This window comes from Actinophytocola glycyrrhizae (assembly GCF_042653545.1).
GTDB classification, from domain to species: Bacteria; Actinomycetota; Actinomycetes; order Mycobacteriales; family Pseudonocardiaceae; genus Actinophytocola; species Actinophytocola glycyrrhizae.
The window spans coordinates 345,050-458,711 of record NZ_JBHSIS010000007.1; the positions used below are offsets into that span (position 1 = coordinate 345,050).

General features: G+C 71.2%; 106 protein-coding genes (2 of these 106 cut by a window edge). 56 read left to right on the plus strand and 50 right to left on the minus strand.

Annotation, left to right across the window (positions count from 1 at the left end; all coding sequences use genetic code 11):
• Window positions 1-3,162, minus strand: partial view of an ExeM/NucH family extracellular endonuclease gene (locus tag ACFPCV_RS17480; protein ID WP_378057252.1) — the 5' portion only. Its footprint begins 1,194 nt before the window's first position; 3,162 of the gene's 4,356 nt are visible here — the first part of the coding sequence; its start codon is at window positions 3,160-3,162; its stop codon lies beyond the left edge, outside the window.
• A 414-nt stretch (window positions 3,163-3,576) separates the two neighbouring features.
• On the opposite strand from ACFPCV_RS17480, the gene ACFPCV_RS17485 reads away from it, so the two are divergent.
• The 6 genes from ACFPCV_RS17485 (at window position 3,577) to ACFPCV_RS17510 (ending at window position 10,300) form a co-directional block, all read left to right on the plus strand.
• Window positions 3,577-3,804: a discoidin domain-containing protein gene (locus ACFPCV_RS17485; RefSeq protein ID WP_378057253.1), complete on the plus strand. Its 228-nt coding sequence runs from the start codon at window positions 3,577-3,579 to the stop codon at window positions 3,802-3,804.
• Between the two features lie 68 nt (window positions 3,805-3,872).
• Window positions 3,873-4,652, plus strand: a complete 780-nt coding sequence (locus tag ACFPCV_RS17490; RefSeq protein WP_378057254.1) for an alpha/beta fold hydrolase — start codon at window positions 3,873-3,875, stop codon at window positions 4,650-4,652.
• Window positions 4,653-4,744: 92 nt separating this feature from the next.
• Window positions 4,745-7,015 (plus strand): hypothetical protein, encoded by a 2,271-nt coding sequence (locus ACFPCV_RS17495; RefSeq protein WP_378057255.1) that lies wholly within the window; start codon window positions 4,745-4,747, stop codon window positions 7,013-7,015.
• A gap of 133 nt (window positions 7,016-7,148) precedes the next feature.
• Entirely contained in the window at window positions 7,149-8,324 is a 1,176-nt protein-coding gene (locus ACFPCV_RS17500; protein WP_378057256.1) for a PP2C family protein-serine/threonine phosphatase, read from the plus strand.
• Window positions 8,317-9,864, plus strand: coding sequence for a sensor histidine kinase (locus ACFPCV_RS17505; RefSeq protein WP_378057257.1), 1,548 nt, complete (start codon window positions 8,317-8,319; stop codon window positions 9,862-9,864). The genes ACFPCV_RS17500 and ACFPCV_RS17505 overlap by 8 nt, the downstream gene beginning before the upstream one ends.
• The gene (locus ACFPCV_RS17510) at window positions 9,857-10,300 is read left to right on the plus strand and encodes a response regulator (protein ID WP_378057258.1); all 444 of its coding nucleotides are present in this window, start codon (window positions 9,857-9,859) and stop codon (window positions 10,298-10,300) included. The genes ACFPCV_RS17505 and ACFPCV_RS17510 overlap by 8 nt, the downstream gene beginning before the upstream one ends.
• A gap of 66 nt (window positions 10,301-10,366) precedes the next feature.
• Here ACFPCV_RS17510 and ACFPCV_RS17515 read toward each other — a convergent pair whose 3' ends face one another.
• Window positions 10,367-11,947 (minus strand): phytoene desaturase family protein, encoded by a 1,581-nt coding sequence (locus tag ACFPCV_RS17515; protein WP_378057259.1) that lies wholly within the window; start codon window positions 11,945-11,947, stop codon window positions 10,367-10,369.
• 82 nt (window positions 11,948-12,029) lie between these two features.
• Here ACFPCV_RS17515 and ACFPCV_RS17520 point away from each other — a divergent pair, with 82 nt between their 5' ends.
• Entirely contained in the window at window positions 12,030-12,884 is an 855-nt protein-coding gene (locus ACFPCV_RS17520; RefSeq protein WP_378057260.1) for a serine/threonine-protein kinase, read from the plus strand.
• A 3-nt stretch (window positions 12,885-12,887) separates the two neighbouring features.
• Here the strand turns inward: ACFPCV_RS17520 and ACFPCV_RS17525 are convergent, their stop codons facing one another.
• Together ACFPCV_RS17525 and ACFPCV_RS17530 are read right to left on the minus strand one after the other, a co-directional pair.
• Window positions 12,888-14,240, minus strand: coding sequence for an aspartate aminotransferase family protein (locus tag ACFPCV_RS17525; protein ID WP_378057261.1), 1,353 nt, complete (start codon window positions 14,238-14,240; stop codon window positions 12,888-12,890).
• A 625-nt stretch (window positions 14,241-14,865) separates the two neighbouring features.
• Window positions 14,866-15,312 (minus strand): Lrp/AsnC family transcriptional regulator, encoded by a 447-nt coding sequence (locus ACFPCV_RS17530; RefSeq protein ID WP_465251563.1) that lies wholly within the window; start codon window positions 15,310-15,312, stop codon window positions 14,866-14,868.
• Between the two features lie 109 nt (window positions 15,313-15,421).
• Here ACFPCV_RS17530 and ACFPCV_RS17535 point away from each other — a divergent pair, with 109 nt between their 5' ends.
• The 5 genes from ACFPCV_RS17535 (at window position 15,422) to ACFPCV_RS17555 (ending at window position 20,919) form a co-directional block, all read left to right on the plus strand.
• Window positions 15,422-16,636, plus strand: coding sequence for a polyamine ABC transporter substrate-binding protein (locus tag ACFPCV_RS17535; protein ID WP_378057262.1), 1,215 nt, complete (start codon window positions 15,422-15,424; stop codon window positions 16,634-16,636).
• 247 nt (window positions 16,637-16,883) lie between these two features.
• Window positions 16,884-18,020 carry an ABC transporter ATP-binding protein gene (locus tag ACFPCV_RS17540; protein WP_378057263.1) on the plus strand — a complete coding sequence of 379 codons (1,137 nt, stop codon included), beginning with the start codon at window positions 16,884-16,886 and terminating at the stop codon, window positions 18,018-18,020.
• The gene (locus tag ACFPCV_RS17545) at window positions 18,017-18,931 is read left to right on the plus strand and encodes an ABC transporter permease (RefSeq protein ID WP_378057264.1); all 915 of its coding nucleotides are present in this window, start codon (window positions 18,017-18,019) and stop codon (window positions 18,929-18,931) included. Before ACFPCV_RS17540 ends, ACFPCV_RS17545 begins: the two co-directional genes overlap by 4 nt.
• Window positions 18,932-19,732 (plus strand): ABC transporter permease, encoded by an 801-nt coding sequence (locus ACFPCV_RS17550; protein WP_378057265.1) that lies wholly within the window; start codon window positions 18,932-18,934, stop codon window positions 19,730-19,732.
• The gene (locus ACFPCV_RS17555; RefSeq protein ID WP_378057266.1) at window positions 19,729-20,919 is read left to right on the plus strand and encodes a saccharopine dehydrogenase C-terminal domain-containing protein; all 1,191 of its coding nucleotides are present in this window, start codon (window positions 19,729-19,731) and stop codon (window positions 20,917-20,919) included. The genes ACFPCV_RS17550 and ACFPCV_RS17555 overlap by 4 nt, the downstream gene beginning before the upstream one ends.
• A gap of 70 nt (window positions 20,920-20,989) precedes the next feature.
• Here the strand turns inward: ACFPCV_RS17555 and ACFPCV_RS17560 are convergent, their stop codons facing one another.
• Together ACFPCV_RS17560 and ACFPCV_RS17565 are read right to left on the minus strand one after the other, a co-directional pair.
• Window positions 20,990-22,423 (minus strand): gamma-aminobutyraldehyde dehydrogenase, encoded by a 1,434-nt coding sequence (locus ACFPCV_RS17560; protein WP_378057267.1) that lies wholly within the window; start codon window positions 22,421-22,423, stop codon window positions 20,990-20,992.
• Between the two features lie 765 nt (window positions 22,424-23,188).
• Window positions 23,189-24,145 carry an aldo/keto reductase gene (locus ACFPCV_RS17565; RefSeq protein ID WP_378057269.1) on the minus strand — a complete coding sequence of 319 codons (957 nt, stop codon included), beginning with the start codon at window positions 24,143-24,145 and terminating at the stop codon, window positions 23,189-23,191.
• 68 nt (window positions 24,146-24,213) lie between these two features.
• Here ACFPCV_RS17565 and ACFPCV_RS17570 point away from each other — a divergent pair, with 68 nt between their 5' ends.
• The 3 genes from ACFPCV_RS17570 to ACFPCV_RS17580 all read left to right on the plus strand — a co-directional run bounded on the left by ACFPCV_RS17570 (window position 24,214) and on the right by ACFPCV_RS17580 (window position 27,043).
• The gene (locus tag ACFPCV_RS17570) at window positions 24,214-24,987 is read left to right on the plus strand and encodes a helix-turn-helix domain-containing protein (protein ID WP_378057270.1); all 774 of its coding nucleotides are present in this window, start codon (window positions 24,214-24,216) and stop codon (window positions 24,985-24,987) included.
• A 54-nt stretch (window positions 24,988-25,041) separates the two neighbouring features.
• The gene (locus tag ACFPCV_RS17575; RefSeq protein ID WP_378057271.1) at window positions 25,042-26,046 is read left to right on the plus strand and encodes a hypothetical protein; all 1,005 of its coding nucleotides are present in this window, start codon (window positions 25,042-25,044) and stop codon (window positions 26,044-26,046) included.
• A 187-nt stretch (window positions 26,047-26,233) separates the two neighbouring features.
• Entirely contained in the window at window positions 26,234-27,043 is an 810-nt protein-coding gene (locus tag ACFPCV_RS17580; RefSeq protein ID WP_378057272.1) for a pentapeptide repeat-containing protein, read from the plus strand.
• A gap of 22 nt (window positions 27,044-27,065) precedes the next feature.
• Here the strand turns inward: ACFPCV_RS17580 and ACFPCV_RS17585 are convergent, their stop codons facing one another.
• Window positions 27,066-28,337: a CHASE3 domain-containing protein gene (locus ACFPCV_RS17585; protein WP_378057273.1), complete on the minus strand. Its 1,272-nt coding sequence runs from the start codon at window positions 28,335-28,337 to the stop codon at window positions 27,066-27,068.
• 113 nt (window positions 28,338-28,450) lie between these two features.
• Between ACFPCV_RS17585 and ACFPCV_RS17590 the strand changes: the two genes are divergently transcribed.
• Window positions 28,451-28,744 carry a hypothetical protein gene (locus ACFPCV_RS17590; RefSeq protein WP_378057274.1) on the plus strand — a complete coding sequence of 98 codons (294 nt, stop codon included), beginning with the start codon at window positions 28,451-28,453 and terminating at the stop codon, window positions 28,742-28,744.
• A gap of 246 nt (window positions 28,745-28,990) precedes the next feature.
• Window positions 28,991-31,192 carry a protein translocase subunit SecD gene (gene secD / locus ACFPCV_RS17595; protein ID WP_378057275.1) on the plus strand — a complete coding sequence of 734 codons (2,202 nt, stop codon included), beginning with the start codon at window positions 28,991-28,993 and terminating at the stop codon, window positions 31,190-31,192.
• Window positions 31,193-31,268: 76 nt separating this feature from the next.
• On the opposite strand, the gene ACFPCV_RS17600 is transcribed toward secD, so the two are convergent.
• From ACFPCV_RS17600 to ACFPCV_RS17620, 5 genes are all read right to left on the minus strand, one after another.
• Complete coding sequence (locus ACFPCV_RS17600) at window positions 31,269-32,519, minus strand: NAD(P)/FAD-dependent oxidoreductase (RefSeq protein WP_378057276.1); 1,251 nt, start codon at window positions 32,517-32,519, stop codon at window positions 31,269-31,271.
• Window positions 32,520-32,726, minus strand: a complete 207-nt coding sequence (locus ACFPCV_RS17605) for a ferredoxin (RefSeq protein WP_378057277.1) — start codon at window positions 32,724-32,726, stop codon at window positions 32,520-32,522.
• A 118-nt stretch (window positions 32,727-32,844) separates the two neighbouring features.
• A complete protein-coding gene (locus ACFPCV_RS17610) occupies window positions 32,845-33,414 on the minus strand; it encodes a ferric reductase-like transmembrane domain-containing protein (RefSeq protein WP_378057278.1) in 570 nt (189 codons plus the stop codon).
• Window positions 33,408-34,829: a DUF1996 domain-containing protein gene (locus ACFPCV_RS17615; protein ID WP_378057279.1), complete on the minus strand. Its 1,422-nt coding sequence runs from the start codon at window positions 34,827-34,829 to the stop codon at window positions 33,408-33,410. The genes ACFPCV_RS17610 and ACFPCV_RS17615 overlap by 7 nt, the downstream gene beginning before the upstream one ends.
• A gap of 34 nt (window positions 34,830-34,863) precedes the next feature.
• On the minus strand, window positions 34,864-35,670 hold the full coding sequence (locus tag ACFPCV_RS17620) for a DUF4142 domain-containing protein (RefSeq protein ID WP_378057280.1): 807 nt from the start codon (window positions 35,668-35,670) through the stop codon (window positions 34,864-34,866).
• 218 nt (window positions 35,671-35,888) lie between these two features.
• Here ACFPCV_RS17620 and ACFPCV_RS17625 point away from each other — a divergent pair, with 218 nt between their 5' ends.
• Window positions 35,889-36,482: a sigma-70 family RNA polymerase sigma factor gene (locus tag ACFPCV_RS17625; RefSeq protein WP_465251564.1), complete on the plus strand. Its 594-nt coding sequence runs from the start codon at window positions 35,889-35,891 to the stop codon at window positions 36,480-36,482.
• An 85-nt stretch (window positions 36,483-36,567) separates the two neighbouring features.
• On the opposite strand, the gene ACFPCV_RS17630 is transcribed toward ACFPCV_RS17625, so the two are convergent.
• On the minus strand, window positions 36,568-37,512 hold the full coding sequence (locus ACFPCV_RS17630) for an alpha/beta hydrolase (protein WP_378057281.1): 945 nt from the start codon (window positions 37,510-37,512) through the stop codon (window positions 36,568-36,570).
• An 89-nt stretch (window positions 37,513-37,601) separates the two neighbouring features.
• On the opposite strand from ACFPCV_RS17630, the gene ACFPCV_RS17635 reads away from it, so the two are divergent.
• Window positions 37,602-38,561: an NAD-dependent epimerase/dehydratase family protein gene (locus tag ACFPCV_RS17635; protein ID WP_378057282.1), complete on the plus strand. Its 960-nt coding sequence runs from the start codon at window positions 37,602-37,604 to the stop codon at window positions 38,559-38,561.
• Window positions 38,562-38,667: 106 nt separating this feature from the next.
• Here ACFPCV_RS17635 and ACFPCV_RS17640 read toward each other — a convergent pair whose 3' ends face one another.
• Window positions 38,668-39,702 carry an alpha/beta hydrolase gene (locus ACFPCV_RS17640; protein WP_378057283.1) on the minus strand — a complete coding sequence of 345 codons (1,035 nt, stop codon included), beginning with the start codon at window positions 39,700-39,702 and terminating at the stop codon, window positions 38,668-38,670.
• A gap of 112 nt (window positions 39,703-39,814) precedes the next feature.
• Here ACFPCV_RS17640 and ACFPCV_RS17645 point away from each other — a divergent pair, with 112 nt between their 5' ends.
• The gene (locus ACFPCV_RS17645) at window positions 39,815-40,210 is read left to right on the plus strand and encodes a hypothetical protein (RefSeq protein ID WP_378057284.1); all 396 of its coding nucleotides are present in this window, start codon (window positions 39,815-39,817) and stop codon (window positions 40,208-40,210) included.
• 196 nt (window positions 40,211-40,406) lie between these two features.
• On the plus strand, window positions 40,407-41,378 hold the full coding sequence (locus ACFPCV_RS17650; RefSeq protein ID WP_378057285.1) for a magnesium transporter CorA family protein: 972 nt from the start codon (window positions 40,407-40,409) through the stop codon (window positions 41,376-41,378).
• A 7-nt stretch (window positions 41,379-41,385) separates the two neighbouring features.
• On the opposite strand, the gene ACFPCV_RS17655 is transcribed toward ACFPCV_RS17650, so the two are convergent.
• From ACFPCV_RS17655 to asnB, 8 genes are all read right to left on the minus strand, one after another.
• Window positions 41,386-41,772: a hypothetical protein gene (locus ACFPCV_RS17655; protein ID WP_378057286.1), complete on the minus strand. Its 387-nt coding sequence runs from the start codon at window positions 41,770-41,772 to the stop codon at window positions 41,386-41,388.
• Entirely contained in the window at window positions 41,765-42,193 is a 429-nt protein-coding gene (locus ACFPCV_RS17660; protein WP_378057287.1) for a DUF4383 domain-containing protein, read from the minus strand. The genes ACFPCV_RS17655 and ACFPCV_RS17660 overlap by 8 nt, the downstream gene beginning before the upstream one ends.
• 91 nt (window positions 42,194-42,284) lie before the next feature.
• Complete coding sequence (locus ACFPCV_RS17665; protein ID WP_378057463.1) at window positions 42,285-42,407, minus strand: thiamine pyrophosphate-dependent enzyme; 123 nt, start codon at window positions 42,405-42,407, stop codon at window positions 42,285-42,287.
• Window positions 42,408-42,446: 39 nt separating this feature from the next.
• Complete coding sequence (locus tag ACFPCV_RS17670) at window positions 42,447-43,556, minus strand: alkaline phosphatase family protein (RefSeq protein WP_378057288.1); 1,110 nt, start codon at window positions 43,554-43,556, stop codon at window positions 42,447-42,449.
• Window positions 43,553-45,655 (minus strand): phage holin family protein, encoded by a 2,103-nt coding sequence (locus tag ACFPCV_RS17675; RefSeq protein ID WP_378057289.1) that lies wholly within the window; start codon window positions 45,653-45,655, stop codon window positions 43,553-43,555. Before ACFPCV_RS17675 ends, ACFPCV_RS17670 begins: the two co-directional genes overlap by 4 nt.
• Window positions 45,639-46,256: a DedA family protein gene (locus ACFPCV_RS17680; RefSeq protein ID WP_378057290.1), complete on the minus strand. Its 618-nt coding sequence runs from the start codon at window positions 46,254-46,256 to the stop codon at window positions 45,639-45,641. Before ACFPCV_RS17680 ends, ACFPCV_RS17675 begins: the two co-directional genes overlap by 17 nt.
• Before the next feature lie 73 nt (window positions 46,257-46,329).
• Window positions 46,330-47,130: an MBL fold metallo-hydrolase gene (locus tag ACFPCV_RS17685; protein ID WP_378057291.1), complete on the minus strand. Its 801-nt coding sequence runs from the start codon at window positions 47,128-47,130 to the stop codon at window positions 46,330-46,332.
• A 44-nt stretch (window positions 47,131-47,174) separates the two neighbouring features.
• Complete coding sequence (gene asnB / locus ACFPCV_RS17690; RefSeq protein ID WP_378057292.1) at window positions 47,175-49,100, minus strand: asparagine synthase (glutamine-hydrolyzing); 1,926 nt, start codon at window positions 49,098-49,100, stop codon at window positions 47,175-47,177.
• Between the two features lie 156 nt (window positions 49,101-49,256).
• On the opposite strand from asnB, the gene ACFPCV_RS17695 reads away from it, so the two are divergent.
• Together ACFPCV_RS17695 and ACFPCV_RS17700 are read left to right on the plus strand one after the other, a co-directional pair.
• The gene (locus tag ACFPCV_RS17695; RefSeq protein WP_378057293.1) at window positions 49,257-50,081 is read left to right on the plus strand and encodes a Ppx/GppA phosphatase family protein; all 825 of its coding nucleotides are present in this window, start codon (window positions 49,257-49,259) and stop codon (window positions 50,079-50,081) included.
• Between the two features lie 9 nt (window positions 50,082-50,090).
• The gene (locus ACFPCV_RS17700; RefSeq protein WP_378057294.1) at window positions 50,091-50,525 is read left to right on the plus strand and encodes a hypothetical protein; all 435 of its coding nucleotides are present in this window, start codon (window positions 50,091-50,093) and stop codon (window positions 50,523-50,525) included.
• A gap of 171 nt (window positions 50,526-50,696) precedes the next feature.
• Here ACFPCV_RS17700 and ACFPCV_RS17705 read toward each other — a convergent pair whose 3' ends face one another.
• Window positions 50,697-52,166, minus strand: a complete 1,470-nt coding sequence (locus ACFPCV_RS17705) for a discoidin domain-containing protein (protein WP_378057295.1) — start codon at window positions 52,164-52,166, stop codon at window positions 50,697-50,699.
• 163 nt (window positions 52,167-52,329) lie between these two features.
• On the opposite strand from ACFPCV_RS17705, the gene ACFPCV_RS17710 reads away from it, so the two are divergent.
• Window positions 52,330-52,908, plus strand: coding sequence for a TetR/AcrR family transcriptional regulator (locus tag ACFPCV_RS17710; RefSeq protein ID WP_378057296.1), 579 nt, complete (start codon window positions 52,330-52,332; stop codon window positions 52,906-52,908).
• On the opposite strand, the gene ACFPCV_RS17715 is transcribed toward ACFPCV_RS17710, so the two are convergent.
• From ACFPCV_RS17715 to ACFPCV_RS17730, 4 genes are all read right to left on the minus strand, one after another.
• The gene (locus ACFPCV_RS17715) at window positions 52,834-53,340 is read right to left on the minus strand and encodes a GNAT family N-acetyltransferase (RefSeq protein ID WP_378057297.1); all 507 of its coding nucleotides are present in this window, start codon (window positions 53,338-53,340) and stop codon (window positions 52,834-52,836) included. The genes ACFPCV_RS17710 and ACFPCV_RS17715 overlap by 75 nt on opposite strands.
• On the minus strand, window positions 53,337-54,206 hold the full coding sequence (locus ACFPCV_RS17720) for an NAD(P)-dependent oxidoreductase (RefSeq protein ID WP_378057298.1): 870 nt from the start codon (window positions 54,204-54,206) through the stop codon (window positions 53,337-53,339). The genes ACFPCV_RS17715 and ACFPCV_RS17720 overlap by 4 nt, the downstream gene beginning before the upstream one ends.
• 70 nt (window positions 54,207-54,276) lie before the next feature.
• Entirely contained in the window at window positions 54,277-54,948 is a 672-nt protein-coding gene (locus tag ACFPCV_RS17725; RefSeq protein WP_378057299.1) for an ATP-binding protein, read from the minus strand.
• Window positions 54,949-55,029: 81 nt separating this feature from the next.
• Window positions 55,030-55,434 carry a cupin domain-containing protein gene (locus ACFPCV_RS17730; protein WP_378057300.1) on the minus strand — a complete coding sequence of 135 codons (405 nt, stop codon included), beginning with the start codon at window positions 55,432-55,434 and terminating at the stop codon, window positions 55,030-55,032.
• 51 nt (window positions 55,435-55,485) lie between these two features.
• On the opposite strand from ACFPCV_RS17730, the gene ACFPCV_RS17735 reads away from it, so the two are divergent.
• On the plus strand, window positions 55,486-56,448 hold the full coding sequence (locus ACFPCV_RS17735; protein WP_378057301.1) for a helix-turn-helix domain-containing protein: 963 nt from the start codon (window positions 55,486-55,488) through the stop codon (window positions 56,446-56,448).
• A 772-nt stretch (window positions 56,449-57,220) separates the two neighbouring features.
• Here the strand turns inward: ACFPCV_RS17735 and ACFPCV_RS17740 are convergent.
• The gene (locus ACFPCV_RS17740; RefSeq protein ID WP_378057302.1) at window positions 57,221-57,967 is read right to left on the minus strand and encodes a putative hydro-lyase; all 747 of its coding nucleotides are present in this window, start codon (window positions 57,965-57,967) and stop codon (window positions 57,221-57,223) included.
• Window positions 57,968-58,024: 57 nt separating this feature from the next.
• On the opposite strand from ACFPCV_RS17740, the gene ACFPCV_RS17745 reads away from it, so the two are divergent.
• From ACFPCV_RS17745 to ACFPCV_RS17780, 8 genes are all read left to right on the plus strand, one after another.
• Window positions 58,025-59,293, plus strand: a complete 1,269-nt coding sequence (locus ACFPCV_RS17745) for a hemolysin family protein (RefSeq protein WP_378057303.1) — start codon at window positions 58,025-58,027, stop codon at window positions 59,291-59,293.
• Window positions 59,294-59,331: 38 nt separating this feature from the next.
• On the plus strand, window positions 59,332-59,703 hold the full coding sequence (locus tag ACFPCV_RS17750; RefSeq protein ID WP_378057304.1) for a VOC family protein: 372 nt from the start codon (window positions 59,332-59,334) through the stop codon (window positions 59,701-59,703).
• A gap of 76 nt (window positions 59,704-59,779) precedes the next feature.
• Entirely contained in the window at window positions 59,780-60,130 is a 351-nt protein-coding gene (locus tag ACFPCV_RS17755; protein WP_378057305.1) for a hypothetical protein, read from the plus strand.
• 15 nt (window positions 60,131-60,145) lie between these two features.
• Complete coding sequence (locus ACFPCV_RS17760; RefSeq protein WP_378057306.1) at window positions 60,146-60,649, plus strand: hypothetical protein; 504 nt, start codon at window positions 60,146-60,148, stop codon at window positions 60,647-60,649.
• Window positions 60,650-60,688: 39 nt separating this feature from the next.
• A complete protein-coding gene (locus ACFPCV_RS17765; protein WP_378057307.1) occupies window positions 60,689-65,128 on the plus strand; it encodes an nSTAND1 domain-containing NTPase in 4,440 nt (1,479 codons plus the stop codon).
• A 69-nt stretch (window positions 65,129-65,197) separates the two neighbouring features.
• Window positions 65,198-66,007, plus strand: a complete 810-nt coding sequence (locus tag ACFPCV_RS17770) for a hypothetical protein (protein WP_378057308.1) — start codon at window positions 65,198-65,200, stop codon at window positions 66,005-66,007.
• A 91-nt stretch (window positions 66,008-66,098) separates the two neighbouring features.
• The gene (locus ACFPCV_RS17775; protein ID WP_378057309.1) at window positions 66,099-66,923 is read left to right on the plus strand and encodes a septum formation family protein; all 825 of its coding nucleotides are present in this window, start codon (window positions 66,099-66,101) and stop codon (window positions 66,921-66,923) included.
• Between the two features lie 145 nt (window positions 66,924-67,068).
• Window positions 67,069-67,791: a S1 family peptidase gene (locus tag ACFPCV_RS17780; protein ID WP_378057310.1), complete on the plus strand. Its 723-nt coding sequence runs from the start codon at window positions 67,069-67,071 to the stop codon at window positions 67,789-67,791.
• A 104-nt stretch (window positions 67,792-67,895) separates the two neighbouring features.
• Here ACFPCV_RS17780 and ACFPCV_RS17785 read toward each other — a convergent pair whose 3' ends face one another.
• A complete protein-coding gene (locus tag ACFPCV_RS17785; protein WP_378057311.1) occupies window positions 67,896-68,399 on the minus strand; it encodes a winged helix-turn-helix domain-containing protein in 504 nt (167 codons plus the stop codon).
• A 431-nt stretch (window positions 68,400-68,830) separates the two neighbouring features.
• Between ACFPCV_RS17785 and ACFPCV_RS17790 the strand changes: the two genes are divergently transcribed.
• Both ACFPCV_RS17790 and ACFPCV_RS17795 read left to right on the plus strand, forming a co-directional pair.
• Window positions 68,831-69,184: an STAS domain-containing protein gene (locus ACFPCV_RS17790; RefSeq protein WP_378057312.1), complete on the plus strand. Its 354-nt coding sequence runs from the start codon at window positions 68,831-68,833 to the stop codon at window positions 69,182-69,184.
• A gap of 35 nt (window positions 69,185-69,219) precedes the next feature.
• Window positions 69,220-69,780, plus strand: coding sequence for a DinB family protein (locus ACFPCV_RS17795; RefSeq protein ID WP_378057313.1), 561 nt, complete (start codon window positions 69,220-69,222; stop codon window positions 69,778-69,780).
• Between the two features lie 203 nt (window positions 69,781-69,983).
• Here the strand turns inward: ACFPCV_RS17795 and ACFPCV_RS17800 are convergent, their stop codons facing one another.
• The 3 genes from ACFPCV_RS17800 to ACFPCV_RS17810 all read right to left on the minus strand — a co-directional run bounded on the left by ACFPCV_RS17800 (window position 69,984) and on the right by ACFPCV_RS17810 (window position 75,225).
• Window positions 69,984-73,679: a CARDB domain-containing protein gene (locus ACFPCV_RS17800; protein WP_378057314.1), complete on the minus strand. Its 3,696-nt coding sequence runs from the start codon at window positions 73,677-73,679 to the stop codon at window positions 69,984-69,986.
• A gap of 217 nt (window positions 73,680-73,896) precedes the next feature.
• On the minus strand, window positions 73,897-74,703 hold the full coding sequence (locus ACFPCV_RS17805) for a tetratricopeptide repeat protein (RefSeq protein ID WP_378057464.1): 807 nt from the start codon (window positions 74,701-74,703) through the stop codon (window positions 73,897-73,899).
• Between the two features lie 24 nt (window positions 74,704-74,727).
• Entirely contained in the window at window positions 74,728-75,225 is a 498-nt protein-coding gene (locus ACFPCV_RS17810; RefSeq protein WP_378057315.1) for a mycothiol transferase, read from the minus strand.
• Between the two features lie 212 nt (window positions 75,226-75,437).
• Here ACFPCV_RS17810 and ACFPCV_RS17815 point away from each other — a divergent pair, with 212 nt between their 5' ends.
• Together ACFPCV_RS17815 and ACFPCV_RS17820 are read left to right on the plus strand one after the other, a co-directional pair.
• Entirely contained in the window at window positions 75,438-76,355 is a 918-nt protein-coding gene (locus ACFPCV_RS17815; RefSeq protein ID WP_378057316.1) for an SDR family NAD(P)-dependent oxidoreductase, read from the plus strand.
• Window positions 76,356-76,420: 65 nt separating this feature from the next.
• Window positions 76,421-77,452, plus strand: a complete 1,032-nt coding sequence (locus ACFPCV_RS17820; protein WP_378057317.1) for a trypsin-like peptidase domain-containing protein — start codon at window positions 76,421-76,423, stop codon at window positions 77,450-77,452.
• A 664-nt stretch (window positions 77,453-78,116) separates the two neighbouring features.
• Here ACFPCV_RS17820 and ACFPCV_RS17825 read toward each other — a convergent pair.
• Window positions 78,117-78,692 (minus strand): dihydrofolate reductase family protein, encoded by a 576-nt coding sequence (locus ACFPCV_RS17825; protein ID WP_378057318.1) that lies wholly within the window; start codon window positions 78,690-78,692, stop codon window positions 78,117-78,119.
• A 68-nt stretch (window positions 78,693-78,760) separates the two neighbouring features.
• On the opposite strand from ACFPCV_RS17825, the gene ACFPCV_RS17830 reads away from it, so the two are divergent.
• Entirely contained in the window at window positions 78,761-79,333 is a 573-nt protein-coding gene (locus ACFPCV_RS17830) for a TetR/AcrR family transcriptional regulator (RefSeq protein ID WP_378057319.1), read from the plus strand.
• A gap of 108 nt (window positions 79,334-79,441) precedes the next feature.
• Window positions 79,442-80,707, plus strand: a complete 1,266-nt coding sequence (locus tag ACFPCV_RS17835; RefSeq protein WP_378057320.1) for an SGNH/GDSL hydrolase family protein — start codon at window positions 79,442-79,444, stop codon at window positions 80,705-80,707.
• A 90-nt stretch (window positions 80,708-80,797) separates the two neighbouring features.
• Here the strand turns inward: ACFPCV_RS17835 and ypfJ are convergent, their stop codons facing one another.
• The gene (gene ypfJ / locus ACFPCV_RS17840; protein WP_378057321.1) at window positions 80,798-81,691 is read right to left on the minus strand and encodes a KPN_02809 family neutral zinc metallopeptidase; all 894 of its coding nucleotides are present in this window, start codon (window positions 81,689-81,691) and stop codon (window positions 80,798-80,800) included.
• Between the two features lie 63 nt (window positions 81,692-81,754).
• A complete protein-coding gene (locus ACFPCV_RS17845) occupies window positions 81,755-82,996 on the minus strand; it encodes a glycoside hydrolase family 28 protein (protein ID WP_378057322.1) in 1,242 nt (413 codons plus the stop codon).
• A gap of 362 nt (window positions 82,997-83,358) precedes the next feature.
• Between ACFPCV_RS17845 and ACFPCV_RS17850 the strand changes: the two genes are divergently transcribed.
• Both ACFPCV_RS17850 and ACFPCV_RS17855 read left to right on the plus strand, forming a co-directional pair.
• Entirely contained in the window at window positions 83,359-83,997 is a 639-nt protein-coding gene (locus ACFPCV_RS17850) for a DUF6308 family protein (protein WP_378057323.1), read from the plus strand.
• Between the two features lie 170 nt (window positions 83,998-84,167).
• Entirely contained in the window at window positions 84,168-85,550 is a 1,383-nt protein-coding gene (locus tag ACFPCV_RS17855; RefSeq protein WP_378057324.1) for a glycosyl hydrolase family 18 protein, read from the plus strand.
• A 509-nt stretch (window positions 85,551-86,059) separates the two neighbouring features.
• On the opposite strand, the gene ACFPCV_RS17860 is transcribed toward ACFPCV_RS17855, so the two are convergent.
• The gene (locus ACFPCV_RS17860; RefSeq protein WP_378057325.1) at window positions 86,060-86,245 is read right to left on the minus strand and encodes a DUF397 domain-containing protein; all 186 of its coding nucleotides are present in this window, start codon (window positions 86,243-86,245) and stop codon (window positions 86,060-86,062) included.
• Window positions 86,242-87,087: a helix-turn-helix domain-containing protein gene (locus ACFPCV_RS17865; RefSeq protein ID WP_378057326.1), complete on the minus strand. Its 846-nt coding sequence runs from the start codon at window positions 87,085-87,087 to the stop codon at window positions 86,242-86,244. Before ACFPCV_RS17865 ends, ACFPCV_RS17860 begins: the two co-directional genes overlap by 4 nt.
• Window positions 87,088-87,206: 119 nt before the next feature.
• Here ACFPCV_RS17865 and ACFPCV_RS17870 point away from each other — a divergent pair, with 119 nt between their 5' ends.
• The 3 genes from ACFPCV_RS17870 to ACFPCV_RS17880 are packed head-to-tail and all read left to right on the plus strand — an operon-like array spanning window position 87,207 to window position 88,016.
• Window positions 87,207-87,392 carry a hypothetical protein gene (locus ACFPCV_RS17870; RefSeq protein WP_378057327.1) on the plus strand — a complete coding sequence of 62 codons (186 nt, stop codon included), beginning with the start codon at window positions 87,207-87,209 and terminating at the stop codon, window positions 87,390-87,392.
• 13 nt (window positions 87,393-87,405) lie between these two features.
• Window positions 87,406-87,678, plus strand: a complete 273-nt coding sequence (locus tag ACFPCV_RS17875) for a hypothetical protein (protein WP_378057328.1) — start codon at window positions 87,406-87,408, stop codon at window positions 87,676-87,678.
• Window positions 87,675-88,016 (plus strand): hypothetical protein, encoded by a 342-nt coding sequence (locus ACFPCV_RS17880; protein WP_378057329.1) that lies wholly within the window; start codon window positions 87,675-87,677, stop codon window positions 88,014-88,016. The genes ACFPCV_RS17875 and ACFPCV_RS17880 overlap by 4 nt, the downstream gene beginning before the upstream one ends.
• 17 nt (window positions 88,017-88,033) lie before the next feature.
• Here the strand turns inward: ACFPCV_RS17880 and ACFPCV_RS17885 are convergent, their stop codons facing one another.
• The 4 genes from ACFPCV_RS17885 to ACFPCV_RS17900 form a co-directional block, all read right to left on the minus strand.
• On the minus strand, window positions 88,034-89,281 hold the full coding sequence (locus tag ACFPCV_RS17885; protein WP_378057330.1) for an SGNH/GDSL hydrolase family protein: 1,248 nt from the start codon (window positions 89,279-89,281) through the stop codon (window positions 88,034-88,036).
• 5 nt (window positions 89,282-89,286) lie between these two features.
• Window positions 89,287-89,976: a polysaccharide deacetylase family protein gene (locus ACFPCV_RS17890; protein WP_378057331.1), complete on the minus strand. Its 690-nt coding sequence runs from the start codon at window positions 89,974-89,976 to the stop codon at window positions 89,287-89,289.
• Between the two features lie 195 nt (window positions 89,977-90,171).
• Window positions 90,172-91,530: an NAD-dependent succinate-semialdehyde dehydrogenase gene (locus ACFPCV_RS17895; RefSeq protein WP_378057332.1), complete on the minus strand. Its 1,359-nt coding sequence runs from the start codon at window positions 91,528-91,530 to the stop codon at window positions 90,172-90,174.
• Between the two features lie 111 nt (window positions 91,531-91,641).
• A complete protein-coding gene (locus tag ACFPCV_RS17900) occupies window positions 91,642-92,559 on the minus strand; it encodes a PfkB family carbohydrate kinase (RefSeq protein ID WP_378057333.1) in 918 nt (305 codons plus the stop codon).
• A 309-nt stretch (window positions 92,560-92,868) separates the two neighbouring features.
• Between ACFPCV_RS17900 and ACFPCV_RS17905 the strand changes: the two genes are divergently transcribed.
• The 5 genes from ACFPCV_RS17905 to ACFPCV_RS17925 all read left to right on the plus strand — a co-directional run bounded on the left by ACFPCV_RS17905 (window position 92,869) and on the right by ACFPCV_RS17925 (window position 96,812).
• Window positions 92,869-93,054: a PspC domain-containing protein gene (locus ACFPCV_RS17905; RefSeq protein WP_378057334.1), complete on the plus strand. Its 186-nt coding sequence runs from the start codon at window positions 92,869-92,871 to the stop codon at window positions 93,052-93,054.
• A 132-nt stretch (window positions 93,055-93,186) separates the two neighbouring features.
• Window positions 93,187-94,191, plus strand: coding sequence for an ROK family protein (locus tag ACFPCV_RS17910; protein ID WP_378057335.1), 1,005 nt, complete (start codon window positions 93,187-93,189; stop codon window positions 94,189-94,191).
• Between the two features lie 120 nt (window positions 94,192-94,311).
• The gene (locus ACFPCV_RS17915) at window positions 94,312-94,953 is read left to right on the plus strand and encodes a hypothetical protein (RefSeq protein WP_378057336.1); all 642 of its coding nucleotides are present in this window, start codon (window positions 94,312-94,314) and stop codon (window positions 94,951-94,953) included.
• A 290-nt stretch (window positions 94,954-95,243) separates the two neighbouring features.
• On the plus strand, window positions 95,244-96,206 hold the full coding sequence (locus ACFPCV_RS17920; RefSeq protein WP_378057337.1) for an anti-sigma factor RsbA family regulatory protein: 963 nt from the start codon (window positions 95,244-95,246) through the stop codon (window positions 96,204-96,206).
• Window positions 96,207-96,437: 231 nt separating this feature from the next.
• The gene (locus tag ACFPCV_RS17925) at window positions 96,438-96,812 is read left to right on the plus strand and encodes a hypothetical protein (RefSeq protein WP_378057338.1); all 375 of its coding nucleotides are present in this window, start codon (window positions 96,438-96,440) and stop codon (window positions 96,810-96,812) included.
• Between the two features lie 13 nt (window positions 96,813-96,825).
• Here ACFPCV_RS17925 and ACFPCV_RS17930 read toward each other — a convergent pair whose 3' ends face one another.
• Together ACFPCV_RS17930 and ACFPCV_RS17935 are read right to left on the minus strand one after the other, a co-directional pair.
• On the minus strand, window positions 96,826-97,827 hold the full coding sequence (locus ACFPCV_RS17930; RefSeq protein ID WP_378057339.1) for an ABC transporter ATP-binding protein: 1,002 nt from the start codon (window positions 97,825-97,827) through the stop codon (window positions 96,826-96,828).
• Complete coding sequence (locus ACFPCV_RS17935; protein ID WP_378057340.1) at window positions 97,814-98,806, minus strand: ABC transporter ATP-binding protein; 993 nt, start codon at window positions 98,804-98,806, stop codon at window positions 97,814-97,816. The genes ACFPCV_RS17930 and ACFPCV_RS17935 overlap by 14 nt, the downstream gene beginning before the upstream one ends.
• A 169-nt stretch (window positions 98,807-98,975) precedes the next feature.
• On the opposite strand from ACFPCV_RS17935, the gene ACFPCV_RS17940 reads away from it, so the two are divergent.
• The 7 genes from ACFPCV_RS17940 to ACFPCV_RS17970 are packed head-to-tail and all read left to right on the plus strand — an operon-like array spanning window position 98,976 to window position 106,760.
• The gene (locus ACFPCV_RS17940) at window positions 98,976-100,184 is read left to right on the plus strand and encodes a dipeptidase (protein WP_378057341.1); all 1,209 of its coding nucleotides are present in this window, start codon (window positions 98,976-98,978) and stop codon (window positions 100,182-100,184) included.
• Window positions 100,181-101,791, plus strand: coding sequence for an ABC transporter substrate-binding protein (locus tag ACFPCV_RS17945; RefSeq protein ID WP_378057342.1), 1,611 nt, complete (start codon window positions 100,181-100,183; stop codon window positions 101,789-101,791). The genes ACFPCV_RS17940 and ACFPCV_RS17945 overlap by 4 nt, the downstream gene beginning before the upstream one ends.
• A gap of 17 nt (window positions 101,792-101,808) precedes the next feature.
• Complete coding sequence (locus ACFPCV_RS17950; RefSeq protein WP_378057343.1) at window positions 101,809-102,777, plus strand: ABC transporter permease; 969 nt, start codon at window positions 101,809-101,811, stop codon at window positions 102,775-102,777.
• A complete protein-coding gene (locus ACFPCV_RS17955; protein WP_378057344.1) occupies window positions 102,774-103,664 on the plus strand; it encodes an ABC transporter permease in 891 nt (296 codons plus the stop codon). The genes ACFPCV_RS17950 and ACFPCV_RS17955 overlap by 4 nt, the downstream gene beginning before the upstream one ends.
• A complete protein-coding gene (locus ACFPCV_RS17960; protein WP_378057345.1) occupies window positions 103,661-104,839 on the plus strand; it encodes a M24 family metallopeptidase in 1,179 nt (392 codons plus the stop codon). Before ACFPCV_RS17955 ends, ACFPCV_RS17960 begins: the two co-directional genes overlap by 4 nt.
• An 11-nt stretch (window positions 104,840-104,850) precedes the next feature.
• Window positions 104,851-105,738, plus strand: coding sequence for an alpha/beta fold hydrolase (locus ACFPCV_RS17965; protein ID WP_378057346.1), 888 nt, complete (start codon window positions 104,851-104,853; stop codon window positions 105,736-105,738).
• The gene (locus ACFPCV_RS17970; protein ID WP_378057347.1) at window positions 105,735-106,760 is read left to right on the plus strand and encodes an Lrp/AsnC family transcriptional regulator; all 1,026 of its coding nucleotides are present in this window, start codon (window positions 105,735-105,737) and stop codon (window positions 106,758-106,760) included. Before ACFPCV_RS17965 ends, ACFPCV_RS17970 begins: the two co-directional genes overlap by 4 nt.
• On the opposite strand, the gene ACFPCV_RS17975 is transcribed toward ACFPCV_RS17970, so the two are convergent.
• The 7 genes from ACFPCV_RS17975 to ACFPCV_RS18005 form a co-directional block, all read right to left on the minus strand.
• Window positions 106,747-107,142: a hypothetical protein gene (locus ACFPCV_RS17975; protein ID WP_378057348.1), complete on the minus strand. Its 396-nt coding sequence runs from the start codon at window positions 107,140-107,142 to the stop codon at window positions 106,747-106,749. The genes ACFPCV_RS17970 and ACFPCV_RS17975 overlap by 14 nt on opposite strands.
• A gap of 468 nt (window positions 107,143-107,610) precedes the next feature.
• The gene (locus tag ACFPCV_RS17980) at window positions 107,611-108,363 is read right to left on the minus strand and encodes an ESX secretion-associated protein EspG (protein ID WP_378057349.1); all 753 of its coding nucleotides are present in this window, start codon (window positions 108,361-108,363) and stop codon (window positions 107,611-107,613) included.
• Window positions 108,360-108,731: a hypothetical protein gene (locus ACFPCV_RS17985; protein WP_378057350.1), complete on the minus strand. Its 372-nt coding sequence runs from the start codon at window positions 108,729-108,731 to the stop codon at window positions 108,360-108,362. Before ACFPCV_RS17985 ends, ACFPCV_RS17980 begins: the two co-directional genes overlap by 4 nt.
• Window positions 108,732-108,745: 14 nt before the next feature.
• Window positions 108,746-110,035, minus strand: coding sequence for a hypothetical protein (locus ACFPCV_RS17990; protein WP_378057351.1), 1,290 nt, complete (start codon window positions 110,033-110,035; stop codon window positions 108,746-108,748).
• A 110-nt stretch (window positions 110,036-110,145) separates the two neighbouring features.
• The gene (locus tag ACFPCV_RS17995; RefSeq protein ID WP_378057352.1) at window positions 110,146-112,233 is read right to left on the minus strand and encodes an MMPL family transporter; all 2,088 of its coding nucleotides are present in this window, start codon (window positions 112,231-112,233) and stop codon (window positions 110,146-110,148) included.
• Window positions 112,234-112,344: 111 nt separating this feature from the next.
• Complete coding sequence (locus ACFPCV_RS18000; protein WP_378057353.1) at window positions 112,345-113,004, minus strand: response regulator; 660 nt, start codon at window positions 113,002-113,004, stop codon at window positions 112,345-112,347.
• Window positions 113,001-113,662, minus strand: the 3' portion of a protein-coding gene (locus ACFPCV_RS18005; RefSeq protein ID WP_378057354.1) for a sensor histidine kinase. It continues 442 nt past the right edge of the window; 662 of the gene's 1,104 nt are visible here — the last part of the coding sequence; the start codon falls outside the window, past its right edge — the gene reads right to left on this strand; it ends in the stop codon at window positions 113,001-113,003. The genes ACFPCV_RS18000 and ACFPCV_RS18005 overlap by 4 nt, the downstream gene beginning before the upstream one ends.

Genomic DNA, 113,662 nt, shown 5'->3' on the forward strand with positions numbered 1-113,662 from the left:
GTCGATCAGCGCGGCGTCCGACGAGACGACCGTTTTGGTCGCCGGGTCGATCGACAGCGTGACCTTGCCCAGCTTCGTGCCGTAGTCCTCGGCCTGCAGCACCGGCCGGGTCCGGTCCGTGCCCGGCACCGGCGCCTCGAACGCGTAGGGCTGGTGCGTGTGGCCGGACATGATCGCGTCGACGTCCGCGCTGATGTTCATGAACTCGCCGAACACCGGGTCGGACAGCAGGTCCTCGACGGAACCGATGTTCTCGGTCGCCGCACCCTCGTGCGCCAGCAGCACGACCACGTCGGCCTCACCGTTGGCCGCGTCGCCGTCCTTCAGTGCCGAGGCAACGCCCTCCGCCTCGGCCACCGGGTCGCGGAACGTCAGGCCCGCGATCCCGTCGGGGCTCACCAGCGACGCCGTCTGCTCGGTCACGACACCGACGATGCCGACGCGCACACCGGCCACGGTCTGGACGTCGTAGGCGGGCAGCACCCGCTCGTCACCGCGGTACACGTTCGCGCCGAGGTACGGGAAGTCGGCCCGGTCGGTCACCCGGCCGGTCAGGTCCGCGAACCCCTTGTCGAACTCGTGGTTGCCGACCGCGGCCGCGTCGAGCCCCATGAGGTTCAGCGCGTCGAGCGTCGGGTTGTCGTCGTCGATCGCCGAGACGAACGTCGACGCGCCGATGTTGTCACCGGCCGACAGGAACAGCGTGTTGGGGTTCTCCTCCCGCAGCTGGTCGACGAGCCCCGCGAGCTGGGCGGCGCCACCGACGCCCGCCGACGGCGGCTCGAGGCGGCCGTGGAAGTCGTTGATGCCCAGGATCTGCAGGTCCACCGGCCCGATCGCGCCGGTGTTCAGCCCGATCACCTTCGGGTTGTGGTCACTCGCCCGGTACGGGCCCGCGTCGTAGAAGGCCGGGTGGCCGTCGTACTGGAACGCGAACGACTCGTGCGAGTTGATCTGCCAGGTGTCCACACCGGTCACCCTGGCCGCGAGCGACGGCGTCGCGACCGCGTGGTCCAGCGAACCGGACTCGCCGCCGAACACGTAGCTGGCCGCACCGTCGGTGACGTCCTCGAACGCCGCGTCGCGCAGGACCCGCATCGGGTCTTCCTGCGTGTAGGCGTTGAAGTCGCCGAGCAGCAGCACGTCGTCGCTGCCCGAGGACGTCTTCAGCGCGTCGACGAACGCGGTCAGCGACCGGGCCTGCCGGACCCGGTCACCGTTGTAGGCGCCCTGCCCGTCACCGGTGTCGGCGTTGTCGCCGGTCGGGTCGCCGGACGCGGACTTGGACTTGAAGTGGTTGGCCACCACGGTGAACGTGACCTGGCCGGCGGTGAACGTCTGCGCGAGCGGCTCACGCGCGTTGAACCACACCGTCTCGTCGTTGATCGTCTGCGCGTCGCCGGACGGGGTCACCGCGCCGGGCTTGAAGATGATCGCGGTCGTGATGAAGTCCTGCTGCGCGGCGGGCGGTGCGTTCGCGGGCGAACGCACGTAGTCCCACGTACCGGAGCCTTCCTCGGCGTTCAGGGCGTCGACCAGGCGCTTGAGCGCCATCTGCGGGTCGTTCGCCGCGAACCGGGCCGAGTTCTCGATCTCCTCGAGGGCGATCACGTCGGCGTCCAGCGCGGTGATCGCGGAGACGATCTTCGCTTCCTGCCTGGCGAGACCGGCCTCGTCGTCCGCGCCGCGGGCGTCGCCGCCGAAGTGGACGAAGTAGTTGAGCACGTTGAAGCTCGCGACCTTGATGTCGCCGCCGACCGCCGCGGGCGCCGGGGTGCGCGGGTTGGTCGACTTGAACGTGGTCCGCTGCGGCTCCGGGGTCGTCGCGGTCACCGGGGTGGTCGGCTGCAGCCGCCACTCGTTGAACCCGTAGGACAGCACGGCGGGCGCGAACGCCTCCACCTGGTCACCCACCCGCAGCGGCGCGTCCGGGTAGACGTACGGCGGGAGCTGGCCCGCCGTGGCCAGGTTGGTGGTGGAGCCGTCGTCCAGCAGCACGCGCCGGAGTTTGTTCTCCTGCGCCTGTGCCTGCGCCTCCGGGGTGCCGGGGCGGAACAGGTCGGTCGGGATCGGCGCGGCCTGGTCACCCCCGGCGAGCACGACCTCGCCGTAGCGGTTGGTGTTGTAGACCTCGGAGACCGTGAAGTCGCCGACCGGCGCGACGAGCATCGACTCGACCGACTCGCGCGCGGCGGGGTCGAGCGGCAGCGTCAGCGGGGCGGGCGTGGGCAGGGACGCGTCGTGCGCACACACCTGGAAGTCGGCCTTGGCGCCGATGGTGACCTCGGTCAGCCCGTTGAACTCGCTGACCACACCACGCACGCGCACCTGGTCGCCGACGGCGACGGCCGGGTGGTTGGCGGCGTTGGTCGTCAGGTAGACGAAGACACCGTCGGAGGCGGTGCCGGCCGAGGGGGCGCGGTCGCCGGAGCCCGCGGTCTGGACGTGGACACCGTTGTAGCCGCCGCTGCTGTGGTCGGCGGTGACGACGCCCTCGATGACGACCTGGCTGCCGGACAGCGGGGAGGCGTCGGTGGTGCCCTGCACCTCCGCGATGGTGTTGGTGACGGCGATGTCGCAGCCGACCGGGTCGGGGTCGGGGTCACCGCCGCCGCCGGAGTTGCGGGTGCCGAAGGTGTTCTGGGCCGCGGCGCGCCACGTGCCCTCGACCTTCTGCAGCGAGTGGCCAACCGGGGTGGCCGAGCCCTCGGCGACGCCGATGTCGGTGGCGGTGGTGCCGTTCGCGGGACCACCGTTGGCGGTCAGCGGGCCCTCGTAGGAGAGGAACTCCGCGACCGTGCCGTCCGGGCGGACGAGCGCGACGGCGTCGGGGGAGCCGTTCTGGAGGCCGTCGGTCGGGTAGGTCTCGACGACCACGCCTGCCTCGCCGACGGCGCCGGACAGCGTGCGGGTGTTGTACACCGCACCGCCGTTGCCGTTGTACAGGGCGAGCTGCCAGCCGGAGAGGTCGAAGCCGGCGGGGGCCTCGATCTCCAGCGCCTCGCCGGTGTCCGTTCCGACGTTGTCGTAGTGGATCTCACTGAGGAACGGGGCGGTCGGTTCCGCCGCCTGTGCCGGCGATGAGCCGACCGCGGCGATCGTGGCGATCGCGGTCAGCGCTCCGACGACTTGGAGCGAACGGACACGTCTGCTACTGGGCATCTGGCCTCCATCAGGCGGATAGAACCTGCCGGAGCCTAGGTGTCGAGGGTGTCGAGAAAAATGCGCGCAGATGTACGTTGCGCGATTGTTAGCTGCGTTCTGAAAAGCCTTGGCACACAACGGAGTCATCTGGATACGCCCGGTTACCGGGCGGTATGTGCGGATTGTCACCGTAACGGCTCGCGTCATTCTTCCCGGACGTTTTCGAATATGCCGAACGGCGTAACGGGTTCGTTTTCCGGCTGCGGCCGATCTTGTCGTGGACGCGGTAGACGTCCGATCTCTGGTCGGAACTTTCTCGTTCATGACGACCGAATGGGCGCTTGACGATGTCGAGACCTCGGATGTTAACTGCTTGTGAAACACCTGCTGTCTCTTTCGGATCCCACCCCTGCGCCGAGAGAGGACCGAGTCGTGCGCATCGTTGCCAAGGCACTCCTTGTCGCGAACGGCCGCGCGTACCAGATCCAGTTGTCGGACAACAACTCCACTTGGCGCACGGTGTACTCGACGACCACTTCGGACGGTGGCGCCGACGAGTCCGAGGTGAACGCGACCGCCCGGTACGTGCGCGTGCACGGCACTCAACGCGCCACCCAGTGGGGCTACTCGCTCTGGGAGTTTGCCGTCCTCGGCTCCTGAGCGAGTACCCGGCCGGGGGGCAGCCGGCGTCGTCTGCCCCCGGCCGGGTAACCACTACCGTCGCACCCGTGAGTTTCGCGAGGACCGACGACGGCGCGTCCCTGTACTACGAGGTCAACGGCGCCGGGGACGACGTGCTCGTGCTCATCGCCGGGCAGGCCAACAACCACCACTGGTGGGACGTGCCGCGCCCGGACTTCGACGCGCGCTTCCGCACCGTCGTGTTCGACCACCGCGGCACCGGCGACAGCGACAAGCCCGAGACCGGCTACAGCACGCGCGGCTTCGCGGCCGACGTGCGCGCGATCCTCGACGACATGGGGGTCGAACGGGCGCACGTGTACGGCACGTCGATGGGTGGCCGGATCGCGCAGTGGTTCGCCGCCGACCACCCCGGCCGGGTACGCGGACTGGTACTCGGCTGCACCTCACCGGGCGGCGCGCACGGGATCGAGCGCGGTGCCGAGGTCGGCAGGTCACTCGCGCAGCGGGACGCCGCGAAGGCCAGGGCGGCCCTGCTGGAACTCATGTACACCCCGGACTGGCTCGCCACCCACCACGGCCCGTTCACCACGCTCGGCGACCGGGCCATGCCGCCGCACGCGCGGCGCGGCCACTTCACCGCCAGCAGGGAACACGACGGCTGGGACGCCCTCCCCGAGATCACCGCGCCGACACTGGTGGTCCACGGCGCCGACGACGTCTTCAACCCGGCCGCCAACGCGCCACTGATCGCCGACCGGGTACCGGACGCGCGCCTGCACCTCATCCCCGGCGCGCGACACGCCTACTTCGAGGAGTTCCGGCACGTCGCGAGCCCACTCGTGCTCGCACACCTCACCGGTTGACCACACCCGGCTCCGGCGCGGCCCACGGCCACGCCGACGCGCGATCTCGCCCTGCCCCGTAACGTTCTCACCGTCCGTGACGACCTCGTTACATGTTCGTGGAACTGCGCGTCCACGGGGTGAGCGGCACGCCGCCGGTGGACATGCTCGACCGTCCGCTGGTGAAGCAGGTCGCGGGTGACGTGGACGGCCGCTTCTTCCGGCCCGTCGACAGCGCGGGGAACGAGGTCCGCGCCGTCGACGGCCACATCGTCGAGGGCTACCACTGGGGACCGCTGACGTCGGGCACGTGGCGGCAGGCGCTGTGGCTCGCGCTCATCCCGTTCGGGCTGGTGAACGCGGCCTACTTCATGCTCCCCGCCGGAAAGGGCGCCGCGGCACGGGTCGTGGCCCGCGCCGCGCTGCGGGTGCTCGCGCTCGCACTGACCGCGCTCGTCGTGCTCAGCCTCGCGCAGGCCGCCGTCGACCTGTTCGCCTGGCAGTGGACCGGGGCGGCGCCGCGTTCCGGTGACCCGCGCTGGTGGCTGGCGGGTGCGTTCGCCGTGGTGGTCGTGGCCCTGCTGGTGATCCGGTTCATCGGCGGGCCGAGGAGGTCCGTCCCGGACAGCGCCGCGCTGCCGGACGCCGCCGAGGTGACCGGGCTCGCGGGCGGCGAGTTCTACCGGGGCGACGGTGACGTGCCCGGGCTGCGGCACCTGCACCTGGCCGCGGGGCTGACCGTGCTGTCGTTCCTCGCCGGGGCGCTCGCCCGCGAGCACGGCGGCGCAGGCTGGCCGTACTGGGCGGCGCTGGTGCTGCTGCCGTGGACGGTCGTCCACACCGCGCTGGTCGGCGACCCGGCTGGCACCCGGGGGTGGCTGCGGGCCTTCTTCGTCACCCGGCTGCCCGGCGCCGTGCTGGCTGTCGCGGTGGCGCTGCTGGTCGCCGCGGTGGCGACGATGCTCGCCGTGCCCGAGTTCCCGGCCGCCCGGCGCGGCGTGCTCCCGGGCATCGCAGACCTGGGCAGGTGGACCTCCGGTCTCGCGTTGGCCGCGCTGCTGGTGCTCGTCGTGGCCGCGGCGGTGCTGGCGCTGCGCACCGGGAAACCCGAGCCGCCCAAACCCTTCCGTCCTTTCCTCGGTGGCATGGCCGGGCCCGTGGTCGCCGCGCTCGGCCTGTTCCTCGGCGTCGGGTTCACCGCCGCGCTCGCCTACGGCGTGCTGCGGCTGCTGCGCCCGCCGGGTGCGCCCGACGCGATGGCGCTGCCGGTGTCCCACCTGCGGATCGCCTACGGCGCCGGGGTCGCCGTCGGTGTCGGGCTGCTGCTCGCGCTGGTGCTCGCGGGGTGGATGTGGTTGTCCACCAAGAAGTTCCGCAGGCTCGCGCGCGCGTCGGCGGACACCAGGCAGCTGCCGGAGGAGAAGCTCGCCGGTGTGGCCCGCGCGTGGTGGCTCGCGCGGCTGAAGTTCTCAGTGCACTGGATCGCGATCACCGTCGCGGGGACGGGCACGGTGCTCACGGCCGCCGCGGTGGTCGAGTCGTGGGATGACCTCGGCACGACCGTGTGCCGTCCCGGCGGCACCCCGCTGTCCGACTGCCGCGACCTGCCCGGCATCGACGCGGTGACCGTCGGCACCGTGGCCCTGTTGCTGCTCGGCGTCTTCCTCGTCTACCTCGGCCGCCGCGCGGTCGGCGACAGCGCCGTCCGCCGCGGCGCCTGCGTGGTCTGGGACGTGATCGCGTTCTGGCCCGCCGCCGTGCACCCGCTCATGCCGCCGCCGTACTCCCCGAAGGTGATCGACGACCTGCGCAGGCGCGTCGAGTGGCACGTCGCGGGCCCAGCCAGGTTCGTGGTGCTCGCCGGGCACAGCCAGGGCAGCCTGATCGCGGCGGCCGCGCTGACCCGGCTCGCGCCGGGGTACCGGCAGCGGGTCGCCCTGCTGACGTTCGGGTCGCAGCTGCAGGTCGCCTACGCGCGGGCGTTCCCCGCGTACGTCAACCACCCGTTCCTGTGCTGGCTGCACAACGACGTGCTGCACCACCAGTGGGTGTCGCTGTACCGGGAGACCGACCCGGTCGGCGGCCCGGTGCTCAGCTGGGACCGCACCGACGAGGGCGGGTTCCGCTCCTGCCGCCTCGGTGCCGACGGGGTGCTCACCGACGACGAGACCGACCCGGTCACCGGCATCCGCCGCTGTGGCACCGAGTGGCGGCTGCTCGACCCGTGGCCTGCCGACGGCGAGTCCGCGCCCCGCCTCGCCATGCGCCGCCACAGCTTCTACAGCCTCGAACCGGCGTGGGACCAGGCGCTGGCCGAACTGACCGCGCCGTACCCCCGCGGGAACCCGGCTGCCGTGCGACACACGGGAAAGAGCCCACCCTGACCTGGCCTCCCCGCGCCTGGCACACCCTGCGTGTCGCTCGTTCCGGCCCCCGCGCCGGTTCTGACTAAGATGGGCAGACCGTATCGACCGTCCGTGGTCGGCACCGGGGAGCGAGGGACGAGCAGGCCAGGACATGGTTGGTGCACTCAGCGGGGCACGAGAAAGACCCGCGCCGACGCGGGTGCTGCTGATCGAGGACGACGACGGTGACGCGTTCCTCGTTGAGGAGCTCCTGCTCGAGTCCGGCGCGGCGGTGGATCTGCAGCGCGTCCGCACGCTCACCGAGGCGAAGGCGGCCGTGCCCGACACCGCGTGCGTGCTGCTCGACCTCGGGCTCCCGGACACCCACGAGCTGGACGGACTGCGCTGGCTGCAGGAGCACGTGCCGTCGATCGCCGTCGTGGTGCTCACCGGCCTCTCCGACGAGTACCTCGGCGAGGAGGCGGTCCGCCTCGGCGCGCAGGACTACCTCGTCAAGGGCCAGGTCGACGGGCACCTGCTCGACCGGGTGATCCGCTACGCCGTCGAGCGCGAGCGGTCCGACTCGCTGCAGCGGCAGCTGCGCGACGCCCAGATCTACGCCGAGGAGAACGGCCGCCTCGAACGCGGCCTGCTGCCGACACCGATCGTGGACGACCAGGGGTTGCGGGTCACCACGCGCTACTCACCGGGCGGGCAGCGGCTCCTGCTCGGCGGCGACTTCTACGACGTGGTCCAGACCGCCGACGGCTACGTGCACGCGGTCGTCGGCGACGTCTGCGGCCACGGCCCCGACGAGGCCGCGCTCGGTGTGTCGATGCGCGTCGCGTGGCGGACGATGGTGCTGTCCGCCCGCCCGTCGACGGAGGTGCTCTCGGTCGTGAACCAGGTGTTCACCCACGAGCGTTACCAGGCCAACCTGTTCACCACGCTCTGCATGCTGTCCATCGACCCGGACCGCACCTCCGGCACCCTGCACCTCGTCGGCCACCCGCCGCCGCTGCTGATCACCGGCTCGGACGTGCGGGAGCTGAAGGCACCCGTCCGCACCCCGGTCGGCGTCGGCGACGGCCGCCGCTGGCCCAGCTGTGAGGTCGAGCTCGGCGAGAAGTGGACGGTACTGATGTACACCGACGGCCTCATCGAGGGCCGGGTCGGCGACGAACGCAGACGGCTCGACGTCGACGGCCTGATCGAGCTGGTCCATGCCGGCAGCGTGGACGGTCTGCGGGACGAGGGGCTGCTCGACCACGTGATCAACACGGTGCGCGAGCTCAACGGCGGCGACCTCGACGACGACATGGCCGTGGTGGCGCTGAGCAATGGCTGACGCGTCGCGCTGGCCGCTGCGCCGCATCATCATCGTCAGCCTCGCCGCGCTGGCGTTGTTCCTGCTGGCAGCCGTGATCGTCGGCGGGATGGCCATGAACAACCTCGGCCACGCCCGCGACACCGTCGTCCGGCGCATCGACCCCGCCATGCAGCAGGCGCTGCGGCTCGAGGCGGCGCTCATCGACCAGGAGACCGGCCTGCGCGGCTACGTGCTCGGCGCCGACGAGAACGTGCTGAACCCGTACACGGCGGGCCTGCGGAAGCAGCACGACACGATCGAGCAGCTCCAGCGCCTGCTCGCCGGGATGCCGAAGACCAGCGCCGACCTCACGCGGGTCGTCGAGCACGCGGACGCGTGGCGGACCGACTACGCCCAGCCCACGATCGCCGAGATCGCGAGCGGCCCGGACGCGCCGCCGACGATGACCGTCGAGCAGGGCCAGGCGCTGTTCGACCCGGTGCGCGAGGCGCTCGCGGTGCTCGACGCCGACCTCAACAACGCCAGGCAGGAGGCGACCGGCACCCTCGAGTCCGCCGAGAGCTCGGTGAACGGGGTGCTGATCGGCATCGCGGCCGCGTTCGCGGTGGTCATCGCGCTGCTCGCGTTCGGTCTGCGACGCGCGGCGATCCGGCCCATCTCCCGGCTCGCCGAGGAGGTCCGGCAGGTCTCCCTCGGCGACTTCGACCACCCGGTCGGCCAGAGCGGCCCCCGTGAGCTGCGTGAGCTCGGCGCGGACGTGAACGTGATGCGGGAACGGATCCTGTCCGACCTGTCCGCGGTGCGGGTCGCGCACGCCGAGCTGGACACGCGGACCACGGACCTGGAGCGGTCGAACGCCGAGCTGGAGCAGTTCGCCTACATCGCCTCCCACGACCTGCAGGAGCCGCTGCGGAAGGTGGCGAGCTTCTGCCAGCTGCTCGAACGCAGGTACAAGGGCAAGCTCGACGAGCGGGCCGACCAGTACATCGCGTTCGCGGTCGACGGCGCGAAGCGCATGCAGATCCTGATCAACGACCTGCTCGCGTTCAGCCGGGTCGGCCGGATCGTGCGCGAGCCGGTCACGGTGTCCTGCGACGCGGTGCTGGAGCAGGCGCTCGCGAACCTCGCGGACGCGATCGAACGGACCGGCGCGACCGTGGACCACGAGGACCTGCCGACCGTGTCGGCCGAGGTGCCGCTGCTCACGGCCGTGTTCCAGAACCTGATCGGCAACGCGCTCAAGTTCCGGGGCGAGGAACCACCGAAGGTGTGGATCACGGCGCGCCGCGACGGCGACTTCTGGGAGTTCGCCGTCGCCGACAACGGCATCGGCATCGACCCCGAGTACGCGGACCGCATCTTCGTGATCTTCCAGCGCCTGCACAACAAGGCCGACTACCCTGGCACCGGGATCGGGCTCGCGATGTGCCGGAAGATCATCGAATACCACGGCGGCACGATTTGGCTGGACACGAGCGTGGAATCCGGCTCCCGCTTCTGTTTCACTCTCCCGGTGATCGAGGCCGACATCGATCAAGACAAGGACAGCGATGACTGACCCGACCCCGCTCGACGTGATCGACGTGCTGCTCGTCGAGGACGACGACGGCGACGTACTGATGACGCGCGAGGCGTTCGAGCACCACAAGCTCCGCAACCACCTGCACGTGGTGCGGGACGGCGAGGAGGCGCTGCAGTTCCTGCGGCGCGAGGGCGAGTACGCGGACGCGCCGCGGCCGGGCCTCATCCTGCTGGACCTCAACCTCCCGCGCCGCGATGGCAGGCAGGTCCTCGCCGAACTGAAGGCCGACCCCGATCTGCGCGTGATCCCCGTGGTGGTGCTGACGACCTCCGAGGCGGAGGAGGACATCATCCGCAGCTACACGTTGCACGCCAACGCGTACGTGAGCAAGCCGGTGGACTTCGACCGGTTCATCGACGTGATCCGCCAGATCGACGACTTCTTCGTGACGGTGGTGAAGCTACCGGGTTGATCGAACTGCCGGACTCCATCTTGGACGTCCGGTATGTCGGCGCTCGCTTCGCTGGCGGGCGGCTGGTCAGCGGTAGAGCAGCTTGTGTGCCTTCGCGATGGCGTTCCGGTAGCCGGGGATCCTCTCGCGGGCCAGCGCCGCCTGTGCGGCGTTCGCGCCCGGCGCGCCGTGTACGCCGCCGCCGGGATGGGCTGCCGCGCCCGCCAGGTACAGCCGGTCGACCACCGTGTCGGCGCGGCCGAGGCCGGGCACGGGGCGGAACACCAGTTGCTGGTGGATCGCGGCCGTGCCCGCGTTGATCGCGCCCTCGACCAGGCTCGGGTCGTGCGCCGCCAGTTCGGCCGGGCCCGAGATCACCCGTCCGGCGATCAGCGACCGGAAGCCGGGGGCCTGGTCCTCGACGACCTGCTCGATCCGGTCGGCGCGCCGCTTCAGCAGCGACGGTGACCAGGTCTGGCCACGCGGAACGTGCGTGTAGGCCCACACCGACTCGGTGCCCGCCGGTGAGCGGGCCGGGTCGGCGGTGGTCATCTGTCCGAGCAGCAGGAACGGGTTGCGCGGCACCCGGCCGCAGGCGAGGTCGTTCGCGATCCCGGCGAGCCCGTCGACGTCCGCGCCAAGGTGCACGGTGCCCGCCCCGCGCACCGCGTGCGCCGACCACGGGATCGGTCCGGACAGCGCCCAGTCCACCTTGATCGTCGCGTCGTCCCAGTGGAACGTGTCCAGGTCGGCCACCAGCCGCGCAGGCAGGTGCGACTCGCCGACCAGTTCCCGGTACAGCACCGGCGCGGGCACGTCCGCGAGCACCGCCCGTCGCGCCCGCACCACCTCTCCCGCCGCGTCCCGCACCCCGAGCGCCTGTCCGTTCCCGACCACCACGGACGTGACCGGCCGCCCCAGGTCCACCCTGGCGTCCTTCGTGGACAGCCGTCGCACGAGCGCCGCCGTGAGCTGCCCGGCACCGCCTTCCGGCACCGGGAACCCGACTTCCTGGGCGAGCATCGTGAGCAACCACCCGAAGATCCCGGAACCGGTGTTGTCCGGGCCGAGGTCGGTGTGCATCGCGTTGCCGGCGAACAGCGTGCGCGCGCCGTCGCCCGCGAACCGCTCGCCTGCCATCACCCGCACCGGCAGCAGCGCCCTGCGCGTGAACCGCAGCAGCTCGCCGGGGCCGAGCGTCCGCGCGAGGCGTGCCCCGGCGCGGACCGGTGGGAAAGGCGACAGGATCGCGGCGAGCACGTCGTCCCGGATCCGCAGCCACTGCGCGAACTCCGCGTGCCACGCGTCGGCGTCGGCGGCCGCGAACTCGGCCACCGCCTTCGCGGTCTCCTCGACGTCCCGGTGCAGCACCACGTGCCTGCCGTCGGGAAACGCGTGCGCGAGCACGGCGGGCGCGTGCCGCCACCGCAGTCCGTGCTCCTCCAGCCGCAACGACAGCAGCGCGGGGGAGGCGGCCGCCAGCGGGTAGAACGCACTGCACAGGTCGGCCACGTATCCCGGCGCGACCAGCTCGGCGGACTGCACGGCGCCGCCCGGTGCGTCGGTGGCCTCGCACACCAGCACCCGCCAGCCGGCGTCCGCGAGCACGTTCGCGGCGACGAGCCCGTTGTGTCCCGCACCGACCACGATCGCGTCGAACACCTCCATGACCAGCGCCTCCTCGCATCCTGTAGGCGACTACCCCGTATCCCGCAGGTTTCCACGTGACGGCGCCGGGTACTCGGAGATCGTGTCCACGACCACGATCATCGACCATCGCTACCGGCTGGGCCCCCGGCTCGGCGGGGGAGGCATGGCCGACGTGTTCGAGGCGAGCGACCTCCGGCTGCGACGACAGGTGGCGCTCAAGCGGTGCCGCACGATCCGCCGCCGCAGGCACATTCTCGACGAGGCCGAGCTCCTCGCCGGACTGTCCCACCCCGGACTGTTGCGGCTCTACGACATCGGGTTCGACGGACAACGGCCGTTCCTGGTGCTGCAGCTCGCGTCCGGCGGCACCTTGCGTGACCGGCTCGACAGCGGACCGCTGGCGCCCGACCGGGTGGCCGAGATCGGCGCCACCGTCGCGTCCGTGCTGACCTATGTGCACAGTGAGGACGTCGTGCACCGGGACGTCAAGCCGGAGAACCTGCTCTTCGACTCCGTTGGCGAGTGCTACCTCGCCGACTTCGGGATCGCGCTGACCGGTGACCGTCCCGCACCGGACTTCGTCGGCACCGCGGGCTATCTCGCGCCAGAACAGATCGGCTACGGCGAGGTCGGCCCGGCGGCGGACGTGTACTCCCTCGGGCTGGTCCTGCTGGAGAGCCTCACCGGGGAGACCGAGTACCCCGGCGACGGTCCGGAGGCGGCGATGGCACGGCTCGTGCACCCGCCGAAGGTGCCTGCCGTGTGGGGGCGGACGTGGCGCTCGCTGCTGACCGCGATGACCGCGATCGAACCGGCGCGGCGGCCGACCGCCGCGGCCTGCGCCACCGTGCTCCGCGCACTGGAGGCGGGCGAACACGTGCCACTGCCCGGATGCGTGCGCCGCCGGTCCCGGTTCGAGACCATCATGAGCGCGGCCTGCAGCGCGCTGTTCTGATCGCTACAGGCGTTGCCACGCCTCGGAAAGCACCGCGCGCAGGATCTCCTCGATCTCGGCGAACTGCGGTTCCTCGCAGGTGAGTGGCGGCGCCAGCTGCACGACCGGGTCGCCGCGGTCGTCCGCGCGGCAGTACAGACCCGCGTCGAACAACGCCTTGGACAGGTAGCCGCGCAGCAGCCGCTCCGACTCCGCGTCGTCGAACGTCTCCTTCGTGGCCTTGTCCTTGACCAGTTCGATGCCGAAGAAGTAGCCGTCGCCGCGGACGTCGCCGACGATCGGCAGGTCGTTCAGCCGCTCCAGGTAGGACCGGAACAGGCCGGTGTTGCGGCGCACGTGCGCGTTGAGGTCCTCGCGGACGAACAGGTCGAGGTTCGCCAGCGCCACCGCGCTCGCCACCGGGTGCCCGCCGAACGTGACGCCGTGTGCGAACGTGTTGGCGCCGTGCCGGAACGGCTCCGCGATCCGGTCGCTGATCAGCGCCGCGCCGAGCGGCACGTACCCGCTGGTCAGACCCTTCGCGCAGGTGATGATGTCGGGCTGGTAGCCGTACCGGGTGGCGCCGAAGTACTCGCCGAGCCGCCCGAACGCGCAGATGACCTCGTCGGACACGAGCAGCACGTCGTGCCGGTCGCAGATCTCGCGCACCCGCTGGAAGTAGCCGGGAGGGGGCGGGAAGCAGCCACCCGCGTTCTGCACCGGTTCGAGGTAGACCGCGGCGATGGTGTCCGCGCCCTCGAAGAGGATCGCCTCCTCGATGCGGTCGGCGGCCCACCGGCCGAACGCCTCGGCGTCCGTGCCGTCCGGCCCCGCGGTGCCCTCCGGCGCGCGGTACAGGTTCGTGTTCGGCACCCGGATCGTCGAGGGCACCAGTGGTTCGAAGTCGGCCTTCAGCCCGGGCAGGCCGGTGATCGACAACGCGCCCATGGAGGTGCCGTGGTAGGCGATCGCGCGGGAGATGACCTTGTGTTTGGTCGGCTTGCCGACCAGCTTGAAGTAGGCGCGGGCGAGTTTCCACGCGGTCTCGACGGCCTCCGAGCCGCCGGTGGTGAAGAAGACCTGGTTGAGGTCGCCCGGCGTCAGCGTCGCGAGCCGCTCCGCCAGCTCGACCGCCTTCGGGTGGGCATAGGACCAGATGGGGAAGTAGGCCAGCTCGCGGGCCTGCTTGGCGGCCGCCTCCGCCAGCTCCTCCCGGCCGTGGCCCGCCTGGACGACGAACAGCCCGGACAGCCCGTCGAGGTACCGCTTGCCGTTCGTGTCCCACACGTAGGGGCCCGCACCGCGCGCGATCGTCGGTACGGGGGAGTCCGCGTAGGACGACATGCGGGTGAAGTGCATCCAGAGGTTGTCGGACATGCTTCGATTACCGCACATCAACCGCGCTGCGGCAAGTGATTGCGCCTGTGAGATGCCGCTCTGGCGACGAAATCCGCACTAGGGTTGCTGTGAGTCGGTCGTCGTGTGCTGGTCGGATCGGTCGGGTTTCGGTTGGCGTTGTGGGTTTGTCCTCGCCGGACGGGCAGGTCTCCGGGGTGGCGGAGGGCAGTTCGGCTGCGGTTGTGCGGGTCTGCCTGCCATCTCGTCGACCTCCCTACGGGCTATCACACCGCACCAAGGGGGACCGATTCGTGCCTGGTGTGATTCGGGCTTCCGGCCCCCCTTGACACGGCGTGATCGGGCTACGCCAGGTCGACGGGATGGCAGGGAGCCCCTTGGTGGTGGGCTTGCGCCACCGTCGGGGTTGCATGGGGTTGCGGCCCCGCTTCGCGGGGCCTGGGCGCGGAGCGCCCGGGGCTTTGGTGCTGTGAAAGGCGCGTTGACGGCGTTGGCAATGCCGTGAAAGGCGCGTTCAGGGCGCTGGGCGCCCTGAACGGCCCATTGACGGCGCTCGTTGTGCCGTGAACGCGCCTTTCACGGCATCGGTCCAGCCTCGTCGGGCGCCCGCGTAGGTGTGACGTGGGTCGGGAGCCTTGGTGGGTGTTCACGTGGTGCCCCAGGAGTAGGTCTGCTTCCGCAGCTTCAGGTACATGAACGCCTCGGTCGTGAGCACGCCGGGCACCGCGCGGATCTGCTTGAGGATCTCCAGCAGGTGGTCGTCGCCCTTCGCGACGACCTCGGCGAGCAGGTCGAACGAGCCGGCCGTGATCACCACGTAGTCGACCTCGGGGATCTCGGCCAGCAGGTCGGCGGTCTGTTCGAGGTCGCCGGTCGTGCGCACACCGACCATCGCCTGGCGAGGGAAGCCGAGCTGCAGCGGATCGGTCACCGCCACGATCTGCATCACGCCGGCGTCGAGCAGTCGCTGCACCCGCTGGCGCACGGCCGCCTCGGACAGTCCCACCGCGCGCCCGATCGTGGCGTACGGCCTGCGGCCGTCCTCCTGCAGCTGCTCGATGATCGCCTTCGAGACGTCGTCCAGATCCGCCATTCAGTCCTCCCGTGTTACGGCGATGAGTCTTACGCAATTCGTCGCGCAACGCGACTGTGACAACGGAATCCCTTGTCCATACGGGGTCGCCGTGTCAATATCAGTCGCCATGCGAACCAGGGCGCCTACGTCGCTCTCCCCGGAGGCGACGGCACTGCTGGCGGGACGGACCCGCACGACCCGCAGGACTGTCCTGCGTGGTCTGGTGGCCGCCACCGCCCTGGCGGCCACCAGCTGTGGCATGCCGGGCACCCGCCAGGACCCCGCCGCGTGCCGTAGCGCGGACGAGTCCGCCGGCGACAGGAAACTCGCCATCTCCAACTGGCCCCTCTACATCGACGTCGCGGAGGACGACGAGTCGGTGCGCCCGACACTGGACGCGTTCGCCGCCCGGTCGGGCATCGACGTGACGTACACCGAGGACGTCAACGACAACAACGAGTTCTTCGGCAAGATCCGCAACCAGCTCTCCACGTGCCAGTCCATCGACCGGGACATCATCGTCCTCACCGACTGGATGGCGGCGCGGATGATCCGGCTCGGCTGGGTGCAGCCGCTCCGGAAGGACAGGATCCCGAACGTCGAGGCGAACCTACTGCCCTCCCTGCGCGGCCGCCCGTGGGACAAGGGCACCGAGTACGCCGTGCCGTGGCAGACCGGTCTCGCGGGCATCGCCTACAACGGCAACGTCACCAAAGAGGTCCGCACGATGGACGAGCTGCTGACCCGACCGGACCTGCGGGGCAAGGTCACGATGCTCTCGGAGATGCGCGACACCGTCGGCCTGATCCTGCTGCAGATGGGCCACGACCCTTCGGACTTCACAGAGGAGCAGTTCAACGAGGCGCTGAACAAGCTCCAGCGTGCCGTCGACACCGGGCAGATCCGCCGCTTCACCGGCAACGACTACGCCCAGGACCTCGCGAAGGGCGACATCGCCGCGTGTGTCGGCTGGTCCGGTGACGTGATCCAGCTGAACTTCGAGGACGAGAACATCAGGTTCGTGACGCCGGAGGCCGGCGTGATGCTGTGGTCGGACAACATGCAGGTGCCCAACCGCGCGACGCACCAGGCCAACGCCGAGGCGCTCATGGACTACTACTACGAGCCCCAGGTCGCCGCCGAACTGGCCGCGTACGTCAACTACATCTGCCCGGTACAGGGCGCGCAGGACGCGATGGCCGACATCGATCCCGAGCTGGCCGAGAACGAGCTGATCTTCCCGAGTGAGTCCACCTTGTCCGCCGCGAAGGTGTTCATGGCGCTGAACGAGGCGCAGGAACGCATCTTCGAGCAGGGCTTCCAGCAGGTGATCGGAGCATAGACATGGCAGGCGGGAGCGAAGCGACGGAGCGGGCGTCGTCTGGACTGAGGAGCGCGCGCAGGCGCGTCAGCGCCGAGCACGTGACGAGGGAAGACGGCGTCTCAGCGGAGGAGCGAAGCGACCCCAGAAGACACGGGAGCGGAGCGACGGAGCGGGCGTCGTCTGGACTGAGGAGCGCGCGCTGGCGCGCCGGCGCCGAGCACGTGACGAGGGAAGGCGGCGTCTTGGCGGAGGAGCGCAGCGACCAATGAACACAGACCTCGTGCTGGCGAACGTGACCAAGCGGTTCGGCACGGTTACCGCGGTGGACGACCTCTCCCTCACCGTGCCACAGGGCAGTTTCTTCGCGCTCCTTGGCGCCTCCGGGTGCGGCAAGACCACGACGCTGCGCATGGTCGCGGGTCTCGAGGAGCTGACGACCGGCACGGTCCGGTTGGGAGAACAGGACATCACCGGTCTGCGCCCGTACCGGCGGCCCGTCAACACGGTGTTCCAGAGCTATGCGTTGTTCCCGCACCTGACCGTCGAGGAGAACATCGCGTTCGGGTTGCGGCGCCGCGGTGTGAAGGACACGAAGAACAAGGTCGCCGAGATGCTGGAGCTGGTGCAGCTGCCCGCGTTCGGCGAACGCAGGCCCGCGCAGCTCTCCGGCGGTCAGCAGCAGCGGATCGCGCTCGCCCGCGCACTGGTCAACGAGCCGCGCGTGCTGCTGCTCGACGAGCCGCTCGGCGCGCTGGACCTCAAGCTGCGCAGGCAGATGCAGATCGAGCTCAAGCGCATCCAGACCGAGGTGGGCATCACGTTCCTGCACGTCACCCATGACCAGGACGAGGCGATGTGGATGGCCGACACGGTCGCGGTGATGACGGAGGGCCGCATCAGCCAGCTCGGTTCGCCCACCGACATCTACGAGTTCCCCGCGACCCCGTTCGTCGCGAACTTCCTCGGCCAGTCCAACCTGTTCGCCGCGGAGGTCTCCGGCACCGCCGGCGACGACCTGCTGCTGACCGCGCACGGCGAACGGTTCGCGGCGCCGTCGGCCCGCGCGCACTCCGCCGACGGCCGCGTGTGGCTCGGGGTGCGTCCGGAGAAGGTGCGGCTGGCGCTGCCCGGCGAGGACGCGCCCGCCGAGCACAACCAGGTCCGCGGCGTGCTCACCGACACCTGCTACGCGGGCGTGAGCACCGAGTACCTGCTGAGGACCCCGTGGGGGCAGGAGATGTCGGTGTTCTCCGCCAACGCGGCGGCCGGCGAGCCCCTCCAGCCCGGCACCGAGGTGATCGCCCACTGGTACCCGCCGCACTCGTTCGTGCTGGACCGGCCATCCGGTGAGGGCGACGAGGTCGCGCAGTACTCGGCCGACCCGCTCGGGGTGGCTCCGTGACCGCGTTCGTCGGCACCGCGGTCGGCACCGGAACGGAACCGCCGCCACCACCACCGCAGGCGCGCCGCCGCAGGCGCTGGCTGCCGTACCTGTTGCTCCTGCCGGGCGGGTTGTGGCTGCTGCTGTTCTTCGTGGTGCCGTCCGTGCAGCTCGCGGGCACCAGCCTGTACGACCGGTCCGGCAGCCTCGAACTGGGGTACTCGCAGGCTTTCGCGTTCGGCAACTACGCCGACGCGGTCATGACGTACTGGCCGCACCTCGTGCGGTCCGCGGTGTACGCGGGCATCGCGACGATCATCTGCCTGGTGCTCGGCTACCCGCTCGCCTACGCCATCGCGCAGAAGGCGGGCCGGTGGCGGAACCTGCTGCTGGTGTGCGTGATCGCCCCGTTCTTCACCACGTTCCTGGTGCGCACCCTCGCGTGGAAGTCGATCCTGTCGGACAACGGCCCGGTCACCGGGTTCTTCCGGTCGCTGCCGATCATCGGTGACGACTTCCGCCTGCTCGCCACGCCGGTCGCGGTGGTGTGCGGGCTCGTGTACAACTTCCTGCCGTTCATGGTGCTGCCGCTGTACGCGAGCCTGGAACGCATGGACGGCAGGCTCGTGGAGGCCGCAGGCGACCTCTACGCCAAGCCCGCCACGGTGTTCCGGCGCGTGACGCTGCCGCTGTCGATGCCCGGCGTGGTCGCGGGGACACTGCTGACGTTCATCCCGGCGGCGGGCGACTACATCAACGCCGAACTGCTCGGCACGCCCAACGAGTACATGATCGGCAACGTGATCGACTCGGCGTTCCTGGTGCGGCTGGACTACCCGCAGGCGGCGGCGCTGTCGTTCCTGCTGATGGCGACGATCCTCGTGATGGTGTTCGGCTACATCCGCGCCGCGGGGACGGACGAGGTGGTCTGAGTGCGGTTCTGGCGCTGGGTGGCGGACCACTGGGTGATGGCGGCGGGCCTGCTCGTGCTGGCCTACCTGTTCCTGCCGATCGTCGTGGTGTTCCTGCTGTCGCTCAACCGGCCGGAGAACCGGCTTTCCTACGACCTGTCACCCGACTGGACGCTGGAGTACTGGGCCGACCCGTTCGGTGCGGCCGGGATCGGTGCGGCGCTGCGCGTGAGTGTGGGCATCGCGCTGGTGGCGACGCTGGTGGCGACGGTCCTCGGCACCCTGATGGCGTTCGCCCTGGCACGGCACCGGTTCCGCGGCCGCGCCACCACGAACGTGTTGATCTTCCTGCCGATGGCGACGCCCGAGGTCGTGATGGGCTCGTCGCTGCTGGCGCTGTTCGTGACGCTGCGGGTGCCGCTCGGGTTCTGGACGGTGGTGGTCGCCCACATCCTGTTCTGCCTCTCCTTCGTGGTCGTCACGGTGAAGGCACGCCTTGCCGGGCTCGACCCCCGGCTGCAGGAGGCGGCGATGGACCTGTACGCGAACGAGTGGCAGACCTTCCGGCGCGTCACGCTTCCCCTGGTGCTGCCGGGCATCGCGGCGGCGGCGCTGCTGTCGCTGTCGCTGTCGTTCGACGACTTCATCATCACGAACTTCAACTCGGGCACCACGGTCACGTTCCCGATGTACGTGTGGGGCGCCGCGCAGCGGGGGATCCCCAGGGAGGTCAACGTGATCGGCACCGCGGTGTTCCTGCTGGCGTTCGTGCTGGTGGTGGTCGTGCAACTGCGGTCACGGCGAAAGGCGCGGTTCGTATGAGGGTCCTGCAGATCGGCGCGGGCTCGGTCGGTTCGGCGGCGGTCGCGATCGCGGCCAGGCGCGGGTTCTTCGAGTCCTATGTGGTCGCCGACCACGCGAAGGACCGCGCGGACGCCTGCGTGCCGGACGACCGGTTCACGTCGGTCACGGTGGACGCCTCGTCGGCGGCGGCGGTCGCGGACCTGTGCCGCGCCCACGGCATCACGCACGTGTTCAACGCGGTCGACCCCAGGTTCGTCATGCCGATCTTCGACGGCGCGCTGGCGGCGGGCGCCGACTACCTGGACATGGCGATGTCGCTGTCCACCCCGGACCCTTCCGCGCCGTACTCCCGCACCGGCGTGAAACTGGGCGACGACCAGTTCGCGGCGGCGGCGGAGTGGACGGACCGCGGCCGCCTCGCGCTGGTCGGCATCGGCGTCGAACCGGGCCTTTCCGACGTCTTCGCGAGGTACGCGGCGGACCACCTGTTCACCGAGATCGCGGAGATCGGCGTCCGCGACGGCGCCAACCTGGTCGTCGACGGCCACGCCTTCGCCCCGACGTTCTCCATCTGGACGACCATCGAGGAATGCCTGAACCCGCCGGTGATCTGGGAACGCGACCGCGGTTGGTACACCACGGAACCGTTCTCCGAGCCCGAGGTCTTCGACTTCCCGGAGGGCATCGGCCCGGTCGAGTGCGTGAACGTGGAGCACGAGGAGGTCCTGCTGATCCCGCGCTGGGTCGGGGCGGGCCGCGTGACGTTCAAGTACGGCCTCGGCAACGAGTTCATCGAGGTGCTGCGCACACTGCACAAGTTGGGCCTCGACTCGGTCACCCCGGTCCGGGTCGGCGACGTCTCGGTGTCCCCGCGCGACGTGGTGGCGGCGTGCCTGCCCGATCCCGCCGGTCTCGGCCCCCGCATGCGCGGCAAGACGTGCGCGGGCACGTGGGTCCGCGGTCTCGATCCCGCCGGTGCGCCGAAGGAGGTGTACCTGTATCACGTGGTGGACAACGAGTGGTCCATGCGCGAGTACGGGCACCAGGCCGTCGCGTGGCAGACGGCGATCAACCCGGTGGTGGCGCTGGAGTTGCTGGCGTCGGGCGCGTGGACCGGCACCGGGGTGCTTGGCCCGGAAGCCTTCGACGCGGTCCCGTTCCTGGACCTGCTGACCGAGTACGGCTCCCCGTGGGGCATGCGCTAGCGCGGTGTCCACCAACGTTGGTGGACACCGCGCTAGCGCATGCCCGGCTCCCCAGCGACATTCCGGTGGCTCAGCCGATGTTGTGCATCACGTGCTTGACGCGGGTGTAGTCCTCGAACCCGTACATCGACAGGTCCTTGCCGTAGCCCGAGTGCTTGAACCCGCCGTGCGGCATCTCCGAGATGAACGGGATGTGCGTGTTCACCCACACGCACCCGAAGTCCAGCTCGGCGGTCATCCGCATCGCGCGGCTGTGGTCCTTTGTCCACACCGACGACGCCAGCCCGTACTCGACACCGTTCGCCCACGCGACGGCCTCGTCCTCGGAGGTGAACCGCTGCACGGTGATCACCGGTCCGAACACCTCGTCCTGGATGATCTCGTCGTCCTGCCGCAGCCCGGAAACCACCGTCGGGGAGTAGAAGTACCCCCGGTCACCGACCTGCGCGCCACCCGCCCTGAGCACCGCGTGGTCGGGCAGCCGGTCGACGAACCCGCGCACCCGCGAGAGCTGTGCGGCGTTGTTCAACGGCCCGTACAGCACATCCGGGTCCGACGGCGGCCCCGTCCGCGTGGCCCTGGCCTGCTCGGTCAGCGCGGCCACCAACTCGTCGTGCACACCGGGCCCGGCCAGCACGCGGGTGGCGGCCGTGCAGTCCTGGCCGGCGTTGAAGTACCCGCCGACCGCGATCGCCTCGGCCGCCGCCGCGATGTCGGCGTCGTCGAACACCACGACCGGTGCCTTGCCGCCCAGTTCGAGGTGCACGCGTTTGAGGTCCGCGGCCGCGGCGGTCGCCACTTCCCGGCCTGCCCGCACCGAACCCGTGATCGACACCAGCGCCGGCGTCGGGTGCGCGACCAGCGCACGTCCGGTGTCGCGGTCGCCGCACAGCACGTTGAACACGCCGGCCGGGAAGAACTCCGCCGCGATCTCGGCCAGCAGCAGCGTCGACAGCGGTGTCGTGTCCGACGGCTTCAGCACCACCGTGTTGCCCGCCGCCAGCGCGGGGGCGATCTTCCACACCGCCATCATCAGCGGGTAGTTCCACGGCGTGACCTGCGCGCACACCCCGATCGGCTCGCGCCGCACATAGCTCGTGTGGTCCGCCATGTACTCGCCTGCCGACTTGCCCTCCAGCACCCTGGCCGCGCCCGCGAAGAACCGGAAGTGGTCGATCGCGGGCGGCATCTCCTCCTCGAGCGTCAGCTGCCTGGGCTTGCCCGTGTTCCGGCACTCCGCGTCGAGCAGGTCGTCGGTCCGTGCCTCGAGCGCGTCCGCGAACCGCAGCATCGCGAGCTGGCGGTCCTTCGGCGTCGTCCTCCGCCAGTCGCCGAACGCCCGCGCCGCGGCCCGCATGGCCTGGTCCACATCGGCCGTGCCGGACCGCGGCGCGGAGGCGAACACCTCCCCGGTGCTCGGGTCGACGACGTCGGTGTTGGCACCGTCGGCGGGGTCGGTCCAGGTGCCGTCGACGAAGTTCCGCAGAACACGCTTCTCGGTCATGTCTGCCATCTTCGCGACTGAATCCGCAGCAGACAAGTCGTCTGACGACTATTTCAGCAGCATGGTCAGGATCGGACGCAGGGCTGTCCCCGTGCCCGAGACGATCGATTTCGTGAAGGTCGTGTGAGTGGCTTTGGCGTACGGACCCGTCATCAGGCACGACCCCCACACCCGTCGGGCGCGCCCTACGGGGCTGAGCCGATGCCGTGAAAGGCGCGTTCACGGCACAACCGGTGCCGTCTATGGCACATTGACGGCGTTGAGCGCCGTGAACGGCCCATTGACGGCACCCCGAGTGCCGTCAACGCGCCTTTCACGGCACCAAACACCAGGGCGCTACGCGCCCCGGGCCCGCGAAGCGGGCCCCTGCCCGCGCAACCCTGACGGTGGCGCAAGCCCACCCGAAAGGGGCTCCCTGCTATCCCGTCGACCTGGCAGCGCCCGATCACGCCGTGTCAAGGGGGCCAGAAGCCCGAATCACATCAAGCATGAATCGGCCCCCTTGGCGCGGTGTGATAGCCCGTAGGGAGGTCGACGGGATGGCAGGCAGACCCGCCCAAACCGCAGCCGACATGCCCCCGCCACCCCCGAGACCTGCCCGTCCGGCGAGGACAAACCCACCACACCAACCGCAGCCAACCCACCCGACCCAAACCGGAGCGACCCGACGCGACCAGCACACGACAACCGGCCGCCCACTCACACCAACTTTCACGGAATCAATCCACCGCACACCGTCGTTTCGCCGCCGCACGGCGAGACCGGTCAACGACCGACCCGCGTCGCCGCGTCCCCGAACGCGAACGACGACGGCTCGCACTCGGCGATGAAGTCGGCGGGGAACCCCCGTTCGAACCCGGTCGCCGACTCCAGCGTGGCGACCGCCCCGGCGGGCAGCACGAGGTCGAGCCCGGCCAGGTTCTCGGCCAACTGCTCGGCCCGGCTGACCCCGACGAGCGGCAGCACGGCCGGTGACCTGGCCCTGGTCCACGCGAGCGCGACCTGTGCGGGCGTCGCCCCCAGCTCGTCGGCGACCTTCCGCACCGCGGCCGCGACGGCGTGGTCGCGCGGGGTCAGCTCACCGACCCGGGTGGACCCACCGGAGAGCACCCCGGCCGCCAGCGGCGCCCATGCCGCCACGCTCATCCCCAGTGCCTCCGCCATCGGCAGCAGTTCGCGCTCGACGTCCCGCCTCAGCAGGTTGTACGGCACCTGCAGACCCGAGAACGGCGTCCAGTCCCGCCACTCCGCGAGCGTGTTGGCCCGCGCCGCGAACCACGCCGGCGCGTCGGAGATGCCCACGTACAGCACCTTGCCCGTCCGCACCACGTCGTCGAGCGCCCGCATCGTCTCCTCGGCCGGGGTGTGCCGGTCCCACAGGTGCACCCACAGGATGTCGACGTAGTCGGTCCGCAGGCGGCGCAGGCTCTGCTCCAGCGACAGCACGAGGTTCTTGCGGTGGTTGCCCGCCGCGTTGGGGTCCGCGGCGTCGCGGGAGAGCGTGTACTTGGTGCCGATGACGAAGCGGTCCCTGCGTTCGACGACCGCGCCGAGCACCGCCTCGCTCTCGCCGTAGGCCGACGCGGTGTCGAGGACGTTGCCGCCCGCGTCGGCGTACACGTCGAGGACGCGCCGCGCCTCCCGCTCGTCGCGCAGGGTCATGGTGCCGAGCAGGAGCTCCGAGACACGCAGGCCGGTCCGGCCGAACAGTCGATAGCGCATGCCGACACCCTGACCTGCCGGTCCATGCCGAGGGAGGCCCCGGCAGGGCCCCTCTAGACTTGGTGATCATGGCCGACAACGCACTGGGCCGGTTCCTGCGCGCCCGGCGGGACGCGACCGCACCGGCAGCCGTCGGGCTGACCGCCGGCCCCCGGCGGCGCGCACCGGGTCTGCGGCGCGCCGAGCTGGCCGAACGCGCCAGGATCAGCGTCGAGTACCTCACCCGTCTCGAACGCGGCAGCGACCGCTACCCGTCCGGCCAGGTCCTCGGCTCGCTCGCCGACGCGCTGGCGCTCACCGCCGACGAGCGGGTGCACCTGTACCGCCTCATCAAGGCCGACAGCGGCGCGCAGTGCCAGGCGGCCGGCGCGGCGCCGGTGTTGCGCCCCACGGTCCGGGCACTACTGGACCGCCTGGGCGCCACCCCGGCGTACGTGGCCGACCCGGCCGGCGACGTGCTCGCGTGCTCGGACGGGTTCCGGTCGCTCGCGGACCCGGCCGGTCTGCTGGACGAGGAGCGCCCCAACCTGGCGCGCTACGTGTTCGCCGACGCCCGGTCCCGGGCGGTGTTCCCGGACTGGGCCGAGATCGCCGGCCACTGGGCCGCCGCCGTCCGCGCCGCCGCCGACCTCGGCGACCTCGCGGCCGGCGCGCTCGCGGTCGAGCTGTCGATCACGGCGGGCACCGAGTTCGGCGACCGCTACGCGGCGGCGGCCACACTGCCGGCACAGACCGGCTTCGAGCGGTGGTCGGTCCGGTCGCAAACGCTGCGGCTGGCGTACGAAACCCTTGCGCTGCCGGGGATCGAGGAACACCGTCTCGTCGTCTACCTGCCCGCCTGACCGGTGTGGCCGAAAGCCCGACACGCAACGGTGAAAGCCGGTAGATTCGAACACATGAACGAAACAAATGACCGGCTCCGCCGAGGAGTCACGGCGGTGGCGTCGCTGGCGGTGGTGGCCGCCGGGGTGTCCGTGCCGGCCGTCGTCGCGCCCGCGGCGGCCATGGGACCGGTGCGGGGCGCGTGCGAGTGGACGCCGGACGTGCTTGCCCTGCCGGACAACGCGTTCCACGGCCGGGTGACCTCGGGTGCCGGGGCGTGGCTGGCGGGCGTGGCCGGTGCCGACGGCCCGAACGAGGCGGTGCGGTGGCGGGACGGCGTGCTGGAGCCGCTGGGGGCGGCGTTCGGTCTGGACACGGAAGTGGCCGCGGTCAACGCCGACGGCGTGGTGGCCGGCACCGTCACGAGCCCGGAGGGGGAACGGCACGCGGTCCGCCACCGCGGTGGCCGTTTCGAGTGGCTGCCGGAGTCGGGCGGCTCCTCGACGGCGCTGGACGTCAACGCTCGCGGGGACGTCGTGGGGCACGACGGCGCTCGCCTGGTCGTGTGGCCCGTCGCGGGGCCGCCCCGGTTCCTCGACGTGCCACCGGGTGAGGCGCCGTACGGCCGGGCCGCGATCGACGACGACGGCCTCGTGGCGGCACGCACCGGACACATCGCGGCCGGGGCGCTGCGGTGGCGCGGCCACGCCTGGACACCCGACGGCACCCGGGTTCGGCTGCCCGACGGCGACGTGCGGGACCTGCGGCGCGGGCAGGTGGTCGGCGCGACCGGCGACCCAGGCGGGGTGACCACGGCCGCGGTGTGGGACGCGGACCGGGCCCCTCGGCCCTACCTCGGCGGCGCCGCCGCGGTCGCGGTGAACGACGCCGGTCTGGTGGTCGGCACGGGCGAGGACGGTGCGCCGCTGCTGTGGGACGGTGTGCTGCCGGTGCCGTTGCCCGCGCCGCCTCGGCACACCCTTGGCGAGGTCACCGCCGTGAACGCGGCCGAGGCCGGTGGCGTCGTCCACCCAGTGGCCGGTGACGGCGGCGTGCCGGTCCGGTGGCGTTGCCGGTGAGCCTGCCCGGCCGGCCGCACCCGGCCGGGACCACCTGACATCATGCGTGCCGTGTCGAAGGCCTTGTCGAGCAGGACGATCGTCTGGTGGGCGGTGGGCCTCGCGGTCGCGGCGGCCGTGGCGGTCACGTCGCTGTGGGTCGTTCCTCGGCGGCGGTGACCCGGCGTCGGCGCACCGGCTGGACGCGTTGCGCACCGCCGGGAGCCTCGTACTCGGTGCCGGCGGCGCCGCGGCCCTGTTGCTCGCGGCGCGGCGGCAGCGGTACGTCGAGCTCGACCTGGAGCAGAAGGAACACGACGCGGGCGAGCGTCGCGTCACCGAGCTGTACGGCAAGGCGGCGGACCAGCTCGGCAGCGACAAGGCGCCGGTGCGGCTGGCCGGTGTCTACGCGCTGGAGCGGCTCGCGCAGGACCAGCCCCGGCACCGCCAGACGGTGGTGAACCTGCTGTGCGCGTACCTGCGGATGCCCTACACCCCACCGAGAACGGCGGCGGACACGGGGACGGAGACGGACAGGGAGGCGGCGCAGGAGCAGCTGGTCCGCATGACGGTGCAGGACGTGCTGGAGACCCACCTGCGCCCGGCCGAACAGGACCGCTTCTGGCCCGACATCGACCTGACGATCACCGGCGCCACGCTCGAGTACTTCTGGTTCCGCGACTGCCGCGTCCGCAAGGCGACCTTCCGGCACACCACGTTCCGCGAGATCGCCGCCTTCCGCGACTCGGAGTTCACCGAGAGCGCCGACTTCCACCGCGTCCGTTTCACCGGCACCGCCGACCTCCGCCGCACCGCCTTCGGTCCTCGCCGGGTCAACTTCCGGTCCGCCACCTTCGACGGCGACGTCGAGTTCGGCGACGAACCCCCGGCCGGGCGGACCGTCGACCTCACCGGCGCGACCGCCGCGAGGACGGGTAGCCGCGAATGGCCGGCGGGCTGGCAGGACGAACCCGTTCCGGACGACGAGTTCCGGGTCCGCGTGGTTCCGGAAACCTGACACCGTCGAAGCGGCACACCGTTCAGCGTTCCGTCGACCACTCGATCGTCACGTGGTCCGGTTCGAAGGTGATCGTCGCCCAGTGGTCCTCGGCGGCCTGCTTCAGCGGCGCGGGGTCGGGCGGGGTGGGCCCGGTCACGCGCACCCGCAGATCGGTGTCCGCCGTGGTGATGGTCACCGACGGCGTGGCCGGGTAGAGCGGCAGCACCTCGCGGAGCAGGGTTTCCAGCGCCATCGGGGCCGGGGTGTCCGCCGGGCCCGTGACCGCCGCCGGTCCCGGCAGTTCCGGCTCCAGCGCGCTCAGCACGTCCGCGATGGAGCGGTCGCCGTCGAAGACCTTGGAGCGCAGCTCGTGCAGGACCCGGTCCACGTCCGCCGTCACCGCCCGCAGTGCCGGAGCCGCCGACGGGTGCCGCGCGGCCACGGACTGGAGGGACAGGCTGATGCCGAACAGGTCGCGGATGGTCGTGTCGGCGAGGTTCTGGGCGATCCGGTCGGCTTCGTGGAGACGGACGAGCTGCTCGGCGGACCGGGCCGCGCGGGCGCTTTCGGACAGGATGCGCTGCCGCATCGACTCGACCGCGTCGCCGACGGTGACGACCTCCGCCGGGCCGTGCGCCGACACCGGGTGCGACAGGTTGCCCCGCGCCACCCGCCGCACGTTCGCGACCAGGTCGTTCACCGGGCGCACGAGCGAACGGCGCAGCAGCACGATCACACCGCCGCCGATCGCCATGGCGACGCCGCCGCACATGATCGTCACGAGGTTCGCCAGTGCCTGGGCGTCGGTCCACGCCTGGATCACCGCGGCGGTGCTGCGGTCGATGTGCGACTGCAGTGCCGTGAGCAGGCCGCGCACCGAGTCGAACCGGGCCTTGTCCGTCGCGGCGGCGCTGCGCTCGCCGCGCAGCGCCGGTGCGGCGACCGCGCGTTCCCAGTCGGTCGCCGCGCGGTCCACCGACGCGAGCAGCCGGGTGCCGGCCGGGTCGGCGGCCAGCAGCGTGCTCAGGTGTTCGTGGGCGCCGGTCGCGGCGTCGCTGCCGTTGTCGTACGGCTCGAGCAGCTGGGCGGCGCCGCTCAGCTGGTAACCACGCACGCCGGTCTCCATGTCGACGTACGCCTTCGCGAGCGCGGCCGCGGAGGACTGCGCAGGCCGCAGCGTGCCGCGGATCTCGCTGCTCAGGTCCGCGACCCGCTGCCGCGTCAAGGTCGTCGCCGCGACGGCCACGAGCAACAGCATCACCAGGCCGCCCACGAGTACGTAGAGGCGCCAGCGGAGTGTGCTCGGGCGCATGAACCGATCGTAGTGACCCCCGGTGGCCGCACAACCGTTGCACCACAACGGAAACAATCGTCAACCTGCGGTGGTCGGAAAACCACGGACCGCGGATCCGCTACGGTGGCGACATGAACCGGCGTGCGATGGCCACGGGCCTGCTCATCGCGTTGCTCGCCGTGTTCGCGATGTCGACACCGGTGCACCACGAACCGGGCACGCTGTCGCCCCACACGGTCGCGGCCGCGGCGGCGCCGACGCTGCCCGCCCCGCACACCACGCCGGACCTGCCGCTCGCGGGCGCGGAGACGGCACTGCACCCGCCGGTCGCGCCGCGCCTGGTGCACGTCGAGGCCGAGCCGGACGCGCACCCGAGGGCCCACCGCAGGCCATCGGCCGACCGCGCACCACCCGCACGAACCTGAGCCCAGGACACGACCCGCTCCCGGCAGGGTTCCGGTAAGTCGCGCAACCCCTGGCGGCCCCGCCACCAGACCACCGACTTCGCCGAAACCGGCCGCAACGCAACCCCCACCCGTTCCCGGGGGCGTCCCGCCTTGCCAGCTTACCGGCAGGGGGTGACGATCCGGGGGTTGTCGATCTTGGTTGTGGACAACTGGGTGTGCTGTGGACAACTGCCACCACCCTCACTCGCGCGAAGGAAAACCCCCATGTCACGCCACATTTCGTGGCGGGGACGAGCACTGCTGTCGTTCGGTGTGCTCGCCGCTGCCGGCTACCTCGTCCTCACCGCATCGCCCCGGCTCGGGCTCGACCTGCGCGGCGGCACCCAGCTCGTTCTCGAAACCCACGACTCCCCGACGGTCACCGCCGACGCCGAGACCACCGACCTCACGCTGGAGGTGCTGCGCCGCCGCGTCGACGCGCTCGGGGTCACCGAACCCAACCTCCACCGGTCCGGGGAACGGCGCATCGTCATCGAACTGCCCGACGTCCAGGACCCGAAGGAGGCCGCCGAGGTCATCGGGCGCACCGCCGCCCTCACCTTCCACCCCGTCGTCATCGAGGGCGGCACCGCGCTGACCGCGGAGAGCGGCGAACCCATCAACGTCGGCCCCGCCGCGCTGTCGGGCAGCGGCGTCGCGAACGCGCGGTCCGGGCCCGACCCCAACGGGACCGGCAGGCTCGTGTCCGTCGAGTTCAAGGACGGCGGCGAACAGGCGTGGGAGAAGCTCACCGCCGAAGCCGCCTGCGCACCACCGGGCGACCCGCGCCGCCGCGTCGCGATCGTGCTCGACGACAAGGTGATCTCCTCACCGCAGGTCGACCCGTCGGTCAACTGCGATGTCGGCATGATCGGCGGTTCCACCAGCATCACCGGCCGCTTCACCCAGGCCGAGGCCGCCGACCTCGCGCTGCTCATCAACGCGGGCGCGCTGCCAGTGCCGGTCGAGATCATCGAGCAGCGGACCGTGGGACCCACACTCGGCGCCGAGGCCATCGACACCAGCGCCCGCGCGGCGGTCATCGGGCTCGCACTGGTCGCGTTGTTCCTGATCGCGGTGTACCGGCTCGCCGGGATCGTCGCGCTCGTCGCGCTCGTCGGGTACACGGCCGTCTCCTACGCGGCGCTGGTCGCGATCGGCGCGACCCTCACCCTCCCCGGACTGGCCGGGTTCGTCCTCGCCATCGGCATGGCGGTCGACGCGACCGTGCTCGCCTACGAACGGGCCCGCGAGGAGTACAGCGGCAACCTGCGAAGAGCCGCCGACCAGGGTTTCCGCGGCGCCCTGTCCGCGGTCGTCGACTCCAACGTCACCACGCTCCTCGCGGCCGGGCTGCTGTTCCTGCTCGCGTCCGGGCCGGTGCGCGGGTTCGGCGTCACGCTCACGATCGGCGTGCTCGCCTCGATGTTCACCTCGCTCGTCCTCACCCGCGTGCTCACCCACCTCGCCATGACCCGCGCCCGGCCCGCGTGGAGCGGACTCGCGCACGAGGGGCGGGTGCGACGCTGGATCCGCGGCCGGGACACCGGTTTCCTGGCCGACACGCGCCGCTGGCTCGCCGGCGCCGGGTGTGCGGTGCTCATCGCACTCGCCGGCATCGTGTTCCTCGGGCCGAAACTCGGTGTCGAGTTCACCGGCGGCCGCCTCTTCGAGTACACGACCGGGGCCGGTGTCGAACAGGTGCGGGAGGCGGTGGCCGGCGCCGGGTTCGACGACGCGGTGGTGCAGGAGTCCGGCGACGGCGTGTCCGTGCGCACCGAACCCCTCGACGAGGCGGGCGCTGACCGGGTCGCGGACGCCGTCGCGTCCCTGGGCCCCGCGCAGGAGGTGCGGGACGAGCAGATCGGGCCGAGCCTCGGCGCCGAACTGCGGGACAAGGCCCTGCTCGCGCTCGGCCTGGCGATCGCGGCACAGCTCCTCTACCTGGCCATCCGGTTCGACTGGCGGCTCGGGGTCGCGACGGTGGTCGCGCTCGCACAGGACGTCCTGCTGCTGCTCGGCATCTTCACGTGGCTCGGCAAGACCATGGACGGGGTGTTCCTCGCCGCGCTGCTGACCGTGATCGGCTACTCGGTCAACGACACCGTCGTGGTGTTCGACCGGGTCCGCGAGCTGCGGGGCAAACGGCCGTTCGCGCACGTGGTCGGCGACGGGGTGCTGCAGACCCTGCCCCGCACGGTCAACACCGGCATCGGCGTGCTGTTCGTGCTCGGCGCGCTGCTGGTGCTCGGCGACGGCGCACTGGCCGACTTCGCGCTCGCGCTGCTGCTGGGGCTCGTGATCGGCACCTTCTCCACGGTCGTCACGGCCGGGCCGGTGGCCATCCTGCTCGACCGGCGGTGGCCGGGAGCGGGCAGGGTCCGGCCGGAGCGCAAACCGCGCGAGGGAAGCGGCGCGGTCGTGTGAGGGCGGCCGCAAACCGCCCCGAAAGGCGCTTTCAGGGCAGTCAACGCCCTGAAAGCGCCTTTCAGGACATGAGCACTCATGGTCTGCGGACCGTCCGCTCGCCCGTCGCGGTGCGGGCGGTCCTGCGGCGGGTGAGGCGCTCGCGCATGGCCTTCGTGGTCTGCCGGTCCAGCTCCCTGGTCCACTTGAGCATCGCGGGCGGGGTGTCCCAGCCGATGATGCCGACGAGGCTGCCGTTGGTGACGTAGCCGGTGACCCTGCGGCCAACCATCGCCGGGCTGGCCAGTTGCACGCGGTCCTTCGCGAGCGCCGGTGTGCCCGCGCCCTGGATCCGCATGCCGTGCTGTTCGGTCCAGAACCGGGGCAGCGGCGTGTACGGCTTGGCACGCTCCTGCCCGGCCAGCAGGTTCGCGGCCGCGGCGCGGCCCATCTCGACCGCGTTGAGCCAGTGCTCGACGCGGCGGGGCGCGGTGTCGAAGCGCAGGTTCGGCCACCGGGCCGCGTCACCCGCGACCACGATGTCCGATGCGCCGATCGCGTGACAGGTCGGGCCGCACATCACGCCGTCGTCGATGATCAGGCCGGAGCCGCGCAGCCAGCTCACCGCGGGCACGCTGCCCACCGCGAGCACCACACAGCCCGCGAACACCACCTGCCCGGTGGTCAGGTGCATCGCGATCCCGTCCGGCTGCGGCACCCAGTGGTGCACGGCGGCGTTCGTCACCACCTGCACACCGTTCGCCTCGTGCAGCGCGTGGACCGTCGAGCTGAAATCCTCACCTGGCACGTGTCGCAGCAGCGACGAACCCCGCACGACGATCGTCGCGTCGCGGCCGAGCGACCGGGCGGCCGACGCCACCTCGCACGCGACGAACCCGCCGCCGATCACCACGACCGGGCCACGCGAGCGGGTCATGCTCTTCTGCAGCGCCACCGCGTCGGCGACGGTCCGCAGCACGTGCACGCGCGGGTCGTGGCGGGGCGCGCCCGGCAGGTGCCGCGCCTGCGCGCCGGTCGCGATGATCAGGCCGTCGTAGCGGATCTCCTCGCCGCCCGGCAGGTGCAGCAGGTGCTCGTCGGGCTCGAGGTGCGACGCGCGGGTCTGGTACCGCCACGTCGCGTCCAGCGTGGTGAGCACCGGCAGCCGCAGGTCACGGGGCCGCATCCGGCCGGTCAGCAGCGGCTTGATCAGCCCCGGCCGGTGGTAGGGGCGGTAGGGCTCCTCGCCGACGACGATCAGCTCGCCGCCGAACTTCAGCTCCCGCAACCGTTCCGCGGCCCGCAGCCCCGCGGGGCCCGCACCGACGATGACGATTCGCTCAGCCATCTAACGCCTCTCTTCCAACGAGATCGCGAGGGTCGGGCAGCTGCGCACGGCCGCCTGCACGGCGGCGAGTGCCTCGGCGGGCACGGCGCTCTGGTAGCGCAGCCCGCCACTGGGGGTCAGCCGGAACAGCTGCGCCGCCTCGTCGGCACAGATGCCGAAGCGGCGGCAGCGGTCGTTGTCGACACTGACCCGGTACCTGGTTCTCATGGGTCGCTTCGCTCCTCCGCTGAGACGCCGTCTTCCCTCGTCACGTGCTCGGCGCTGGCGCGCCTGCGCGCGCTCCTCAGTCCAGACGACGCCCGCTCCGTCGCTCCGCTCCCGTGTCTCATGGTCCGTCCTCCGCGAGTCCGGCCGCCTCCAGCGTCCTCGCGGGCACCAGCCGCAGGAGGATCACGGTCACCGCGGGCACCAGCAGCGTGAGCCCGCCCAGGTACACCGTGGACAGCGTGCCCTTCGCCAGTGCCTGGAAGAACGCGTGCAGCACGCCGAGCACGAACGCCGGGTACGCGAGCCGGTGCAGCCACAGCCACCGCCAGTAGCTCGTCCACCGCTTCAGCCCGACCGCGATCGAGGCCGTCAGCATCCCCTCGAACGCGAGCACCCCGAACGTGTCCCGCAGCACGCCGCGGAACGGGATCACGAGGTCGGCGACCGTCCGAGCCTGCTCCAGCAGCAGGAACGACACACCGTGGACGAACGCGAACGCCAGCGTCAGCGTCGCGAAGACCTGGTGCGACGCGCGCAGGGCGTGCCGTCCCGTGAGCCGGTCGAACCAGCCCGTCGAGACCAGCACGCCCCACGTGAGCGTCAGGCACATGAGGGCGTACGCGAGCCGTGCCGAGAGCACGGACAGCTCGCGTACGCCGTCATCGTGGCTTGCCGCGAGAACTAGCATCGCCGTCCGCGGTTGATGCAGTCCACGACCTGGTTCATCAGTTCCTCACCCATCACGTTCACGAAGTCGTTGTGGTCGGTGAGCGGGTTGTGCTTCTCGTCGGGGAACGCGTCGAGCGCGAACACCTTGCCCCTCGGGAGGTTGTACTTCAGCGTGATCCGCAGCTGCGGGATCGGCTGGAAGCCCTCCGGGCAGTTGCCCCGCCGGTCCGCGAACGCGAGGTGCGTGCGGTGGTTGGCGCTGTCGGTGTTCCCGTCGTTGCAGCCGGGGAAGTCCGCGATCCGGACGGTCTGGCTGCCGCGCGGGCACAGCGGGTACTTCGTGGTGATCCGGTTCTCGAACCGGGTGCACGTCCACTTCGCGTTGGCGTTGGCCCCGCCGTTGGTCGACGACTTCGCGTCACCGGTGAGGATCCGGAGGAACTGCGGCGCGGGCGTCACCTTCTGGGTCGGGTTGCCGCGGAACTGGATCTGCACGGATGCCGGCAGGATCGGGTCGCCCACGTTGTGCGCGTTCAGCGGGTCGACGGCCGTGGAACCCGCGTTGCGGACCCGGATGACCGGCCAGAAGTACGCCGACTTGTCACCGTTGGTGCAGGTGGTGCCGCCGGCGGCGAGGCTCTCGTTGCTGGAGAAGCCGTCGGTGGTCAGGTTGCCGACGTAGTCGTGCGTGTGCTGGGCACCGTTCACGTTGCCCGGCGCGGCGATCATGTTCGCCGAGTTGAGGTGGCCGTTCTCGTTGCGGCCGCAGTCGACCGTGAACGTGCCGGCGGAGCCGCCTCGGCGGACCCTGGGCTGTGCGTTCAGATTCGACGGCCGGACCTTGCGGATGTCGACGAAGTCCCGCGGGAACGGGCCGAGCGGGTCCTGGCAGTTGTCCCCGCCGAACTTCCGCATGGTCCCGTCGGCGGGTGCCTCGGGTGCCTGCTCGGAGGGCTGCGGGCCGCCGTAGTCGGGGGGTTCTGGCTGGTTGCCCCGGCCGGGGCCGTTCATGGACACGAGCCGGCCGGAGGAGAAGCCCACCGGCTCCTCGCTCTCCGAGGTCGCGGTGTCCGCCGGGGGCGCGGACTCGGTCGCCGTGTCGGTCTCGGTCTCGGTGGCGGTCTCGGTGGCGGTCTCGGTGGCGGTCGGGGTGTCGGTGGCGGTCTCGGTCCCGGTGTCCTCGGGAGGCGCGGTCTCCGGGGGAGCCGTTTCAGACGACGGTGGCGCCGTGGTCGTCGAGCTCGGTGGCGCGCTGGCCGTCGGAGGGGGCGGCAGACACGCTTGGCTCGAGTCCGCGGCCCTCCTCTGGTTCTGGTCGGCCATGGCGCTGCCGTAGATGCCGATGCCGACCATGGCACCGAACACCGTCACGGCGGCGGTACCCGCGACGACCAGGCGTTTCCGGTTGTATCGCGGGTTCTTGTGTCGACCCATCGTTGGTAGTCCTCATTTCGTGTGTGCTCGGGACTCAGCGCGAGCGCGCGAAGCGCACCAGGCCGACGGTCAGGCCGGCCTCCGCCAAACAGACAAGGGCGATCAGCCAGAGATTTCTGGGGAGCGATCCCCCAGACCCCCGGTGTGCTGACGCTCCGCCCGCGGTGCTCGTGCTCGCGACTGGCGTCACCTCGGGTGTCGAGGTCGCCGGTCCCACTGCTGGTTCGGTGATCGACGCGTCGCGCGTCGGCTCCGGTGGCGCGTTGTCGGTGACCAGCCCGGTGTTCTCCAGGTCGGTCATGTGCCGGTCGACCACGTCGTTGACTAGTGATGCGAACGCGCGGACCTCGTCGTCCCAGCTCCCGGCGCGGGTGTGCGCAGCGACGAGGAACAACTCGCCGAGCGCGCCACGCAACCGGTTCACGAAGGCGAGGTTGTAGTCCGCGCCGGACATACCACCCAGCTGGGCAAGCCAGCGCTGCTGTTCTTCGCTCGCCTGGTCGGGCAAGGTCAGCTCGAGACGGGTCGCTATCGCCCCGGCCTCGTCGTCGAGCGTCGTGAGGTCCTCGGCCAGCCCCCGGCCGATGTCGCTCATTAGTGCGTTGTCCGCTTGCCGCTGTGCTTGCTGACCTGCCGGTATCGCCCACCGGCTGGTCTGTCGCACGCTGATGAGGAACGCCTCGTCGGTGACGGGGCCGGTGGTGGCCTCCTCGCCGTCGCCCGGCCGCGCGGCGGGGGATGCGCTGCCGGGCAACGACGGGAGGCCGGACGCGACCCGCGTGCCCAGACCGAGAGCCGAGCAGGCCAACGGGATGAGCAACACCAGCAGCGTCACCGCCACGACACGACCGAGCCTTCCTCCCTCCATAGTGGACTCAGGCGTCGCCGGTGACGTCGCGGTGATCGAGAGGGGCGATCTCCGCGACCGCCACTGTCCGGTCGCATCGGGTGTTCATGAGTTTCCTTTCTGCGCAAGGACTTCCTGGACACCAGCACGTGCGGTCACCAGCAAATACGGACACACGAGAATCACGGTTCAATCACGACGAGGAAACAAGTGTGACCTGGGTCACTCGACTTATGGTGCCTGATGCGGCAAAGATGTCCGCCGTGAGCCGGCGTCCAAGATTGGAAGTCGCCGGCGCGGACGACGTCTCGGACAGACACGAGGCGTTGGTCAGGATGCTCTATCGAGAGTTCGGCGGAGCGTTGTTCGGTCACGTACTGTACCTGACCGGCAACGATCGGCAATGGGCTGAAGACGTAGTGCAAGAGACCCTGGTCCGCGCCTGGCGCAACGCGGATCGATTGGACCGCGAGTCCATCGGCGTGCGCGCGTGGTTGTACACGGTGGCACGCAACCTGGTCATCGACGGCAGGCGCAGTTCGAGTGCGCGCCCGCACGAGGTGGACCCCACGCCGCTGGAGAACATGACCATCCCTGACGATTCGGAGAACTCCTTGTCCGCCATGGTGATCGCCGACGCGTTGCAGGCACTGAGCCCGAAGCATCGCGAGGCACTTGCGGAGACCTACCTGCGTGATCGCACGATCGAGGAGGCGGCGGCCGTGCTCGGTGTGCCGCAGGGGACCGTCAAGTCCCGGGTCTACTACGCACTGAGAGCGTTGCGAAACGCCCTCGAGAAGGAATAGCTGTCCGTTCGGCGCAGCGCGAATAGCCCATTCGGCCCTTGGTTCGATTTCCGGCCGAATGGGCTATTCCGTTGGGTAACAGTTCTTACTTGATCGAATTCACCAGCATCGGGAACGAGCGGTGCAGCGCCCGCTCCCAGTACGGCCAGGTGTGCCTGCCCGGCCCGTAGAAGTCCGTGCTGACCCGCACCCCCTTGGCCCGCAACCGGTCCGCGACCGCCACCGTCTGCTCGCCGAGCAGCTCTTCGAGGCCGTCGTGGGCCGCGCCGGGCGGGTCGAGCGGGCCGGGCACCCCGTTGCCGGTCGACAGGTACACCTTCACCCCGCGCAGCTTCCGCGCCAGGTCGTAGGGGTTGTGCGCGGCCCAGACCTCCGCGTCGGTGACCGGGTCACCCCACAGGGCCAGTGGGTCGTCGCCGTACGCGCCGACGATGCCGAGGATCAGGTCGGTGCTGCGCGGTCCCTGGTAGGTCGGGTGCACGACCCCGCTGTAGGACGCGGCGGCGCGGAAGAACCCCGGGTTGCGCGCGGCGTAGGAGAGCGCGCCGAAGCCACCCATCGACAGCCCGGCCACCGCGCGGTGGTTGCCGGACCGGTACTCGCGTTCGACGATCCGGCGCAGCTCGGTGAGGTGGAAGGTCTCCCACGCGGGCCCGTCGAGCCAGTTCGAGTAGAACCCGGCCGGCCCGGCCTCCGGCATGACGATGAGCACGTTCGTCCGCGCGGACAGCTCCTCGACGTCGGTGTTGTTCGTCCAGCTCCGGTAGCCCTGGTCACCGTCGCAGCAGCCGTGCAACAGATACAGCGTCGGCCACCTCTTGTGCGGCTTGCGGTCGTGGTCGGGTGGGAGCAGCAGCCGCACGCCGACGTCGCGCCCGACCGACGGGGAGTGCACGGTCAGCTCCACGAGCCGGTCGTCCAGCCGCTGTGCCGAGACGATGTACGCGCCCGCGCGTTCCGCGGTGGCGGGCAGGGTGAGCACGGCGCTGAACACCAGCACCAGCGCCAGCAGGAATCCCTTGAGACGCACGATGACCTCCTTGTCGTCACCAGCAGTCAACCGGGGGCGGCTCCGCGTGGTCAACAAACCGGTTGCGGCGGGCCCGTACGGTGATCGTCGTGGAGCGGATTCTGGTGACCGGGAGCGCGGGACACCTCGGCGAGGCGCTGGTGCGGGTGCTGTCCGCGCAGGGCCGTGCCGTGACCGGGTTGGACGTCAGGGCGTCGGAGTTCACGTCGGTGGTCGGCTCGGTGACGGACCGGGACGTGGTGCGGTCCGCCATGCGTGGCGTCACAGCGGTCCTGCACCCGGCCACCCTGCACAAGCCGCACGTCGGGTCCCACTCACGGCAGGAGTTCGTCGACACCAACATCACCGGCACACTGACGCTGCTGGAGGAGTCGGTGGCGGCAGGCGTGTCGAGCTTCGTGTTCACGAGCACCACCAGCGCGTTCGGCCGCGCGCTTTCCGGCTGGGTGACCGAGGACGTGGTCCCGTTGCCGAAGAACGTCTACGGCGTCACGAAGGTGGCGGCGGAGAACGTGTGCGAGCTGGTGCACCGCGACCACGGGCTGCCGGTGGTGGTCCTGCGGACCTCCAGGTTCTTCCCGGAGGCCGACGACCGCGACGAGGTCCGCACCGCCTACGAGGACGCGAACCTGAAGGCGAACGAGTACCTGTACCGCCGCGCCGACCTCCAGGACGTCGTCGACGCGCACCTGCTGGCACTGGAGAAGGCACCGGCGATCGGGTTCGACCGCATGATCGTGAGCGCCACGACCCCGTTCCGCCGCGAGCACCTGCCACGACTGCACGGCGAAGGCGCAGCGGTGGTGGCGGAGCTGTTCCCGGAGCAGCGGGCGGAGTACGCGAGGCGCGGCTGGCAGATGTTCGACGAGTTCGACCGCGTGTACGTGAACGACCGCGCCCGCGACGTGCTCGGCTGGCGGCCCCGGTACGACTTCGCACACGTGCTGGCCGCACTGCGGGCGGGGGAGGACTTCCGCAGCCCGCTCGCCCGCGAGGTGGGCCCCAAGGGCTACCACGACGAGCCGACAGGCGTGTACACGGTGCGCTGACCACTGCCCCGAAAGACGCTTTCGGGACGTTGGGTGCTGGAAAAGCGCCTTTCGGGGCGGGCCCGCTTCGCGAAGCGGGCCCGCCCCCGCGCAACCCGCGGCTCGGTCAGGCCGCGATCCGGTCGCAGAGCCACTTCAGTGACAGGGGATACCGGTACTCGATCCCACCGTGACGGCCGTCGAACAGTTCGAAGTGGACGTTTTCCTCCCGGACGCCCGCCGCGCCCAGCGCGCGGTGGAAGGCGGTCGCGCCAAGGTCCAGGTAGTACTCGTCGCCTCGGCCCGCGTCTATCCAGATCCCCTTCATGCCGCGCAGGGCTGCCGCGTACCCGTCCTGTGCGGCCATGCGGACCGGGTCCCAGCGCAGCCAGCGGGCCCACACGTCCGGTACCAGCGCACCGGTGTCGTCGAACGGCATCGACACCGTGCCGTCCTCGTTGCCCGAGTAGGCGGCCGCGTAGCCGTAGATCTCGATCAGGCTCATGTCGGAGTCCTTCGTGCCGTGCACGCGGGACGCGACGTCGGCGAGGAACTTCTGGTAGTCGCCCTCGTAGCTGTCGCGCAGTGTGCGGGCCACGCGTGGGAAGTCCGACGGGTAGCACACGTCGAACAGGGCGTCACCCGCGTGGGTGGCGAGTGCCCCGAACAGGTCGGGACGCAGCATCGGGGTGACCATCGCTCCGTAACCGCCGCTCGACTTGCCCGAGAGCGCCCGGTGTGCCGGGTCGGCCAGGGTGCGGTAGCGGGCGTCGACCCACGGGACCACCTCGTCGCACAGGTACGAGTGGTACCGGCCGGTGGCCGGGGAGTCCAGGAACTGGCTGCCGCCGAGGGCCGTCCACGCGTCGACGTACACCAGGATCGCCGGGGGTGTGCCGCCCGCCGCGAACACGTCGTCGGCCATCTCCGGGAACGGGCGGACGAACGGTTTCCGGTTGAACCACATGGTCACGTGGCCGGTGTAGCCCTGGATCACGTACACCACCGGGTACCGGCGGTCCTGCTCGTCGTCGTAACCCGGCGGCAGGTACACGTAAACCGGTCGCTCGTGCGGGTCACCGAGCGGGTTGTCCCGCAACAGCTCACTGTGGACGATGTCGTGCTCGATACGGCCGGCTAGCGGTGATGACCAGGGCAGCATGGCCGGAGCGTAGATCAGCGCCACTGCCGCCACCCAACGATATTTCCACCCGACCCGGTGCATTCCGCCGTCTCCGGTGGCGGTGCGCGGCCCCGAGGGGAACGGTGGGCGCATGCGTTTGCTCGTGGTCCTGGTGGCGTTGCTGACCGCCGGGTGCGGCACCCAGGCGGTCTCCGAGCCCTCCGCGCCGCACCGGGTGGCCCTCCGGGGGCTGACCGTCGAGTCCATCCCCGCCGACACCGGCTTCTGGGCGGCCACCACCCGCGACGACCGCGTCTGGGTCAAGCTGAACCTGGCCGGGCGCTCACCGATGCCGGTGCAGCCGGGCGAACGCGTCGACGTCACCGGTGTCGTCACGCCACACGGCCCGGGCTTCGCCGCCCGCGAGGGCGTGACGGACAAGCATGACGCCGAGCTGCTCACCCGGCTCGGCACCCACCTCGAGGTCGAGCAGGCCGACGTGCGCGTGGTCGCGCCGCCGGACGAGCCGGTCCGGCCCGGCGCCTGAACGTCACGACTTCCTCCCGCTGCCGCAACACGAACAGGTCGATCGTGACGGTCCGGTGGTCGTCGGCCCAGGTCCACGGCCGAACCCCGAGCGAGTCGTCGGACACCCGCGGTCCGGCCATGCCAGGAGTCTCGCGCACCAGGACCGGGCACGGTGGGTCGTGTGCGGGGACCCGCGCACCGCTAGCGTTGGCCCGGTGGCACGCACCCGCCGGTACCGGGACGGGGTCCTCGAGGCCGAGGACTTCCCGGCCGAGGAGATCTCCGAGCACCTGCGCGACGACGCGCTGACCGTGTGGCTCGACCTGGGCGCCCCGACCGAGGCCGACCTCGCGCTGATCGCCGCCGAGCTGGGGCTGCACGAGCTGGCGGTCGAGGACGCCGTGCACTCGCGGCAGCGCCCGAAGGTCGACCGGTACGACACCCACAGCTACCTGACGGCGTACTCGGTGGTGCTCGACGCGGACACGTGCCTGCTGACCACCGCTGAGCTGGGTGTCTTCGTCACCGACCGGGCGGTGGTGACCGTGCGCCCCGGCGGCGAGTTCGACATCGACGCGGTGGTGCGGCGGTGGGACGAGCTGGGGCACCTGGCGAAGAACGGTGTCGGCTTCCTGGTGCACGGGTTGCTCGACTACGTGGTCGACACGCACTTCGCGGCCGTGCAGAGCCTCGACGACCTGGTCGAGGACCTCGAGGACACCGTGTTCGACGAGAACGCGTCCGCGCAGGAGACGCAGCGGCGGTCACTGGCGCTGCGCAAGTCGCTCGTGACGCTGCGGCGGGTGGTGCTGCCGATGCGGGAGGTCGTGAACACGTTGCTGCGGCGCGAGGACCGCTTCGTCGACCAGGCGATGACGCCGTACTTCCAGGACGTCTACGACCACGTGCTGCGCGCGTCGGAGTGGACGGAGTCGTTGCGGGACCTGGTGACCACGATCCGCGAGACCCAGCTCAACATCCAGGGCAACCGGCTCAACCTGATCATGAAGAAGGTGACCGGGTGGGCGGCGATCATCGCCGTCCCCACCGCGATCACCGGCTTCTACGGGCAGAACGTGCCCTACCCCGGCCTCGAGCAGTCATGGGGTTTCTGGGTCTCCACCGCCTCGATCGTCCTGGTGGGCGGCGCCCTGTACGCCGTGTTCAAACACCGGGACTGGCTCTGACGGCCGCTCAACCCCTCGGAGTGCGCAGCTCGCGGGCCACGGAGTCCTCGTCGACCGTCTGGTCCGGGCCGTGCTCCTCCGGGTCGCGGGCGAACGCGGCGCTGCCATCGTCCGTGGGGTGGCCCTCCAGCTCGCCCCGCTCGTCCATGCGGTCGATCTCGTCGCGTGGTTCGCGGGGCGCGGTCGTCGTGTCTGGTTGTTCCTCGCGCAGGCGGTCATCGAGGTCCTGACCGTCGCGGGTCTCACGCTCCGTGGTGCCGTGCTCCATCGCCTGCGACCAGTGCTCGGGCGGGTCCATGCCGTCCTCGAGCGGGTCGAGCCGCAGCCGGTCCTCGTCGAGGTCCTCCGCCGCGGAGTGCCCCTCGGGGTCCGGTACGGACGGTGTGTCAGCCATGGTTTCCCTCCTCCTGCGCCTTCACGCGCAGCGTGTACACGTACAGGCAGGTCAGCGCCGACAACAGGTACAGACCGACGTTCCACCACGTCATGTGCAGCGGGTCGCCCGCGTCGCCGACCACCTCTGCCACGAGACCGAACGCGGCCATCGCGGTGAACGCGACCGTCGCCACCGCGGCGAACGCGGTCGGCGCGCCGCGGACCGCCGCCAGCAGGGCACCCGCCGCGAGCACGGCGTGTGCGATGTCCAGCAGCCTGCTCACGCCGAGCACGCCGAACAGTTGCGCCGGGTCGGACTCGCGGATCTCGCCCCACCCGACGACGACGATGCCCGCCACGGCGAGCGCCAGGTACACCACGCCGAGCACCAGCACGACCAGCCGTGCGCGCCTGGCCGCTTTCGGCATTGTCGCGATCACGTCCTCACCTCCCGTGGCTGGGAGGATTCCCGGCGGGCCCGGTCAGAAACCCCGTGTTCGGATCCGTTGATGTTGGAAGCCGCACAATCCCTCAGCGGAACGCCTCGGCCAGCCACCACGAGCCGCCCTCGTACACGACCACCACCATCGGGATCCCCAGCCGCACCACGGTCTCCAGCTCGGCGACGCCCATGAGGAACCCGCCGTCGCCCAGTGCGGCGAGTCCTACCGCACAAGGGGCTGCGCGGGAAGCTCAGTCACGCCGTGCGACGAGCAGTGGCACGAGCTGTTCTTCCCGCGTCAGCGAGCCGTGCTGCCCGACGAGCCCGGACAGGAACGCCTCGGCCTCCGACCGGATCACCCCGGCCGTGCCGCGGGCGGCGGCGACCACGTCGCCGACCCGGTCGGCGAAGTGCGGGGACAGCGGGCCGAACCAGCCCTCGTCCACCGCCTGCTCGCGGGACACCGTCCACGCCGCGTCGCCGAGGACGCCATGCCAGGTGGCGAGGACGTCCGCCGCCGCACCGGGTTCCGCGTGCACGTGCCTGGCCCGTGGCTCACCGCTCAGCGCCCGGACTCCCTGCCGCAGCACGGGATCGGTGTCGGCGTCGAAGGTGCGGTCCATGGTCACCATGCCGTGGTCGCCGGTCACCGCGAGCTGGGCGCCCGGTGGCAGGAACGACACGACGGTCTCGACGAGCCGGTCCACCTGCCGCAGCTGCAACCGCCACTGGAGCGACCCCGGCCCGTACACGTGGCCCATCGCGTCGAGGTCGGCGTGGTAGCCGTACACCAGCTGCCTGCCCGGCCGGGCCAGCGCGGTCACGCTCGCCGCGGCGAGGTCGCCGAACGCGTGCGCGCCGGTGAACGTGCCGCCGCGCAGCACCGCCCTGGTGAGCCCGGAGCCCGCGAACCGGGGCTGGGACACCACGGTCACGTCGATCCCGGCGGCCTCCGCCCGCTGGAACACGGTGTCGGCGGGCTGGACCGTCTCGGGCGGGAACGGCTCGCGCAGGTCGGCCTTCCCGTGGCTGCCGTGCTCGGCCCAGCGCAGCGTGTCCATCACCACCTCGTCGGACAGCCGCAGCGACGTGCCGAGCAGCCCGTGCGCACCGGGCGGCAGTCCCGTGCCGAGCGACGCGAGGCTGATCGCGGTGCTGGACGGGAACCCGACGGTCAGCGGGCCCGCGTCGGCCATGGACGTGAGGAACGGCGCGTCCAGCGGGTGTGCCATCAGCAGTTCGGCGCCGAGCCCGTCGACCAGCAGCAACGCCGTCGCCCTCGCGGGTTCGAGCAACGTGCCGGCACCCAGCACCGACGGCAGCACGTCCGCGAGCGAGCGGACGCCGTACTCCGGGATCACGTCTCGGCCACCAGTTCGGTCTCCTTCTCCGGCACGGGTTGCCGGTGGCCGAGGTGGTCGAGCCAGCCACGCACCACCCGGTGCAGTTGTTCGGCGCCGACGATCTCGCCGGGGGCGGGCAGGTCCGCCGGGTACATGAGGAAGCCGCGGGACTGGCCGCCGCCGAGCCCGCCGTGCGAGCCGACGTGGATCTCGAACGGCGACGCGTCGTCCGTGGCCGGGTGGTACCGGCTGTTGATGACGATGTCGGGACAGTGCGCGAACCCGTCGGTGCGGCGGATCAGGTCGGCCGCGTGCGGACCGTAGCCCGACAGTGGGTCCCTGCCGGACACCGTGTCGTCCCGCAGCCCGCGCACCCCGTCCCGGCCGAGCACGATCGGGCCCGACCGCGCGCTGCGGACCAGCATGAACCCGATGCCGGGGTGGTCGACGAGCGAGGGCAGCAGGTCGGGGAACTCCCGCTCGATCGTCTCCATCCCGACCCGGCCCTCGTGCTCGGTGAACGACACCATCGCGACGTGCCCGGACACCACGACCACCACCCCCGGCGCCGCGCGGGTCACCGCCGATGGCCTGCCCTCCTCGGTGCGATGCCGGTCCTTGGCGGCTTGCTTGCCCGCCCGCGCCCGCAGCGCCCGCGCGATGGGGCCCGCACCGGTGGCGGCCTCCGCGAGTGCCGCACCCAACTGCCACCCGCCGGTCTGCTGCCCGCCCCTTGACCCGTCGGCCGGTGGCGTCCCACCGCACAGGCGTCCGACGAGCTGTTCGATCGACTCGCCGAACCGGTGGGTGAACGCCCAGCCCTGCGTCACGCCGTGGTCGGACAGCATCACGAGCCGGTAGCGGCGCGGGGCGAGCCGGGCGGCCCGCTGCAGGCGGCCGATCTGCTGGTCGATGGACCGGAGGACGGCGAGCGCGTCGAACCGCTCGATGCCGGTGCGGTGGGCGACCTCGTCGTAGCCGAGGAAGTCGGCGTACACGACCGGCCTGCCGGCCAGCATGTCCCCGATGATCGCGGACACCATCAGGTCACGGGCGATGACCGTGGTGCCGGCCCGCGCGAACGGGAAGAAGCCGCCCCGCTTGATCCTCGGCCGCACCCGCGCCCGGTGCTGCCGCGTCGACGCGGAGATCTCGCGGAGCACGTCGACGAGCGCCGAGCCGAACGTCCGGACCACGTTGATCGGGTTCGCGAAGTAGGCGTAGTAGCCGGCACCGGCCGGGTCACGGCGTCCGCGGCGGGACCGCGTCAGTATCGGCACGGCGCTCATCGTGAGGCTCGTGTGGTCGGCGTCGCCGGTGAACAGCCCGCCGCGCGCGGCACCCCCGTTCGCGAGCAGGCCCCGCCCGTCGGAATGCCTGCGTTCGATCTCGGCCGCGTCGACCGGGTTCGCGCACGCCATCACGTGGTCGCGGTCCTTCTCGTACCAGCGGAAACCGAGGATGTCGTCGTTGCTGCCGTGCAGCAGCCCGCACACGGTCGCGCCGGTCTGCGAGCTCCAGTCGCAGTGCCAGTCGGTGAGGAGGTGGCTGTCCTGCGACAGCCACCGCGCCAGCGTCGGCAGGTTCCCGTCGCGGACCCCGCGGCGCACGGTGTCGTAGCCGAGACCGTCGATCTGCAGCAGCAGCACGCCGGGCGGGTCGTCGCAGGGGTCGGATCCGCCGCGACGGGCCCGGCGGGCCGCCCGCCGGAAGAACACCTCGTCCTCGTCGATCGCGAGCATGCTGCTGACCAGCCCCGCGACGCCCGCCATCACCACGGCCACCACCACGGCGGTCCGCAGGTTCGCGACGTACACCAGCGGCACCGCGAACGAGATGCCGAGGATGCCCGCCCCCAGCAGCAGGAACGAGAACAGCCCGAGGAACAGCACCGCCCCCGGCGGCGCGAACCGCATGATCAGCGGCCACACCACCGCGCTGAGCAGTCCGAGCATCGCGGCGAACACGATCGGCTGCCACCACAGCGGCATGGCGAACTCGGTGAGCCACAGGTCGAGCAGGCGCAGGCTGACCGCGACCAGGGCCCACACGAGCAGCAGGCGGGCCAGCGCCCGCCCGCCACGCAGCAAGCGGCCGCGGTCAGAGGGTTCCGGCATGTGCCCGCGCCTTCCTGCGTGCCTCCCGCCACCTGCTGACCAGCCCGACCACCAGGGTGACCGCCATGATCACGAACGTCGCGATGACGGTCGCGACCACCGGGTTGTCGAACAGCCCACCGCTGAGGACACCCAGCGTCGAGTAGGCGACCGCCCACAGCAGGCACGCACCGGTGGCCGCCACGACAAGGCGCCGCCACGGGTAGTCGAGCGCCCCGGCCGCCAGCAGCACCGGGACCCGCCCGGCGGGCACCATCCGCCCGATCACCACCAGCAGCCACCCGCGCTCGACGAACTTCTCCCGCGCGTTGTCCAGCTTCTCCTGCGACTGCCGCCGCTCGAACCACCGCGCGAGCGCCCCCCGCCCGCTCCGGCCCGCCCCGAACGTGACCAGGTCACCGATCAGCGCGCCAAGTGTCGAGACCAGGACCACCAGCACCAGGTTGAGGTCGCCGCCGCTGACCGCGATCGCCGCCCCGGCACCGACCACCGCCCCGGTCGGCAGGACGGGCACGATCGACCCGATCAGCACCCCCGCGAAGAGCAGGGGATAGCCGAGCGAGGACGGGTCCGTCCAGTCGACACCGAGGAAATCGTTCACGATTCCCCCTCGCCGGCTCCCGGGAGCCGCGCGCGGTCGCCCTGCGTCCGCTGGTCCGCTCCGCAAGCTCCGCTCACGACGGGTCGCGCACGGTGTCGGGGAGCCGCACGTCCTCGCCGGGCCGGGTGACCAGGACCCGCGCGTCCCCGGTGACGGCGGCCGCGAACTCGTGCGGCGGGTCCGTGAGAAGTTTGCGCATCCGCTGCCCGTGCCGCCCGGGCACCTGCGGCAACCCGGTGACCGCGAGGGTCCCCCAGTGCACCGGCACCGCCACCCGGGGCCGGATCAGGTCGGCGGCTGCGGCCGCCCGCGCCGGGTTCATGTGACCGGGCCCGAGCGTCGGGCCCCACCCCCAGACGGGCAGGAACGCCACGTCGACGTCGGTGAGCGCGGCCATCTCGGGGAAGAGGTCGGTGTCCCCGGCGGCGTACAGCCGCCGCCCGGCGCCCTCGATGAGGTGCCCCATGGCCTCGGCCTGCGGCCCTCGGGTCGACCTGGGGCCCCACCGGTGCCCGGAGTGTTCGGCCCGGACCCCGATGATGCGCAGGTCGCCGTGTTCCAGCTCCCTGCCGGGCGCCAGCTCGTCGACGTGCCGGACGCCCTTGTCGCGCAGCCAGTCCCCGGCACCCTGTGGCACCACGACCCGGACGTGCTCGCTCAGCAGCCGCAGGGAGGGCAGGTGCACGTGGTCCCCGTGCAGGTGGGACAGCAGGACGAGGTCGACGTCCGCCCGGTCCGCGGCCGTGCAGGGTGCCGTCACCCGCCTGAGCGCCGACACCCGGTCGGTGAGCACGGGGTCGGTGAGCACCGCGTGCCCGGCCAGCTCCACCCGGACGGTGGAGTGCCCGATGAACCGCAAACCGAGAGAACTCACGGGACCAGTATTCCAACTGGTGCGCCCGGCGGCAGGCCCGCAGGTCAGAGCTTCACCGGGTACGCGGGTTCCGGCACCGCGACCTTGATCCGGTTCTCGACGAAGATGCCGTGCCAGAGCATGAAGACGATCAACGCCCACAGTTGCCGCGACCGGTCGAGATGGCCCTCCCGGTGCTCGTCGAGCAGGGCCAGCACGGCCCGCCGGTCCAGGTGCTCGTCGGTCTGCGAGGACGTGATGATCGAGCGCGCCCAGTCGTACATCTCGTTGCGCAGCCAGTGCCGGATCGGCACCGGGAAGCCCAGCTTGCGGCGGTTGAGCACGTGCGGCGGGATGATCCGCTTCAGCGCCTGCCGCAGCGCGTACTTGGTCGTGCCGCCCGCCAGCTTCTCCTCGCGCGGCAGCCGGGACGCGATCTCGAACACCTCGATGTCCAGGAACGGCACCCGCAGCTCCAGCGAGTTGGCCATGGTGACCTTGTCGGCCTTCACGAGGATGTCGCCGCGCAGCCACGTGAACAGGTCGACGTGCTGCATCCGCGCCACCGGGTCCCAGTCCCAGGACTCCCGGTACCAGGGCATGGTCACGTCCTTGAACCCGATGTTCGGGTTGTAGTCGCGCAGCACGGCCCGCAGCTGCTCGTCGCGGAAGTTGCGGGCGTTGCCGTAGTAGCGGTCCTCCAGCTTGAGCGAGCCGCGGCGGAGCAGGTCCTTGCCGCGCGTGCCCTCGGGGATCTTCGTGGACAGGTTGCCGAGCATCCTGCGCATCCCGTTCGGCATCTTCTCGAACGGCGCGAGCGACACCGGCTCGTTGTAGATCGTGTAGCCGCCGAACAGCTCGTCGGCGCCCTCGCCGGACAGCACGGCCTTCACGTACCTGCGTGCCTCGCGGGCGATGAACCACAGCGGCACCAGCGCCGGGTCGGCCACCGGGTCGTCGAGGTACCAGACGATGAGCGGCAGCGCGTCCATCATCTCCTGCGGCGACACGGTCCTGACCACGTGCCGCACACCGATGGCCTGCGCGGTCTCCGCGGCCACGTCGACCTCGGAGTACCCCTCGCGCTCGAACCCGGTGGTGAACGCGATCAGGTTCGGGTTCGACTCGCGGGCGAGCGTGGCGGTCGCGGTGGAGTCGATGCCGCCGGACAGGAACGCGCCGACCGTGACGTCCGGGTCGGAGATCATGTGCTTGGCGACCGAGTCGCGCATGACCGCGGCGATCTCGTCGTACAGCTTCTCCGGCTCGGGCACCGGCTTCGCGTCGAACGTCGGCGTGAAGTACCGCTGGAGCTGGAGGCGCTGACCCGGCCGCAGGTAGAACGACGTGCCGGACTCGATGCGGCGGATGCCGGTGTGCATCGACTCGGGCTCCGGCACGTACTGGAGCACCAGATAGTGCTGCAAAGCACGTTTGTCGAGTTGCTCACGTACCCCGAGCGGGCCGGACAGTTCGAGCAGGCTCTTCTTCTCGCTGGCGAACGCGACCCCGCCGGGCCCGCCCGACCAGTACAGCGGCTTGATGCCGAACGGGTCGCGGGCGCCGAACACCACCCGCTCCTGCGCGTCCCAGATCAGGAACGCGAACATGCCGCGCAGCTTCTTGACCGAGTCCGGCCCGAGGTGGTGGAACGCGGCGACGATCGCCTCGCCGTCACCCTTCGTGCGGAACCGGGCGCCGAACCGGTCCGACAGCATCTGCCGCAGCTCACGGTAGTTGTAGATCTCGCCGTTGAAGTTCAGCGTGTACCGCGTCGGGTTCTCCGGCGGACCCCAGATCAGCGGCTGGTGGGAGTGTTCGAGGTCGATGAACGCGAGCCGGTTGAACCCGTAGACGACCTCGCCGCCCGCCCACGTGTCGGTCTCGTCAGGGCCGCGGTGCCGCTGGCAGCGCATCGCCGCCCGGACGGCCTCGCGCCTCGCGGCCGCGTGGTGGGGGGTCGGGCAGACAAGTCCGATCAGGCCGCACACGCGTGGTCACACCTCATTCACGGGGTCGGGGGTTCTTCCACTATGCCGTATGCCGAAAACGGTGTTTGTCTCGACCGCGCTGTGGGAACCTGGAGCATCATGAAAGAGCCACCGAGAGCCGCGGTACTGGACGTTGGCTGTTTCAGCGCCCATCTCATGGTGGTGGAAACCTCTCTGACCAGGCCTTTGGTCTCGCACAAGGTGCGGCTGCGGCTGGATCGCGCGCTCGACGACGCCAACCGGATCTCCCCGGATGGCATCGATCACATCACCGAGGCGGTCGCCGAGGTGCAGGAGCGGCTCCAGGAGGTGCGGGTACCCGCGTTCATGGCGTTCGCGACGTCGTCGGTACGGGACGCGGCCAACTCGTCACAGGTGGTCAACCGGGTCGCCAAGCGCACCGGGCTGGAGCTGCGGCTGCTGTCCGGCGAACGCGAGGCGCGGATGTCCTACACCGCGTGCCGGTCGTGGTTCGGCACGAACGACGCGCTGGCGGTGCTCGACATCGGCGGCGGCACGGTCGAGGTGGCCGCGGGTGACGCCCGCAGGCCCGCGTTCGCCCGCTCCCTGCCGCTCGGCGCCCGCACGCTCACCCGGTCGGGTCTTTCGTTGCCGAAGCTGCGCGCCACGCTGCCGGACCGCATCGCCACCGCGCTGCCGGAGCACGCGCTCGCCGAACTCGCGGCGGGCCGCGCGGTCGGCTGTTCCAAGGTGTTCCAGCAACTGGCGGTGCTGACCGGCTCCCCGTCCCGCCTGCGGGCCGCTGACCTGGCCAAATGGATTCCCCGGCTCGCGGAGATGACCCCGAGGGAGCGGGCGCGGCTGCCGGGCATCTCCCGGCACCGGGCCCGGCAGTCGCTGGCGGGCGCGGTGGTCGCGGAGGCGCTGATGCGCGCGACGGGCCACAAAACCATCGAAATCAGCCCGTGGTCCACCAAAGAAGGCCTGTTGCTGAACCTGTTGCGGGAGCAGCGAAACTAGACTGGGCCGGTGGGCGTCAGCGAATGGCTCGCCGGAGCGCCTCGATACGAGCCGATCCGGCTGGTCGAGGCGTGGGACACCTACGAGCGCGCACTGGCCGAGCGCCCGGTCGACATCACGACCGCGATCGGCGACAGCCAGCCGACGTCGTTCAGCGCCCTGTACACGCACAGGGCCATCACGTACTTCGCCGCTCTGATCGGTCAGGAGCGGTGGCCCTGCCCGCTGGAGCTGGCCGAGGGTGCGGGGGAGGAGTTCCTCGCGTTCGTCGACCAGGACCTCCCACCCGGCTACGCCGACGTCCTGGAACGCACCAGCCACGTGCCGCCACGCAACGGTGTCCGCCACCGCAAGGTGTTCCGCGGCAGCGTGTACCGCCACCCGGACGTGGACGGCGTCTGCGTCCTGTGGCGCTGGTACGCGACGGAGTCCATTCCTGAGTAGCACGGGCGTCCCGTTGGATTCTGGCCGGCGGTCGGTGTCCGCTGCGCGACGAGATCCGGGTCGAGAAGCCCTTGGCGCCGCTCGTGTTCAGTTGCCAGCAGCCTGCTCAGCCACCCGGACCGCGCCGACGCCGTCCTTGCAGGGCCATCGGTGTCCTTCGCTGCTGTCGTCTCAGTTGCGGAACACCTGGAGTTCGGCGACCTGGCCCGCGGGCCAGCCGGTGTTGCCGCTGAACACCAGGCGTACGAACCGGTGCTGCCCCGCCGTGACGGGCATGGTCACCGTGTTCTGTGCGGCGGGATCGAAGTGGTGGCCCTGTGCGGGCGCGATCGTGGTGTACGACGAGCCGTCGCCGCCCTGCACCTGGATCGTCTGGGTGCGCGCACCCCACGACGGCGGCAGCGACAGCACGACCCGGCCCACGTCCTGTGCCGCCCCGAGGTCGACGGTGAGCGACTGCGGGAACGCGTGGTTGGCGCTTTCCCAGTAGCTGCCCTGGTTCCCGTCGTTGGCGTTGCGCGCCGGGTAGCCATGCTGGGTGCTGCTCGCCGTGATCGCCCTGCCCCGCGCCAGGTCCGGGTTCGCGGGCGGGACCGGGTCGCCGGTGAACCGCTCGACCCAGTAGCGGGTGCGGTCCAGGTAGGCGGTCTCGGCGGCGGCGCCGGTCCTGCCGTACGCGCCGTCGTAGGTCAGGTAGCCGTGGCCGCCCGGCGGGTCCGAGCGGGCCGGTTCGATGATCGAGCCCTCGTGCCACTCGTTGAACGACGTGACCGACACCCATGTCGGCGCGCCGCCGGTGGCGGGGTCGAGCGCGTTGTTCCACTGCCGGTCGTACATCGCGCCGTTCGCGCGGTCCACGGTCGGGGTGGTGTTGCCGGGCACCGCACGGTCGTCGACGTACCCCGGCGCGACGGATGGCGCCCACACCAGCCCGTTGGCCGCGCAGAAGTCCGAGGCGTTCTTCCAGCCGGGCGCGGTGGCGCCCGCGATGCCGTCGTAGGTGTACATGCCGCCGAAATGCGCGACCTTGCTGGTGTCGGTGGTCTGCGCGAGCACGATGCTCGTGTCCTTCACCTGTTCCAGCGCCGACCAGTCGGTGATGCGCAGGCTCTCGAACACGTAGAACGCCGCCCGGTTGCCGTGCGCCGCGTCCCGGTAGAACGCGGGACTGGACCCGTAGCGGGCGTGGAGGTAGTCGATGTCGGCGACCGTCGACGCCGCGGTGCGCCCGCCGTAGGGCTCCAGGTGCCAGGCGACCTTGACGCCGTGCCGCGCGGCAGCGGCCAGGATGGCGGGCGCCAGGTTGTCCTCGTAGGAGCCTTGACCCCACCAGCTGGTGACGATCACGCCGGCGCCGGACTGCCGGACCCACGCCATGTGCTGGTCCAGCACGGCTGTGCTGCCGGAGTCGTACGCGCCGAGCGTGGGGTAGAAGTCGGCGCCGATGTCGTTCGGGGGCGTGTGGCCGCCCTGGTCCCAGTGCCGCTGGGGGCCGTACCAGGGGTAGTAGAAGAGATGGACGTCCGACGGGACGGCTTGGACGGCCTCGGGCTGCGCAGCGGCCATCGGCGCGGGTGTGGCGACCGCGCCGAAGCCGAGCAGCAGAGCCAGAAGGCCGACGATGCTGTGCAGGGTTCGCATGTCTGCCCTTCGATCCTCGCAACACTGCCAGGTGTCTGGAAGGATACGCAGCGGCAACAGTTTACGGCAATATGCGAGCAGTGACCCGCAAAAAAGAGACAAAGTACTGCAAATGCTTGCGCTGTTAGTCTGCTATGACGATTGTCATAGCCGGGAGGGCGTTGTGGCTGGTGAGGAGCGGACGCCGCGTGAGCGGATGGTCTACAGCGCCGTGCAACTGGTCCGCGCCCATGGCGCGACCGGTACTGGTGTGCGGGACGTCGTCGAGCACGCGCAGGCGCCGCGTGGGTCGTTCCAGCACTACTTCCCCGGCGGCAAGGACCAGCTCGTGGGGGAGGCGGTGCTGTGGGCGGCCGACTTCGCGGCCGACCGGGCGCGCGCCTACCGCGCCACCGCGCGCAAACCCACGCCCGCCGGACTCTTCGCGCACATGGCACGCCAGTGGAAGCAGGAGTTCACTCGGCGCGGCTTCCTGCGCGGCTGCCCGCTGATGGCCGCCGCGGCGGATCTGGTCGGGGCCGGGTCACCCGTGTCGGGGCAGCTGCGGGACGCGATCGAGCGGTGGGAGGCGGCCGTGGCCGGTGAGCTGGTCGCCATGGACGTGCCCGCCCGCCGGGCGAAGCGGCTCGCGACGCTCATGGTCAGCACGCTGGAGGGTGCGATCATGTCAGCGCGGCTGCGGGGGGACCTCGGGCCGCTCACGACCGTCGTCGCGGAGCTGGCGCCACTGCTCGATCGCTGACCGCACGTCCAGGTCGAGCGTGGTGTCGCAGCCGTGGTGCTGGGCCGACACCACCGGCAGCGTCCTGGTGAGGTAGCCGAGCAGCGAGGTCCGGCACACCGCCATCCGCACCACGGTCACCCCGGCGTTGGCGAGCAGTGCCGACACCAGTTCGCGGCCGAGCCCCTTGCTCTGCCAGCGGTCCTCGACGATCGTCGCCACCTCGGGCACCGACGGTTCCCCGAACACCGGGCCGACGCTCGCGAACGCGACGACCTCGCCGTCGGCCTCCGCGACCAGCGCGACGTGCTCACCGGCCAGGCAGCGCCGCAGGTACGCGGGCGGGAACCGCGCCACGTTCCCGTGGAACCGCTGGTAGCGGGTCCTCGGGGAACACCGGGACAGCATGCGGGCCAGCGCGTCCACGTCGCCTGCCCGCAGTGCCCGGATCACGACGCGGCCGTTCTCGCCTCGATCGCGCGCACCACCGCGACCATGTCCTCCTGCCCGTGGCCGAGTGCCGTGGTCTCCCGGTACAGCGCGTGGCACACGTCCAGCAGCGGTGACGCGATGCCCGCCTGCCGCGCGGCCGCCGCGACGAGGCGGTTGTTCTCCAGCACGTTCGTGATCGACGCCTGCACGCCGAAGTCGCCCGCGAGGAGCTTCGCGGTCTTCACCCGCGACACCGCGCTCGCCATCGGGCCCTCGTCGAGCACCCGCGCGAACCGGTCCGGGTCCAGCCCGTGCCGCTGCGCGAAGTGCACCGCCTCCGCGAGCCCGGTGACCATCGTGATCAGGTACAGGTTCACCGCGAGCTTGGTCAGCAGCCCGTTCGGCACCGGCCCGCACAGCACCGTCTCGTGGCACATCGGCGCGAGCAGCGGCGCGATCTCCCCGGCCGCGTCCCCGGCCAGCATCGCCACCAGTTCGCCCTTCACCGCGGGGATCCGTGACCCGGACACCGGCGCCTCGACGTACCGGCCGCCCGCCGCGGCGACGTCGTCGGCCAGTGCCCGCGACCAGCCGGGCGCGGTCGTTCCCATGTGGACGACGGTGTGCCCGGCGACGTGCTCCGCGAACGCGGGCGTGCCCCGGCCGAGCACGGTGTCCACCGCGGCGTCGTCGGCCAGCATCATCAGCACGGTCGACGCCGACGCGAACACCTCGGCCGGGCTCGCGGCCACCGTCGCGCCCGCCGCGCGCAGCTCGGCGCACCGACCCGGGGTGCGGTTCCACACCACGAGCGGTGTCCCGGCCCGCGCCAGGTTGGTTGCCATGGGCCGGCCCATCACGCCGAGCCCGAGAAAACCCAGTCGCACTGAGACCTCCCGGTGTTATGACAGCCGTCATAGTAGCGCCGGCATGACAGCCGTCATAGTCCCGTTCGCGTCACAGTGCCGCCCACACCACCTTGCCGCCCCTGGCCGTCGGCGTCGTGCCCCACGCCGCCGCCAGCCGGTGCACCGCGCCGAGCCCGTGCAGTGGCCGCTTGGTCGGGTCCGGCTTGGGCGGGGTCGGATCGTCGTCGATGACGGCCACCGTCAGCTCGCCGTGGCGGAGTTCGACCCGCAGCGACGGCTGGTAGGGCGTGTGCCGGATGGTGTTCTCGACCAGCTCGTTCGCCACCCACACCGCATCGGCGGCACGCGGCTCCTCGACGTGCCAGCGCCTGCAGCAGTCGCGGACGAACGCCCGCCCCGCGCGGCCGCCCATCCGGGTGTTGGGCAGTTCGCGCCGGGCGAGCCTGCGTGCCGGCGGGTTGCCGACGGTCGAGAGCGCCTCCGCCACGGTGCGGTGAGCCAGGTCACCCTGCAGGCGGCCGCGGGGGTCCACCACCAGCAGTGGCACGCCCGGCCACCGGCCGGTCGCCTCGGCCACCTCGTCGAACAGCGTCGTCAGGCCGGGCAGCTCCAGTTCCGTGATCTCGACCAGCACGGCACGTGGTTCGGCCGCGGCGGCGGCCAGCAGGCGGTCACGCAGAACGTCGGCGCTCGCCTCGTCAAGCGTGCCGGTGGGCGCCAGTATCGAGATGTGGTCCTGAAGTTCGATGTTCTCGTGCACGACCGCGTTCACCTCCCCGTCTGGCTCCGGGATGCCCTGCGGGGACAGGTGAAAACGCGGGGAGTGGGGTTTGTGTCGTGCTCAGGCGGGTACGCGCGACGGCAGTGGATGTCCGGTCGTGGTGTCCACGTTCGCGGGCACCTCGTCGTGCTCGTCGCCGACCGAAAGCGTGCCCGACGGCTCGACCAGCAGCACGGCCGCGCCCGCCGAGGACGACGGCTTGTGGAACACCCCGCGTGGCACCACGAACACCTCGCCCCTGCGCAGCGTCACCGTGCGCTCGCCGCCGTCCTCCCTCAGGCCGATGTCGATCGAGCCGTCCAGGACCAGGAAGAACTCGTCGGTGTCGGTGTGGACATGCCACACGTGCTCGCCGGCGAAGCGGGCAAGGCGGATGTCGTAGTCGTTGACGGTGGTGACGATGCGGGGGCTCCACGCCTCGGAGAAGCTCGCGAGCGCGGAGGCCAGGTCGATCGGCTGGGTCATGTGCCGATCCTGACCCTGGCGCGGCCCGCGCACGAGTGCTAGGAATCGCACATGCCGAAAGAATTCTCGCACCGGGTGGCGGTGCTCGTCGACGACGGGTCGAACCCGTTCGAGCTGGGCGTCGCCACCGAGCTGTTCGGGCTGCGGCGCCCGGAGCTGCCGTGCCGCTGGTACGACCTCACCCTGTGTGCGGCCCGGCCGGCCGTGCGGATGCACCTCGGCATGTTCACGATGACCGGGGTCGCCGGCCTCGACGCCGCGGCCACCGCCGACACGGTGATCGTGCCCAACCGGCCCGACCCGCAGACGGCCGCCGACCCGGCCGTGCTCGCGGCGATCCGCGGCGCGGCCGACCGCGGCGCCCGGCTCGTCAGCTTCTGCACCGGCACGTTCACCCTCGCGCAGGCCGGGGTCCTCGACGGCCGCCGCGCGACCACGCACTGGCGCTGGGCGGACGAGTTCGCCAGGAGGTTCCCATCCGTGCGGCTCGAACCGGACGTGCTGTTCGTCGATGACGGCGACGTCCTCACCGCGGCGGGCAGTGCCGCCGCACTCGACCTCGGGCTGCACCTCGTGCACCGCGACCACGGCGCGGAGGTCGCGAACGCGGTCAGCAGGCGCCTGGTGTTCACCGGCCACCGCGACGGCGGGCAGCGCCAGTTCGTGGAACGGCCGGTGCCGCCGGTGCCGGACACGTCGCTCGCACCGGTACTCGAATGGGCCAGGGAACGGTTGGGCCGGTCGCTCACCGTCCCCGACCTCGCGAACCGCGCGGCGACCAGCCCCGCAACGCTGCACCGCCGGTTCCGCACCGAACTGGGCACGACGCCGCTGGCGTGGCTGACGACCGAACGGGTGACGCTCGCCTGCCGTCTCATCGAACGTGGTGAGCAGCGCCTGGATCGGGTGGCCTCGGCGAGCGGCCTCGGCACCGCCGCGAATCTGCGGGCCCAACTGCGCAGGCACACCGGTCTGTCCCCGTCGGCCTACCGCCGCCGGTTCGGCCCTCTGTAGCGCCGGGCTGCCGTGACGCCGTGAAAGGCGCATTAACGGCATTCGGGGTGCCGTCAACGCGCCTTTCACAGCAGTCGCGAGGGCGCTGCGCGCCCGGCCCCGCGAAGCTGTTCCGAAGGTGCTTTCGGGGCATGGCTGGTGTTGTGAGTGTGCCGATAGGGACGTGCAGTGTCTCTATCGGCACACTCACGGCTGTCGCGATCGAACCGGCCGCGTCTTTCGGACACTGAACGAGCCCGCACCGCAAGGTGAGTCGTTGCTCGTGGCAGGGCCGCCGCCCGGCCACACCAGGAACCAGCAGTACAACCATCGGCGGATCCAGGCTGAGCGCCGTGAATGCGCCTTTCACGGCACCAAGCCAGGGCGCTACGCGCCCCGGGCCCGCGAAGCGGGCCTCAGCCCGCGCAACCCTGACGGTGGCGTAAGCCCACCAGCAAGGGGCTCCCTGCCATCCCGTCGACCTGGCAGCGCCCGATCACGCCGTGTCAAGGGGGGCCAAACACCCGAATCACAACACGCACGAATCGGCCCCCCTTGGCGCGGTGTGATAGCCCGTAGGGAGGTCGACGGGATGGCAGGCAGACCCGAACCCAACCGCCACCGACATGCCCCTCCGCCACCCCGGAGACCTGCCCGTCCGGCGAGGACAAAGACCACCAAACAGGCACCCCCGAGACCGCCCGCCCGGCGAGGACAAACAACCCAGACAGCCACCCCCGAGACCGCCCCTCCGACGAGGACAAACCACAGGACCAGTGGCCAACCCCGGCAGCTACCCCACGCGGTACTCGCTGTCCGGTACGTCGGTGACGAACATGTGGCCCGGCGCGTGGGTGATCGCAAACGGTGGCTTCGACGCCATCAGCACCGCCTGCGGGGTCACGCCACACGCCCAGAACACCGGTACGTCCCCCGCCTCCGCGACCGGCGGGTCGCCGAAGTCGGGCACCGCCAGGTCGGTGATGCCCAGCGCCGACGGGTCGCCGACGTGCACCGGTGCGCCGTGGACGGCGGGCATCAGGCCGCTCACCCGGACCGCGGTGTCGACCATGGCCGCCGGGACCATCCGCAGTGACACGACCAGCGGGCCGTGCAGTCCGCCCGCCGGGCGGCATTGCCGGTTCGTCACGTACATCGGCACGTTGGGGCCGTGGCGCAGGGGCACGCCCGCCTCGGCGAGTGCCTGCTCGAACGTGAAGCTGCAGCCGATGAGGAACGCGACCAGGTCGTCGCGCCAGTGGGTGGTGGCGTCCGCCGGCTCGGCGGTGAGTTCGCCGTACCGCCAGACGCGGTAGCGCGGGACAGCCGTGCGCAGGTCCGCGCCGGGCGCGAGCACGGTGTGCGGGCTGCCGGGGTCGGTGACGTCGAGCACCGGGCACGGTTTCGGGTTGCGTTGCGCGAACAGCAGCATGTCGTAGGCCAGGTCCACCGGCACCGCGATCAGGTTGGCCTGTGTGTAGCCGGGGGCCAGGCCCGCGGTCGGGCCGGTGACCGTGGTCCTGACGTCGTGCGGTGTCATGACCTGAACGTAGCCTTCTGTCGGTACCGTTGTCGCTCATGTGAAGCGGGGGGCTGCATGAGCGAGTATGGGTTCGACATCGTTCTGGTCGGGGTGCTCGTGGTGTTCAACGCCCTGTTCGCGGGCAGCGAGATCGCGCTCATCTCGTTGCGGGAAGGGCAGTTGAGGCGGCTGGAACGCCGTGGCGGCGCGGCGAGCAGGACGCTGGTGCGGCTCGCGCGGGACCCGAACCGGTTCCTCGCGACCATCCAGGTCGGCATCACGCTCGCCGGGTTCCTCGCGTCCGCGACCGCGGCCGTGTCGCTCGCCGAGCCGGTCGCGCCGCTGTTCTCGTTCCTCGGCACCGCCCGCGAGGCCGTCGCGATCGCGTTGATCACGCTGATCCTCACGTTCGTGACGCTCGTGTTCGGTGAGCTGGCACCGAAACGGCTCGCCATGCAGTACGCGGAGCCCTGGGCGCTGGCGGTGGCCCGGCCGCTGGACCTCCTGTCCCGCGTGTCGCGGCCGGTCGTGTGGGCGCTGGGCCGCACCACCGACCTGATCGTGCGGATGTTCGGTGGCGACCCCAGGGCCTCCTCGGAGCAGCTGAGCCCGGAGGAGCTGCGGGACCTCGTTGCCGGGCACCGCGGGCTCAACGCCGAACAGCGCACGATCATCACCGGTGCGCTGGAGATCCACGAACGGATCCTGCGCGAGGTGCTGGTGCCGAGGCGGGCGGTGTTCACCATCCGTGCCGACGTGCCGGTCGCACAGGCCCGTGCCGCGCTCGCGGAGTCCGGCCACTCGCGGGCGCCGATCGTGCGCAACGGGCACCTCGACGACGTGGTCGGCGTGGTGACGCTGCGGGACCTGCTCGACGACTCGACCACGCTGGCCGCCGTGGCCCGGCCGCCGGTCGTGTTCCCCGACTCGGTGCGGGTGTCGGACGCGTTGCGGCGCTTCAAGGACGAGCGGGCGCAGTTCGCGCTGGTGGCGGGCGAACACGGCGCGATCGAGGGCATCGTCACGCTCGAGGACCTGCTGGAGGAGATCGTCGGCGAGATCTACGACGAGACCGACCGGGACGTGATGGCCGTCCAGACCCGGCCCGACGGCGCGCTGCAACTGCCCGGCACGTTTCCCGTGCACGACCTCGTGGACGTCGGCGTCGAGCTGACCGACCGCCCGGACGGCGACTACGCGACGATCGCCGGGCTCGTGCTCACCGCGCTCGGCCGCATCCCGACCGCGCCGGGTGACCGGGTGGTGCTGACCGAGTGGACCGTCGAGGTCACCGCCGTCGCCCACCACGCGATCACCGAGGTCCGCCTGCACCCGAGGCAGTAGCGCGTTTGACGGCCCGCGGGCGGGTGTACACCGCCGCCATGACGATGACGTACACGGGTGCGGTCCTCGACGCGCCGGACGCCCGCGAGCTGGCGGCCTTCTACCGCCGCCTACTGGGGTGGACCACCGAGGAGGACAGCGAGCAGTGGGTGGTGCTGTGCGACCCGGCAGGCACGGCCCGCCTGTCGTTCCAGACCGAGCCGGGGTACCGGCGGCCGGTATGGCCGGGACGGCCTGGTGAGCAGTTGATGATGGCCCACCTGGACATCGAGGTGGACGACCTGGCGGCCGAGGTCGCGCGGGCTGTCGAGGCGGGCGCCGAGGTCGCGGACTTCCAGCCGCAGGAGCAGGTGCGGGTGTGCTTCGACCCGGCCGGGCACCCGTTCTGCCTGTACGTCAGGGAGAACTGAGCCGCGGAACCTTCCGCTTATCGCGCGCGTAAGTACCGAACAGAATGGTGGCAGGTCGACGGGAAGCGGGGCCACCATGAACAGGACACGCGCGACCACGGTGGTGTTCGCCATCGTGCTGGGGGTGCTGGTCGCGGCGGCGGGGGCGTTCGCCACGCTCTTTCTCACCGAGCGGTCGGCGGCGGGCGCGGTCGGCGGGCAGGTCACGGTCGCGGAGCGGGAACTGGCCGGTGCGCGGGACCGGCTCGGCACCGAGAAGTCCACAGTGGACGAACTGGCCGTCGAGGAGCGGGAGCTCACCGACGGCGTCGAGGCCCTGCGGGCGTGCGCGGACCCGACGAAGGCGGCGATCGCCGCGGTGCGGGCGGAAAACGACCAGGCACTCGCGGACGCGATCGACCTGATGCTGCTCCACTGCACGCGATGAGGGCGGAGAACGACGATGACCGACTACTACGCACCTTCGTACCAGCCACAGCAGCCGCGACCGCAGCAGCAGCCGCGACCGCAGCAGCCGCCGCCGTACCTGCCGGTGCAGCCGAGGCGATCGCCGATCTCCCACCCGATTCCCCAGCAGTACCCGCCCTGCCCGCAACCGCCCTCGGCGCCACCGAGGCAGCGGGCACGGGTCGTCCTCCTGGTCGCCTGCCTTGTCGCGTTCGCCGCGGCCACGGTGTTCGGGGTGCTCTACGTCGGCGCGGACGGCGACCACGACACCGCGGTGGCCCGGTTGGACGAACGGAAGGCGCAACTGGCCGACGTCCGCGCGCAGCTCACCGCCACCGAGTCCGAACGGTCGGCCGCCGAGTCGCGCAACACCGACCTGGCGGCCGAACGGACCTGGCTCACCACATGCGTCGACGCCGTACAGCACTACCTGTGGGACGAGTTGGAGACAGCACCCCGCAAAGCCGCACTCGACGCCATGTTCACCGCGTGCCAGTAGGCTCACCCGGCACGACCGGAACCTGGGGAGGCGCGGGACATGGACGATACGGCCCCCGAGTTGTTCGGCCCGTATCGGATCGAGGAGTTGCTCGGCCGCGGTGGCATGGGGGCGGTACACCGGGCGTTCGACACCGAGCACGAGCGCCACGTCGCGCTCAAACGCCTGCCGGTCAACGCCGGTGACGAGTTCCGCGCCCGCTTCCGCCGCGAGGCCAGGCTGGTCGCCGCGCTGAACGAACCGCACGTGATCCCCATCCACGCGCACGGCGAGATCGACGGCCGCCTGTACCTGGACATGGCGCTGATCGACGGGCCCGACCTCAAACGCGTCCTGGCCGACGGGCCGCTGCCACCGGCGCGGGCGGTCGAGGTACTCGGCCAGGTCGCGACCGCGCTCGACGCCGCGCACACGGCCGGGGTGCTGCACCGCGATGTCAAGCCGGCCAACATCCTCCTCGACGGCGCTGGCACGGCCTACCTCGCCGACTTCGGCATCGCCCGCTCGCTCGCCGAGGACGTCACCAAACTGACCGACACCGGCGACTACATCGGCACGCTCGACTACATGGCGCCGGAACGGCTGATGCGCGGCGACGTCGACGCGGCCTCGGATGTGTACTCGCTCGCCTGCGTGCTGTTCCAGTGCCTCACCGGCCGGGTCCCGTTCCCGGCGCCGGACTCGGTCGGGAAGCTGTCGGCGCAGCTCAACGATCCGCCTCCGGCGCCGTCGCTGTTCGACCGCCGCATCCCGCCCGCCATGGACCTCGTCGTGCGCACCGGCATGGACAAGGACCCCAGACGGCGCTACCCCAGCGCGGGCGAGCTGATGGCGGCCGCCGCCGCGGTCACCTCGGAGGCGCCGACGACCGTGGCGGCCGGGGCGACGCTGACCGGCGGCCACTTCGTGCGGCTGCTCATGACCATGGTGAGCGGCCGGGACGTGCCCAGGGCGCACCACACGCCGGACAGCTGCCCGTACCCGGGGCTGCAGAGCTTCGGGATGCGGGACAGCGACTGGTTCTACGGCCGCGAGCAGTCCGTGCGGGACCTGCTCGCCCGCCTTTCCCGGCAGCGCGCGGAGGACGGCCCGCTGATCGTGGTCGGCGCGTCCGGTGCGGGCAAGTCGTCGCTGCTGAACGCGGGCCTTCTCGCCGCGCACACCAGGGCGGGTGAGAGATCGCTCGCCATGACCCCCGGCGACCGTCCGATCGGGACACTCGCGGCCCGCCTCGCCGCGCTCACCCGCTCCGACGCACAGCAGCTGGCGCAGCGGCTGTGGTCGCGGCCGTCGGACTTCGGCGAGCTGTGCCAGGCGGCGGCAGGCCAGCGCGGCCCGCTCGTCGTCGCGGTCGATCAGGCAGAGGAGCTGTTCACCCAGTGCCGGGACCCGCGTGAGCGGGACGCGTTCGCGACGGCGCTCGCGAGCGCGTGGCCCGCCAGGGTCGTGATCGCCGTCCGCGCCGACTTCGTCGAGCACTGCATCTCGTTGCCCGCGCTGAAACCCTCGCTCGACGCGCCGTACGTGCTCGGCCCGCTGAGCGTGGACGAGCTGGCTCGGGTGGTGACCCAACCGGCGGCGGCCGCGGGGCTGGAGCTGGAACCCGGTCTCGTCGACCGGCTGATCACCGACGTCGGCGCGGGCCGGGATCCCGGTGCGCTGCCGAGGCTCGCGCACGCGCTGCGCGAGACGTGGCACAACCGCGACGGGAACCGGTTGACGCTCAACGGCTACCAGCGCACCGGCGGTGTCGACCGGGCGGTCGCGCTCACCGCGGACGGCGTGTACGACCGGCTGCCGGAACGGGACCGGTGGGCGCTGCGTGCCGCGCTGCTGCGGATGGTCACGCTGCTGGACGGCGGCGGCGGTGGTGTCGGCATCGCCCGCCGCCGCGCCCGCCGCGACGAGGTGCCGCCACCCGTGCTGGAGAGCCTGGTCGCCGCGCGGCTCGTGACCGTCGACCGGGACACCGTCGCCCTGTCGCACGACGCGCTGCTGACCGCGTGGCCCCGGCTGCGCGAGTGGGTCGAGGAGGACCGGAACGGGCTGCTCGTCCGCCAGCAGCTCGCGGAGGCGGTGGCCGCGTGGCGCAGGAGCGGCCAGGACCGGGGCGACCTCTACCGCGGCGCCCGGCTCGCCGCCGCGCTCGACTGGAGCGCGGGACGCACCGACCTCACACCCGACGAGCACGCGTTCCTGCAGGCAAGCGACCGGGACCGGCGCCGCACCACCCGCAGGCTGCGGGGGCTGGTCGCCGGGCTCGCCTCGCTGCTCGTGATCGCGTTGGTGGCCGCCGTGGTCGCGGTGATCTCCCGCGGCGAGGCACAGGACCAGCGCAACGTCGCCCTGTCCCGCCAGCTGGCCGCCGAGTCGCTCGCCGAGGCGTTCGTGGACCCGGTCAGCGCGATGCGCAAGGCAGTGCGGGGCTGGCGGGCGAGCCCGACCGCGGAGGCACGCGGCGCGCTGCTGTCCGCGCCGGGCCTCACCTACCCGTCGTCGTTCCCCTCCGGTCTCGGGCAGGCGTACTCGGTCGACCTCAGCCCCGGCGGCGAGCTCGTCGCGGCCGGGTCCGGCGGGGGCGAGATCGCGGTGTGGGACGTGGCCGAGCACAGACGGCTCGACCTCGACATCACGGGCGCGGGCACCATCAGGACGGTCCGGTTCTCCCCGGACGGGCGCATGCTCGCGGTGTCGTCGATCGTGTCCGGCTCCGCGGAGGAGAGCGGGGTGAGGATCTGGTCGATGCCCGACGGCAAGCTCATCCGCAGGCTCCGCCACAACGTGAACGCGATCGGGCCCGCGTCGTGGCGGCCGGACGGCGCCGCGGTCGCCGCGCTGTCGATCGACAGGGAGGGGGTCGCGCGGGTCGGCGAGTGGGACCCGTGGACCGGCAACCTGATCCGCTGGGTCGCGCCGGTCGGGGCGAACGTGGCCAGCCTCGAGTACGACAGACCGGGCGAGCGGCTCGCGATCGGCCACGGCGACGGCGTGCTGGACCTGTGGGACGTGGCGACGGGTGCGCTCATCGCCCGGCACGACGACCACCGGCGGACCGCGGTGGTCGGCGAGGACGGGTACGTGCCGGTCCAGGTCGCGTTCTCGGACGAGCTGCTGGCGAGCGTCAGCATCGCGGACAACACGATCCGGCTGTGGAACGCGAAGACCGGTGCGCTGGTGCGGCAGTTCGCGGACATCACCCGGCATGTCACCGACCCCGGTCAGGGCCCGATCGCGCTCGCGTTCGGCTCGGACGGCGCGCTGCTGTACACCAACAGCGACTCGACCACGCTCACCTCGTGGGACGTGCTGACCGGCAGCTACTCGGGCGTCCTCGCCCCCGGCCCCCGCGCGGGCACGATCGTGGGCAAGACGGTGCTCGCGATCGACGTGTCCGACGACGGCCGCACGAAGGTGGCCGCCACCAGCGACGGCACGGTGCTGCGCTGGCACTCCAACCCGAACTGGTACGTGCGGCCGACGGGTTCGGTGACCGGTCTCGACTTCAGCCCGGACGGGAGGACACTGCTCGCCGGTGACGGCGAGGGCGGCGTGGAGACGTGGGAGGCCACGACCGGGCGGCAGCTCACCAGCGACCGCGTCGACGGCGCGGTGTTCGCGGCCGTCCACACCCCGGACGGGCAGCGGATCACCGCCACCGCCGACGGCACCTTCACCATCACCACCACGCGGGCCGGGGTCGCCAGGCCGAGGTCGGTGCGCCTGACCGGGCGCCAGTTCCGCGGCGCGCTCGCGGTGTCACCGGACGGCAGCATGTTCGCCGCGGCGCACCAGAGCCCCGTGCGGGTCGAGGAGGCGATCGACCACAAGATCGTCATCTGGGACACCGCGACGCTCAGGCAGCGCGCGGTGCTGGAGCTGGGCGCCAGGTCGCCTGCCGACCTCACGTTCTCCCCGGACGGTGAGCGGCTGGTCGCGCTCGCGAACAGCGACGGCGACTCGACCGTCGGCAGCGACCCGGACGGCGACAACTCCTCCACCATGGTCTCGTGGCGGGTGCCCGGCTTCGACGGCGCGAAACAGGTGCCGCTCGACGAGAACACGTTGTCCGCACTGGTGTTCACGCCGGATGGCCGGTCCGTGCTCACGGCGGGCACCGAGGGCGTCATCCAGGTCCGCGACGCCGCGACCGGCCGGGTGACCGACCGGTTCGGCGGCCACTCGTCGACGGTCCGGGAGATCGCCGTCGCCCGGGACGGGCGCACGATCGCGACGGCGACCGTCGAGGACCCGGTGATCCGGCTGTGGGACCTGCCTGGGCGCGAGCTGCGCGCGGTGCTGACCGGGCACGGCGCCTCGCTCAACGAGATCGTGTTCTCCCCGGACGGCACGATGCTCGCGAGCGGCGGCACCGACACCGACGTCGGCGTGTGGCGGCTGGACCCGGACGCGGTGGTGCGGCAGCTGTGCGAGAACCTCGCCGACGCGGGCGAAGAGGACCTCGGGTCGCTCGGCTGCTGAGGGTGGCGGGTGCCGTCTCTGTGCCCAAAAGGTGCTTTCCGGGGCTTGCCCGCCAGGTAGTCTGCGGCAATGTTGCAGGTCATGGTGCGGGGCAACGATGTGCACCCGGTACTGCTGACGACGGGCGAACGCCTGTTGTTCGGCCGCGACCCCCACAGCGTCAACGGACCGGGCCCCGGCCGGGTGGAGCTGCGGCTGCCCGCCTCGGCGCCGCACGTGTCCGGCACGCTGGCCGAGCTGGTGGTCGGCAACGAGGCGGCGTGGCTGCGGTGGATGGGCGCCGGTGAGGGCAGGCTGTCGAGCCTGCTGGACGCCCCTGGCGGCGCGCGCCGCGTGACGTTGGTGCGGGACATGACCGCACTGCTGGACGGCGGCAAGAACGAGCTGGTCGTGCTGGCAGGCAAGCAGGTCGGCGCCGAGCTGTTCACCGACCTGCTGATGACGTTCACGGTCAACGCGCTCATGCCGTCCACGCCGTCCACGCCCCCGGCCCACCGCGACACGGAGCTGAAACCCCACGAGCGCAAGGGACAGCTCACCCGCCACTCGAAGGAGTGGTACGTGGCACTTGCCCTCGCCGAACCGTGGCTGGCGGGCGACGACGACTCCCCGTTCCCGCCGACGAACCGCCGCATCTACGAACGCATCCGCGACTGGCGCGGCGGCCACGCGTGGAACCTGGAACGGCCACAACGCGTCGATGACGCGATCCGCACGGTCTCCCAGATCGCGTTCGGTGAACTGGCCGACCCGTACTCGGAGGCCCGCGACGGCCGCATCCAGAACCCGAGGTTCGCGGTGGGCAAGCGGGTCGCCGAGTACCGCCTGGTGACGGCGGACGACCTGACGGAGGTCGAGCACGCGGTCCGCCGCAGGTAGCTCCGCCGCGCCGGTGACCCGAGGGCCATCGGCGCGGCCGGTTCCGGTCGACGGGGACCCGTCCCGGCGGGTCCGTGGTTGTCTGCGGGACATGTTCCGCCGTGTCGTGCCGTTCCTGGTCGCCGTCCCGCTCGCCGCCTGCGTGTCCACTGTGGGCGGCAAGTCCGCCGCGGCGCCCGTGCCCACCGCACCGACCACCACCACGACGACGACCGGGCCGCCGCCCGACGGCGCGTACCCGCCTGGCGACTGCCTCGCCATCGAGGACGGCATCCAGGTGGTGTCGTGCGAGGAGCCGCACGAGTACGAGGTCACGCTGTCCGACGAGTTGCCTGCCGGTGTGCCGGACACGTTCCCGCCCGAGCTGGCCACGGTGGTCGGCCCGACGTGCCGCGAGACGCTCGTCGAGTTCACCGGCAGCACGGACGTGGAGGCGAGCCTCGTCGAGGCCGCCTACGTGTGGCCGACGGAACCGCGGTGGCGGGCCGGGCAACGCTGGTACTCGTGCCTGGCGAGCGTCGACTCGGCGAACGGCGAGACGACGCGCAGGACCGGGTCGCTGCGCGACGTACTGGCCGACGGACTCGGGGACCTGCGGCAGTGCCTGGTCGGCGGGCCCGCCGACCCCGGGCCCGCGATCATGGTGTCCTGCGACCAGCCGCACCGCAGCGAGGCCGTCACGCCGGTGGTGAAGCTCGGCGAGCTGAGCGGACCGCCGCCGACGCGGGCCGACATCGAGGCCGTGACGACGGGCGAGTGCCGGGCCGCGGTCGAGGAGTACCTCGGCGGCGAACGGGACGGCGTCGGGTTCGGCATGAGCTACGGGTCACCGGAGCAGTGGCCCGCCGGATACAACACGGGGACGTGCATGGCGATCTCGGACGCCCCGGTCACCGGGCTGATGGGCCCGGCCTGACCAGCGACCCGCGTCCTTGGGCGGGATAGCCGGTAATTCTGGGAAGTTCGCTTCCTTGCCCGGTCGCGCCGGCGAGTGGTGAGCTGGGGTTTCCCGATTCACCCCCTGCACGCGGTCGCACGACCGCAGAATCGAGAAACCGGATATGAAGCTGTTCAAGCTCGCCCTCGCGGTGGTGGGGGCGGCACTCGCACTCACCACGGCCGCCCCGCAGGCGGTCGCCGCCCCGCCGGAGCCAGGCGGTGGCGCCACCCCGTTCATCATCGGCGGTGGCAACGCGTCCAACGCGCCGTGGGCGGCGCGCCTGTTCGTCAACGGCCAGCAGAACTGCACCGCGACGATCATCGCGCCGCAGTACGTCCTCACGGCCAGGCACTGCGTGTCCAGTTCCGGCTCGTACTCGTTCCGGATCGGCAGCCTCGACCAGACCAGTGGCGGCACCGTGGCCAACGCGACCGCCATCACCCGCCACTCGCGGGCCGACCTCGCGGTCGTGCGGCTGGACCGCAGCGTCTCGGCGACGTACTCGCCGCTCGGCACGTCGAGCAACGTCTCCGTCGGCCAGACCGTCCAGGTCTACGGCTGGGGCGCCACCTGCACCAATCAGCCGGAGATCAACTGCCAGTCCCGTTACCTGAAGTACGCCGACGTGCGCGTCACGTCGGTGAACTGCCGTGACTACACCGGCGGCGTCGCGGTCTGCGCGCAGCGGATCAACGGCATCACCGCGGGCGGTGACTCCGGCGGCCCGATGTTCGCGTCCGGCAGGCAGGTGGGCGTCGCGTCGACGAGCGACCGCGCCACCCGCACCGCGTACACCAACATCACGTCGTACCGGAGCTGGATCCGCTCGATCGCGGGCGTGTGACCCGGTAGTCGCCACCGGGGCCGGGCGCCACCACGGTGCCCGGCCCCGATTGGTACAGAGCCTTCCGTGGTGTCACAGCCGTGCTACTGGCGGAGCGGACCGGGTCACAGCACCGCCCACTCCGGTGCCGACTCGACGACCACGTCCTGCGGGCCGTCGAAGCGGTAGCCCACCCCGCGCACGGTGCTGATCCGCGGCCGGTCCGGGCCGAGCTTGTCCCGCAACCGTCTGATGTGGACGTCGACGGTGCGGCTGTTCATCGGCTCGTGGATGCCCCACACGTCGGCCATGATCGTGCGGCGCGGCAGCACCCGCCTCGGCCGCTGCGTGAGGTACAGCAGCAGGTCGAACTCCAGCCTGGTCAGTGGGATCGGCAGGCCGCGGCGCAGCACCGTGCGCGAGTACGGCACGATCCGCAGCCGCTCGTCCCCGGTGTCGGCGGCCGACTGGCGGGGGTAGGGCAGTTCCGGGACCGCGCGCTGGGTCACCGCGACGCCCGGCAGCTCGGCGACCGAGTGCAGCAGTTCGGACAGCGCGGCGAGTGTGTCCGGGTTTCGCGGCAGCTCGATGTTCAGGTGAACGACGATGGTCGGGGTCGGCAGCAGCACAGGTGCACCTCGCTGGGGTCGGCAACGGGCTGGCAGGACGAACCGGCACAGCCCTGGGCCGCCACGATGGCTGGGTCGGTGTGGCGGCGCCTCGTGAGCGGGACCTGGGGCACGCCGTCCATAGGACCGGTCCCGGCGGCTGGTGTCAATGACCCGTCCGGGGATTCCGCGCTCCGGGCCGGAACGTGCAGGGGAATCCGCACGCGCACGGACACGTTTCCGCCACGTTTCCGCGCGTCGGGCGCGCGACCGTCCGAAATGGACGTACCCGTCCGGGTCCGGCTCCCGGCGCGATCTTCCTCCGGACGGGTGAAATCGCACGGAGTCCCCCGGAATCGCGGCTACCACGGCGAACGAGGGCTCGCGCCGGGCACGAACCCCAACTATGCTCGACCGTCTCCCCAGGCTCGCGCCACCAAGTGGAGGCCGTTGTGATCGATCTCGACGCCCTGATGTGGGTACAGCGGACCGTGGACAACCTCTCAGTGGTGGTCCAGGCAGGTGGTGAGGTCGACATGCTCACCGCCCCGCGGCTGTCCGCGCAGCTCGACCAGGCGGAGGCCATCGTGGTGCCACCGGCCCCGGTCGTGCTGGATCTGACGAGGCTCACCTTCCTCGGGTCGGCTGGGCTGGCGGTGCTGCTGACACACCACGAGCGGTGCGCCGAGATCGGCAGCACGCTCCAGATCCGGACCAGTGGCAACGTCGTGACCCGCCCGCTCGCCATGACCGGACTCGATCGGGTGTTGACCGTCGTTTCGGAGCTCGCGGGGTCCGCTCGCTGAACGTTCCTGTCGGTGGTGCGACCTAACCTGTCGCCATGATCACCCCCTACCTGCACCGCTACCTCCAGCAGAGCCGTGACGCGCTGGTCGCGTCGCTCGACGGGCTGTCGGAGTACGACGTCCGCCGCCCGATGACGCCGACGGCGACCAACCTGCTGGGGCTCGTCAAGCACCTCGCGGGGATCGAGTTCGGCTACCTGGGGGAGTGTGTCGGGCGGCCGGTGCCGGTGCCGTTGCCGTGGAACGACGAGACGATCTGGGACAGCGCGGACATGTGGGCGTTACCGGGGGAGAGCCGGGAGTACCTCGTCGGGCTGTACCGGCGGGCGTGGCGGCACACGGACGAGTCGCTGGAGCAGCTCGGCCTCGACGCGCCAGCGACGGTGGCGTGGTGGCCGGAGGAACGCCGCGAGACGACCCTCGGGCACCTGCTCGTGCGGGTGGTCGCGGAGACCGCCCAGCACGCGGGCCACGCCGACATCGTGCGCGAGCTGGTCGACGGCCGCGCGGGGAGGGACCACGAGGACATCGGCGACACCGGGTGGTGGGACCGGCACGTCGCGCGCGTGCGGGAGGCGGCGGAGCACCACCGCTGACGCACGTCACCCGAACAGGGTCGCCAGACGGGTGAGGTGGCCTGTTCTCGGCGCGGGCAGTTCGCGCAGCGCCGTCTCGACGGCTCGACCAGGGGTGCCGGGTTCGTAGGCCGCGCACCGATTTCACGGCCGGATCCAATGGTTCGGTCCGGCACCGGGGCGGGTTGCGACCCGCCCCGGCACCGGACCGGTCTTCCCCTCCGCTACCGGGTGCCCCGGCGGCCCGCCGCCACCGCCGGGACCTGCCCGCCGGTGATGACGAACTGCGACCCCGGCTCGACGACGATGTCGTCGATCGCCGAGTTCGTGATCGTCACGTTCGTCAGCGTCGCGCTGCCGCGTGCGCCACCCATGGCGAGGATGCCCGCGCCGTTGTTCGACCGGTCGATCTTCACGTTGGTGATCGCCACGTTCGGCACGTTGCCGCCACCCGTCTTGAACTGGATGCCGTCATAGGTCGAGTCGTGGATCTCCGTGTCCCGCAGCGTCACCCCGGTGATGTCCTTGCCCTGCGCGAAGAACGTGATCGCGCCGAACTCCTGCTGCTCGCCCCAGAACACGCCGCCACACCGGTACAGGGCGTTGTTCGCGATCAGCGTCTGCCCGGAGAACGGCAACGGGTCGTGGTCCGTCGCCAGCATGATGCCCGGGTAGTTCATCGTGTCGTGGATCAGGTTGTTCTCGATCTTGTTGCCGTGGCCGCCGTAGATCGCGATCCCGTTCGCGCGCCACGGCAGCTGGATCGTGTTGTTCGTGAACACGTTGTCGTGCGCGACGTCGACAGAAGGATCCTTCACGTACTGGTTCGCCCACACGGCGAGCGAGTCGTCGCCGGTGGTGCGGAACGACGAGTTGAACACCTTCGAGTTCCGCGTGCCGTTCGTGAAGTTGATGCCGTCGGCGTAGGTGTCGCGGATCCGCATGCCGCTGAACTCCAGGCCGTCGGCAGGACCCCACAGCTCCGGTTTGTTGCTGTAGTCCCTGCCGACCCACACCCCGACGTTGGCGTGCTCGATCCACACGTTCGTGATCTTCGTACCGGTGCCGAACCGGCCGTTGAGGCCGACCCCGCCCTCCGCGCCGCCACCGCCGCGGATCCGGCCGGAGCCGAAGATCGCGATGTCCGAGATCTGGGTGTTCTCGTCGATGTCGAACCCGAAGTTGCCCTCGTGCGGGTGGTTGATGCCGCCCGCGTTCTGCGGCTCGATCAGCGAGTACAGCTGCGAGTGCCACATGCCGGCGCCGCGGATCGTCACGTTGGAGATGCCGACCTGGTTGTACTGGCCACCACCGTTGGGCACGGTCGGGTCGTCGGTCAGGATCTTCCGCTCCTGCCGCCACTGGCCGGCCGGGATCCACACGCAGCTGATCACACCGTTCTGGTCGTCGGTCACCGCGCGCTGCAACGCCGCCGAGTCGTCGTTGCCGTCGTCCGGCACCGCGCCGTACTCGGTGATCGACGTGCAGCCCGCCGGCTTGTCCGACGGCGGCGCCACCTGCTCCAGGTCGACGAGGTCGATGACGTAGAACGCCGCGTTGTCACCGCTGTCGCGCTGCAGCCGGAACTTCGTGCCCGGCGGGTAGGACCGCGACAGCAGCGCGTGCGACTCGTCGAACAGCCGCCGCGCGTCGGCCTGCGGCGTGTTCGTCAGCCCTTCCGGGTCGTCGGTGTTGCCGTACAGCCAGCTGTGCTTCGACGACAGCGTCAGCTTCTGCGCGAACGTGCCGTTGACATACAGGCTGATCGTCGCGTCCTGCCCGCCGCCGCCGGGGGCGTCGGGGATCGAGTTGCGCACCACGATCGAGTTCGCCTGGTTCGTCGACGTGAACTCCACGTACTGGCCCTGGCCGGTCAGCCGCACCGACTCGCGGCCGGACGACTCGGTCGCGAAGTTGGTGTGCCCGAACGTGCGCAGCGGGTCGGTCTCCAGGAGCTGGCCCTGGTACTGCGCGTCCTCCGCCTCGTACTCGACGTACGGCACCGCCGCGCCGCGGCCGACCACGATCGCCCGCGACAGCCCGTTGTTGGACTCGTTGGTCTCCGCGACCGTGTTCGTCGCGTCGGCCGTCGCGGTGAGGGTCGCACCGCCGTTGGTCGCGGTCCACGTGCCGGACATCGCGACGTTCGCCGTGGCCCCGGCCGCGATCGTGCCCGTGTTGGTGTTCAGCGTGGTGCCGCCGACGGCCAGCCGCGTCACCGAGGAGCCCGCGCTGCTCGTGCCGCGGTTGTGCACCGCGACGGTGAACGACACGGCCGCGCCGACCGCCGGGTTGGGCGGGTTCGACGTGATGCCGGTGACCTGGAGGTCGGGTCCTGGCGACTGCGCGATCACGAGCGGCGTCGGCGAGGTGAACGTGTTGTTGGCGTCGTTCTGCTCGAGCACCGTGTCGGCCGGGTCGACGGTCGCGGCGACGCTGTAGCTGCCCTGCGGCCGGGTGCCCGCGTTCACGGTCACCGTGGTGGCCGCACCCGCGGCGAGCGCGCCCACGTTCGCGTTGCCGACGACGGTGCCGCCGAGGCTGACGTTCACGGTCGTGGCGCCGGCACTCGCGGACCCCGCGTTCCGCACGGTCGCCGAGACCGCGATCTGGCTGGTCTCCGTCGGGTTCTCCGGCGTCCAGCTCGTGCCGGTGACGACCAGGTCCGGGTTCGGTGCCGGGGTGCCGATCACCTGGAACTCCGCGACCTGCCCGCCCGGCGCGCCCGAGTTGGCGAAGAACCGCAGTCGCACGTCCGCTGCCCGCCCGCTGACCGGGACGGTCACCGAGTTCTGGTTGGCGGCCGGGTCGAAGCGGTGGTCGGCACGGGCCTTCAGCGACGTGAAACCGGAAGCGCCCTGGTCCCGGCCGAGTACCTCGAAGGCCTGGGTCCGCGCACCCCAGATCGGGTCCGGGTCGAGCTTCACGACGACCTGTTCGAGGTCGGCGTCGGCGCCGAGCTTCACCGTCAGCGTGTTCGGGTAACCGGCCGCGGACTCCCAGTAGGTGCCGGTGTTGCCGTCGTTGGCGTTGGCCGCGACGAACGAGTGGACCGTCGACGACGCCTCGATCGGCTTGCCCTCTGCGAGGTTCGCGCCCGCGACGGGTCCCGCGCGCACGACGTGGTTGCTGTCGGCGGACTCGTTGCCCGCCGCGTCCCGCGCCCGCACGAAGTACGTGAGCCGCGTGCCGGCGGGCCGGTTCTCGGTGAACGTGGTGCCGGTGACCGTGCCGACCGGCGCACCGTCGCGGTAGACGGTGTAGCCGGTGACGCCGACGTCGTCGGTCGAAGCCGTCCAGCTCAGCCGGACCTGCCCGGCGCCGGGTTCGGTGAGCGCGAGGTTCACCGGCGCCGTCGGCGCCTGCGTGTCGCCGGTGTCCGGCCCGTACAGCTCGAACTCGGAGAGCTGCGCGGCAGGCCACCGCGTGTTGGCGGTGATGTGCAGCCGTACGTACCGGGTGGACGCGGTGACCGGGATCGTGACCGTGTTGGCGCTGGGCGCGAACGTGTACCCGGCCGTCCCGGCGAGGTCGGTGAACGACGTGCCGTTGGTGCTGCCGCGCACGACCAGCGTCTGGGTGCGGGCCTCCCAGTTCACCGGCAGCTTCAGCACGATCCGCGACAGTGCCCTCTGCGCCCCGAGGTCGGCCTGGATCCACTGGGGAAACGCGTGGTTGGCCGACTCCCAGTAGGTGGCCTGGTTCCCGTCGACGGCGTTGGCCACCGGGTAGCCGGCGAGCGCGCTGCTGGCCGACACGGTCCTGGTCAACGGCACGTCGGCGACCGCGACCGGCCGGGGTTGGGCGACAAGGCGGTCCGGCGAGGGACCACCGGCCGCGGAGGCGAATGAGATCCCGGCGACGGAAAGCCCCGCCGCGAGGAGACCGGCGACGAGCCGGGAGAGCCGCATACGTGTCATGGCGTCTTCTCTTCTCTGAGACAGCAGGGGTGCCAGAGCTGTAAGCAGCATGCAACAGCCGGTAGACGACATGCAAGAACTTGACGTGAGTCAGAAAATTTGCGACTACCGGTGGCTGTGTTCGAGACGGGTGCGGACGTCCCGAAAGACGCCTCCGGGACGTCGGGTGTCCCGGAAGCGTCGTTCAGGGCATGGCGGTGTTGTGAAGGCGGCCGGGTTACGCCGAGCCGGAGTCGCTCTCCGTGGCCGGGCTCGACCTTCTGCCCATGGCGGACAGCTCCTCGATGACCTCGATGGCCTCCACGTAACGGCCCACCGCGGACAGTGCCTGCTCAAGGTTGCGCAGCGACAGCACGAGGTCGCGCTCGAACCGGTCGCGGTCCTCCTTGACCAGGCGTCGGCGGATCGTCACGGCCTTCTCGATGAACGGCAGCCCTTCCGCCGACTGGCCCAGCTTGTGCAGCACGGCGCCGTAGTTGTGCAGTGCCATGGCCCGGTCGCCGTCCCGCGTGGCGGGCAGTTTCGGGGCCAGTGCCGCGGCGTCGCGGAACGCGGGCATCGCCGCGTCCAGGTCACCGCGCTGGTGGCGCCAGAAGCCGAGCGAGGTGAGAGCGGCGAACAGGACCGGCTCGAAGCGGTCCGGGTCGGTCGGGGTGAGCGTGCGGAAGATGTCCACCGCGCCGCTGACCGCGGACAGGGCCTCGTCGACGCGGTTCAGGTCGGCGAGCAGGTGTGCCTTGGTCAGCAGCGCCGCCGCCATGTTCGGCGCGTACCGCAGTGGCTTCTCCTGGATGTGCTTGTTGCCGATCTGGATCGACTCGTTCAGCGCGGCCAGCGCCTCCTCGCGGCGACCGGCCTCGGTCAGCCTGCGTGCGTAGTCCAGCAGCACCGAGCCGACGTCGAACTCGTGCCGGGACCACCTCGCCGCGAGCCAGCGCGTCAGTTTCAGCGTGAACTCGGCGTTGTCCAGGTCCCGTGTCAGCCAGTCCTGGCGTTTCCTGCGCCATCGTCGGCCGCGTCCCATGTTCACCCGCCCCAGTTCAGCTGCCTAACGGGGCAGCAGCCCGCGCACGTACGCGGCCTGCCCGGCGTGCTGCAGGTCGTCCGAGACGACGCTGACCAGCCGGACCCCCAGTGTCACCGGCGGGTCCCAGCGCTCGTCCACCACGCGCCCGAGATCACCATCGGCGATACCGGAAACGTACTCGACGGTCCGCGCGCAGGTGGCGTCGTGGTACCCCAGCAACAGGTCGGCGGGAACGCGTACCTTGGCGACCGCCTCCGCGTCGTGCCCGTAACCGGTGTCGCCGAGCCGGAACGGCAGGCCGAACCGCTCCGCCCACGCCGGCCAGGTCTGCTCGGCTCCCGCGGCCTGCGCGACGTGGTCGTCCTGGATCCGCGTCAGGTGCCACACCAGCCAGGCGATGGAGTTGGCCGACGGTTCCGGCCGGTGGGTGAGCTGGTCTTCCGTGAGCCCGTCGACGGCGCCGTGGACGACCTCGCTGATCCGGCCGAACGCGTCGGTGAGCAAGTCCGCACTCGTCACACCGCCGACGTTACGCCGTCCGTGACCGGCGGACATGCCCGGTCGTCGCGCCCCACGTACCGCTGGGCGTTACGCCGGGACGTAAGGCCCTACCGAAGTGCCCGGTGTGCGTTGACCGCACCGATCCGACCTCCTGTCGAGGGCACGGGCAGCGGCCTCGTCCCGGATGGACACTGTAGGCGTCTGTCGAGAGTGACTGTGGGGAGCGGACGATGACGGCGTTGGATGGTCGAGCAGTGGTGGTGACGGGGGCCGGGCAGGGGCTGGGCCGGGCGTTCGCGTGCCATGCCGCGGGTGCGGGTGCCGCGGTGGTGGTCAACGACGTCGACGTGGGCCTCGCGACCGAGACCGTGGGGCTGATCACCGCCGACGGTGGCTGCGCGGTGGCCAGCGGGCACTCGGTGGCCGACGCGGAGCAGGCGCAGGCGCTGGTCGACCTGTGCGTCGCCGAGTACGGCAGGCTCGACGGGCTCGTCAACAACGCGGGGCTGAACTACGCGGTGCTGCCGTGGGACGAGGAAGCCCGGCTGGTGAAGGAGCTGGTGGAGGTCAACGTCCTCGGCGTCATCTACACCGGCCTCGCCGCCATGCGCGCCATGGGCCGCGACGGGTCCATCGTCAACATCTCCTCCGGCGCCTTCCTCGGCCAGCGCGGCCGCGGCACCTACGCGGCGACCAAGGGCGCCGTCGCGTCGCTGACCTACTCGTGGGCGCTGGACCTGGAGGTCGCCGGGATCCGCGTCAACGCCGTCTGCCCGCTCGCCCGCACCCGCATGGTGCTCGGCTGCGAGCGGTCGCTGCGCAACTGCCCGCCGGACCGCACACCCGAGAAGGTCGCGCCGCTGGTGACGTTCCTGCTCGGCGACCGCTCGCGCGGCGTCACCGGCCAGGTGATCCGGTGCAACGGGCCGCAGCTGCACATCGTGGGCCAGCCGTACTTCAAGGCGCCGGTGCTGGAACGCGACAGCTGGGACGACGAGAGCGTCGAGCGGGCCTTCGACGAGGTGTTCGCCGCGCACCTGGAGCCCTACGGGCTGGAGAAGCGGCTGCCGCCGACCATGCGGGAGTGGCTGGAACCCCCGCGTGTGCCCGCCGACCTCGACGACCGGGCCGCGGTCGGCGAGAGCTGAGGAGGCTGTCGCCGCAAACCGTTGCGTGACAACATGGTCGCGGGGTCCGGCGGGAGGAGGCGGCGATGACCGAACTGGCCGCCGCGGACCGGCGGCGGCTCGTGCGGCTACTGGCCGACGTTCGCGAACTGGGGGCCGAGGAGTCCCGCCGCGACCTGCTCGACCTCGCGGGACTCGGCGCGCTGGTGCCCAACGTCGACGTGTCGGGTTCGCCCGCCGAGGCCGCCGACCGGATCGTGCACGCCCTCACCGAGTACGGGCGGGTCCCGGCGGGACGGCACGCGCTGGGGCTGTTCCTCAACGTGGTCAAGGTTCTCACCGGCGAGGAGCAGCAGGAGACCCTCGCCGGGCTGCTGTACGAGTACGACCTGATGACACCGGTGGTCCGGACGCCGGTCATCGGCACCTGGCGTGGCACCGCGACCGGGATGGCCCGCCGGGCGGACACGGCGCTGCCCGTCGCCTTCCTGAGCGCGGCGGTCGCGGCCGCGCGGTGCGTGGTCGACGTCGTCGTCACCACGGCCACCACGTCGTGGTCCGGCACCGGGTTCCTGGTCGGGCCGGACCTGCTGCTCACCAACAACCACGTGCTCCCGAGGGCCGACCTGGTGCTGCACACGACGTTCCGGTTCAACCACCAGGCCGGCGCGGACGGCGGACCGGAACGGCACCACGACCACGGCGGCGCACCTGGCGGGCTGTTCCACACCAGCAAGGCGCTGGACTACACGCTGGTGCGGCTCGACGGCAGGCCGGGCGACCGGTGGACCTACCTGCCGCTGGGCGCGGAGACCGTCGCGGTCGGCGACCGGGTCAACCTCATCCAGCACCCCGGCGGCCAGCCCAAACAGATCGCGCTGCGGGACAACCTCGTCGAGTACGCGGGCGGCGGCGTCGTGCAGTACACGACGCCGTCGTTCCCCGCGTCCTCCGGAGCGCCGGTGCTCACCGACGAGTGGCGGGTGTGCGCCGTTCACCGAGCGAGCGGCCCGGCCACCGATCGGCGGTACTTCCGCAACGAGGGCACCACGATCAGCGCGATCCTGCGGGACCTGCCCATCGCGGTCCGCGCCGCGCTGCCGGTCGGTGGAGTCTGAGCAACTTTGCTCTTGGGTGGTTTGTCCTCGCCGGGCGGGCGGTCTCGGGGTTGCCTGTTTGGTGGTCTTTGTCCTCGCCGGACGGGCAGGTCTCGGGGGTGGCGGAGGGGTGGGTTGGCTGCGGTTGGGTTCGGGCTGCCTGCCATCCCGTCGACCTCCCTACGGGCTATCACACCGCGCCAAGGGGGGCCTTTCCGCGTGTTGTGTTTCGGGCTTCTGGCCCCCCTTGACGCGGTGTGATCGGGCGCTGCCAGGTCGACGGGATGGCAGGGAGCCCCTTTGTGGTGGGCTTGCGCCACCGTCGGGGTTGCGCGGGCAAGGCCCCGCTTCGCGGGGCTTGTTGCTGCTCCGCTTCGCGGGCTTGCTGCCCGGCCCAGTGCCGTGAAAGGCGCGTTGACGGCGTTGGCGGTGCCGTGAAAGGCGCATTGACGGCGCTGGGCGCCGTGAATGGCCCATTGACGGCACTCGTTGTGCCGTGAACGCGCCTTTCACGGCATTGGGTCGGGCCTGTGGGTGTCCGCCGGGCGCTGCGCACCGGGCGCGGGGCATCCGCAGGGCGGCCCGGTGCCCTGAACGCGCCTTTCGCAGCACCGAACCCAGGGCGCTGCGCGCCCGGACCCGCGAAGCGGGGCCCGCAAACCCCACGCAACCCAACTTCACGAAATCAACTGGACCTCGTGAGCCAGGTGACCTGGGAGCCGTTGTCGAAGCTCTCGCGGTGGGTCGGCGTGAACGGTGTGGGGTCGAACCCGCCCGAGATCATCGGGAGGCCCGCGCCCGCCACCACGGGGTAGCTCTTGACGATCATCTCGTCGATCTCCGGCAGCAGCGTGCCCGCGAGTTTGCCGCCGCCGCACAGGTAGATGTCCATGCCGGTGTCCTCGGCCTTCAGTCTGCGCACGAGTCCGACCGGGTCCCCGCGTACCACCTCCACGGTCGGGTCGTCGATCGTCAGCGTGCTGGAGACGACGTACTGGCGCAGGTGGGCGTACGGGCTGGTGGTCGGGACGGTCAGGGCTGGTTCGTAGGTGCCTCTGCCCATCACCAGCGTGTCGAACGTCTTGTTGGGCGCGTCCTCGAGGCCGACGAGCGCCCGGACGTGCGTGGGCAGCGTCTCGGGGTAGCGGGTGTTGATCCAGGCGGCCATCTGGTCCGAGACCGGGTAGAAGTCGTACTCCCCGCCAGGGCCCGCGATGTAGCCGTCGAGCGACACGGCGACGTAGTACACGAGCTTTCGCATAGTTGGCTCCCGGTGTAGTACTATGAATGAAGTGCTTTGAACGTAGTACTACACATGGAGTGGTGTCAATGCGGAGCAACCCGGAGCGGCGGCAGGCGCTGATCGACGCCGCCATCGAGGTTCTCGCCAGGGAGGGTGCGCGCGGGCTGACCTTCCGTGCCGTCGACGCGGAGGCGGCGGTGCCGACGGGTACGGCGTCGAACTACTTCGCCAGCCGCGACGACCTGTTCACCCAGGTCGGCGGTCGCATCTACGAGCGGTTGCTGCCCGACGAGGCCACGATGGCGCGCAGCAGGGAGGGAGTGCGGGACCAGGCCCGCTACGCCGAGCTCATGCACGAGCTGGTCGACCGCGTGTCCGCGTTCAACTCCGGTTACCTCGCCCTGCTGGAGCTCCGGCTGGAGTCCACCCGGCGGCCAGAGCTGCGCGAAGTGCTGACCAGGCGCATCCGCGAGGACATCGACGCCAACATCGGCCACCACGCCGCCTCGGGTCTGCCGGGGGACACGACGTCGGTGGTGCTCCTCTACCTCGCGCTGAACTGGCTCATCGTGGAGCGGCTCACGCTGCCGGACATCTTCACCGACCAGGAGGTCCACGACCTGATCGACGCCGCCGTGCAGCGGTCCCTGGGGAGCTGACGAATTCGAAACTTCCGGAATTCTTTTTGTTGACCCGTAATTGTGGCGTGCCTTAACGTTTTCGCGTAACCGGACTGTTTCCGATAATTTCGGAATTCGGGAGGGCATATGCGCGGGCGTGTTGTCGTCGGTCTCGTCGGGGTGCTGGTCGCCGCGCTTCTCGGTGTGGCACAAGGGATCGGGACACCGGCGGCCGGCTCGCCGGTCGCGGCCGGGAACTGGGTGAACACGTGGACGGCCATGCCGCAGCTCACCGAGCCGGGGAACATGCCACCACCACCGTTCACACAGGACGGTCTCGTCATGGTGGACACGACGCTGCGCCAGACCGTGCGGGTCACGGTCGGCGGACCGAACCTGCGACTGCGGTTCTCCAACGCGTTCGGCGGGGCCGCGTTGCCGATCACCGCCGCGACGGTCGCGCTGCCCGCGGGTGACCGCGCCGGGGTGGCGGCGATCGAGCCGGGAACCGCGCGGCCCGTCACCTTCAACGGGCGGGCCGCCACCACCGTCCCCGTCGGGGCGCAGGTGGTGTCCGATCCGCTCGCGTTCCCCGTCGCGCCGAGGACGAACCTGACCGTCACCGTGTACCTGCTGGCCGGGCAGGCGTCGAACGACATCACCTCGCACCCCGGGTCACGCACGACCTCGCACCTGCTGGCGGGCAACCACGTCGACGCCGCCGACCTGCCCGGCGCGACACCGACGGACCACTGGTACTTCCTGTCCGGCGTCGAGGTGCTCGCCGCGCGCGGCACCGACGGCGTGGTCGTGCTCGGTGACTCGCTGAGCGACGGCCGGGGCTCCACCACCAACGGCAACGACCGCTGGCCCGACCAGTTCGCCGACCGCGTCCGGCACGTCGCCGTGCTCAACCAGGCCGCGGGCGGCAACCGCGTCCTCAACGACGGGCTCGGGCCCAACGCGCTCGCCCGGTTCGACCGGGACGTGCTCGCGCAGAGCGGGGCCGAGTGGCTGATCGTGTTCGAGGGCGTCAACGACATCGGCACCGCGGCGGCCACCCCGGAGGCGCAGCGGCAGGTCGCGGCCGACCTCGTCGCGGCGTACGAGCAGTTCGTGGTCCGTGCGCACGCGCAGGGCATCGAGGTCTTCGGCGCGACGCTGCTTCCCTTCGGCGGCAACACCGGCTACGACGACCCGGCCGGGCACCGGGAGGCCGCGCGGCAGGCCGTGAACCACTGGATCCGCACGAGCCGCGAGTTCGACGCCGTCATCGACTTCGACCGGGCCGTCCGCGACCCGGCCGCGCCCCGGCGACTGCTGCCCGCCTACGACACCGGCGACCACCTCCACCTCAACCCGGCCGGGTACCGCGCCCTCGCGAACGCGGTCCCGGCCCGGCTGTTCCGCTAGCCAGTGCCCCGAAAGACGCTTTCGGGACGCTCAGTGTCCCGAAAGCGTCTTTCAGGGCAGGGCGGCCGTGAACGTGTAGCTCCCGGCGGGCTAACCGAGGTCGTCGGTCGAGAACGTGTCGCAGCGGTTCGGATCGCCGCTCTCGTAGCCGACCGTGTACCACTTCTGGCGCTGTGCGGAGGAACCGTGGCTGAACTGGGTGGTGTCGACGGACCCGCCACCAAGCTCGCGCTGGATGTAGTCGTCACCGATGCGGGACGCGGCGTCCAGCGCTGCGGCGATGTCGTCCCGCGTCACCTCGGTGATCAGTGGTTCGCCGCCCTCGTTCGGGGTGGTGGTGGCGTGGTTGGCCCACGCGCCGGCGTAGCAGTCGGCCTGTAGTTCGAGCCGCACAGAACCGGACGCCGGCCCGGTGTCCGCCCCGACCTTCTCGGACGTGCCGAGCAGGTTCTGCACGTGGTGGCCGTACTCGTGCGCCAGCACGTACCCCTCGACGAACGGCCCGCCCTGCGCACCGAACCGCTCGGTCAGCTCCTGGAAGAACCCGAGGTCGATGTACACCTCACCGTCGGCGGGACAGTAGAACGGCCCGACGGCCGACGACGCGTTGCCGCACCCGGTCTGCACCCCGCCGGAGAAGAAGTTCGTCTCCGCGGGCTGGTAGCCGTCGAGCGTGCCGGTCCAGTAGCTCTGGATGGAGTTGATGAACGCGACCGCGCGGCAGTCCGCCTCCCGGTTCGCGTCCGCCCCCGTCTGACACCGCTCCGCGAGCGACGACGAGCCGACCTGCTCGTTCTGGCCGAGATCACCCAGCCCGGGTGGCAGCGCCGTGGCACCACCGCCGCCGCCGAGCTGCGAGATCACGAAGTAGATGACGAGCCCCAGGATCCCGAGCCCGCCCCCGCCCGCGGCGACCCGGCCACCCATCCCACGCCGGTCGGTGACCTGCGACGTGTCGAGGTCGGCGCCCTCGTTGAATCTCACCCGTCGATGCTCGCACGAGCACGCCGTCCCGGCACGACCGAGACAGCGTGCCGATGCCCCGCGTCACACCTCCATCGGGGCGCCGTTCTCGTAGACGTCGGTCAGCACCAGGCCCGACACGTTCTCCACGATGGACGGCTGGGCCGTGTGGTGGAAGTCGACGTTCGTCAGGTGGATGGCGCCGACCGGGTTGTCGGGGTAGCCGCGCAGGTTGAGCGCCCGGCCCGCGTCGGTGACGGTGAGGTTCTCGGCGGTGATGCCGGTGACGTCCGGGTCGAAGCCGTGGCCGGGGCCCTCCTCGTAGTAGAAGTCGATCGTGATCACGGCCTGTGCCACGGTGCCGACGGTGATGTCCCGCGCGTGGACGTCGTGGATGAAGCCGCCGCGGACCGAGTTGGTCTTGAAGCGCAGTGCGGTGTCCAGGTCGGGGCTGCTCAGGCGCAGGTCGCGTGCGTACACCTCCCGCACGCCGCCGGACATCTCGCTGCCGACGGTCACGCCGCCGTGCCCGGCCGCGAAGTCGCAGTTCTCCACCAGGATCCGTTCGCTTGGCACGTTCACCCGCCTGCCGTCTGCGTTGCGGCCCGACTTGACCGCGATGCAGTCGTCGCCGGTGTCGAAGGTGCAGCCGCGGATCACGACGTCCTTGCTGGACTCGGGGTTGCAGCCGTCGTTGTTCGGGCCGTGGGTCGCCACGGTCACGTCGCGCACCAGCACGTTGCGGCTCAGCACCGGGTGGATCTCCCACATGGGCGAGTTGACGATCGTGACGCCCGCCACGAGCACGTTGCGGCACCGGTAGGGCTGCACGAAGCTCGGCCGCAGGTAGTCGCCGTCGCCGAAGACCCGCTGCGCGACCGGCACACCCTGCTCGGCCATCGCGAACAGCCGGGCGCGCGCGGCGGCCTGGTGCGGGTCGCCGGGCTCCCAGCCGTCCTCCGTGTTCCCCTTCCACGGCCACCAGTGCGCGTTGTCGGCCTGCCCGTCGAGAGTCCCGGTGCCGCTGACCGCGATGTCGTGTTGTTCGAACGCGTAGATCAGCGGCGAGTAGTTGTACAGCTCGGTGCCCTCCCAGCGGGTGAACACGGCGGGCAGGTAGGCGTTCGGGTCCTGGCTGAACGCGATCGTCGCCCCGGCGGTCACGTGCAGGTCGACGTTGCTGATGAGGTGGATCGAGCCGGTCAGGTACCGGCCCCCCGGCACGACGACGTGTCCGCCGCCCGCGTGCGCGCAGGCACGCACCGCCCGCGCGAACGCGACCGTGCAGTCGGTGACCCCGTCGCCTTTCGCGCCGAACCGGGTCACGGGGAAGTATTTCCGCGGAAATCGCGGTGGCCGGACATTTCTCGCGATTGCGTCCGCACGCGCCCACGGATCGTCCGGACCGCCCGGATGGCCCGAGGCAAGCGGTTGCCCCAGGCTTGTCGCGCCGAGCAGACTGCCTGCCGTCGCGGTTGCCAGGAACGAGCGACGGGACCATCGAGATGACATCACGCACCTCCGGGAATGGGGAAATTCACGCGCGAAAATTGGTAGTACCGTATTCTCGGTGGTCGGCGCAATGGCGCCGAACAATCCCGGAAAACCGGCCGAAAGTCCCGTGGAACGGGTCGAACCACCCGTCGAACGAACCCGGTCGTCCGGCCCTGTCCGGGTATGGTGCGTGAATGCCGGAACCTTCCCGCGTGGCCGCGGGCTCGATCGTCGACGAGATCCTGGCGGAAGGCCGGGCCAAGGCGCTCGTGGCGGCCTACTTCGACCCCGGGTCGGGTTTCGCGGGTGCGTTGTTCGACACCGTCGGTGAGCCCGACCCGTTCCGCATCACCACCGACGACCTGTTCGCCACCTCGCTGCTCGACGTGCGGTTCTGGCCCCCGGCGGTCCGTGCCATCCAGGGTGCGGAAGCGGAGCCGATCTCGGCGCTGCTCCGGCAGATCACACCGGACGTCACGATCTGGGAGGACACCTCGCTCCTGCTCGGCCCGCTCACCGAGCTGTGGGCGTTGCTGACCGGGTTGCCCGGTCTCGGCCCGGTCACCGCCAGCAAGCTGCTCGCTCGCAAGCGGCCGCATCTCGCGCCGATCGTCGACCAGGTGGTCCTCCGGATGCTGCGGTTGCCGCCCGCCGGTTCCTGGCAGGCGATCCGCGGCGTGCTCCTGGACGGTGAGCGGCGTTCGCGTCTGGCGGATCTCGCGCCCGTCGAGGGGGTCAGCACCCTGCGCCTGCTCGACGTCCTCGTCTGGATGCGTGGCAGCGGCTCCCGTGCCGCGCGGCGGGTGCGGGAGCGGGTCGGCTGCATCGGATGACCGCGCGCGGACCGAGGCGCCCGCCGGCCGGTGAGTAACCGAGCGTCTGGACGGAAGTGGTTGAACCAATGTGCCGTCCACTATTGACGGCCGGGAGAGGTCCGATGTTCACTGGGCCGGAACCGGTTCCGCGTACGCGTCACCTTCTCCCTGCCTTGGAAGGAACGCCCATGCCCAACTCTCACCTGTCCCTGCGACGACACCGGTGGGGTGCCGCCGGGCTCGCCCTGGCGACCGTTGCCACCGGGCTCGTGGTGGTCGCCGCCTCACCCGCGGCCGCCGCGGCGCTGCCCAACGGGTTCCGGAGCGTCGGCTACCTGCCGTCGTGGTCCGGGAGCGTCAACAGCGTCCAGTACGACAAGCTCACCCACATCAACTACGCCTTCGCGCTGCCGAACGCCAACGGCACGCTGCAGGCCATCCCCGACCCCGGCAAGCTCTCCTCGCTGGTGAGCCTCGGGCACAGCAACAACGTCAGGGTCTCGCTCGCCATCGGCGGGTGGAACGACGGCAACGACTCCGCCTTCGAGGCCCTCGCGGCCAACGCCACCTCGCGGACCACGTTCGTCAACAGCGTGGTGAACGTCGTCAACCAGTACAACCTCGACGGCGTCGACATCGACTGGGAATATCCGGACCCCGGCCAGTCCGGCAACAACTTCACCGCGTTGATGCAGCAGCTGTCCTCCGCCATGCACAGCAGGGGCAAGCTGCTCACCGCGGCCGTCGTCTCCGGCGGCGGCACCGCGGAGGGCGTGCAGCCCGCGGTGTTCGGGTACGTCGACTGGCTCAACATCATGGCCTACGACGGCGGCAGCCCCCACGCGAACTACGACTGGTCGATCCAGTCCGCCAACTACTGGAAGGGCCGCGGCCTGCCCGCGAGCAAGACCGTGCTCGGCGTGCCGTTCTACAGCAGGCCCGGCTACTACACCTACGCGCAGCTCGTCGCCATGGACCCGGCCAACGCCAACCGGGACTGCGTCACCGCGGGCGGTGCTCAGCAGTGCTACAACGGCATCCCCACGATCAAGCGCAAGACGCAGTGGGCCATGGCGAACGCGGGCGGCATCATGAACTGGGAGCTGTCGCAGGACACCAGCGGCAGCACGTCACTCGTCAGCGCGATCTACGAGGTCGCGACCGGCGGTGGCAACCCGCCGACCGGGCGCACCGGGCCGATCACCGGCATCGGCGGCAAGTGTGTCGACGTCGCGAGCGCCAGCAGCGCCAACGGGACCGCGGTGCAGCTGTGGTCGTGCAACGGCACGAACGCGCAGAGCTGGACGGTCGGCTCCGACGGGACGTTGCGCGCGCTCGGGAAGTGCATGGACGTCACCGCCGCGGGCACCGCCAACGGCACGGTCGTGCAGTTGTACGACTGCAACGGGACCGGCGCGCAGCAGTGGCAGGCGCAGTCCAACGGCACGCTGCGCAACCCCGCTTCCGGGCGCTGCCTCGACGCCACCGGCCCAAGCTCGGCCGACGGCACGCGGCTGCAGATCTGGGACTGCTTCGCGAGCAGCAACCAGGTGTGGCGTCTGCCTGCGTAGTCCGCCGGTGGCGTTCCGGCCTCGGGTTCCGGCTGGCGTTGGTGGTTCGTCCTCGCCGTTGCCTGTTTGGTGGTCTTTGTCCTCGCCGGACGGGCAGGTCTCGGGGATGGCAGGGAGCCCCTTTGGGGTGGGCTTGTGCCACCATCGGGGTTGCGCAGGCAGGCGCCCGCTTCGCGGGCCCGGGGCGCGGAGCGCCCTGGTTTTAGTGCTGTGAAAGGCGCGTTGACGGCATTCGGGATGCCGTCGATGGGCCGTTCACGGCGCTCAGCGCCGTCAACGTGCCTTTCACGGCAGCGGTTGTGCCGTGAACGCGCCTTTCACGGCATCGGCTCGTCGGGTGGTGCCCTCGGCGCTGCTCGGTTCGCGTCCGTTGGCGGGCGCGGACCTCATGCCTCGAACGACGCTTTCGGGACGTTCAACGTCCCGAAAGCGTCACTCGGGGCATCGGCGGACGTTCGGGGCGGCTCGCCTCGTGAAGCCAGTCGTCGCGGGCTCTGCCTTGGGCCTGACTAGCGGTCGAGTCGGCCGGTCCTGATCGCGGTGAGCAGGTCGTCGGTGGTGAGGGTCAGCGTGGGGCCGGTCGGGTTCTTGCTGTCGCGCACCGCGGTTCCGGTGTGTGCCAGCTCGACGCAAGTGTCCTGTCCGTCGCTGAGGCTGGACTTGCGCCACCGGATGGCCTCGCGGATCGTGGTCATTCTGTCTCCATTCCTTTCGCGATCTCCTTGATCAGCTTCAACGACCGTTCCGGGGTCATCGCCACCCGCTGGATCTCCTCCGGCACGGACAGGTAGGCCGCCACGCTCTCCCGATCCCAGAGGAACGCGCTCGTGCGGTAATGCTCTAGCAGGATGATGGGGGTCGCGGTGGGAAACTCGAACAGGACGAACGGGCCCGCCAGCATCGGGTGGTGACCAGGAGCGGTGCTTGGCACGACCTGAACTGTCACATTGGGCAGTTCGGCCATCCGGACCAGGTGGTCGAGTTGATCGGCCATCACCTCGGGTGATCCGATGGGCCGGACGAGTGCCTCGGAGTCGATCAGCGCCAGGAATTCGACCGGGTTGCGCCGACGGGTGATCACGTCACGGCGGCCTGCTCGCAGCGCGACTTTGGTGTCGACGTCGGGATCGTTGTCACCGAAGACCGCGCGGGCGTAGTCGCTGGTCTGCAGAAGCCCGGGAATCATCAGCGGCTGGATGTGCGTGATCCGGGTGGCTGTGCGTTCCAGTTCGATCAGTCTCGTGAGGCGTTTGCCGATGCTGGTCGAGCCGGTGGTCAGTTCGCCGGGGCCGTCTGCCTTGCGGCGTAGCCCGATGATGCGCTCCCGCTCGTCGTCGGTCACGCTCAGTGCATCGAGGATGGCGGTCAACCTCTCCAACGGTACGAGCCGCTTACCAGTCTCCCAGAACGAGATGTTCGCGTTCGAGACTCCGGTCCGGTCGGCCATGGTCCTGGTGTTCAGACCGGCCTCCGTGCGCAGGCGCCGGAGTTCGGCGCCCAGGTCGCGTGACTCAGCGGTACCGCTGATAACTGCCATGTAGCAATTCTAGATGCGCAAATGGAGGTCGCCACAATCCCTCGATAGGTGCATTGTGCTGGGCAATACGTACCGGGAAGAATTGTGTGTGAACTGGTAAACGATATTCGGAGGGTGCGGTGGGCAGGTGGACCGTCCGGAACGGCCGGACCGACCTGTTCGCCGCGGAGTCCCTTCCGGACGGTCGGGTGTCGCTGCACATCCCGTCGGCCGAGGCCGTGGCGGTCACCGCCGAGACGGCTGAGCATATCCGGCTGGCCATCGGCGCCGCCATCGGCACCGCGCATCGACAGGACCCGGGATAGCGGAGGCAATCTCATGTACGGACGGCTGTTCACGCTGGTCGACTCGGCCGACCACGACCTGATCTTCGCGTGGGGCATGGAGATCGTCGGTGCCGGTGAGCGCGAGGCGGTGATCTACCGGCGGGATCCGGTGACCCGGCGGACCACGCACGCGGTGCACGGGTCGGCCGCGGCGGCGCTGGCCCGCTACACCGCACGGCCCGAGCCCATGGCGCTGGTGTGGATGGACCTCCCCGAGCACATCGGACAGCGGTGGGACCTGCTGACGACCGTGCTGAACCCATGACCGCCGACGCGTTGCTCGACCTGGCCGGTGAGCGCGGGTTCCGGTGGCGCCGGTTCCGGGCGGGGCGGCATGGCCCGGAGCTCCTGGCCGGTGTGTACCAGTGGGCGGACTGCGCGGACGTGCTGGTGATCCGGGACGCCGAACACGCACATGCCTACCGCGCCCCGACCGGACCGGCGATCGACGTGCTCGCGCCGACGCACGTTTACTGGTGGTACGGCGACTACAACCTGGTGTGGACGTTGCGTGCCGTGCTCACGCTCGCGCCCCCTGGCGAGCCGGACGCCCCGGCCCACCTCACTGTCGCGGCACCCGCCATCGGCGCCCGGTTACCGTGAACGCGCTGGTCAGGGTGTCAGCGGAGCAGGTGTGCCGGGATCGCCGCCGCCATCGCCGCCATGCCGGCGTCGTTGGGGTGCAGGTGGTCGCCGCTGTCGTACTTCGCGCGCAACCGTTGCGGGTCGGCCGGGTCGCGGAGGGCGGCGTCGAAGTCGGCGACCCCGTCGTACTCGCCGCTCGTGCGGATCCACCGGTTCACGGCCTGCCGCTTCGCCTCGTTCGCCGGGCTGTGGAACCCGAGGGTGTCGTTCCTGAACGGCAGGATCGTGCCGCCGACGACCCGCACCCCCGCCGCGTGCGCGCGCACGATCAGCTGCCGGTGCGCGCCGATGATCTCCTCCGCCGTGACCACCTCGCCCGGCGGCGCCGACGTGCCGGGGTGGCCGAGGTCGTTCACGCCGAGCTGCACGATCACGTGCCCGACGCCGGGCTGCGCGAGCACGTCCCGGTCGAAGCGGCGCAGCGCGCTCTGCCCGAAGAACGCCGCGTACTGCTCGGCCTCACTGCTCGGCGGCGGGTTCGGGTCGTGCAGCAGCCGGTTGCCCGCCACCCCAAGGTTGAGCATTCCCTTGCCGCGCACGCGGTGCGCGAGCAGGTCCGGCCAGCGGTGGTTGGCGTTGACCTCGGTCTCGAACCCGTTGGTGATCGAGTCGCCGAGCGCGACGACCGCGGACGCGTGCCGGTCCGTGGTGCGCACGCTGACCCCGGACAGGAAGTACCACGCCGTGACCGTGCGGCCGGTGACGGCCGGGGCACCGGTCACGTCACCCGCCGCGACCACGTTCTCCTGGTAGGCGAAGTTGTGCAGCGACGTCACCGGTGCCGGGCCCGGCACGTGGATGCTCACGACGAGGTCCGCCCGCGCGGGCACCGGCAGCCGCACCGGGTCGCTCACGAGCGGCGCCCCCGCTGGGATGGTGGGGGAGGCGTCACCGCCGAACGTGACCGTGCGGTCGGTCCCCCCGACGATGGCGGTGCCCGTGGACCCGGCCCGGCGCGCGACGTGCACCGCCCCGAGCCGCAGCGCGGTCGTGCCGAACTCGTTGGTGAGGCGCAGACGCAGGTCGCTGCCGGCGACGCTGGTGTGGACGACCTGGCGGATCGTCTCGTCGGTGAGCGTCGGGGTCGCGGTGGGCGGTGTCTGTGTCGGGACGCTCGCCCACGTGCCGACCCAGTGCGCGGGCGGTGCGGCGTCGGCGACCGAGGCGCCGGTCAGCAGGACCGCCGCACCCGCCAGTACGGCGAGGATCTTCTTGCGTGCCATGGTGCTCACCCCCGCCGCGCGGGGAGCGCGAAGTGCCAGCCGTCGGACCGCAGCCGCGGGATGACCGCCGCGACCGCGTCGACGGTCTGGGTGCGGTCACCGCCGCCGTCGTGCAGCAGCACCACCGCACCCGGCGTGATCCCGGTCAGGAGCCGGTCGACGAGCACGTCGGTGCCCGGTGGTTCCCAGTCGCCGATCGCGAGCCGCCAGCCGAGTGGCTGCATGCCCAGCGCCGCGGCCACCTCCGGGCTCTCGCCCCACGCGCCGTACGGGGCGCGGAAGTACGGGATGCGTGCCCACGGCACGGCGGCGCGGATGGCGGTGTTGGTGGCCTGCAGGTCGGCGCGGATCGCCGCCGGGGTCCACGTGGACAGGTCGTCGTGGTTGCGCGAGTGGTTGCACAGGACGTGGCCCTCCGCCACGATCTGCCGCACCAGCGCGGGATACTGCCTGGCGTGCTCGCCCCACAGGCAGAAGACCGCGCGGATGTGGTTGCGCCGCAACAGTTTCAGCAGCTTCGGTGTGTTCCGCGGGTCGGGCCCGTCGTCGAACGTGAGGGCAAGCGACTGGCCGCCGCCCCGCGTCGAGTCGACGATCGTGGCGGTGGGCGGGGCGTGCCGGTCGGCGTGCGCGGAGGTCACGCCGAGCGCCAACAGGGGCACGAGGAGAAGGCCCAGAGTTCGTGCGGCGGACACGCCGTGCTCCCGTCTGTCGCAACTCGACGAATTCCGGAAGTTTCGAAACAATTCCGGAATTCGAATGTAGAGACGCCTGGGATCATTTGTCAATGACGGGTAATGCGCCCGAAATTATCGGAAGTGTCCGCGCACGGGAAACGGGCCGGAGCGAGTGCTCCGGCCCGTCGCCGGGATCAGGCCATGCGTTCCTGGCTACAGGCGGATCGCCTTCTTGTTCATGAACTCCTCGATGCCCGCGGGACCGAGCTCACGGCCGATGCCGGAGCGCTTGATGCCGCCGAAGGGGAGGTCCGCGGACGAGCCGCCCGCGCGGTTGAAGTACACCATCCCGGCCTCGATCCGTTCGGCCACGCGGCGCAGCCGTGCCGGGTCGGTGCCCCACACGCTCGCGCCGAGACCGAACGGCGAGTCGTTGGCCAGCTCGACCGCGTGCTCCTCGTTCTCCGCGCGGAACACGACGACGACCGGGCCGAAGATCTCCTCGTAGTAGGCGTCCATCTCGCGGGTCACGTCGGTGAGCACGGTTGCCTCCAGGTAGGCGCCCGGCTCGATGCGGTTGCCGCCCGTCCGCAGCGTGGCGCCCTGCTCGACCGCCTTGCGCACCTGCCCGGCGACCTCGTCGGCGGCGGCGGCCGACGCGAGCGGTGGCAGCCTGGTCGCGGGGTCGGCCGGGTCACCCGGCTGGAAGTGGTCGGCGACGTGCTTGGACAGCTTGTCCACGTAGTCGTCGTACAGCTCGGAAAGCACGATCATCCGCTTCGGCGCGTTGCACGACTGGCCGCAGTTGCGCATCCGCGCGGTCGCGGTCTGCTTCACCGTCTCGTCCAGGTCGTCGCTGTCGAGCACGATCAGCGGGTCGGAGCCACCCAGCTCCAGCACGGTCTTCTTCAGGTGCTTGCCCGCCTCGGTCGCGACCGAGATGCCCGCCGGCTCGCTGCCGGTCAGCGAAACACCCATGATCCGCGGGTCCGCGAGGACCGCCGGGATCTGGCGGCTGGACGCGAAGGTGTTGACGTACACGTCCGCGGGCACGCCCGCCTCGTGCAGGACGTCGGCGATGGCCTGTGCGGAGCGCGGGCAGATCGAGGCGTGCTTGAGCAGGATCGTGTTGCCCAGCACCAGGTTCGGCGCGACGAACCGCGCGACCTGGTAGCACGGGAAGTTCCACGGCATCACGCCGAGCAGCGCGCCGATCGGCTGCTTCACGATCACCGCGTCGCCGGTGCTGACCCGCATCGGCTCGTCGGCGAGCAGTGTCGCCGCGTTGTCCGCGTAGTAGTTGAAGATGTCGACCACGATGCCGACCTCGCCGCGGCCCTCGTTGATCCGCTTGCCCATCTCCAGCGTCATGATCTCGGCGAGCTCGCCGGACCGCTCGGCGAACAGCTCCGCGGCCCGCGAGACGATCTTCGCGCGCTCGGCGACCGACCGTCCTCGCCACGCCGGGTAGGCACTGTGCACGCGGTCGATCGCGGCCCGGACCTCCTCGTCGGTCGCGTTCTCGATCTCCTCGACCAGTTCGCCTGTCGCCGGGTTGGTGACTGTGTACATGGAAGCGCGGGCCTTTCCTCTACGACACGGTCCGCGTCCACCCTACATTCCAGACAGAATACTGTATACACATCCGTGTCACCTGGTGGGAAGCCGCGGCGGCCTGACCGGTCAGCCCACGCGGGCCCGCCGCAGGAAGTGCCGCAGCCGCGAAGGTGTCAGGTGCGGACGGCCGCCGGGGTGCTCGACCGTCGCGGCCGCGGCGGCGACGGCCAGTTCGACGGCCTCCTCCGGTTCGCCGCCGCGCACGAGCACGGTGGTCAGCCCGGCGGTGAGCGCGTCGCCCGCGCCGGTGGTGTCCACGACGTGGGCGTCGCCGTGGGTGGAGACCAGCGAGCCGCCGCGCCACACGAAGACGTCACCGCCGTCGTAGCCGAACGCGACCAATGCGAGGTCGTGTGCACGCTGGACCTCGCGGGCGGCACGCACCGCCGTTTCGGGGTCCGTCAGGTCGGCGCCGGTCAGCAGCCCACCCTCCTTCGCGTCGGCCCGCAGCACGTGCGCGGCGGCGAGGATCGCCGCACGCCGCTCGTCGTCGGCGGGTGCGCCCTCCAGCACGACGAGCCCTGCCGCCTGCCGGACCGCGGCGAGCGCGGCGGCCGACGGTTGCTGCAGCTGGACCACCGTGCACCGGGACGGGCGGGCGGCCAGCAGCACGTCGTCCTCGGTGAGCAGGACCGGTTCGGGCAGGTCCTCGACGTAGCGCCACTGCCCGTGCGCGTCGAGGAGGCTCACGATCAGCCCGGTGCTGGTACCGGCCCGCCGCACCACGGGTGACACGTCGACACCGTCGCCGCGGGCACGGGCCAGCAGGTCGTCGGCGACGGGATCGTCGCCGACCACCCCGAGCAACGCGACCGGGACACCCAGCTGTGCGAGCGCCACCGCCTGGTTGGCGCCCTTGCCGCCGAGCATCTCGAGCCGCTGCCTGGCTCGCGCCGACTCCCGCTCGCCGGGCATCTCGGCCACCCGCAGCACGAGGTCACGCGCCACCTGTCCGACCACCAGCACCTGGTCAGCTGCATCCATACCGACCGGGTACCACCCGAGCCCGCCCCGTCAACCAGGCAAGTGCCGTGAATGGGCCGTTCAGGGCGCTGAGCGTCCTGAACGCGCCTTTCAGGGCATCGGCCAAGTACGGGCCGACAACCAGGGTCATCTCAGGGTGATCCACCATGCGGTGCCGCCCACCGCGGGGGGACCGTGGAGTCATGACCACTCATCGTCACGATCCGCGGCCCGGTGTTTCCCGACCGCGCCGGAGTGGAACGACGTAAGCCAGCCACGAGCACGTCACCAGGCGGAGCCAGCTCGTGATCCCCGAGAGGCGGAACAGTCATGACCACGTTGACCAGACCTCAGAGCAAGAAGATGATCGCCGGTGTCTGTGCCGGTCTCGCCGATCGGTACGGGTGGCGGGTCGGGCGGGTGCGGCTCGTGTTCGTGCTGTCCTGCCTGCTGCCGGGACCGCAGTTCATCGCCTACGTGGTCCTGTGGGCGCTCATGCCCAAACGGACCTACTGAGCCCCGTTCGGTCCAACCTCACGCGCCGTCCGGGGCGCCCGGGCGGAACTTCGGCCCAACCCCATTGACGGCGGTTGCACACCGTCCTAATTTGTCCGGCTAACGGACAAATCAGCGGGGCGGTGCTGCCTGGTGAACGCGGCTCGACCAGCCGGGCGGCAACCGGCCGACCAGGTCACCATGCGGCGCAGCAACCTGGCGCTCGTGCTGCGGCACCTGCGCGACGCCGGTTCACGCAGCCGCGCCCGCGTCGCGGTGGAGACCGGGCTCAACCGGGGCACCGTGTCGAGCCTGATCGCGGAGCTGATCGACCGCGGGCTGGTCCGCGAGGGCGACGTCGAGCGCGGTGGCTCCGTGGGGCGGCCGGGGCAGACCGTCGAGCTGGACGGGCGCGGCATCGGCGGTGTCGGCGTGGAGATCAACGTCGACTACGTGATCGCGGTCGTCCTGGTCCTGACCGACACCGTCGTGTTCGAGCACCGGGTCGTGCTCGACGTGCAGGCGCTGCCCGCCGAGACCGTGCTGGACGCGGTCACCGAACTGACGATCCGCGCGCTCGCCGCGTGCGAGGAGCAGGAGGTCACGCCGGTCGGCATGACCCTCGCGGTGCCCGCGCTGGTCGGCACCGACGACGGTGTGGTCGCCTTCGCGCCCAACCTGCACTGGACCACGGTCGACGCCGTCGCAGGCCTGCGGCAGCGGCTCGCCGGGCCGCGACGGCTCCCCGCACGGCAACTGCCCATCAAGGTCGACAACGACGCCAACCTCGCGGCGCTGGGCGAGTTCGCCATGGGTGGCCGCGCGGGCACCGCCGAGCTGGTCCACCTCACCGGTGAGACCGGGGTCGGCGGCGGTGTCATGGTCGGCGGGCGCCTCCTGCGTGGCGCGGCCGGGTTCTCCGGCGAGATCGGGCACATGCCGCTCAACCCCGGCGGTGACCTGTGCGGCTGCGGTCGCCGCGGTTGCTGGGAGACCATGGTCGGCCTGTCCGCGCTGCTGCGCATGGCCGCCACCCCCGACGACCCCGTCCGCGATCCCGCACTGGGTTTCACGGCCGCCGCCCGCGGCGGCGCGCACGTCGCGCTCGAGGCCGTGCTCGACGACCCCACCCTCGTCGCCGTGCGACATGGGGCCTGACCGGGCCGTGGTGCGGGGCGTGGCGGCGCCCCGCACCACGGCAGGTGCACCGAAGGACGGACACGAGATCCACACAGTCCGGGCAGCCCTGACCGCCGCCCGTCCCGTAGGAGGAATGCGATGAGCCCTCGCACCACGGCGCCCGCCCGGCGCCGCACCCGGTCGTTCCGCCTCGGGCAGACCGACGACACCGCCCCTGTCCGGCGCCGGGTCCTGCCCGCCGTGCTGGCGTTCGTGGTGGGCGCCGTGGTGTTCGGGGTCGGCGGCTACCTCGTCGGCAGCCCGAGCGAGGAGGCGCAGATGGCGGCCGACATCCGCGCCGCGGACGCCGCCCGCGACAAGGTGCAGGTCAAGGAGCTGACCGACCTGGCCCGCGCGACCCGCGACGACCTCGCGCCCGTCGTGGCGGGGCTGGCGGCGCACGAGGGGGACGCGGCCGCGTGGCAGCGGACCGTCGAAGGCGCCGCCCGGTCGTTCGACGACCCGCCGTCGGGCGCCACCGCCACCAACGTGGCCCGCGGCAGCCTCGCGACGGCGATCGACCAGCTCGCCGTCGCCGTCGCCGCGCACCAGCAGGGTCACCACGAGCTGGCGACCCGGCAACGGGACCTCGCGGTGACCGCGTGGTCGGTCGGCGCGACGCAGCTCGACCAGATCAACGTGGACGCCGGCTACGGGCACCAGCACGTGTACCTGCAGTCCGAGCCGGGCGGCGAGGCCTTCACCCCGGACGGCGAACCGGAAGGACATGGACACCGATGAGCGCAAGACTCCTGGTGGTCGCGGCCACCCTGCCGGCCGCCGTCCTGCCGCCCCGTCCAGCTCGACGTCCGCGGTGACGGGTCGAGTCGCCCAGCGCGGTCCACCCGTCGACCGCGGTCGTCCTGCGGAGGCGCCGCCTGACCTGCCCGGGGCTGAGCGGGCCGGTCGTCGCCGGGGTCGGGGAACCCCGTCAACAATCTTCGCCGGATCGATGGGATCCTGTTCTTCCGGGACCGAGTCATGTGGGAGCGGAGCGGCGTGAGCGACAGGGGCGGCTTATGAGGACCGGGATGCCCGCTGGGCAGACCGGGTACTTCCACGAGGCCATCTGTCACGATTCGGACGACGAGCTGCTGGCCGTGGTCCTCCCGTTCCTGCTGGGCGGGGTCGAGGCCGGGGAGCCGACGATCGTCTCCCTGTGCGAGCGGAACGCGGCGCTGGTCCGGGACGCGCTCGGGGACGACACCCCGGTGGTGTTCCAGGAGGGCGGCGACCTGTACGCGCGGCCCGCGGCCGCGATCCGCGCCTACCGCGAGATGTTCGCCGGGCTGGTGGCGGATGGCGCGCAGCAGATCCGCGCCATCGGCGAGCTGCCGCCCGCCGCGCTCGGGGCGACGTGGGACTGGTGGGCGCGCTACGAGTCGGCGATCAACGACGCCTACGACGAGTTCCCGCTGTGGAGCATGTGCGCCTACGACACGCGGACGACCCCGGCCGGGGTGCTGGCCGACGTGGTCCGCACCCACCCGCTCGTCGCGACCCCGGACCGGCACCTGCCCAGCCAGGACTACGTCGAGCCGGACCTGTTCCTGAGCGACCTCCGGCCGCAGGTGCCGGACCCGTTGCAGCTCACGCCGCCCGCGGTCGAGCTGACCGATCCGGCTCCGGCCGCCGCGCGGGACGCGCTGGCGCGGGTCGGCGCCGGGGTGCTCGGGGCGGACGCGCTCGCCGACATGCGGATCGCGGTCACCGAGTCGGTCACGAACGCGACGAGCCACGGCCTGCCACCGACGCGGGTCCGCTTCTGGGCCGGGCCGGACCGTGTGGTCGTGACGGTGACCGACGGCGGCACGGGCCCCACCGACCCGTTCGCCGGGCTGCGCGCCGCCGCGCACGCGCCGATGGGCGGACTCGGGTTGTGGCTCACCCACCAGCTGTGCGACCACGTGTCGATGAGCAGAACCGAGGACAGCTTCACCATCCGCCTGATCAGCGGAAACCCGAACCACCGAGCAGGCCCGTTCACAGCATGACGAGCGCCCTGAAAGGCGCGTTCAGGACGCTGAGCGTCCTGAACGCGCCTTTCAGGGCGCTCAGCCACGCCTCGGGAGGGAGAGGGGAAGACCGGACGCTGTCGGGCTCGCGAGGGCAATGACCGACAGGTCCGGTCCTCTGCACACCGGAACGGCCCTGCTTCCGATCCGGGCAAGCAAGGGCTACCCGTTCACCCGTACGGGCAAACCGGGGCCCGCTAGATTCTGTGCATGGGGCTACGGGGAGTGGGAGTCGTGCTGGCGACGGTGCTGATGGTGGCCGGGTGCGCGGAGGTGGGCGAGGCGGTCGACGATGCCGGTGCGGTCGCGGACCGGGCGTCGGTGTGCGCGGAGGCGCTCGGCCTCGCGGACCTGAACCCGCTCGTCGACTCCGAACGTCTCAAGGCGCGCGCCGAGGACAAGGAACGCAGGCTGCGTGAGCTGGCGGACGACGTGGCCGACGAGGACGTGAAGGCGTCCCTGCTCGGCCTCGCCGACTCCTACCTGCAGGTGCAGAAGGAACGGCTGGACGACGCGGGTGTCGTCGCCAGGTGGGTGCAGCGCAACACCGAACGGCTCGACAACCTGCGCGTCGCCTGCACGTAGGGTCCGCCGGGGTTCACGCTGTGCCGGTGGCGGGCACCGCCCCGGCTGCCGCGTCCTCGGCGAAGTGGCACGCCGTCAACCGGCCGTCGACCTCGCGCAGCGGTGGGGTCTCGGTGCGGCAGCGGTCCTGCGCGAGCCAGCACCTGGGGTTGAACCGGCACCCGGCCGGCGGGTCGATGGGCGACGGCGGCTCGCCGGTGAGCACGCGCCGCCGCGCCAGCCTGCCCCGCGACGCCCGGTCCGAGGACGGCACCGCCGACAGCAGCGCCTGCGTGTACGGGTTGGTCGGCGTGTCGTAGATCTGTGCCGTCGGGCCGATCTCGGCGATCCGGCCGAGGTACATGACCGCCACCCGGTCGGCGAGGTGGCGCACCACGGACAGGTCGTGTGCGATGAACACGATCGCCACGTCGAGGCGCTCGCGCAGGTCGGCGAGCAGGTTGATCACCTGCGCCTGCACGGAGACGTCCAGTGCGGACACCGGCTCGTCGGCGATGAGCACCGAAGGGTCGAGCGCCAGCGCACGCGCGATGCCGATCCGCTGCCGCTGCCCGCCGGAGAACTGGTGCGGGTACCGGTTCATCAGGTCCGGCGCCAGCCCGACGAGCTCCAGCAGCGTCGCGACCTTCTCCCTGCGGGATGCCCGCGTGCCCTGCCCGGTCGCGGCCAGCGGCTCGGCCACGATGTCGAGCACCCGCATCCGGGGGTCGAGCGAGGCGTAGGGGTCCTGGAAGATCATCTGCACGCCGCGCCGCAGCCGCGCGCGGCCACCGGAGGTGACGTCCGAGCCGTCGTGGTGGAGCCGCCCGCTGTCGGGGCGTTCCAGCCCGACGAGCATCCTGGCGAGTGTCGACTTGCCGCACCCGGACTCGCCGACGATCCCCAGCACCTCGCCCCGGCGCAGCGACAGGCTCACCCCGTCGACCGCCGACACGTGCCCCCTGCGCAGCAGCGACCCGACCGAGTACCTGCGGACCAGCGAGTCCGCGACGAGAACCTCGTCAGACGTGCTCACCGAGCATCACCTCCGACTGGTGGCAGGCCACGGTGCGGCCTGCCAGCGACACCGGCTGCGGCCGGACCGTCGAGCACTCCTCGACGGCGCGGTGGCAGCGCGGGTGGAAAGGGCATCCGGCCGGCACCCGCGCGGGGTTGGGCGGCGAGCCGGGGATCGTGAACAGGTCGGCGCCGTGGTGTTCCAGCTGCGGCACCGACCGCAGCAGCGCCTCGGTGTACGGGTGGGACGGTCGGGAGAGGACGGTGTCGGCGTCGCCTGCCTCGACGACCCGGCCCGCGTACATGACCGCGAGCCGGTCGGCGACCTCGCTGACCACCGCGAGGTCGTGGGTGATGAGCAGCACACCCATGTCGAGCTGTGTGCGCAGCGAACCGAGCAGGTCGAGGATCTGTGCCTGCACGGTCACGTCGAGTGCCGTCGTCGGCTCGTCCGCGATCAGCAGCTCCGGTTCGAGCGCGATCGCCATGGCGATGAGGATGCGCTGGCGCATGCCGCCGGAGAACTGGTGCGGGTAGTCGCCGGTCCGCCTGGCGGGGGCGGGAATCCCGACCGTGCCGAGCAGGTCGGCGGCCCTGGCCCTGGCGACCCTCCTGGATACTCCACCGTGGACGCGGAACAGCTCGCCGAGCTGGTCGCCGATGGTGAGCACGGGGTTGAGCGCGGACAGTGCGTCCTGCAGCACGAGGCTCATCCTGGTGCCCCGGTACTCGCGCAGCTGCCGCGCGGTCGCCGTGCGCAGGTCGGTGCCCGCGACGGTGATCTCGTCGGCCGTGACCGTCGAGCCGGGGCCCGCGAGGCCCATGACGGCGCGCGCGGTCACCGACTTGCCGGAGCCGGACTCGCCGAGCAGCGCGACCAGCTGTCCACGTGGGACATCGAGGTCGACGTGCCGGACCGCCGCCACGTCGGCGCCGCTGTCCATCTGGAACGAAACAGACAGGCCGCGGACCCGCAGCGCGTCGGGAGGACTGTTCACAGCTCCATCCTCACATGCCGAGTGTTGCCGATAAGTTTCATATGGTGACCGATCGCGCCGTGTTTGAACACATGCATTGACAACTATGCCGGATATTGATGACACTCTGCGGCATTCCACAGGAGACAGTCAACTGGTACCGCACACGACGCGGAGACAGGAGCGCAGCGTGCTGGAGCCCGCTTCCCGCTACACCGGCTACACCGCCTACGAGTACCTGGAGTCCGGAAGGGACTACCGAGGGTTCACCTACGCCAAGCAGGTCGGCCGCGTGCCCGCCTACCAGGGCCTCGAACTCACGGGTGAGCAGGAGGAGCGGACCAGGCGGCTCCTCGCCGAGGAGACGGTCATCTCGCTGCACGAGCACGTGCAGGTGTTCCCCGAGGACATGACCGACCTGCGCGAGCACATCCGCCAGGGCCGTGAACCAACGGGCTACGAGGGCCTGTCGCGTTCCGGGCTCACCGCCGTGTTCGACAACGGCATGGACGGTACCTGCTGCATCAGCTCCGACGCGGGCTGGAAGTACCAGGACGTGCTGTTCGACCTCGGTGTGCGGATGGCCGACCTGGCCCACCAGGACTTCGTGATCAAGGCCGAGTCGGTCGCCGACATCGAGTACGCGGCGGAGACCGGCCGCATCGCCCACGTTTTCGCGCTCGAGGCGGCGACCCCCATCGAGAACGAGATCGACCGGCTCGACGTGCTCTACGGCTTCGGCGTGCGGCAGATGGGCATCGCCTACTCCGAGGCCAACCTGCTCGGCAGCGGCCTCAAGGAGCGCGGCGACGGCGGCCTCACCTACCTCGGCGACCGGGCCGTCGAGCGGATGAACAAGCTCGGCATCGCCATCGACATCTCGCACTCCGGTGACCGCACCGGCCTCGACGTGATCAAGAAGTCGAAGGTGCCGGTGTTCATCACCCACGCCGGTTCACGGACCGTCTGGCCGACGAACCGGATGAAGGACGACGAGACGATCAGGGCGTGCGCGGAACGCGGCGGCGTGATCGGCATCGAGGCGGCCCCGCACACGACGCTGTCGCGCGAGCACCCCCGGCACTCGCTCGACTCCGTGATGGACCACTTCACCTACTGCGTCGAGCTGGTCGGCATCGACCACGTCGGCTTCGGCCCGGACACGCTGTTCGGCGACCACGTCGGCCTGCACGACACGTTCGCGGCGAACCTGTCCCTCGGGCAGGCGCACGGGAGCGTCGAGTTCGAGAAGGTCCCCTACGTGGACGGGCTGGAGAACCCGGCGGAGGGCTTCTTCAACATCATCGGCTGGCTCGTCAAGCACCAGTACAGCGACGACGACATCCGCAAGGTCATCGGGGGTAACACGCTACGAGTCCTCAAGGAGGTCTGGGTTTGAGGTCACGTCCCCGGCTGACCGCGGCCATCGCCACGGCCGCGGCCATCGCCACGTTCACCGCCTGTGCGCCGAGCGCACCGACCGAGGGTGGTGGCGGCGCGGCGGTCACCGACGCCACGCTGACCATCGCGACCACCACCGACGTGGTCAACTACAACCCGTTCGTCGGCAACAGCCGCAGCGACTACTGGATCACCAACCTGATGTACCCGCACCTGCTCTCGATCGGCCCGGACGGCGAGAAGTCGCCCGAGCTGGCGGAGAAGTGGGGCTACGTCGACGACACCACCGGGTTCTACGAGATCCGGTCCGGCATGAAGTGGTCGGACGGCACACCGCTGACCGCGAAGGACGTGGCGTTCTCGCTCAACGCGGTGAAGCGCGACAAGCCGGCGGGCACGCTCTACGGTCAGCTGACCAACGTCGAGTCGGCGACGGCGGTGTCCGACACGCGGGTCGAGGTCAAGCTGTCCGCACCGGACTCGACGGTGATCCCGGAGGTCGGGTTCTGGGGCAACGTCGTGCCACAGCACGTGTTCGAGCCCGCCGGTTCGGTCGCGACGTTCGCCAACGACGGAAGCGGCGGCGGCTGGGTGTCGGCCGGGCCCTACGTGCTCACCGACGTCCAACGCGGACAGAGCTACACGCTGGAGCGGGTCGAGGACTACCCGCTGGTCGACGGCGGCAAGCCCAAGGCGGCGAAGGTCGTCTACCGCGTGTACCCGGACGTGAACACCGAGATCCTGGGCCTGAAGAACGGCGACGTGGACGTCATCGCGAACTCGCTGCCGCCCGCGCAGGTCAAGGGGCTGCAGAACACGCAGGGCATCACCGTCGAGGAGGTCCCCGGCCTCGGCTACGCGCACATGACCTACAACATGAACAAGCCCGACCTCGCGAAGAAGGAGGTCCGGCAGGCGCTCGCGCACGCGGTGGACTACGACGCGATCCGCAAGGTCGTACTGCAGGGCCAGGCCGTGTCGACCGGGTCCAGCCCGATCATGCCGGTGCTGGAGGAGTTTCACGACGATTCGAGCAAGGAGTACGAGTACGACCCGGAGAAGTCCAAGCAGCTTCTGACCGACGCGGGCTACCCGACCGACGGCTCGCTGAAGTTCCGGCTGATCTACTCGCTGCAGGACCCGGTGACCACGCAGTGGGCGACGCTGGTCAAGGACGGCGCGGCCAAGGCGGGCGTCACGATCGAGCTGCAGGGTCTGGAACGCAACACGTACCTGGCCAAGACCGACGCGGGTGACTTCGACATCTACGCGGGCAACTTCGCGATCATGGACGACCCGGCGACCAACATGGCCCTGACCTACCTGCCGGGCGGCGCGATCAACTACTCCTATGTGGACGATCCGGCGCTTTCGTCGCTGATCGAGCAGGCGCGGGTCACGTTCGAACGCGACGAGCAGGTGCCGATCCTGCGGCAGGCGGCGAAGCTCGTGCGGGACAACGTGTACGACAACGTGATGTACACGCAGAACCTGTACGTGGCGCACCGCAGCGAGTGGAGCGGGTTCGTCGTGAAGCCGAGCGAGCTGCTGTCCATCGTCAACCCGATCTCGGTCGCCTCGGCGACCAAGTCGCAGTCGCAGTGAGCTGAAGGGCCGCCTGGATGTCGCTGTTCTTGTTCGTGCTCAAGAGGGTGGGTCGTGGCCTGCTCACGATCTGGTTCGCCGTGACCGTCACGTTCCTGCTCCTGCGGCTGCTGCCGGGGGACCCGGTGCTGGCCGTGGCGAACCCGAACATGACACGCGAGACCCGGGCGGCCCTGCTCGCCGACTACGGCCTGGAGGAGTCGCTGCCCGTCCAGTACGTGAAGTACCTGTGGCAGCTGCTGCAGGGGAACCTCGGCATCTCGTTCCACCAGAACACGACCGTCACGAACGTCCTGATGGAACGGTTGCCGTGGACACTGCTGCTCGCCGGGGCGTCGCTGCTGGTCACGGTCGCGGTCGGCATCCCGCTCGGCGTGCTCGCCGCGTCCCGCCGCGGGGGGTGGTGGGACCGGTTCGTGCAGGTCATCGCGGTCACCGGGCAGTCGCTGTTCGTGCCGAGCCTCGGGATCCTGCTGCTGTACGTCCTCGGGCTGAAGCTGAACTGGTTCCCCATCGGCGGTGCCTACACCGACGGCACGTACGGCGCCGAGTGGTACCTGTCGGTCCTCTCGCACCTCGTGCTGCCGTGCCTTTCGCTGGTGTTCGCCCAACTCGGCGCGTACGTGCTCACCATGCGGTCGTCGCTGATCGACGCACTCGGCGAGGACTACGTGGTGCTCGCCAACGCGAACGGGCTGCCAGCGTGGCGGGTGCTGTGGAAACACGCGCTGCGCAACGCGTTGCTGCCCACCACGACGCTGGTCGGCCTGCAGCTCGGGTTCGTGGTGGGTGGCGCGGTGCTGATCGAGACCGTGTACGCCTACCCGGGCATCGGCCGCGGCATCTACGAAGCGGTGACCCAGCTGGACTTCCCGGTGCTGCAGGGCGCGTTCCTGCTGCTCGCGGTGACCGTGGTGGCCGTGAACATGGTCACCGACATCGCATACGGACTACTCGACCCACGAGTCAAGGCGGCCTCGTCATGACCACGACACCGGAGGCGCAACGGGCCGAGGCGGTCGCCGTGGACGCACCACCCAGGCCCGCGCGGAACACGTGGCGCCGGTTCCGGCGTGAGCCGCTCGGCATGGCGGCACTGGTCGTGCTGGTGCTGCTGGTGATCACCGCGGTCGCGGCGCCGCTGCTCGCCGACCACCCGGCCGGGTACGGCGAAACGGTGCTCGCGCCGCCGTCGGGCACGCACTGGTTCGGCACCGACAGCCTCGGGCTCGACGTGTTCGCCGAGGTCGTGTGGGGCGCGCGGCAGAGCCTGCTGGTCGCGGCGGCCGCGTCGCTGATCGCGATCGTGTTCGGCACGCTGCTCGCGGTGGTCGGCGCGTACTTCCGCAGGCTCGACGCGGTGATCAGCGTGGTCGTGGACCTGACGCTGTCGCTGCCGATCCTGCCGCTGATGATCCTCGTCGCCGCGCTCGTCGGGCCGAGCACGGTGACCATCATCCTCGTGATCGCGGCGTTCTCGTGGCCGGAGGTGACGAGGGTCGTGCGCTCGCAGGCGCTTTCCGTGGTGCGGCTGCCCTACGTGGACGCCGCGCGGCTGATGACGGGCTCGCCGGCGTGGATCATCCGGCGGCACGTGCTGCCCGCGGTGATGCCGCTGGTGCTCGTATCCGTGGTGCTGACCTCCTCGCGGGCGGTGCTGTCGGCGGCGGGTCTCGCGTTCCTCGGTCTCGGCGACCCGAACACGTGGTCGTGGGGCCGGATCCTCTACGAGGCGCAGCAGGCTGGCGCGATGTCCACCGCGTGGTGGCTGCCGCTGTTCCCCTCGCTCGCGATCTTCCTGCTCGTACTGGCGTCGACACTGCTGTCCACGGCCTACAACGACGCACGCAACCCACGAAGGAACAAGCCATGACTTTCTCGCAGCGGCTTGACCGCGCGTTCTTCCACCGGGTTCAGGACCGGGTGCGGGCACGTGCCGCTGACGCCGGGCTCGACGCGGTGCTCACCGACGACCCCGAGGACGTCGCGTACCTGACCGGGTTCTTCCACCACCCGTGCGAGCGGCCGGTCGCGGTGTGGCTCGGCACCGACGGCAGCACGGTCCTCCTGCTGCCGGAACTGGAACGGGAGCACGCGGAGGCGCAGCACGCGGTCGCGGACCTGGTGGCCTACCCGGAGTACCCGGGTGTGGTGCCGCCGTTCGCGCTGCTCGCGGAGGCGGTCGGCGCGGGCAGGCGGACCGCGGGGCACACGACGGCGATGACCTACGCGCGGTACAACGCCGCCGCCGTGGCACTGTCCGGTGTGGACCTCGTGCCGACGGACCTCGTCACCGTCGCCCGCTACGTCAAGGAGCCCGCGGAGATCGCGCTGCACCAGGAGGCCGCGCGCATCACCGACGTGATGCTGACCGAGGGCGTCAAGCTCGTGACCGACGCGCTCGCCACCGGCGGTGAGCTGCCCAGCGAGGCCGAGCTTGCCGCGCACGTCGGCCGCGTCGGCACCTCGACCATGTACGCCGAGCACACCGACGTGGTCGTGGTGTCCTTCCTCGCCGGCGGGCTCGTGTACGCGGGCGCCAACTCCTCGTACCCGCACGGCCTGCCGTCGGGGTACCGGTTGCGGCCGGGCGACACGTTCATGCTGTCGCTGGGCTGCGCGGTCGGCGGCCGGTTCGTCGAGGGGGAGCGGACGTTCGTCCTCGGTGAGCCCACCGACGAGCAGCGCCGCTACCACGAGACCATCCGTCTCGCCCAGGAAGTGGGCGGGCACGCGATCAAGCCCGGTGCGGAGTGCCGGTCTGCCAACGAGGCATGCCTCGCCGTGGTCCGGGAGGCCGGGCTCGGCCGCTACCTGCGGCACCGGCAAGGGCACGGCATCGGCCTCGGCATGCACGAGCCGCCGTGGCTGGAGGACGGCGACGCGACCGTGCTCGAGCCGGGGATGGTCGTGTCCAACGAGCCGGGCATCTACGTCCCCGGCCACGCCGGCTACCGGATCTCGGACTCCATGCTGGTCACCGAGGACGGCTCCCGTCCGCTCACCTCGTATCCGCGCAGCCTCGACGACTGCGTCATCCCCGTCTAGAAGGAGTTCTCGTGAACGACGTGTCGCCCGAGTTCGCCGCCGCCACCACCGAGGCGCAGCTGGTGGAGATCAACGGCAACCGGCTCGCGGTCGAGGTGCTCGGCCCCGAGGGCGCGCCGGTGCTGATCGCGCACCACGGCGCGCCGGGGCTGGGCTCGCGGGCCGAGCCGCGCGCGAGCTTCGGCAGGCTCGCCGACACCTACCGGGTCGTGGTGTTCGACGCGCGGGGGTCCGGGCAGAGCGAGGGCAACGGCACGTTCAGCCACGAGCAGTGGGCCGCCGACATCGACGGGCTGCGCCAGTGGGTCGGCGCCGAGCAGGTCATCATCGCGGGCGGCTCGTACGGCGGGTTCATGGCGATGGAGTACGCCACCCGCTACCCGGACCGCGTGCGCGCCATGGTGCTGCGGGACACCTCGCCGGACAACTCGCACGAGGAGAAGGCGCTCGCCAACGCGCTCGCCACGACCCGCGTGTCGATCGACAGGGAGAAGCTGGACCGGATCTTCGAAGGCACCGTGCGCGACAACGACGACCTGCGGGACTGCTGGCGGGAGATCCTGCCGCTGTACGACTACCACTACGACCCGGCCGCGGTGGAGAAGAAGGTCGAGGCCACCCCGTACCGGTACGAGGCGCACAACCACGCGTTCGCGGTCAACATCCCGGACTACGACCTCAAGCCGGTCCTGCCGCGGGTCACCGCGCCCACGCTGATCACGGTGGGCCGCACGGACTGGATCACTCCGGTGGAGTGCAGCGAGACGATCGCTAGTCTGATCCCCGGCTCGCGGCTGGTGGTGTTCGAGAAGTCGGGCCACTCGCCGCAGATCGAGGAGGCGCAGGCGTGGACGAAGGTGGTGCGCGAGTTCCTGGCCGAGGTGTGCCCCGTCACATGAGGCCCCTCGACGATCTCGACCGGCAGATCATCGTCGCGCTGCAGGGCGACGGGCGCGCCAGCTGGACGTCGATCGCGGCGACGTGCGAGACGTCGGTGCCGACGGTGGCGCGGCGCGCCCAGCAGCTCATGGCGGACAACCTGCTGAAGGTCGCGGTGCTGCCGAGCCTGGGCAGCACCGGGCCGGTGGAGACGTTCTTCACCCGCATCGGCTGCCGCCCCGGCACACAGCTCGACGTCGCCGAACAGCTCGTCGCGCGGCCGGACGTGCGGTGGGCGTCGCTGATCACCGGCTCGTACGACATCGGCATCGAGCTGGTGGTCAACGCCGGACCGACCCGCTACCCGAAGACCATGTTGGAGCTGCAGCAGATCGACGGCGTGCAGCGGTGGTACAGCGACCTGCTGCTGCACGTCTACAAGGTGTCCCACGACTGGTACAAGCAGTTGCTCGACGACCGGGACGCGCTGCCGCCCGAGGTGCCGCTGTGCTCACCGGACCACTTCGACAAGGTCGACTGGGCGATCCTGGACCACCTGCGTGACGACGGGCGGGCGAGCTTCAAGACGATCGCGGGCGCGCTGGACCTCAACGAGTCGACCGTGCGGCGCCGCTTCGAGCGCATGATCGGCGACCGGTGCGCTGCCGTGTTCACGATCGTGCCCGCGCAGGCGCTCGGGCTGGAGGCGGAGACCCTGCTGTGGGTCACCGTCGAGCCGTCGAGGCTCACCGAGGTCGCGGCGGCACTGCTGCGCCACCCGTCGGTGCGCTACCTCGGCGCCACGCTCGACGGGAACGCCCTGCTGTGCGAGGTGATCTCCGAGTCGACCCGCGGCCTGTTCGAGTTCACCACGGCCACGCTCGCGAAGATGGCGGGCGTGATCGGGTGGAGCGCGTCGGTGGAACTGCTGTCGCTCAAACGCGGGTTCGTGGAGACCCCGTGGTGGCGCGACCAGCTGGCGGAACACCACGCGGACGCGGTGGTGCCCATCGGCCATGGCACCGCGGTCAGCGGCGGCTGACCGGCGCGGTCCAACTGCACCGCAACAGGTGCCGGTACAGGTGTTCCCGACCCGACCTGCCAGGGACGACCCGGTACCGCAGACCGCGGAGCACGGCGTCGCCCGGCACGGGTTCCGGGCGGCGCGGGCGCCAGCCGTCCTGCGTGAAGTGGACCAGCCACGTCGCGACGGTCGACCCGGTCCGGTAGCTCTCGACCGCCAGTTGCCGCAGGTCGCCGAAGCGGGCCATGACCACGAGGTCGGCGACCATGTCGGAGGTGATCGGCGCGCGGCCCGCGTAGGCCGTGGTGTGGTCGTTCAACCATTTCGCGCCGCGCCGGACGTGGTGTGCCGCGGTGTCGGCCGGGTCTCTGCGCAGCCGGTGAAGGGTCCAGGTTCGCATGGCAATCGCCTCGAATCACAAGGAGTCGCGCAGTTCTTCGGCGCGCGACTGGCGGTCGTTACCTCCACACCGCGCCGAGCGCGGATCGTTACCCGAGAAGTGCCCCGGCCGTTGTGGTCGCAACGCCAACCTGAACCGTGCTTTCCAGTACCTGCACGAGATCGCGCGCCACCCGCGCCGGCCCAGTGCTCAAAGGTGCGTTCACGGCAACAAGTGCCCTGAAAGGCGCGTTCAGGGCCCTCAGCGCCCTGAACGCGCCTTTCAGGGCATTGCCACGCCGTCAACGTACCTTTCACAGCACCGAAACCAGCCCGGCCCCCGCGCAGCGGGCTCTGCCCGCGCAACCCCGTCGGTGGCGCAAGCCCCTGGGAGGTCGACGGGATGGCAGGCAGACCCGAACCCAACCGCAGCCGACATGCCCCTCCGCCACCCAGGAGACCAGCAGCGAGGACGACCACGAACGAGAGCTCACCTGCGTAGTGCTTCCACCAGTTCCTCCGCCGCCGAGCGGAGAGCACTGGGGGACAGCGGGTTCACGCTGATCCACCCGTCCGCCGCCGTCGGGGTGGTGACCCGGACCCGGCCTGACGGGGTGTCCAGCCAGCACAGCTCCGGACCTGTGCGGGTGTCGCGGATGTCGCCGCCCTCTCGGGTGGTCGCCGTCGCGCCCAGTTGGCCGCCGCCTTCCACTTCCGTGATCAGGTCGGTCAGGGCGTCCAGTTCGTCGGGGTTGCCGCCGTGTTCGGTGACTGTTCGGTGGTGGCCCGTCGACACGGTTGCCGCCGCGGCCGGTAGGCGGACCGGCATGGCCGTCGCGGCCGCGAGGTCCGGGGTCAGTGCGGTCAGTGCGGTCGCCACCGCGCTCAGCGGGATGCGGCGGACGTCCACCAGCCGGGTGTCGTCGTCGAAGTCCTGTTTGCAGAGCACCGCGTGTTTGCCGTACACCAGTGCCACCGCGCCGCGTTCGCCCGCCGGGCCGCGGACCACGAGGTCCACCGTGCCCCGTCGTCTTGCCAGCGCCGCCACCACGTCCGCGGCAAGGCCCGCCGGGCCCGCCGCGTCCGCCAGACCCCGTACCTGCAGTGTCTCCGCCGCCGCGGCGAACAGCTCGTCGCGTTCCGCGGGGACGCGGCCGAACGACGGGACGCGCAGCGGGTAGGGGACGGTGGCGCCCGCGTGGGTCGCGAGCAGGTCCAGTTCCACCAACCCGAACCGGGTCACCTGGCCTCGCCGAGACGGGTGAACGTGCCCTCGTTGCCGTCGTCGGTGGCGCGGTAGTCACCTGCCGCGGCCCTGGTCTCACCGCCCAGCCTGGTCAGGCCGTCGGCCCACTCCCGCAGTACGGCCGGGGTGCCGTCGGGGCCGGTCAGCCTCGCCAGCTTCGCCGCGAACCACAGCGCGGGCGGGGACGAGCCGAGTCGCAGCGGCCGCACGTCGGCCTGCCGCACCCGGTCGTGCAGGTGCTCGCCCAGCCGGACCAGCTCGTCCGCCTCCCGCTCCAGTTCGTACGGGCTCACGAACACACCCGCGCCCGCACGACTCAGCGCACCCTTGGTGCCGGAAGGGTCTTCCTCGGAGTCGACGTACATGGTGGCTCCCCGTCTCATGCCCCGATCACGGGCGGTGGTGTCCTGTCGTCGAGGGTGAACAGCTTGTCGGCGCGTGGCATGCGGTTGTGGTGCTCGCGGTCGTCCTCCCGACGGCTGGTCGCCGGGACGGCGCCAGGGGTGACGGGGCGGGCGGGGCGTTCGGTGTCGGTGACCAGGCCCGGGGTCGTGCCCCGGCCCACGAGCTCCCGCCACGCCACCGGTCCGCCCATCGCGCGACCGTCGGGACCGCTCACCCACCCGGGGGCGGCTGACGGCCGGGTGGCGCGGGCCTGGCCGCCGCCGGGGCCGACGGCGATGCCAGCCGGGTGTGTCACCTGGCCGGTGCCGGGCGCCCCGCCCGTGGCGGACGCGCCGGGTGCGGCCGGGATGGCCGCCGCCGAAGCGGCCGTTGCCGAGGAGGGCGCTGCCGACGAGGGCGTTGCCGGGCTGGACGCGGTGGACACGGCCGGGCTGGACGCGGTCTGGGGAGCCCGGGCGGGGGTGCTGTCCGCGCGGGCCACGTTCGGTGTCGCCGGGCGCGGGGCGGTCACGGGCACGGCCACCGCTTCCGGGCGTGGCGAAGGGAGCTGCCCGCCGCCCGGCACACCGGGTGGGACCTTCGCGGGTGCGTCCGGCGGGTCGGCGGCGACCAGGCTCTGCTCGAAGGCCTGCATCACCTCGACCGCCTCCGCCTTCTTGTTCGCGGCCAGCAGCGACGCGCCGAACCAGCTCGTGCCCGCGCCCGACACCGCACCCACCGCGAAGGCGGGCCCCGCCGCCGCGCCGCCGGTCAGGGCGCCGTACGAGGTCGCGGCGCCGACGTCGACCGGCTCCGGCATCCGCGCCTGTGCCCGGCTCAGCGCCTCCGACGCGCGGAGCACCGCGGCGGACAGCGCCGCCGCGTGCTCGGCGACCGCGGCACCGCCCGCCCTGTGCTCGTCCAGGGTGCTGCCGAACGCGCCGGACGCCTGGCCCTGCCACACGTCCGGCACCTGCTGCCGCCTGGACGTCAGCTCGTCCGCGCAGTCGTGCGCGCCGCGGCCGAGGCCGTCCAGCACCGCCGACTGCTCACCGACCTGGCCGGGATCGGCGCCGGTGCGCACCATCGCCGTCAGCTCCTCGTGGCTGTAGGCGTTCCAGTTGGTGCCACCCGGCGGGGTGGGGGAGCCGAACACGCCGTGCCAGGTCTGGCGCAGCTCCCTGCGCAACGTCCCGGCCGCCGCTCCCGCCGTGTCCGCGACGGGGGCGAGCACCGCCCCGACGGCGTTGTCGATGCCGTCCGTGACCGTGTCGAGAAAATCCACCGCGTCTCCCAGCTCGGACAATTCGGCGAACCGAGATTACACGAGCAGCGAACCATCCCGCGATGGCACTTTTCACTGCACCCGCAAGGAATATCACCCGAACGGAGCAGTCAGCGCAATTCATTCGAACGTGTGATTTCCGTCGTTTCCGGCGGCAATTCCGCGGGCTCCAGCGCGAGCCGGGGCAGCACCCTGTCGAGCCACCGGGGCAGCCACCACGCCTTCGGCCCGAACAGCCGCATGACCGCGGGCACCACGAGGCACCTGATCACGAGCGCGTCGACCAGTACCGCCACCGCCAGCCCGAGCCCGAACTGCTGGAGCATCCGGTCGGGGCTGAGCACGAACGCGCCGAACACCACGATCATGATCGCGGCCGCCGCGGTGATCACGCCACCGGTGGTCGCGAGCCCCTCCCGCACCGCGCGGGCCGCGTCGCCGGTGCGCCGCCACTCCTCGTGCATGCGGGAGACCAGGAACACCTCGTAGTCCATCGACAGCCCGAACACGATCGCGAACACCAGCACCGGCACGAACGCCTCGACCGGCCCGGTCGGCGCGAACACCAGCGTCACCACCCCGAGCGAGGCGCCGATCGACAGCAGGTTCAGCACCGCCGCCTTCAACGGCACCAAAAGCGACCGGAACACCGCCATCAGCAGCAGCGCCGACAGCCCGACCACAACGAGCAGGAACAGTGGCAGCCGATCCGCCACCGCCGCGGCGAAGTCGTCGGCCGCCGCGGTCGCGCCGCCGACGAGGTACGTCGCGCCGGTCCGCGCCTCCAGCGGCGGCAGCACCTGGTCACGCAGCCGCGTGACCAGCTCACTCGTCGCGGCGTCCTGCGGTGCGCTGTCCGGGAACACCAGCAGCATCCCGAGGTCGTCGCCGAGCCGCTGCGGCTCGCCGACCCGCGCCACCCCGTCGGCGCCGTCGAGCGCGGCCGCCAGCTCCTCGGTGCCGCCGCCTTCCGCCATGACCACGAGCGGTCCGTTGACGCCCGGGCCGAACCCGTCGGCGAGCAGGTCGTAGGCCTGCCTGCTGGTCGCGTCGGCCGGTTCGGTGCCCGCGTCGGCGAACCCGAGCTGCATGCCGAGCGCGGGCACGGACAACGCGCCGAGCGCGGCGATGGACACGACGAGTGCGGGCAGCGGCCTGCGCTGCACGGTGTCGCTCCACCGCCGCCACCGCACACCGGAGCCGCGGTCCGGCCGCTTGCGCACCGCCCTCTCGATCCGCCTGCCGAACACGCTCAGCAGCGCGGGCAGCAGCGTCAGCGAAGCGACCATGGTGAGCAGCACGGTCAGCGTGACGGCGAGCGCGACCCCCTGCAGGGAGCCGAGTCCGAGCGCGAGCAGGCCCAGCAGCGCGATCATCACGGTGGTGCCCGCGAACAGCACCGACCGGCCCGCGGTGTCGAGCGCGGTGCGGACCGCCTGGTCGCGGTCGGCGCCCCGGCGCAGCTCGCCCCGGTACCGGGCGAAGATCAGCAGCGCGTAGTCGATGCCGACGCCGAGCCCGACGAGCATCATCAGCGGTGGCGCGTAGCCGGGCAGTGCGGTCAGGTGGCTCGCCAGCACGATCACACCGAGCGTGCTGCCGACCGCGAACACGGCGGTGACCAGCGGCAGGCACGCGGCGAGGAACGACCCGAACATCAGCACGAGGATCACGAGTGCCGCGAGAATGCCCGCGCCCTCCGCCGCGCCGCCCCCGGCCTCCTCCGCGCTTCGGACGGGGTCGCCGCCCAGCTCGACCCGCAGCTCACCGTCGCGCTGCGCGGTCTCGATGATCCGGCGCACGTCCTCGGCAGGCACGTCGGCGCCGTCGAGCGTGACCGTCGCGAACGCGACCGAACCACCCTCGGCCACGGTCGGCGGCGCCACGCCGGCGACCCTCGGCAGTCGCTCCACTTCGGACAGCACGGCGTCGACCTCCCGCTGTGCGCCCGCGATCCCGTCGTCGTGCTGGAACACCACCCGCACGGTGTCCGGCTGCTGTCCCAGCGCCGCGAACGTGTCGGCCACCTGCTGGGACTCGGTGCCGGGCAGCGAGTGGTCGTCGCGGTAGTCCGGACCGACGGCCTGCGCGGCGACGGTGATCCCGGCGAGCACGAGCAGCCACAGTGCCAGCGCGAGCCAGTGCCTGCGCTGCGCCCAGCCCGCGAGCCGGACGAGCCTGGAGGGAGGAGAAGTCATGCCTGAAGGCTCGCGCGGGACCGGGGTTGCCGTCGTCGGGCCGGAGTGGACACCCGCCCCGCAACTCCGGTAGCCCCCTAAGGGTGATCACGTACACCGGGAGTTGCGCGGTCAGCCCAGCCAGCGGGGGGTGACCATCGCCGATTCGTAGGCCAGGACGACGAGCTGTGCGCGGTCGCGGACATCCAGCTTGGTCATGATGCGGCTGACGTGGGTCTTGGCGGTGGCGGGGGACAGGACCAGCCGTTGCGCGATCTCGTCGTTCGACAGCCCCGCCGCCACGAGCGTGGTCACCTCGCGTTCGCGTTCGGTCAGCGACGCGAGCCGCGGACTCGGCGCGGGGCGTTCGACGCGACCGGCGAACTCGGCGATCAGCCGCCGCGTCACCGAAGGCGCGAGCAGCGCGTCACCTCGGGCGACGACCCGCACGCCGTGGATCAGCTCCTCCGGTTCGGTGTCCTTGACGAGGAATCCGCTCGCCCCGGCACGCAGCGCGCCGTAGACGTACTCGTCGAGGTCGAACGTCGTCAGGATCACCACCCGCACGTCCGGCAGCGCGGTGATGATCTGCCCGGTCGCGGCGAGCCCGTCGAGGTGCGGCATGCGCACGTCCATCAGCACCACGTCCGGTCGCAGCGACCGCGCCGCGCGCACGGCGGCGGCGCCGTCCCCGGCCTCGCCGACGACCTCGATGTCGTCCTCGCCGTCCAGGATGGACCGGAAGCCCGCGCGGACGAGGTTCTGGTCGTCGGCGAGCAGCACCCGGATCACGCGGCGCCCCCGATCGGCAGCCGGGCCGCCACGACGAAGCCGCCCTCCGGGCACGCACCGGCCGCCAGCGAGCCACCCAGTTCCCGCGCCCGCTCGGTCATGCCGAGGAGGCCCGCCCCCGGCGTGCTCCCGTCCGGTCCGCGTCCGTCGTCGGCCACCCGCACCGCCACCTCGTCATCGCCGTAGGAAACCAGCACGTCCACCCTGGACGCGGCCGCGTGCCGGGTCACGTTAGTCAGCGCCTCCTGCACGATCCGGTACGCGGCGAGGTCCACGGATGGCGGCACCGCGCGCACCTCACCGGTCACCGAGCCGTGCACGGCGAGGCCCGTTCGCCGCGATCGTTCGAGCAGGTCCGGCAGCGCCGCGAGCCCGGTCGCGGGGGACAGCGGCGCCGCGTCGTCCACCTGCCGCAGCACGCCGATGGTGCGCCGCAGCTCCCGCAGCGCCCGCCCGCTCGCGTCCTTCACCGCGGCCAGCGCGTCCCGCTGCGGCGCGGTGTCCCCCTTGTCCACGCGGCGCAGCGCGGCACTCGCCTGCACGTTGATCAGCGACAGGTCGTGCCCGAGCACGTCGTGCAACTCGCGGGCGATCCGCAGCCGCTCCCGGGTCGCCGCCGCCAGCTGCGCCTCCCGCTGGTACGCACGCCGTGTGCGCA

Coding starts and splice junctions, on each gene's coding strand:
- ACFPCV_RS17495 (WP_378057255.1), top strand. CDS start 4,745: ATGTTCGTGGAACTGCGCGTCCACGGGGTGAGCGGCACGCCGCCGGTG.
- ACFPCV_RS17500 (WP_378057256.1), top strand. CDS start 7,149: ATGGTTGGTGCACTCAGCGGGGCACGAGAAAGACCCGCGCCGACGCGG.
- ACFPCV_RS17505 (WP_378057257.1), top strand. CDS start 8,317: ATGGCTGACGCGTCGCGCTGGCCGCTGCGCCGCATCATCATCGTCAGC.
- ACFPCV_RS17510 (WP_378057258.1), top strand. CDS start 9,857: ATGACTGACCCGACCCCGCTCGACGTGATCGACGTGCTGCTCGTCGAG.
- ACFPCV_RS17515 (WP_378057259.1), bottom strand. CDS start 11,947: ATGGAGGTGTTCGACGCGATCGTGGTCGGTGCGGGACACAACGGGCTC.
- ACFPCV_RS17525 (WP_378057261.1), bottom strand. CDS start 14,240: ATGTCCGACAACCTCTGGATGCACTTCACCCGCATGTCGTCCTACGCG.
- ACFPCV_RS17530 (WP_465251563.1), bottom strand. CDS start 15,312: ATGGCGGATCTGGACGACGTCTCGAAGGCGATCATCGAGCAGCTGCAG.
- ACFPCV_RS17535 (WP_378057262.1), top strand. CDS start 15,422: ATGCGAACCAGGGCGCCTACGTCGCTCTCCCCGGAGGCGACGGCACTG.
- ACFPCV_RS17540 (WP_378057263.1), top strand. CDS start 16,884: ATGAACACAGACCTCGTGCTGGCGAACGTGACCAAGCGGTTCGGCACG.
- ACFPCV_RS17555 (WP_378057266.1), top strand. CDS start 19,729: ATGAGGGTCCTGCAGATCGGCGCGGGCTCGGTCGGTTCGGCGGCGGTC.
- ACFPCV_RS17560 (WP_378057267.1), bottom strand. CDS start 22,423: ATGACCGAGAAGCGTGTTCTGCGGAACTTCGTCGACGGCACCTGGACC.
- ACFPCV_RS17565 (WP_378057269.1), bottom strand. CDS start 24,145: ATGCGCTATCGACTGTTCGGCCGGACCGGCCTGCGTGTCTCGGAGCTC.
- ACFPCV_RS17570 (WP_378057270.1), top strand. CDS start 24,214: ATGGCCGACAACGCACTGGGCCGGTTCCTGCGCGCCCGGCGGGACGCG.
- ACFPCV_RS17575 (WP_378057271.1), top strand. CDS start 25,042: ATGAACGAAACAAATGACCGGCTCCGCCGAGGAGTCACGGCGGTGGCG.
- ACFPCV_RS17585 (WP_378057273.1), bottom strand. CDS start 28,337: ATGCGCCCGAGCACACTCCGCTGGCGCCTCTACGTACTCGTGGGCGGC.
- ACFPCV_RS17590 (WP_378057274.1), top strand. CDS start 28,451: ATGAACCGGCGTGCGATGGCCACGGGCCTGCTCATCGCGTTGCTCGCC.
- secD (WP_378057275.1), top strand. CDS start 28,991: ATGTCACGCCACATTTCGTGGCGGGGACGAGCACTGCTGTCGTTCGGT.
- ACFPCV_RS17600 (WP_378057276.1), bottom strand. CDS start 32,519: ATGGCTGAGCGAATCGTCATCGTCGGTGCGGGCCCCGCGGGGCTGCGG.
- ACFPCV_RS17605 (WP_378057277.1), bottom strand. CDS start 32,726: ATGAGAACCAGGTACCGGGTCAGTGTCGACAACGACCGCTGCCGCCGC.
- ACFPCV_RS17610 (WP_378057278.1), bottom strand. CDS start 33,414: ATGCTAGTTCTCGCGGCAAGCCACGATGACGGCGTACGCGAGCTGTCC.
- ACFPCV_RS17615 (WP_378057279.1), bottom strand. CDS start 34,829: ATGGGTCGACACAAGAACCCGCGATACAACCGGAAACGCCTGGTCGTC.
- ACFPCV_RS17640 (WP_378057283.1), bottom strand. CDS start 39,702: ATGCTGCCCTGGTCATCACCGCTAGCCGGCCGTATCGAGCACGACATC.
- ACFPCV_RS17645 (WP_378057284.1), top strand. CDS start 39,815: ATGCGTTTGCTCGTGGTCCTGGTGGCGTTGCTGACCGCCGGGTGCGGC.
- ACFPCV_RS17655 (WP_378057286.1), bottom strand. CDS start 41,772: ATGGCTGACACACCGTCCGTACCGGACCCCGAGGGGCACTCCGCGGCG.
- ACFPCV_RS17675 (WP_378057289.1), bottom strand. CDS start 45,655: ATGCCGGAACCCTCTGACCGCGGCCGCTTGCTGCGTGGCGGGCGGGCG.
- ACFPCV_RS17695 (WP_378057293.1), top strand. CDS start 49,257: ATGGTGGTGGAAACCTCTCTGACCAGGCCTTTGGTCTCGCACAAGGTG.
- ACFPCV_RS17705 (WP_378057295.1), bottom strand. CDS start 52,166: ATGCGAACCCTGCACAGCATCGTCGGCCTTCTGGCTCTGCTGCTCGGC.
- ACFPCV_RS17730 (WP_378057300.1), bottom strand. CDS start 55,434: ATGACCCAGCCGATCGACCTGGCCTCCGCGCTCGCGAGCTTCTCCGAG.
- ACFPCV_RS17735 (WP_378057301.1), top strand. CDS start 55,486: ATGCCGAAAGAATTCTCGCACCGGGTGGCGGTGCTCGTCGACGACGGG.
- ACFPCV_RS17740 (WP_378057302.1), bottom strand. CDS start 57,967: ATGACACCGCACGACGTCAGGACCACGGTCACCGGCCCGACCGCGGGC.
- ACFPCV_RS17745 (WP_378057303.1), top strand. CDS start 58,025: ATGAGCGAGTATGGGTTCGACATCGTTCTGGTCGGGGTGCTCGTGGTG.
- ACFPCV_RS17750 (WP_378057304.1), top strand. CDS start 59,332: ATGACGATGACGTACACGGGTGCGGTCCTCGACGCGCCGGACGCCCGC.
- ACFPCV_RS17755 (WP_378057305.1), top strand. CDS start 59,780: ATGAACAGGACACGCGCGACCACGGTGGTGTTCGCCATCGTGCTGGGG.
- ACFPCV_RS17760 (WP_378057306.1), top strand. CDS start 60,146: ATGACCGACTACTACGCACCTTCGTACCAGCCACAGCAGCCGCGACCG.
- ACFPCV_RS17765 (WP_378057307.1), top strand. CDS start 60,689: ATGGACGATACGGCCCCCGAGTTGTTCGGCCCGTATCGGATCGAGGAG.
- ACFPCV_RS17770 (WP_378057308.1), top strand. CDS start 65,198: ATGTTGCAGGTCATGGTGCGGGGCAACGATGTGCACCCGGTACTGCTG.
- ACFPCV_RS17775 (WP_378057309.1), top strand. CDS start 66,099: ATGTTCCGCCGTGTCGTGCCGTTCCTGGTCGCCGTCCCGCTCGCCGCC.
- ACFPCV_RS17780 (WP_378057310.1), top strand. CDS start 67,069: ATGAAGCTGTTCAAGCTCGCCCTCGCGGTGGTGGGGGCGGCACTCGCA.
- ACFPCV_RS17795 (WP_378057313.1), top strand. CDS start 69,220: ATGATCACCCCCTACCTGCACCGCTACCTCCAGCAGAGCCGTGACGCG.
- ACFPCV_RS17800 (WP_378057314.1), bottom strand. CDS start 73,679: ATGACACGTATGCGGCTCTCCCGGCTCGTCGCCGGTCTCCTCGCGGCG.
- ACFPCV_RS17805 (WP_378057464.1), bottom strand. CDS start 74,703: ATGGGACGCGGCCGACGATGGCGCAGGAAACGCCAGGACTGGCTGACA.
- ACFPCV_RS17815 (WP_378057316.1), top strand. CDS start 75,438: ATGACGGCGTTGGATGGTCGAGCAGTGGTGGTGACGGGGGCCGGGCAG.
- ACFPCV_RS17820 (WP_378057317.1), top strand. CDS start 76,421: ATGACCGAACTGGCCGCCGCGGACCGGCGGCGGCTCGTGCGGCTACTG.
- ACFPCV_RS17825 (WP_378057318.1), bottom strand. CDS start 78,692: ATGCGAAAGCTCGTGTACTACGTCGCCGTGTCGCTCGACGGCTACATC.
- ACFPCV_RS17830 (WP_378057319.1), top strand. CDS start 78,761: ATGCGGAGCAACCCGGAGCGGCGGCAGGCGCTGATCGACGCCGCCATC.
- ACFPCV_RS17835 (WP_378057320.1), top strand. CDS start 79,442: ATGCGCGGGCGTGTTGTCGTCGGTCTCGTCGGGGTGCTGGTCGCCGCG.
- ACFPCV_RS17850 (WP_378057323.1), top strand. CDS start 83,359: ATGCCGGAACCTTCCCGCGTGGCCGCGGGCTCGATCGTCGACGAGATC.
- ACFPCV_RS17855 (WP_378057324.1), top strand. CDS start 84,168: ATGCCCAACTCTCACCTGTCCCTGCGACGACACCGGTGGGGTGCCGCC.
- ACFPCV_RS17860 (WP_378057325.1), bottom strand. CDS start 86,245: ATGACCACGATCCGCGAGGCCATCCGGTGGCGCAAGTCCAGCCTCAGC.
- ACFPCV_RS17865 (WP_378057326.1), bottom strand. CDS start 87,087: ATGGCAGTTATCAGCGGTACCGCTGAGTCACGCGACCTGGGCGCCGAA.
- ACFPCV_RS17875 (WP_378057328.1), top strand. CDS start 87,406: ATGTACGGACGGCTGTTCACGCTGGTCGACTCGGCCGACCACGACCTG.
- ACFPCV_RS17880 (WP_378057329.1), top strand. CDS start 87,675: ATGACCGCCGACGCGTTGCTCGACCTGGCCGGTGAGCGCGGGTTCCGG.
- ACFPCV_RS17885 (WP_378057330.1), bottom strand. CDS start 89,281: ATGGCACGCAAGAAGATCCTCGCCGTACTGGCGGGTGCGGCGGTCCTG.
- ACFPCV_RS17895 (WP_378057332.1), bottom strand. CDS start 91,530: ATGTACACAGTCACCAACCCGGCGACAGGCGAACTGGTCGAGGAGATC.
- ACFPCV_RS17900 (WP_378057333.1), bottom strand. CDS start 92,559: ATGGATGCAGCTGACCAGGTGCTGGTGGTCGGACAGGTGGCGCGTGAC.
- ACFPCV_RS17905 (WP_378057334.1), top strand. CDS start 92,869: ATGACCACGTTGACCAGACCTCAGAGCAAGAAGATGATCGCCGGTGTC.
- ACFPCV_RS17915 (WP_378057336.1), top strand. CDS start 94,312: ATGAGCCCTCGCACCACGGCGCCCGCCCGGCGCCGCACCCGGTCGTTC.
- ACFPCV_RS17920 (WP_378057337.1), top strand. CDS start 95,244: ATGCCCGCTGGGCAGACCGGGTACTTCCACGAGGCCATCTGTCACGAT.
- ACFPCV_RS17925 (WP_378057338.1), top strand. CDS start 96,438: ATGGGGCTACGGGGAGTGGGAGTCGTGCTGGCGACGGTGCTGATGGTG.
- ACFPCV_RS17950 (WP_378057343.1), top strand. CDS start 101,809: ATGTCGCTGTTCTTGTTCGTGCTCAAGAGGGTGGGTCGTGGCCTGCTC.
- ACFPCV_RS17955 (WP_378057344.1), top strand. CDS start 102,774: ATGACCACGACACCGGAGGCGCAACGGGCCGAGGCGGTCGCCGTGGAC.
- ACFPCV_RS17960 (WP_378057345.1), top strand. CDS start 103,661: ATGACTTTCTCGCAGCGGCTTGACCGCGCGTTCTTCCACCGGGTTCAG.
- ACFPCV_RS17970 (WP_378057347.1), top strand. CDS start 105,735: ATGAGGCCCCTCGACGATCTCGACCGGCAGATCATCGTCGCGCTGCAG.
- ACFPCV_RS17975 (WP_378057348.1), bottom strand. CDS start 107,142: ATGCGAACCTGGACCCTTCACCGGCTGCGCAGAGACCCGGCCGACACC.
- ACFPCV_RS17985 (WP_378057350.1), bottom strand. CDS start 108,731: ATGTACGTCGACTCCGAGGAAGACCCTTCCGGCACCAAGGGTGCGCTG.
- ACFPCV_RS17995 (WP_378057352.1), bottom strand. CDS start 112,233: ATGACTTCTCCTCCCTCCAGGCTCGTCCGGCTCGCGGGCTGGGCGCAG.